Source organism: Paenibacillus sp. SORGH_AS_0306, from assembly GCF_030819345.1.
Lineage (GTDB): Bacteria > Bacillota > Bacilli > Paenibacillales > Paenibacillaceae > Saccharibacillus > Saccharibacillus kyungheensis.
In genome coordinates this window covers 1,672,474-1,787,816 of the sequence record NZ_JAUTBP010000001.1, presented here as the reverse complement: position 1 = coordinate 1,787,816, position 115,343 = coordinate 1,672,474, and the positions used below count along the sequence as shown (strand labels likewise).

The following is a 115,343-nucleotide window of genomic DNA, read 5'->3' as shown; positions in this document are numbered from 1 at the left end:
CGCCAATCTTCAAAAAAGGGCAATGTGATAGTAGGTGCAATCTGCTCATACATTTTTTCTTTTTGTGACTTTTCAAAATCTCGAAATTCACAAGTTACGATTAGATCAGGTTGAGCATTCATTAACTTCTCCAGATCAGGCTTACTATCTCCGATCGGAATCGTATGTTCAAATTGAGTCGTCACAGGATAAGCATTATTAATAACGGCTGCATAAGGTTCTATTCCAAGTGCTACCAGATGACCGGTTAATAAATGTTTGAGTGAAGCAATTTTGTTCGAATAACGAATATTGTGAATATACGATTTGGGTGAGCGCCCGGTTACGGCTTTGAATTTGCGACTAAAATAAAATTCATCACTGAATCCTACTTGTTGTGCTACCGAACGAAAAGAATCATTAGACAGCAATAACACTTCTTTGGACTGAGTGATCCGAAGTTCAGTAAGATGCTCCATCGGACTTTTCCCGACTACTTTTTTGAAAGCACGCGAATAATAATCAGCACTCATGCCTGCAATCTCGGCTAATTGATTGCGAGTAATCGATGTAGCATAATGCTGTTCCATATGATCCAGTGTAGCCGCTATCGCTTGATTCATATCAGGTTTCTGTTCTTGAGCATCTTCTTTGAACAAATGAATCAATAGTTCTTGGAAAATAATATTCGCTTTCATCTGATCCCATAAATTCTCTTGATCGTGCTTTTCTTGAATCTCACGCACTCGATCAACAAACCAGCGAAAGTGAGCCACATGAAGCTCATATAACCCGAGCAATTCTATCGGTACAAAACTACCTTGTATATCAGGCTGTAGTACATGAAAAGAAAGAATATAATATTCGGTACGAGTATCGCTCTCAACCATGATTTTCAGCGAAGCATGTGGTGGAACTAGAAATACTTTTTGCTGATGAAGATCATAGCGATTACCGTTAATAATGATCTGCCCTTTAGCTTCTTTAAATAGTAAAAGACTATGCAATATAGCGTCGTAGCGTGGTAACACTTGATCCGCATATTGCACAGTCTGTAATTTATAAATATAGGAAGGAAATTGTCGATACTGATCTAATATCTTACTCATTACTCGTCGCCTTTCTACATAGATTGAGAATAATTATCACATTTCTGAGAACTATTCTCATTATATAGATTTAGACGCAAAAGTAAATTGTTGTAGCAAATGAGTCTTTGGATCACAGTTGTGCAAATGGATTTTGAATTGTACTTTGACCGGATGGCATACTGCCGGGTACACCTGCTTGTTCTAATAAAGGCTTCACTAATAATTTAAGCGGCCATTCTGCTTTGTTGAACAATACACCATCTATTTCTCGTCTTACTTCTGCTTCAAAAGGAATTTCATCTAACTGCTCGATCAATTGATCTCGTAATACTGTCCATAATATATTTTCTTGTATATCGTATACCGTACATAACGCATCTATAATCGCATACAAGTTCACTTGAATCCCTAACGTCTGCAAATAAAACAGTAATTCTGTCGGTGTATCATTATATAAGCTATTTGAATAACCGGGGCGAATCATATACTGAGGATCAGCGATATTTTGCTTGCGAAGCCATGGTAAATGCAATCGTACAGAATCATGATCTCGTAAAAGCATCTGCTTGATATGACCGTTTTGCCAGACCAATACGCTATTCTGTCCATGCAATTCTGGCATCAATCCTAGTCGAAATAGTCGCAGATTGATCTGGAAAAAGGTCTGACAGACTTCGCCAAATAATGTACATACCGATTCTTCTGTCACTTGCAGATGACGTACAATCATCCATTCATCGAAAAAGTGTCCTTCACGCAAAGCATTGATCGGTGCAGGTAAATTTACAGATAAAGCGGACATCGGTAATAATCGTTCTCCTTGCTCACCTGTAATCAATGACTCAGGATAAGTACGTACCATTGCGGCTAGATGTCTCGGTTCATCATCAAATAGACTTCCTGCTTCAGGCATATACGCCCACCAACGATTTTCATCACATAGAAATAACTGTTCATTCAATATCTGATCACGATCCAGCGCTTGTTCTAGCATAGATTGTCCACGCTGCCCGTTTATCAATTTGACAGCCGGCAAATAACGAGAAGCACCTAATGAAAATACACTAAGCGGTAATTTGAGATAATGCGGACTGTGATCTGTAGGCGATAACGAACGTACTGATGAAGTAGCTTCAAACCGACCGATTTGAAGCTGAAGATCTACCCAATCGCCTTGTTGCTGTGCTGTTGCTAAATATTGAGGCAAATTATACTGCAATTGCCATGGATGAACAGGAATCGCTATATATTCTGCTTGATCTAACCCTTGCTGTTGCATAGCTTGTATCACTTGCTGTTGTTGATCACTAGATAATAGATCAGACATCGGTTCAGACAGATGATTTGCTAATGAACTATTTTGACGATAATCATATAATTGATAATCCAGAACCGTTCTGCCAACCAGAGCTTCGCCTTCCATCACAACATGACGCTTAATAGCCACCCAGCACAATGTCATGGGTTGAGTGAACTCTGCACTATATTGACGATAATCTTGCTCATTTAATCCGACTTTGGCTTTGGATACTGGATGAAAAGGTCGATCTCTTAATGAAGCGTATCGCTCCATATGTTGAAAAAATTCGCTGGCTGACAGATCAAATAAAGATGCTGGAGCTAAATTATGTTCTAGTGACCAGGTGGTCTGCTGAATCGTCTCTTCTAATAACTGCACAAAGCGCTCTACACCGGGTTGTTCTCGATAAGTAGCAGTAAAGCATTGATCATTTACAATCTTCATCAATTGTGTCGGTGTTAATGCGATGATCTGTAGGACAGACGACGGTTGATCTGCTGAAAGCGTATCAGAATAACGAACCGCATACACATGAGTATTGATCCGACTTGCCTCGACGCCATTAGAATATGAATCAGTAGAGTTAGCATGATAAGCATACATAGACGTGCTAGCAGGTACATAACGATAAGGTTGAACAATCGCTGATTTCACAGGGAAAATAATGGTATATGCAGGTGTATCTATAGCCTGTTCCAGAGCAGATGATACAGATAGATCATGTTGGGGCGACTCTATACTCCAGCAATACCACAAGCTATTTTCTAATGTCTTGGTATCCGTTAGCAAAGAAATCGCTGTTAATGATTCTGCTTGCTGGATAGTGGACAGAGCTGATGCCGATGAAATGATGCGATGCTTCAATTCCTCTGTAGACAGCAATTGTAATTGGTGATCTGACCAGACCTTTTCAGCTAGTAATGTATTGATCAAATCTTGCATAATCTGCTCTGATGCTATACTTCGCTTAACTTGCTGTTCTGTCTGCTCTGTATGGGTATGATTGGAAGATACAGATTGTAGATCAATAGATGGATTGTTCTTAGCAGTTAACGGTTCTAAAACTTCGTTCCAATTCATAGCGGTTCATAACCTCCTATTTGATTATCAATATAGATCATATCGGGATGAGGATGACTCAAAAAATCATGATGTGATATTGTCCAAGCGTAAGCACCTGCTATCGAAAATAAAACAATATCGCCTACAGCAATCTGTTCTACTTTTACATCTTGAGCAAGTACATCTTTGGGTGTACATAGTTCTCCTGCCAGTGTTATCGTAATCTGCTCTTGATGTGGACGCTCAAAAGGATAATCCCACTGCTGTATAGCAATGAGTTCAAAAGGTTGATTATGTCCCCATGAGACAGGTAACCGAAAATGATGTGTTCCTCCACGCAAAATAGCATAATGTTTATGATGATTGCATTTCAGATCAATCACTTCTGACGCATAATATCCTGCATGAGCAACCAGATAACGACCCGGCTCGAAAATAAGCTCTACTCCTGGCAATACCTTTTCATTCCAGATATCATCAAGACCTTTTATAAAAGTATCCCATGCAAAATGAGTATCTGGCTCTGTATAACAAATGCCAAATCCCCCACCTGCATTAACATATTGAATCGATAGCTGGTATTGACTGATCCACTGACTTACCAGTTGAATATACATATTTACCAATTCGACATGTAGCTGTGCATCCAGATTGTTGGATACTGAATGCATATGAAATCCAGCTAGCGTCAGTTGTGGCAAAGACTGTACACATTCGATCGCTTCTGCAATCTGCGCTTCATCAATTCCGAATTGAGTTGGCTTACCACCCATCGTGACGGTTCCTGTAGGAATAGTCTTTCTGACATTCACACGCAGTAAAATGCGCACTGTTTTGCTTTTCTGCTCGGCAATCCATGCGATTCTACGAATTTCATGCATACTTTCTGCATGAATCAACATCACATTATGATCAATCGCTTGCTCGATTTCGCTATCTTTTTTACCCGGGCCACCAAAAATAATAGGAACATCGGGATCGATCAGCCGAATAGTATGCACTTCGCCGATCGATGCCGTTTCAAAACCGTCTACAATTGGCGCTAATGCTGTAATAATGCGTGGATCAGGATTTGCTTTGACTGCATAAAATAAGTTAGTTCTTGCCGGCATATCCTCTACTTTGCTACGTGTACGTTGACTTAATGTATCCAGATCATAAATAAAAGCACATACAGGTTTTCGTGAGATCATATGCGGAGAACGATTTACTTTTTCATCTTCGATGATTTTATGAACTTGATCTATAATTGCAGTAGATACTTGCGTTTTAGTTGGAGAAAGTGACGGTATCAACTTTGTATTCAATAGGAATCCTCCTTCATTTAACTGGACATACACATACACATACACATACACATACACATACACATACACATACACATACACATACACATACACATACACATACACATACACATACACATACACATACACATACACAGGAAAAGTTTACTTATAGTTCCGTTTGTGATCTATCTGTATTTATGACAGGGAATTGAGCAAGCTTGCTCTGTAACGCTCGAAAAGCAATTCCACGTTCATCTCCTAATACAAAAGCATGTACTCCTTTGTTCTGCCAGTGCTCATATTGATTGATTTGACGTGGAATAGCGCAATATGGAATCTGTCTGGAAGCCGCGACTTGCTGGATATGATCCAATGCTTGACGCACGAGAGTATGTTCGGTCTGCCACGGTACACCATAAGATTGAGAGAGATCAGCCGCGCCTTCAAGAATCATATCGATTCCTTCTACACTCAAAATCTCATCAATCTGTTCCACGCCTTGAACAGTCTCAATCATCGGTATAATCATAATTTCGTGATTCGCACGTTCCATATAATCCACTAGATTGTCTCTACCAAAAATGCCCGGTCGTCCGCTATTCATACTGCGTTGCCCGATAGGAAAATATTTAGCCGATTGAATAACAGCTTCAACCTGCTCTTTGTGTTCCACTTGCGGAATAACAATTCCCATTGCTCCACTATCCAGCACACGTAAGATTTCTTTGGCATTAATTTCTGAAATACGTACTAACGGGGTAATGCCTGACTGTTCTGCGGCTCGAATCATATGCTCAACCGTTTCAGGATTAATCATGACATGTTCCATATCAATAATTACAAAATCAAAACCAGCATAAGCAATCACTTCAATCATAATCGGTGCAGGTACAGAAGCGATCAATCCAAACACTGTCTGCTTTTGCGCTAATTGTTGACGTAGCCGATTGGTAGTTAACATGTTGCATGGCGGTAAGCATATAATGGATTGATGCCGTTTTTGAAGCGTAGCTCACCATCTCCAAATAGTCTTCGTTTGGTTAACTCTTCAATGAGTACGGTCTCAGCGAACAAATCAAAACAGTCAAATCGTTCTTGATGCTGTGGATGTTGCTGTTGATAATCGTGAATAATATCGGCTGTCATTTTCCAGAACGATTCTTCAGGGAATTGATAGTGTAGCTCCAAAAACATACATAATTCTGTTGCCGCAATAAAAAAGAAAGCATCATATGAAAAATCACGTACATCTTCAGGGCGATCTGTTTTGATAAATGAATTGCGATTGATCTTCGCATGACTTGCTGGCTCAGGTGTGAGATCAGGGCATAATTCAGGCTCAGCCAGATGAGCGACAGAGAAACGGACACCATCATGAAAATCTTTGAGTGCAATCCGTACAGGCAATCCTTGTTGATGAATTAAAATAATATTTTGCCCGTGTGATTCCATTCCTATTCCATGAGCATATAACATATGGATAATCGGAGTGACTGTTGCTTGTAACATCGCATATGTCCATTGCGCTACCCCATATTGTCGTATCCACGAATCAATCAAAGGAACACCATTAGATTGCACATGGCATAGTCCATTGAAAGGAACTCCATCTTCGCCTTCTTTCAAATAAGTATGCAGACTTTCACGCCAGATCGTTCCTAAAGAACCATAAGTCTGTGCTTGGCGATATTCTGGCAATTTCTCATAATCAAAAGTAATGCCTGCTCGCTCACGTAACACTACAAATCCAAGTTGTTGTGCTGCTTCATTTTGTTGAATCAATTGAATTAGCCAATCTGTAATCAGCGATCCATTAAGCACGGTATGCCCTGCTAAAATACGTGCTGTGGATGTATTCGTAATACTGAGTGCCATTTTGAGATAAGGGGCTTCCGGTCTAGTCTGATTGCCAAATGTACGAATAGATTGCTGTGCATAATAAGCATCATTTCCATAACCCAGCGGAACAATCTGTTGACTGGCAAGTTCGCGGTAAAAAGCAGAACTGATTTTGTTTTTCCACTGCCACGGATGAACCGGAATCATATAATAATCGTTACTGTTCAACTGTTGCTGTTGTAATCTCTCTTGGAATTGTTGCCATTGCGCTTGTCCTAATGCTTCTTGCATAAATGAGTCATGATCATCCACACTAGTTGAAAAAGCCGCCCGACTGTATTGTTTTGATACCGCTAACCAGATGGGATAGAGCGATTGTTGAAATTCGGGGCCGTATTGAGCATTATCTTCTAATGTGAATCCGATTCTAGATTTGTAACATGGATGGTACGGATGACCGTCTTTGATCTGTCCTTCTAAAGAATCATATTGACGTTGCTCTGCGGTTAGTGCATTTTCTTGTGTATCTGCTTGAGATTGTAAGTCTTTCAAAAGTGTCTGCTCTAGCTCATTGCGAAATTGTTGTAACTTCTCACCTTGTTGTACTTGTTGCAATACTTCATTCAGAAATTCATGCAAACGTGCAGTCTCTTGTTGACCATCTGCGGATATACGTGTAACAGGCATCTGTTGCAATCTCACTCTGCCAAAACTAAGCATGCGCTTACCTGCACATGTATATTGCACCACTTGCTGATCTGTATTCTGACCCGGCTATTGTGAATAGATGCGGAGACTGTTGATTGATAGCCGTATCATAAGCGTATGCTGTCTGAGTATAAGGAAGAATATCTTCATAAATAATCGCTTGCATTAATTGACGAATAATCCGTTGCTCTACTGCTTGAAAATGTTCGGAGTGTAGCGCTTGAATCATATAAAAAGGATCAGCAGGTTGTGTTGAAGATACCGTTGAATACGTTGGACGTTGTTGTGTAAAAGACATTATTTCACCTCAAATAAAATTAGTAGTGTTTCTATCAAATTGTAGTCATACGATAAGCAATAGTGAGCATTGCAAAATCGGTTGATTATCTTTTGGCTATATATAAAGGATTAGGAATATCGAGAAAAGAAGGCTGATCTCCTTTGGCTTGAAAACAACTAATAAAATTGGCTTTAGCTGGTAACGTTTCTACGTGTAGTAAAGATTCAATCAGACGGAAAAGACGGACATGTTGTGTTGATTGTGCTTGTTCATTCCATCTAATCAATTGCTGTTGTACGATATTCCAATAATGCTGCTCACTGCACTGTTCATAGTGAGCAATCGTATGAATAAGCGAGCCTAAATGATTGACTACAAAATAGTATTGTGTTCTAAGCCATGCTGTATCAGAATCGTATAGTACATGACTGTCTGCTTCGATCAAAGGCTGTATCCACTCTTCTACCGCCGGGCAAGTGCGATCAATACTTACTCCTTCCAGATCACGTACATAATAACAAGCAGGCAATCCATTTTTTAAAGAAATTAACGAATTTTGTAGATGTGCTTCAAAGCTTATTCCGTAATCTGCAAAAACACGTAATAACGATAATAATGTTATCTCTGTATAGTGTGATAACCATAAGGATAGATCAGGCATTGTATCTGCCGAACCCTGCCGAATAACCGATATTAATTTGGGTTCGTCAGAATGAGGTGCTTTTTCTAATAGCGAAGCCACTACATACGTATGCTCAGGATCAATATGTTGTGGACGATAAATCACTGTCATAGCAGAAGTCCATTGTTCTTGTTCTGCTAATGTCATCTGGATATCATCATTAGTCTGATTATGACTAGCTGACTTGTTATGATCTAATCCATCATTAAGAGATCGATCAGTATTCAATTGTGTAAGTAGCGACTGTACTTTCACCGAGCTATACCCTGTTTCTGTTAATACTTTGAAATGACTCGATTCAATCGCTGTCCGTTGATGATCTATAATTCGCGCTGCATCAATTGTACGTTGTGCTTGTTCGGTTGTATTTTCACGAATAAGGTTGGTAATTCGGATATGCAAAGGTAACTTGTATCCTCTGCCGTCCTGCTTATTCCATACTGTTCTGACAGAAGAAGTCGGATATACTTCATCACCTAGTGATCCCAATAGAATAATGTATTGATTCTGTATCGCCTGTTGCACGATAGATAATGTCTGGATATAGTTCACTTGCCATGGATGCATCGGTAATAAATGATAGTGATCACACAGCGATCCTAATCGTTCTTGGGCTTGCTGATGTACTGCTGGCGAGATAGATTCTTGTCTTGCTTGCTCGTGTAACCAGTGTTCATCCATATATGCAGAATGTACAGCTAGATAATACAATTGAAAGCTGGCTCCCATTTCCGGGCTATAAAGTGATAGTTCAGATATTGAGAACCCTTCGGAACTTTTGGGAAATGGATGAAACGGATGACCTGCAATCAGCGATTGTTCTGAATAGATATAATCTTGTTTATCTATAGCATGCTGAGATAGATGATGAGTATAATAATGTTCCATTTTGGTGAGACTGTTCTGGATTCGTGCTCGCATCAATTGCTTTTGCGAATCCCGTTGCTCGGTCTCTGTATAATGGCTTAATTCTTCTATAATATAATCAATCAATTGCACAGCCGTTATCACTTCTGCTACTTGTTGCTCGTTGATCAATACAAATGTATCGATATAATGATGCTGTCCCATAAGCGAATCATACGTAATCCCTGTCTGTATCCAGCGCTGTGTAAAAGGAAGCTGAATCAATATCAATGTATACGACTGTTCACTTTCCAACTGTTGTTCAGATACAATGTGCTGTTGTAATAGCGGGAAATGCTGAAGTACAGTGGTGAGCTTAGGATCAAATTGTTTGGTTTCTCGCAAATAACTGTTAAGCAATGCTTGTATTGTTGAAGTCAATGCCAGCGGATGATCGGTATGCAGATGATGTTGATATTGATTCATATGATTGTGATTATCCGTTGTTTGCTGTATTTTATTATTACTATGACGGGTATCTACAGAAGACACATTATGCACTCCTTTTCGTATGATGAATAGACTTCGTCGGTTCTGCTGTCTGACGCATAAAAAAGGCAGCCGGAATTGTTACTAAAATGATAATACTCAATACCCAAAATCCTTCATTGATCGTATGCAATGTACTGATGGCATCGGAATTGCCATATCCGATAAGCTGAGTACGTCGAACTTCGTAATAGACCGAAATAATCACGATACCAAGCGAAGAAGTCATACGGCGAATTACATTATTCATTGCTGAACCTTGAGATACGAATTGTTCAGGAATCGCATTTAACCCTGCTGTCGTTACAGGCATATTCGATAATCCTAAGCCCACTCCGCGCAACATCATAAGTACAAAGATCACCCAGAGCGGTGAATCCAATTGGAGCATCCCAAGCATAGCTGTAGTGATACAAGTCACCGACAGACCTACAAGCACAATCATTTTCGGCCCTTTACGATCAAGATGTTTACCTGCAATACGGACAAATATTCCTGTAAAAATCGCGGACGGTAAAAACACCAACCCTGTAACCATAGCACTATATCCGTATACATTTTGCACCAGTAAAGGAACCATAAAAATCGTAGCAAACATCGCAATAGCCTGTACACTCACTACGACGACACTAAGCGCATAGGTAGGAATATTGAAAATTCGTAAATACAGTAGCGGTTGCTCTTTGGTTAATTGCAAACGTACAAAGATAATTAACAATACGATGCCTACACCTATAAGAACCAGATTCGACCAGACAACCATATCGGCTAGATGCTTAATTTGACCCAGTGTTAGCAAAATAATGCCGACTCCGAGTGTTACTGTAATAAATCCACTCCTATCAAAAGTACGCTTACGATCAGCAACAGAGTGTGGCAAATATTTCAGACCGATCATAAGTCCTAACATACCGATCGGTACATTCATCCAAAATAACGACTGCCAGCTTCCCCATTCAATCATCAATCCGCCTACTGTCGGTCCAATAGCAGGTGCAACCATAATTGCAATTCCCCAGATACCAGTTACACGACCGCGTTCATTTTTGGGAAAAGCATCAAATATGATTGCCAGCGAAAGTGGAATCATTAGCCCGCCTGCAATACCTTGCAAACCTCGAAAGCAAATAACAGACACTAGATTCCAGGATAGCGATCCAAGTATTGATCCCAGAATAAATAGAAGTAGACCGAGTAAATAGATTGTTTTTTTACCAAAACGATCTCCTAGATATCCTGTTAATGGCATCGTCATTCCCATACCTAGAAGAAAAATAGTAATAATCCAGCTTGTTGAACTAGCACTACTATGAAAAACATTCATAAATTCAGGAACAGCCGGATTGAGCGAGCTGTTATTCAAAATCACTGTAAATGTCCCTAATAAAATACTACATAATATCATCCATTCAGACGAAATGGTAAACCTAGAGCTGCGATGCTTCATTATAATGTAGAAGTCTGCAAAGCTTGATACGCTGTCGTTACAGCTTCACCAAAAATACGAGTTACTTCTAACACTTGTTCTTGTGTAATAATCAACGGTGGTAAAAAGCGCATCACTGTAGAATGTCTACCTCCGACTTCAAGAATCAATCCACGTTTCAGACATTCTTGTTGAATCAGACTTGCTAATTGTGGATATGCAGGATAGTGCCCTAGATGATCCATTATTTTCTGATCATTGACAATCTCGACACCGATCATTAATCCACGACCACGAATATCACCGATACATCCTGTCTGTTGTTGAATATGTTGCAACTGTTCTACCAGTAATGCACCCATTTGAGTCACATGTTCAGGGATATGGTGTTCACGAATATAGCGTAGTGTTGCAAGTCCTGCTGCCATAGCCATCTGATTGCCTCTAAATGTACCGATATGAGCGCCCGGATTCCATTGATCTAACTCTTTGTTATAGATCACTACAGATAGCGGTAAGCTTCCTCCGATTGCTTTGGACAATACCAATACATCTGGAATAATTCCTGCATGTTCAAAAGCATATAACTTACCTGTCCGACCTAATCCTGTCTGTACTTCATCAATAATAAGTGGGATATTGCGTTCTTGCGTAATACGGCGCATTTCGCGTATCCATTCGACAGGAGCAGGAATAGAACCACCTTCACCTTGTACCACTTCAAAAATCATTGCACATGGCGATACAATACCACTTTCAGGATCATCGAGAAGATTTTCGATATAACTGCTACTGATCTGATGGGTCTGTTCTCCTCCTACTCCGAACGGGCAACGATATTCATAAGGATATGGCATAAAGTGAACATCAGGGATTAGTCCATTCACTCGTTCTTTTTGCCCCAATGTACCGCTAAGACTCATTGCCGCATGGGTCGAACCATGATATCCACCTTGAAATGATAAAATGCTACGCTTGCCTGTTGCAGTCTTGACTAACTTTATCGCGGCTTCAATCGCATCACCACCGGTAGGTCCACAAAATTGTATTTTGGCATTTTTTGCAAACGATGGTGGCAGACTTGCAAATACTTCTTCTACAAATTTTTCTTTAAGCGGAGTCGTTAAGTCCAATGTATGCAACGGATGTTTGCTGGTCAATAATTGTTGCATCGCTTCTATAACAACAGGATGATTGTGTCCAAGCGCCAAAGTTCCTGCTCCAGCCAGACAATCATAATAGACTTTGCCATCCATATCGGTAATATGAATACCTTCAGCTTCTTTGATCACGATCGGTAATCGGCGAGGATATGAACGAGCATTAGACTCTCTTTCAGATTGGCTTTGCAAATAACGTGTATTTTGAGATACGGCTGAATGTACAGTTTCTATCATCATAATCGCTCCTTTGATATTGATAATCATTTTCAATTAGGCACTTCTCTAGTATATGGAATAAATTACTAGACTCCATAGACATTTACGTCCTGTATTTGTACAAATACTACATCTTCATTTTTAGGAATCGTTATCACACAAAAAAAGACGACTCTATATAGGAGCATATAGAAATCGTCTTTTTTTAGATTATTTAGAATATTTTTGAGAAGTCCACTGACCGATAAGCTTCTGTATTTCCTCTGGATTGAAAGGCATTGAATCAAATGTATCTGATTGTAATGTAGTATCTACTACGATCTGTTGGTCTGTAAATTGACCTTTAATCCAGACATAATGCTTGTGGATAGGCAGTGCTATCTGCCAATGTTCTGTTTGTGTTTGCGATTCGCTAGATGGATAATGACGCCACTCCACAGCAGTCCAATCTATAGCATCTGTTGATAAAGCGACCGGTACATGTGGAATAAAGCTACCTGCTCGTACCAGTATAATAATTGGGATCTCACCTTCTGTTATATGATGCCATGTAGAGCCTGTATATCTCTGACCTGTCTGATAATCGATCCATTCTCCAGATGGAGTATATACATCTCTGGATGTTGTTCCTTGTTCTAAGATCGGAGCAATTAATAGATCTGTACCTAGCAAATATTGATCTTCAATCTGCCAGACACCCGGCTCATTGGGATATTCAAGTAATAATGGACGTAACAATGGAATCCCCTGCTCTGCACTTAGAACAGCTTGCGTATAAATATAAGGCATCAGCTTATATTTTAAAGATACTGCTTTTCTAAAATCTTCTACAAACTCTTCGTCATAATGCCATGGCTCTTTGGGTGGTGCTCCATGACAACGACTATGCGAAGTCAGCATACCAAAAGGCATCCAGCGGCGATACAATTCTCGCGGACTTTGATGGACAAATCCACCAATATCATGACTCCAAAATGTAAAACCACTTAATCCTAAAGACATCCCTGCTCGCAAAGACGCTGCCATACCGTTATCGGTATTCTCTACATCCCCACCCCAATGTAGCGGATAACGTTGACTACCTGCCCATGCGCTACGTGCCCAGATAATAGAATCGCCGGTGACTTTTTGCGTAATCTCAGAGACTGCCTGATTATAACGAAGAGGATATAGATTATGCTCTTTCCATCCTTGCTGACGAGAATAATACGATCCATGAATCGGTGCACTTTCTCCAAAATCTACTTTGATCGCACTGACTCCCAAATGTAGTAGTCCAGCGATCTTTTGTTGATACCATTTCACTGCTTCCGGGTTAGAAAAGTCTAAAATAGCATCTTCTCCGGCAATATAACCGTTCCCATCATTGATAGCATATTCTTTTTCAATGATTTCTTCGTATAAAGGATTAGATGGCATAAAGTAAGGATATTGCCATAAGCTAATTCGGTACCCTTGCTTACGTAAATCAGTGATCATTTGCTCTGCATTATCAAATCGACTGCTCGAAAATTGATAATCACAACGCCAATCATGTTCAAACCAACCGGTATCCAGATGAATGACATCACAAGGAATCTGATGCTCTTGTAATTGATAAGCGACTTCTCTCACTTCTTTTTCAGATTGATACGTAATACGACTCATCCATAACCCGAACGACCACAATGGCGGAACGGTAGACTTGCCAGTTAATGAGGTGTAGCTGGATAATATATCTTTAGGTGTACCGAAAAAGAAAAATAAATCCAACTCATCTTCACCAATATAGATTGTATTTGCTCCATCAAAATGATGTCCTACATCACAGGTCATCGGACAATTATGATGAAAAAACATACCATAGCCACGATTGCTCCATAATAAAGGAATAGGCTTATACATATCTGCGGTCTGGGCGCTTAATGGATCATAAGTAAACCAGTTAAATTTTTGTCCTCGCTTATCCATTTTCAAAAAGGATTCTCCACCACCATATAAACGTTCTCCCGGAGATAGAGCAAAACTCGCCGCCAGACTACGATTCATATCTTTGGCAGATCGGATAAAACAAAAAGGTGTTGGATCAGAACTGAGAATAGAAGCCTGATCTGCTAAATGATGTGTACGTGTTAACAGCTTGCCTGTTGCATCTCGAAATTCTATTTTCCAGGGAGCATACTTTATCGTTACTGAACCATAATCACTGATATACGTAGTCTGTTCTGCATCATGTTGATGTAGTGCCCACTCTGTACTGACAGGCAATTGCTGTTCTACTAACATCAGGCTATGACGGGGCTCTAACTTCGATTGGCGAGTTGCTAACCGAATCCGAACTGTTCTGGCATCGACGAATTGTAAGTAAAAAGGAAAAGTAGGTGATTCTTCATACGCTGGAAATTCCCACGATTCTGTGGCTGTAAATGGTAATGTATATTTTCCAAAATCCAATCGGGGCTTCCGTGAATATCGTTCCCACCGTATCCGACCTGTCGCTGTCTCAGGATCGAATTCCTCTACCCGCATTCCCATAAAATATGTATTTTCGATACGTCCAAATTCTTTACTCATGTCTATCGGTTCGCCAAGTAACGGTGTATCATATAATCGAATCATACGTTATTATCCTCCTATACTATATGGTGTACAAAGTCATTGTGACAGCAAATAGACCAAAATTGATAACGGTTACATATGAGATTATTGTATACTTTTGAGTAGCAGTAACCTATGCCGATTCTATGTATTATTCGCACAATATTACGATTTTATTGAAAATGTGTTCTAACGGAGGTTCATTGCAGATGGAGATATCACCACCTTATGAAGTTACACAAATTCCTGATAAGACATTTCCTATTAATATTTTTCATGTTACAGAACCGAATTGGCGCTGGGTTCCATTACACTGGCATGAACATTTAGAATGGATGATTGTACAAAAAGGTTCTTTTCGTGTTCAAGTCGGTACTGAGCATCAAGATATTACAGTTGGAGATATTGTTTTTGTAAATACACGTCAGATTCATGCTGCTTTTCCTTTGGAGGAAGATACTGAACTGATATGTATCGTATTTAACGAAGCATTGATTCGCAATATACAATTGGATCACACTGAATCACGTTATATTCGTCCGCTTTTAGAGAATCGTTTGGCGTTGCCCGCGATTTTCACCAGAGATCATCTATTATCTCAGCACATTACATTTTATTTGCAACAGATAATTATCGAGTATGAGCAATCTACGCAAGGTTCAGAACTGCTAATTAAATCGTATTTACTGGCTTGTATTGGTTGGCTTTATCGAATGGCAGAACAAGATCGTATCCATGTACAAAAGTCCAATCTTCATCCTTCTTATATGCAGCCTTTATTTCAGCATCTCAGTCATCATTTTCGAGAACATATATCTGTGGAGACTGCTGCGAATCTATGTCAACTGACTCCTACTTATTTTTGTTATTTATTTAAAAAGACGACTGGCAAAACATTTATCGACTATATCAATATGTTACGTATTCATGAAGCAGAGCAGTTGTTACGCTCCGGGCAATGGAATATCAGTGAAGTGGCCTATCATTGCGGATTTGCAAGCTTAAATTATTTTGGCAGAGTGTTTAAGCAATACAAACAGATGTCTCCTAGTCGGTGGCTTCAACATATTAAAGAATAACTATATGGTCTGAAGGGGCATTTTTGTGTATAGTGTGTGTGTTTCTACGTATGTCATAAAAAGCAGTTTATCTTTCTCCATCCTTAAAATACAATAAAATGGAAATTAAACCATATAAAAGGTGGGGTATTCATGTTGATACGCAAGCAGATTGCTATTCTTTTATCCACGCTATGCTTATTTACATTACTAGGGTCATGGACTTGGAACTCTGAAGCCGAAGCAGCTGGCACTTGGAAACAGATCTGGTCAGATGAATTCAATGGATCAAATGGAACAGGTGTAGATGGTTCCAAATGGAATTCAGAAACAGGTGCTGGTGGTTGGGGAAATAACGAGTTACAGTACTATACCAATCGTACCAATAATGCTTATATGGACAATGGCAATCTGATTATTCAAGCGTTGAAAGAAAATTATAATGGTGCTCCTTATACATCTGCTCGCTTAACAACAGCTGGCAAATTTGATGTGAAATATGGAAAAATCGAAATGCGTGCTAAACTTCCTTACGGTAAAGGAATCTGGCCTGCATTCTGGACATTAGGTAGCGATATCGGTAGCAATCAGTGGCCAAATAGCGGTGAGATTGATATTATGGAATATGTAGGACCTAATGCTCCTAATACCGTATATGGAACGATTCATGGGCCTGGTTATTCCGGTGCTGGTGGTCTATCCGCAGGATATACAATCGGTGAAAATATCAGTAACGCTTATCATACCTTCTCTATCGAATGGGAACCTAATGTGATTCGCTGGTATGTTGATAATAATTTATATCATACTCGTACATCAGCAGATATCGGTGGCAACAAATGGGTATTTGATAAGCCTTTCTTCTTATTACTTAATCTAGCTGTAGGTGGCAACTGGCCTGGATATCCTGACGCAAGTACTACATTCCCACAAAAATACGCTATCGATTATGTACGTGTATTCCAGCGTTCTGGAGACACAGGCAATATTGTAGCACTCAAAGCGACAGCGAATAACAAATACGTTGCCGCTGAAGATTATGGAAATGCTCCTCTTCTAGCTCGTTCTACTACAGTCAGTGATTGGGAAAAATTTGAGCTTATCGATCTTGGTAACAATAATGTTGCACTACGCTCTATGGCGAACAATAAATATGTATCCGCTGATAATACCGGTGCAAGCCCATTAATCGCTAATAAGACCGCGATCGGAACATGGGAAACATTCCAAATGGGAACCACAGCGGATGGGAAGCGAACATTCAAATCATTAGCAAATAACCTCTATGTCTGTGCAGACAATTACGGAGATAGTCCGCTTATTGCTAATCGCAGTACAGTCAGTGGTTGGGAAGCTTTTGAAGTCATTAAGCAATAATATCGATAACTTATTCTGTTGAAAATGAATAAGCTATTGTTGAGGTCAGACCTATCTTATTGTGCTGACGATTCATATACAAAAAAGGAAGCCTTGAATTACACCGAGGCTTCCTTTTTGTATTAACATTGTGATTATCTATACGTTGTTACCAGATGATTATTTAGAAAGTGTAGTATTATGATTAGCAGCGCGTAAATATCGGAATAAAAAGAGAATTATGATCGCGATCCAGATCACAAACACTAAGAAAATATTACTGAATGTATCAGCTCCACCAGCATACCATACACTATTTAAAGACCATGGAGACTTCACACGATCTAATATTAATCCCAGTACCGTTGTACCTATAGCTCCTGAAATAAAGCTTAACATCATATATAATCCCATCCCGACACCTACTTGTGCACCATCTAATGTACGAGAGACTGTATTGGCAAGCCCGACTTGAGCAAAAGTCAGCCCTGTATTACCGATCACAAGTACCCCCATAATCAACCAATACGACCGATCTGTAAATACCGCTAATAGAGCATATGTTATCAGTTGCAGTACAAACGCAATCCGTAGCAAAAATGTATTTCCTTTGCTATCTGCAATCCGTCCACCTACAATTCCAAATATAGCAGCGATCAATGCACCGGGAAACATAATCAGACCAATTGTAAATGAAGATAATTGATGAATACTACTTAACATTTGTGGAATCAGATATGGAACACATAGATTAAATATCAACGCCAGACAAGCGATAATCATCGTCGTTGTATAGGTTGAATTGCGGAAAATAGCCGGATCCAAAAATGGCTGATCCACTTTACGAATATAGATCACAAAAACAATTAGCATGACAATCGTGATAATAGCCAGAATAAGACTGACATTAGTAATTGCTAATAAAAGCAATGTGACTGTTGTCGCTAATAGGATACCACCCCAGATGTCTATTTTCAGCGGACGTACTTGATCTTGATTGAGATATTTGCGAAAAAAAGGAATAGTCACTAACGATAACAAAGAAATCGCAAATAAATAGCGCCAATCTGCAAAACTGGTAATCATGCCAGCGATAATCGGCCCCATCGCCGTACCGAGCGCCATGCCGGAAGAAGTAATTCCGAGCGCTCTTCCCCGCTTTTCAGCAGCTATATAACGAATAGGAATAATCATCGATGATGCTGGAATAACAGAGGCACCTGCGGATTGTAGAATACGACCTGCGATCACCATCCAATAATCTGAAGCGACAAACCCAACAATAGAACCTATCGCAAATAAACATAGTCCAATCGTCATTAAATTTTTGAGCCGATATTTATCTGCTAGCTTGCCATACGTTACCGAGCCAATAGCATAGATAATAATATAGGATGTGACTACCCAACTTACTTGAGAGCTACTAAGATCAAAATCGTGACGAATCGAAGGTAAAGCGACGTTAAACATCGTGGAATTCATAACAGAGATAATCATCGCTAATGCTAAAATGTAGATAATTTTCATAATATACCTGAGTGCTAGTCTTATACACTCTCTACAGGTGGCATCAGACTAGCACTATTCTTTCCTTTATCTTATTATTCTGGACGGTGACCGCCCGGAGGAGTAACTACTTTGAGATCAAGTGATTGAATATTGGCAATCACACGATCCATACGAAGCGGGCCTGGTGTATCAGGGAAGATATAATGTTCATATTCATCACCTAACAAACGGAAAAACGGTTCAAACAATCCACTTACCAGTACACCTACAAATTTCGTATAGTGTGTATCCAGACGGTAAGAATGTACGGTTCCTGCTGGCACATGCAAGAAATCTCCTGGTAACAATTGAACTTCTTCACCATTCGCCCACATCGTCATCTGTCCTTGTACACAGAAAAATGTCTCGGTATGATGCTCATGATAATGGGATACGATAGCGTCTCCTTTAGGGCCTTCTGTAGATACCATAATATAATCCCCATTTGTAGAAGCTTGAGTTGCGAGTAGACGATGCAGTTGGTCACCTGTTAGCAATTTGGTTCCTTCACCACTTTCTAATACATACGATTCGACAGCATCTGGAATCACACTATTATTTACTAATTCATAATCAGGAAATACTGTCTCTGATGTAGAGAAAGTAATATCTGCTTTTTGCATAGCCTGTTGTAGATGTTCTGTAGAATACGTATGATCGCTTACAGCCGGATACTCATATGGTGCGTGTGCTTGTCCTAATATTTCATAAATATCTGTGACATTCCCTGCAATCGAATAAGAGATAAAAGCATTACGATGGGCAAGCAATTGATACGCATGTTCTGTCATTGGTGGAATATGTGCATAATCACCCGGCAATAATAGATGACTTTGACCGTTGATAACAAATTGAATTTTACCTTCTAATACAAAGATAGATTCGTAAGTATGTTGATGAGTATGAAGCGGGAACGATTCTCCTTTGGGCCCTGAAATAATAGCTGCCGATAAAATATCGCCTGTACTTTGAAAATTCGCTATCACAGTTGCTAACTGCTTACCAAAAAGATAACGCTGTCCTTCTCCTCTACGAAGTAAGTAAGGGGCTAACGTATCTGGTAAATGTGTAATTAATGATGTTGTTGTCATAAGTTCCTCCTGAAATGGTGATGATTAATATAGTCTGTCAACGTGTTTGTTGATCTCTTGTACTATTTTATTGTAGCTAAATCTCCAAATTTGAAATATAGTTGAATACGACAAAAAATTAGGAAAAAGCGACATCTAATTATGAAATATAAAGGAGATTCATAATGACATCATCGCCTCGATCATTTGAAATGTTTCAGCATCCTTTTCCGATCGAAACCCCTATTTCTTTCCAACTGGTTACGGTAAAAGGTTCTTTTCAAGAACATGCTCATGAATTTTATGAAATTATCTATATATGTGAAGGCAAAGGAACGTTATTTATTCATAAAGATTCATTACAGATTGAAGAAGGAGACTTATTTTTTATTCCGATCGGGATCCCTCATTTACTCAAATCCGAATCTGCTACACCTGCTGTTTCTTTGCAAATGATGACCTGCATGTTCCAAACAGAGTTTTTAGGTCCTCAAAACCCACCAAAAAACGAATTAGAACGTGAATTTGACGCAATAGCCCAATTTTTTCGTCAAAGTGAAGAGTGGTTACGGTATAAAGATCAAGGTGGCGAATTTGCTAGAATAATGTATAGTATGAATTTTGCTGTCAATTCGCAGTCTCCTGGCTACCATTACAAATTATATATTTGCTTGCTTGATTTACTAAATACGATGTACCGACTCAAGCAATTCAGTCTGCTATCCAAACCGGATAAATTAGTGGACCCTGTAGCTTTTGCGATCGAATATATTCAAGTACATTATCGTAACCCACTCAAAATGGAAGAGTTCTGCCAATGGTTATCGATCAGCCCCCGTCATCTACAGCGTAAATTTAAAGAGACAACCGGTTATACGTATACCCGGATGTTGCAACAAGTTCGTGTACAAAAAAGTTGTGAATTGTTAATCAACACTGATTGGAGTATCCAGCAAATTGCAGACGAAGTAGGAATTCACGATATGAAGTACTTTTATCGATTATTCAAAACAAGCTGTGGTCTAACTCCTCTTCATTTCCGTCAACAAAATATTCGTACCAAATAAAAAGAACCTTTCTGCTACAGTGTGTACTGTAACGAAAGGTTCTTTTTTATTGATTATTCAGATCAATTTATCAGCAATAACAGGTTCTGGGATCGGAGAGGAATCGTTTTTTTGCTCTTTTTCAGATGGCATTTGGAATTGACGTACTGAGCGGATAAATAACAGAATAATACCGCAGCCTACAATGATAATAGCACTAATGTACAGTACGCTTGCCAAAGGAAATTTCAAAGATAACATCCCACCTACCAAAGCGCCTAGTGGTAGTGCAGCATTAGAAAGAGTATGCAAGAAAGCCATCACACGTCCCATTAATTCTGTTGGAGTAATAATTTGTATCATAGACGTTTGCAGTACATTAATAATACCTGTAAATATGCCTAGCATTAATACTGCACTTAACTTCATCCATAGAACTGGAGCGATAGCGAATAGATACAGAGATACTCCCATCAGAATCCAGGATAGCGCAATAACCAAGCCATTTTTTTTCATTAAATTGATAAGCCCTGATCCTGCAAATATGCCTGCAAAAAAAGCGATATACAGCAAGCTATAATAGATTGGTGAACCATACGATACCGCTAATGCAGGAACCGTAATAATTAAAATAGACATTGCAAAATTAGTTAAAGCATAAAATGGCAACATTACTTTGAGAAATGCATTACGAATAACAAAAGTATACCCTTCTTTTAATTCTGCAAAATAAGAACTCACTTTTGCTACAGGTGTATTTTCTTCTACTACTATAATATTGCTTTTATCCAATTGTCTTTTTAACTGAATATAGATAAATCCTGAAAGTAACAGTAATCCACCTGCAAGAAAAAATGTATTTTCCATGCCTATTAGCAAAATAACAGAAGCACCTAATAAATAACCTCCAATATTAACAATCTGATCACTCGATGCAATCATTGAATTAGCCTGTACAATTCGATCGGGTGAACGAATCAACATAGGTAACATCTTATTATTAGCCGGATAAAATAACATAGAAAAACATGATGCAATAAACACTAAAATCAAAATCACAATTAAACTACTATATTGATCGCCAATTAAAAAGGGCACCAGCATAATCAAAACGGCTTGAGCAAAAAGCGATATGCTTGCTAATAATGAAGGCGAATACCGATCCACTAGAGGTCCTAATAAAAAGCTAAATATAGAAGCCGCTGAAATGGCTGTAAAAGTAAAGCTAGTGAATGAAACAGATGACGTTGATTTTTGTACAAAATACAGTAAGACAATCGAATAAATACTGTCTGCAACATTAGCTGAAGTCCGAGAGATAAAGAAACGCGTGAATCGGCTGTCTTTAAATAATTGAATCATAATCTCGACTCCTTTGGTCTGTATCCAGAGATAGCGATAATAATTGAGATTGTTGTTTCATCATCATCTGGATCATTTGCATATCTTCTTCATACGGAAGTAAAAGTGATAAATACAATTGATCACCAGTATGCTGTGCAGTCACATAAATAACCGGTTCAATCGTTTTATCTCTGGCATAGGACAAAGGTGAAGATTGTTCGTTTTGAATCATTTGATTCCAATGCTGACCTTCTTCTTCTTGTTCACCTAAATAGTTGAAGACAATAGGCATTCCTGCAAAAGCAGATAATAAATGCGCACAAGACTGCGGATAAAGCTCTCTCATTGATTCATTGTAAAGTAAATTAAAAAAGTTAATATGGTGATCAGTGACTGTACTTAATATAGCTTGCATATTAGGTAAAGCTTGATCTTTAGATATTACAATTGGAAGCTGATCAATACATTCGCCAATTTGTTCATAAAAATAATGCTCACTATATTGACGTCCATAATGTGTTAACCATAAAGGAACATCATTTGTTTTAAAATACGTACCTAACACTTTTGCTGTTAATTGCAGTAGCATATCCATAGGTACAAAAGAATCTGCTGTCTCTGGATGCTCATATTCAAAATATCCTTCCCATTTACTATAATGATTGCGAAGAGAAGAAGTTGTTTTTTGCTGGATATGCTGGCTACTGAAAGAGAACTTTTCTAATTCAAAAGAAGTATTTAATTGTTCATCTGTGATACGCTGTGGTCCTTGAAGAATTAGCTGAGTATAATCGTCATAATTAATCTGGTTGTAAGCTACAGATTCGTTATTTTTAGCACGCTCATATTCCCGCGTTAATTCTGCTTTGAGAATATCCCCGCTCATACCATCAAAAATAAGATGAGAACAAGCAAATAAAATTAAATGGCGTTCTGGTTGGAGTCGTACTAATAGAACTCGATATAATGGATTGGCTTCTACTACATATGAAGTCATATACAACTCTGGTAATAAAAACGATAATATCGTTTGCTGTTGTTCTTCTGTATAATCTAACAAATCTAATGTTGGCAAATAATCTCCATATTGTTCTACATGTATATTCCAATCATGAACCTGCCATTTCCAAGATTGTTGATCTTTAATGAATGTACTTCGTAATAATGGATATCGATTTACCACATTTGCAAAAGCTTGGGCAAGACAGTCTACATTCACTTCATTATTCAATGGAATCATAATGCCTGAACATTCTGGATGAAGTATATGATGATGTTGTACAGGTGCAATCGGGTATACGTCTGTAGTAGATGATTGCATCGTGTATTGATGCCAGTACGTATTCTTACTACGGATTTCTTCATTCCACTGTTGTAGCTGTGCTTCTGTAATCTCTTGCTGTTCTGCAACGTTGAAATCAATAGTCTTATACGATTTAGTAAGTACTGATAGATGAAGAGTATCATCCTGGTGTAAATACAAATCGGATAAAGTCCGAATCGTCTGATGTTGGAATAGTTGGTGAATATTCAAAGAGATTCCCTGCTCTTTCGCTTTGGATATCAATTGAATTCCTTTAATTGAATGTCCGCCACACTCAAAAAAACGATCGTCTATTCCGACTTTGTCCATGTCTAACACATCTGCCCAGATCTGAGCTAATATATGCTCTTGTTCATTACGAGGCGCTACATAATCCTGAACTGACTCCATATTCAACTCTGGTTGTGGCAATGCTTGACGATTCACTTTACCATTCGTATTTAATGGTAACTCTGATAAAAATACATAATAACTAGGAATCATATAATCTGGTAATCTTCCAGTAAGATAATTACGAATTTCTGCATTGGATAACGGTTCTCTAGTAGCAATATAAGCGCATAAATTCTTTTGTTCATCTTGACTAGTAAGGATCGTAATATACACTTGATTAACTAAATCATGATGAAGTAGTACTTTTTCTATTTCACTTGGTTCAATTCGGTACCCACGAATTTTTACTTGATGATCGATTCGACCTAAATATTCTATCGTACCATCTGTTAACCATCTACCTAGATCACCTGTACGATACATGCGTTCTGCTGAAATACTATCATTTCTTACAAATTGCTCGGCAGTAAGATCATCTCGATTCAAATATCCACGTGCTACTCCGTCTCCACCAACCCATATCTCTCCTGGTACTCCTGGTGGTAATACATGACCTGATGTACTGACAATATAAGCTGTCGAGTGCATAATCGATCGGCCGATAGGAATAGACTGGTCAGTAACAATAGGGGGAATCGTATAACAACAAGAAAAAGTAGTATTTTCTGTCGGCCCATATCCGTTAATGATCGTTACTTGAGGGCATTGTTGTTGTACACGAGCTACTATTTTGGGTGAAAGAACATCTCCACCAATAATCAATTGTCGTAAAGATTGGAAAAGGTCAGACTTTTGTAGTGCTAACTGATTGAATAATGGTGATGTTAACCACATGGTTGTAATCTTATACTCCTGCAATACTGCGTGTAATTTTTCAGCATCCAGAATACTCTCATTCGGTACAAGACATAGACTTAATCCATTCAACAATGATCCCCAAATTTCAAATGTACAAGCATCAAATACTAATGCGCCTGTCATTAAAATACGATCCGATGGAGTCAGCTGAATATAATCGGTTTCTTTTACCAAACGAATCACATTTCGATGTTCGATCATGACCCCTTTCGGTTGACCTGTCGATCCAGATGTATACATTACATAAGCCAAATCATTTGCTTGATTTATTAATGGTAAAGAGTCAGTACGTGAATCATAAGATGTAGATTCTTGCAGATTTAGAATCACACCTTCAAATTCTAGACGATACGAATCAGACGTATCATTCATAGTTAATACTATAGAGATTTGGCTATCGGCAAGCATATATTGGATGCGCTCTGCCGGGTAAGAAGCATCAATAGGTACATAAGCTCCACCTGCTTTGAGAATAGCTAGAATACCAATAATCATATTTGGTGAACGCTCCGGTATAATACCTATAAGCATGTCCGGTGTGACACCTAACGACTTCAGTTTCCAAGCTAATGCATTAGATTTATCTTCTAATGCTTGGTAGCTCCAGATATCCTGACCGCATATCACTGCGGGTGTATTAGCATGTTGGATGACCTGGTGTTTCCATAATTCCTGGATTGTAGCTTCTCGCGGATATGCTGTATAAGGTGGATTGAATTCTACTATAATACTCTTCTGTTGCTCTTCAGATATTAGCTTCATATCTTCAAGCAGCATATGCGGATGATTCACTAACTGCTGAAGCAATTCTACATATTGTGTAGCCATCTGCTGAATCGTAGTATCCTCATATAGATGTACTGCATATTCAAAATGTAATAATAATCCATCCTCTTCTTCTATGGTCAAAGACAGATCGAACTTCGATGTGTCTGCCTCGATAGAAATTGGTGTAAATGTTAGCTGATTCACTTCGATTGATGAAGAACCTGTATTTTGCAATGTAAATATCGTATCGAATAAGGGATTACGACTTAAATCACGCTTCACATTCAATTGCTCTATCAAAAGCTCTAATGGCATTTGTTCATGCTGAAATGCGGCTAACGTTCTTTCTTTCACTGTATTTAGAAATTGGGAAAAACTTTGTTCTTTTATTGGATAATTTCGCAATGCCAGCATATTTACAAACATTCCCATCATACCTTGTAGATCTGCGTGATTTCTTCCTGCTACTGGTGTACCAACAATAATATCTTCCTGTCCGGTATATTTGAAAAGTAAAATATAATATGCAGAAAGAAGAAGCATATACATTGTTGATTGATGTTGTCCTGCTACTTGTCGTAGTTGATCTGTCAGTGCAACATCCACTTGTACTGTGAAAGATCGTCCAGCAAAACGTTGTTGTACCGGACGAGGGAAATCGGTATGCATATTCAAAACAGGAAGTTCCCCTTCTAATTCTTTCAGCCAAAAAGATTGATGTTCTTCTAACAAACCTGCTTGCAGTTGTTGTTGGTGCCATATCGTATAATCTCTGTAATGCACAGGTAACTCGGTTAGTGTTGCCCCTGCATATAATTGATTAAATTCTAATGTAAGTCTTTCCATCGAACTTCCATCAGAGATCAAATGATGAATATCTATAATTAAGATATATTCATCGTTATGAAGATTGAGCAAGCCAGTACGTAATAATGGTGCACTTTCTCTATGAAATGGACGAACAAACATGGATAGTAGATCTGTCATATCAAGATGATTGGCATTTGAATATTCCAGGTGTTCTATATTCCAATCTATAAGTGAACTATCATGTACTTTCTGATAATACTCCTCACCTTCTCGATAAAAAGAAGTACGCAAAGCTTCATGACGTTCAATTAATTGTCTAAATACTTTATTGATCCGTACCATATCAGGCTTGCCCTGAATATGTAACAATAGTGAAATATGATAGGTCGTACCCACGTCTGCAATCTCTTCAATCATCAGTAACCTTTTTTGAGCAGAAGAGACTGGATATGAATATTGATCAGCGATCCGCGGAATCGAGGTATGTACAGCAGGACGAGCACTCTCAATGTAATGAGCTTGATCCTGTAATACCGGATATTCAAAAATATGTCGTAATGAAATTTCGACCTCTAGTGTTTTCGCAATTTGCGAGATCAGCACAACTGCTTTTAAAGAATGACCTCCACGTTCAAAAAAATGGTCATACCGTCCAATAAGTTCAACGCCTAGAATATCTGCCCACAGTGCAGCAAGCTGACATTCTGTATCTGTTATAGGCGCTTCATACTCCTCGCTAGACAAAATCTCTGTATCCGGCAATGGTAGTGCTTTGCGATCAATTTTCCCATTAGGAGTTAGTGGAAATTCCTCCAGAAGTACAATATGAGATGGTACCATATAAGCTGGCAACTGTTCTTGCATATATTGACGCCACTGATTTGAAGATATATTCGACTGATCACGAATAGATTCTTTATCAGCCAGCGTAATATAAGCACAAATTGTTTTTTCCCCTTGAAGTTCATGCACAATGACAGTCGCTTCTTGAATCTGCGGATGATTGACAAGCTTACTTTCAATCTCACCAAGTTCAATTCGATATCCACGAATCTTCACTTGATGGTCAATTCTCCCTAGATATTCTAACTGCCCATTAGGTAGCCAGCGTACTAGATCACCTGTACGATAAATCCGTTCTCCTTGTAAAAAAGGATGAACTATAAACTTCTCTGCGGTTAAGTCTGATCGTTGCCAGTATCCTCTTGCTAGTACATCTCCACCAATATATAGTTCACCTGCAATTCCGCGTGGAGTTAATTGCTGATCCGAATTCATTACATATAAATGAGTATTCCATACCGGTTCGCCAATCGGAATCGTACCCGATAGATCTTGCTGTGTGCCACGTACACTTTTCCAAATAGATACACAGATCGTCGCTTCTGTTGGGCCATAAGCATTACAATAGTCTACGTAAGGATTCCAACGACGTACCAGTTCAATAGACGATTCAGAACCACCTGTAATCAATAAGCGTAATGAAGGTAACTGTTCAGGTTCCAAATAAACAGCAAAATTAGGCGGTAACATTGCTACTGTAATTTGATGCATGTTAATCCATTTTGTAAAATAATCAATATTGATCAATTTTTCTTTAGGAGCTAGATATAAGGTTCCACCCATAAATAACGCCATATACATTTCCCACACCGAAGCATCAAAAGACAGATTTGCAAATTGAACAATCCGATCATTCGATGTCAATTCAAATGTGTGCTCATAAGTTAATCTCATATTGGCCATACCATGATGCTCTACAAGAACACCTTTAGGTGTTCCGGTTGTGCCTGATGTATAAATAACATATGCTACATGATCGGAAGTAACTTTAGTAGGAATATAGGTATAGTTATGTTGATAAAGAGAAGCATCATCAAGATCTAGAATGCTACCATCAAATGAGATATTTTTATCTAAATGACGATGAGTCAGCAATAATGATGTTTGACTGTCTTTTAACATAAATTCAATCCGTGCTGTTGGATATTCAGGATCTATTGGTAAATACGCAGCTCCTGCTTTGAGAATTCCCAGTATTCCTACAACCATCTGAAGTGAACGTTCTGGCATTATGGCAATTATATGGTCAGGAACAACACCTTGCTGTTGCAGATAAGCGGCTAGTTGATTTGATTGTTCATTTAACTCTGTATACGTCATAAATTGATCTTCATAAACGATTGCTTTTTGATGCGGATAAAGTAAAACTTGTTGTTCAAACAGACCATGAATCGTCTGTTCGCGATCATACGTTGCTGTCAAACGATTCAGATCTATAACTAATTCATGTTGCTCTGATGCTGTTAGCATCTGAATAGTACGTATTAACGCATCTGGTGCAGACACCATAGCTTGCAGAATATTTAGATAATGATCATGGAATGCTATAATCGTTTGTTTGTCATATAGATGACTAGCATAATCCCAATGGATCATTAGCTCATCCGCTGAACTAGATTCTTCAGCAATTAATGTAAGATCAAACTTCGCTGTACGGGTTACATTCTGATACGGCTGAAATTGTAGTCCTTGAACTTCTATACTTTCAGGTTGAGCATGTTGATACGAAAATACAGTATCAAATAATGGATTACGACTAATGTCTCTTGGAACACCAATCTTTTCAACAATATGTTCTAAAGGATAGTGTTCGTATTGAAAAGCTTCTAACACATGTTGTTTTACTTCTTGTAAAAAGGTGGCAACTGCTTTGTCACCTGACGGATATTGACGTAACGGAAGTGTATTAACAAACATTCCAATTAGCGGTTGCAATGTAGAGTGAGATCTTCCTGCTACAGGTGTACCCACAATCAAATCTTGTTGATCTGTGTAATTATGCAAAAGAATATAATATGCTGACAAAAATACCATATACATCGTGCATCCTTGTTGTATCGCTAATTGCTTCATAGATCGAAGTAATGATCTATCCAGCGTAGCGGAAAAACGTTCACCATCAAATTGTTGTACAGATGGACGTAAGAAATCTGTTGCTAACTGAAGAACAGGTAGTTCTCCTTGAAGAGTATTTAGCCAAAACTTTTCTTGATCTTTCCAATGCCCTTCTGTTAGTTGATGCTGTTGCCATACTGCATAATCTTTGTACTGTATAGACAAAGGTGGTAAAGACTCACCGCTATATAATTGAATAAATTCAGTCGTTAATCGCTCCATAGATAATCCGTCTGAGATCAGATGATGTATATCTAACATGAGCAAATGTTCTTGTTCATTGAACTGAATAACTTGTACTCGCATTAAAGGAGCCTTTTCTATAATAAAAGGAACCATAAAAGCAGTAATTAGTTCATCAATAATTGCATCTGTTTTTTGCTGAGAGTTATGGTGAGTTACTTCAAAAGCAATCTCTTCGAGCGAATGAATCTGTTGTACCCTTTTCCCATCTTCTTGCGGAAAAGAAGTACGTAAAGATTCATGACGCTGAATCAATTGTTTGAATGCTTGATTAAGCTTTTGCTGATCTAATACACCATACAATTGAACGATCATCGGCATATGATAGGCTAATGATGCACCGCCTATTTCCTGTACTAACAATAAGCGATGTTGAGCGGTCGATACAGGATAATAAGCTTGAAGAGAAGCAGGTGTAATAGTGGTCGATTGCTGACTTGTGATTTGAACAGTTGTAGTATGCGCTAATCCTTCACGAGACATGCGTGCTTCCAGCAATTTACGTTGTTCTGGAGAAAGATTGGCAATACGTTGTGCTAAATCCATCCGTTTGATTCGCCCCTTTGCATGTTATCGTGTTATAACTGCTCCATACTTTCCACTTCTCGTAATAACTCTTCAAACCGGCGCAATTCTTCTTGTTCCAGCATAATCTGATCTGCTGTCATTTGAATTGTAGGATATTGGAAAAAATGACGAAGATCGAGTTGTATCCCCCACTTTTCTCGCAATCGTACAATAAATAATGATGCATTTAACGAATGTCCACCCAGTTCAAAAAAGGAATGTTGAATACCAATTTGTGCTTGAGAATGATGTAAAAGATCAGACCACAATTCAATTAAATCTTGATCTATTTCGTGACGTGGAGCGATATAATCGGTTAATACAATCGTTTCTGTCTCCACATGTAGCAGAGCTTTACGATCAATTTTGCCATTTGGTGTTAATGGCATCGTATCTATTATTGCAAAAGATGAAGGAACCATATACTCTGGTAAATGAGCAAGTAAATGATTCTGGATATCAGCCACTAACGTATTCGATGTTGAATCTTTTAATACCAAATAAGCAGCTAATGTATATACCCCGCTATGATCTTGAACTGCTAACACAATGGCTTCATTTACATCAGGTAGGCTAGTAAGTGTTTCTTCAATTTCTCCAAGTTCAATACGATATCCGCGAACTTTTACTTGATGATCAATGCGCCCCAAAAACTCAATCTCACCTGAAGGTAGCCAGCGTGCCAGATCACCTGTTTTATACATTTTAGAAGATAGATGCTGAATTGAATGACTGGTATCTGAAGAAATAAAAGGATTCGAATGTACTTTATCAGCTATCGATAATGCATACGGATTAGGAACAAATTTTTCATCAGTAAGGTCATTTTGTTGCCAATACCCGCGAGCTAGGCCTGCCCCAGCAATACATAATTCACCAGCTATACCGATAGGTTGCAATTGATTGTGCTCATTCACAATATGAATCTGTGTATTCAAAATCGGATGTCCGATTCGAACTTCTGTAGCATGAGTTAATTCATAGATCGCTGACCATACCGTTGTCTCTGTAGGTCCATACATATTGTAAATTCGTAGATGTTTAAATGATTGTACCGCTTGTAATAAACTTAGTGGTAAAGCTTCTCCACCAATCAAAAGCTCTTGTACATGGTTGAGACATTGAGCGTCTTCTACATTATTCATCAACATTTGTAGACGAGATGGTGTCATCTGGATCATATCGATATGATGATACTGAATACATGCAGCTAATTGATGTGGATCTCTCTGCTGAATTTCTTCAGCGATCACAACAGTCATACCACTACTTAACGGAACCAATGTTTCCAATACAAAAATATCAAATGATAATGTAGTTAAAGCAAGTACTTTACGCCCTTCCGAGAAGTTAAGCTCTTGTCGCATTGCACTGATAAAATTAACTACGGATTGATGCTGAAGCATAACTCCTTTGGGTTGCCCTGTAGAACCGGAAGTATAGATAACATAAGCTAATTGCTCTGCTTGAACTTCTGTAATTCCTTTGACTGGCTGTGTCGATGCTGTAGTCCATTCACGATCATCAGCTAAGATCACAGTTCCCGAGTATTCCCAATCTTGAACCAAATGACGTTGTGTAATTAATATAGAAGCTTCACTATTCGCTAACATGTATTGCACACGAGCAGCAGGATAATCAGGATCAATCGGTACATATGCGCTACCAGATTTTAAAATAGCTAACAGACTAATGATCATCAAATCTGAACGTTCAGTCATCAGTCCAATTAGGCGATCTGGACCTGAACCATGACTGATTAATAAATGAGCTAATTGATTCGCTTGTTCATCTAACTGCTGATACGTTAATTGATGTTCAGCCCAGATCAAAGCTATAGCATCTGGTGTCTGGCGTACTTGCTGTTCAAACCATCCATGAATAGTAAGCTGATCTGAATACGATGATGCAACTGGATTAAATTGAGATAGTAATATTTCTTTTTCTGATGGTGTTACCATATCTAATTCGGATAACCGCGCTTCAGGAGACTGCATAATAGCGCGCAATAGACATAACCAATGTTCGGCTAATTGCTCAATCGTTTCCTTTTTAAATAAGTGTGTAGCATACTCCCATTGGAATTGAATATGTTGCTCTTGTTCTTCAACTTGCAAAGTTAAATCTACTTTGGATACTGCTGCATTATATTCGTAAGAATTCCATAACACATCATGGCTTGCTGTCGTATCGAATTCCATCGTTTGTACAATTAGCATGACATCAAATAATGGATTTCGACTCAGATCGCGTCGCAATGACAAATCATCTATCATTTGCTCAATCGGCAATTCCTGATGTTCAAAAGCTTCGATAGAGCATTGTTGAATCTCTTTGAGAAATTGTGTAAAGGTATGCTCTGGTTGTGGTCGGCTACGCATAGCTAATGTATTCACAAACATACCTACTATAGATTGAATATCAGCATGCGGTCTTCCAGCTATTGGTGAACCTGTTATAATATCTTGTTGACCGGTGTATTTATGCAATAAGGTATGGTAAGCCGCTAACAACAGCATATATAATGTGACTCCATGATCTGCTGCTACTTTTTTGAGTTGCACTGTTTCAGCTTCATTTAGTGTAGTTAAAAGATGAGTACCTTCAAATTGCTGAAGTGCAGGTCTTGGAAAATCAGTAGGTAGATTTAATACTGGTAATTCTCCTGATAGTTGTTCCAGCCAATATTCACGTTGCTTCTGAAAATGATCGGATTGTGTTTGTTGCCACACCGCATAATCTTTATAATGCAATTTTGGAGCAGGCAGTGACTGACCTTCATATAGACGATTAAATTCATCTGTAATAATAGTCAGAGATACTCCATCAGCAATAATATGGTGCATATCAATCAGTAATGCACTTCCACCATTAGCAAACTGTATGATTTGTGCGCGTAGCAATGGTGCTTGACTCAGATCAAAAGGACGTATAAAAGAATCAATAATCTGATCCAGTGTATTATCTGTAGTATTAGAAATGGACTGGTAATCAAGGTCGGATTGTAGCACTTCAAGTTGAAAATAAGCTTGATGATGAATATGCTGTACAGGTTGTCCATCTATAAATGTAAATGAAGTGCGGAAAGATTCATGCCTTTGAATCAATTGCTCAAAAACCGATTGCAAACGTAAAATGTCTACTTCTTGTGCTGTAATAAGTACATGTGGAATATGGTAAGCATAACTATCTTGTTCCAATTGATCCAAAATCAATAACCGTCGTTGCGCAGAAGTAACTGGATAATACATTTGTTCAGGTGCAGATGGAATCGCTTGATTCATTTCATATTCACTTGTCGCAATACATGTAGCCATATCTCGCAAAATAGGATATTTGAAAATATAACGTAAAGGTATATCTATCTGATATTGTTGATGAATCAGAGCGACTAATTGAGATGCTTTTAAAGAATGTCCGCCTAATTGGAAAAAGGAATCTGTCGCACTAACGACTTTAACATGAAGCAATTGCTGCCATATACTAGCTAATTTTTTTTCGATGTCGCCTGTTGGTTGTACATATTCTATAGCTGTTCGGTCTAGTTCAATGTGTTGTAAATATCGACGATCGATTTTGCCATTAGAGGTCACAGGCATATTGGCAATCATAATAAAATGAGTCGGAATCATATACTCGGGCAATTTAGAAGATATACGTGTACGGATCTCATTTTCAACTAAAATGGTTTGTTCATCGCTTACTAGATAAGCACATAATACAGCTTGATGTTGCTCATCACGACGATCGAGCACAATACACTCTTTGATTGATGGGTCTTCAAGTAAAACAGATTCGATCTCTGCTAATTCGATACGATACCCACGAATTTTGACCTGATGATCTAAACGTCCCATGTATTCAATATTGCCATCAGGCAACCAGCGTGCCAGATCACCTGTACGATACATAAGCTGTTGAGGTTGATGTGGAATACGTACAAATTTTTCAGCAGTAAGTTGCTCACGATTGAGATATCCTCTAGCCAATCCTACACCTGCAATACATAATTCCCCCGGTACACCCACTGGCTGAGGAAGCTGAGAAGTATTCATAATATACAATTGAATATTATCGATCGGACGCCCGATCGGCACGAATTGCATACTTTCCTCTTGTTGTGAACAATCATAATAAGACACATCAATAGTAGCTTCAGTAGGACCATATAAATTAATAAGACGTGTCTGATTCGTATCATACAAAAGATGATTAAAACGGTTGACCTGTTGCATCTGCAAAGCTTCTCCACTAGCAAATACATACCGAAGACTAGACAACCTTTCCACTTCTGCTTTCATTTCAAGATGCTCTAAAAAAACAGACAACATTGATGGCACAAAGTGCATTGTAGTCACTTCATACCGGGCAATCGCTTCTATAATCATAGCTGGATCTTTTTCAGCCTCTGGCTCTAAAAAGACTACACTTGCTCCCTGTGTACTCCACCAGAATAATTCCCAGACGGAAACGTCAAAACTGTAAGGTGTTTTTTGTAAAATAACATCTTCTGAAGTAAGTGGATATTGTGTTTGCATCCAATGAATACGATTTACTAATGATCTGTGCTCAATCATCGCTCCTTTTGGATTGCCTGTTGTCCCAGACGTGTAAATCACATACGCCAGATGAGACGGCTGTGTAACGATAGCATTTTGTTCATACTCATAAGCTTCATTCTGTTCATCATTGAGCTTGTCTACAACAAGCAAATAAAGATGCTCTGGTAAGCGTGTTTCATGCTTCAATGTAGTTACTACTATCTGTGTACCACTATCTTGAAGGATGAATTCTAAACGTTCTTGCGGATGAGCAGGATCAAGTGGAAGATAAGCTGCTCCTGCTTTTAAAATAGCCAGCAGACTAACCATCATGTAATGTGAACGTTCCATCATAATACCTACAATATGATCAGCACCAACACCTTGAGCACGCAACATATGAGCCAATTGACTGGACTGTTGATCCAATTCCTTGTAAGTAAGCGAAGTATGCGTATCTCTTACAGCCAATTGATTCGGTGTACGCTCTACTTGTTCTGCAAACCACTCATGAATTGTAAGGTGAGAAGGATACGCTGCATTGGTAGTATTAAATTCTTCTACAACTTGCGTCCATTCATCAGCAGTAAGCAATTGGATATCTGACAATAGGATATCCGGTGTATGTATAATTTGTTCGATCACACGAGTTAGATGATCTGCCATTCGAAGCATAGATGATGATTCATAACGATGCAAATTGTAGGAAAATGAAATTTCTAACTCTTCGCCCGGAATAACCATTACGGTCAAATCATAGTTAGTTTGTTCAAATCCGTCGACATCTACGATATGCAGATCCGTACTATCGTTGGAACCGTTATGAGTGATTTCTTCAGATAACGGATAATTTTCAAAAACAAGAATATGTGATAATAGATTGTGCTTCAATACCGACTGATTCTGAAGTTCAGCAAGAGATTGATAACTGTACTGATTTCCTTCATTCATTGCAGTTTGCATCTGGACTAATAGTGCGGAAAATGTCTGTTGCTCTGCGCTTTGCACCCGTACAGGTAAAGTATTAATAAATAAACCTACCATTTCTTCGATCCCTACAATATCTTCAGGTCTCCCGGAGACTACAGCACCAAATACAACATCACGGCGGTAATTATAACTTTGAAGCATCACTCCCCATGCTGCCTGAAATACAGTACTTACTGTTACTTGATGTTGTCTTGCTAACTGTTCTAACTGATTGGTTAGCTTTGAATCCCAGCGAAACGTATGCTGGGCTAATTCAAATTCATGCAGACCATTATCCACTGAACGAAGATAACCTGGAATAAGCGTTTCTTGATCTAATCCTTCTAAATACTGATTCCAATAATTTGATGCTTCTATCTTATCCTGACGTTCTATCCATTGAATAAATTGACTAAATGGATATACCGTTTCTAAATGAACAGTAGTTTGATCACGTAAAGACTTATAAATTGCAAAAAAGTCTTTGGCTACAATACCTAGACACCAACCGTCCATTATAATGTGAGGAAAACTCCATACTAGCTTCGATAATCCTTCTCCCCATTGAAAAAGAGCAATACGTAAAGGCACATCGGTGTCTAGATGAAATCCAGTTGCACGATCTTGTTGCTGAAACTCTTCTAGTAGCTGTTGTTTCTGAGCTTCAGAATTCTGACGTACATCTTGAACAATAATTGTAGGTGCTTCACGTTCTTTGACAACTACTTGCAAAGGACGTTCTGTTTCTTTATGCAAAAAAATAGTACGAAAAACATCATAACGATTCACAATCTGTTGCAGACTTTGTTGAACCCAATAAGGGTTCAACGTCTCCTGCAATGTAATCACATTTTGTTGAAAATAAGTGTCTGAATCAGGATCTAATAATGCATGGTATAACATACCTTCTTGCATTGGAGATAACGGGTAAATATCTTGAATTTGTGGCTGACTCAAAGTGCTCATCCTTTCTGGATTAACATACCTTCTGCCTGATGTCTTATTTCAACTTTCCACTTAACATGTTACTGATCTGATCCAATTGACCAATTGAGAGCTGATTATATGTGAAATCTGTTGGGCTTTGTTCTGTGATCTGCTTGCCTGTACAATGATCGATTAAATGGAGCAAGTGCTTTTGATACATGCTTACTAATTGAGCTACAGTCGCTGTCGTGTATTGATGACGGTTATAATTAAACGTCATTTTTAATTGTCCATGACTTATTATCCCATTAATATCAAAAGCGAATTGGCGCTTCATTTCAGGATGAATTTCAGTTCCTACAGATAGTGTAGAAGATTGGAAAACTGACTGATCTAATAGATTTGTTGATTCGTCAAATTGTCCTAAATAATTAAAACTAATTTCCGGATCTTGAGCAGAATGCAGGATTTCTAGCGCTATTGGATCTTGCTCTATCGTCAAATACCGCAGAATACCATATCCGATCCCTTGATTAGGAACTCTTCTCAATCCATCTTTAATTTCTTTTAATTGATGTCCTAGATCGTCTGCATGCTCTATATTCATTACATGAGGATACATTACTGTAAACCATCCAACTGTTCGTGCAATATCCATATCATTAAATAAAGATTCTCGGCCATGGCCTTCTACACTGACATGAATATGTGATTGACCACTCCACTCATGGAACGTAAGTCCGAGTGCTGTCAGCAAAATATCGTTAATTTCTGTATTATAGGCATGATTTGTTTGTTGAAGCAGACGCTGTGTATTTTCTTTACTAAGCGTCATGACTTCTTCGCTGCTATCCTGTTCGTATCCATTTCCGATAGTAGGTATATCCTGTGGAAGTGGATCTTTTTTCTGTAGCGCTAATGTATTCCAGTATGCCAATTCATTGATTACTTTTTGTCCACCAGCATACTGCTTCAGATGCATAGCCCAATCGGCATAAGAATCACTTTTGGAAGGAAACTCAATAGCATGACCTTGTAACCGCTGCTGATATCCGGTTTCCAAATCTTCCAGTAGAATTCTCCATGATACGCCGTCTATAACTAGATGATGGATGACCAATAACAATTGATCTTCTTGTGAAGTTTGAAATAAACCGATACGGATTAATGGTCCTTGATCCAAAACAAAACCATGTTGAATCATATCTGCTGTTTGTTGAATATGTTCATATGCTTGCGTCTCGGCATATTGAGAGTAATCATAGACATCTAACTGATACAGCCCATGTTCTTGTATACTTCGATGCTGTGCAGATATATGATTTGCCTGTTGGATATAGATCGTTCTCAAGGCATCATGATGAACCACTAATTTGTGAAGCACTTGATTAAGAATATCTATATCAATTCGTTGGATACTTTGAAGCATAACTGCTTGATTATAATGCTGGTGATGAGCAAGATTGTATTGAAAAAAACGCTTTTGGATTGGTGTGAGTAGAGCTTCACCTTGCACTTCATCCTGAGAAATCTGGCGTTGTATTTCACTAATATATGGAGCAATCCCCATAATGTCTGGATAACGGAAAAGGTCACGTATCTCCATCTTCAATCCCTGACGATTAAGACGGGAGGCTATTTGTAATGCTTTGATAGAATCGCCACCGTATTCAAAAAAGTTGTCTGTAATTCCGACTTGCCGAATACCGAGCACTTCTTGCCATATTTCAGCTAATACATGCTGTACTTCATTTTGAGGAGCTTTATAGGTCTGAGTATGACGTTGATTCAAATCAGGTTCAGGTAACGCACGACGGTCAATTTTACCATTCGATGTTACAGGCATATGATCTAAAAATACAAAGTGAGCAGGTATCATATAATCAGGAACATGTAGAGCTAGAAAAGCACGTAATTCTGCTATTTCCACTTCTCGATTCAAGTCAGGTACAATATATGCACATAACTCTGGCATATCACTTGATGATTGGCGAGTCATCACATGAACTTCGCTAACGACTTCATGACGGAATAAATGAGTTTCAATTTCACCTAATTCTATTCGATATCCGCGAATTTTCACTTGATGATCAATTCGTCCCAAATACTCTATATTTCCATCAGGTAACCAGCGAGCCAGATCTCCAGTACGATACATTTTTTGACCAGATATAAATGGATTATTGATAAATTTTTCTGCGGTTAACTCAGGTCGATTTAAGTATCCTCGCGCTAACCCAACTCCTGAAATACATAACTCTCCTGCAGCTCCAACAGGCTGTAAATGATATTGTGCATCTACTATAAATAATTGAATGTTATCTATCGGCTTACCGATAGGCACTTTTGTGATTTCACTTGTTGAAGGACAGTCATAATAACTAACATCTACAGTTGCTTCCGTAGGTCCATATAAGTTAATTAACTCTGTCCCATAATGCGCAGTAATCAAACGATTAAATCGCTCTACTAATCTAACGGGTAATGCTTCTCCACTCGCAAACACACGACGAAGGCTCTGAAGTTGATAAATACGTGATGAATTTTCCAATACATCTAGAAAAGCAGACAGCATTGAAGGAACAAAATGCATTGTGGTCACATGATGTTTTTCAATTTCATTTAGAATAACTTCCGGTTCTTTTTCTCCTCCAGGTGGTAAAAGAACCACTTTTGCTCCTACTTCACCCCACCATAGTAATTCCCATACCGACACATCAAAACTAAATGGAGTTTTTTGCAAGATTACATCTTCTGCTTGAAGTGGGTAACGTTTTTGCATCCATTGCAGACGGTTGATCACCGAATGATGTTCAATCATTGCTCCTTTGGGACGACCGGTTGAACCCGAGGTATAGATTACATACGCCAGATTTTTGGAATGACTGCTAGGCAATAGATTAGCTATTGTCTGGTTGTACAGTTCAGTTTCTTCTAATAGAAAAATTGTTCCAGCAAAAGATACAGATTCTCCTAAATGAGATTGTCGTACTAACCATGAAGTACAACTATCTTCCAATACAAACTGAATGCGTTCTTCAGGATGAGATGGATCGATGGGTAAGTAAGCTCCACCTGCTTTGAGAATCCCTAGAATCCCAACCACCATCTCAAGTGAGCGCTCTACCATCAAACCTACAATATCATCAGGTTGTACACCTTGAGCTCTCAATTTCGATGCTAATGTGTTGGCTCTGGCATTTAATTCTGAATAACTTACCTGTTGTTCTCCGCAAATAAGAGCAATATGGTCAGGTGTTTTCTGCACTTGAGTTTCCCAAAGTTGATATAATGTATCATGCTCACCATAAGCTACTGCAGTATCATTAAAAGCAAATAATTGAGCTTGCTCTTCTTGTTGTAATAAAGGCAAATCTGCTATAGATATATTCGAGTTGGATACGATAGCTGATAAAATAGCTCTATAGTGTGTAAGCATTTGTTGCGCTGTTTCTGTACGAAATAATTTGGTTGCATATTCTAATGAAATTATTAATTTATCTGTAAACTCTTCGACGGCTAAGGTTAGATCGAACTTGGCAATACCCATTTCAAAATCGACCGGACGGAATGTCATTCCTTCTACTTCAATCTGTTTCATGCCTGTATTCTGAAGAACAAACATTACATCAAATAAGGGATTACGACTCACGTCCCTCCTTACATTCAATACTTCAACTACTTCTTCAAATGGAATATCTTGATGTTCATAAGCAGTTAATGTTTGTTGCTTGGTCTGCTCAAGCAATTGTGTAAATGTCTGTTCCGGCGTTACATGAGTACGAATCGGTAAAGTATTAACAAACATACCTATCAATTGCTCTATATCTGGATGTGGTCTACCTGCGATAGGAGAACCAATAATTAGGTCGTGTTGACTGGTATAGCGATACAACAAACTAGAATATGCGGCTAACATTACCATATAAAGTGTAGTTCCTGACTTCGCACATAAATCATAAAGCCCTTGTGTCAGTTCAGAATCTAACTCCTGTATGAGCGTGCTACCTTCAAAGTTTTTCATGACTGGTCGGCTATAGTCAGTAGGTAGATTTAGTACAGGAACATCTTTACCATCATCAAACAACTTTTTCCAATAAGGCATTTGTTTTTCTCTAATCTGCTCCATCTGATTTTGTTGCCATACCGCATAATCTTTATACTGGATGCGTAGTTCTGGTAGCTGTTGACCTGCATATAAACGACTAAATTCTTCTACAAATACTTCGATTGATATACCATCTGTAATAATATGATGCATATCTGCTAACAATATATGATGATCTTGTTTGACTTGAATCAATTCTATGCGTAATAAAGGCGCCTGATCTAACGAAAAGGGACGAACAAAAGATTCCATAAGTTGTACGGGATCAGTATGGATGTCTTCTCGATAATCTACTTGAAATTCAACATGAGGATGAATTTTCTGTACTGGCTTACCATCTATAAAGTGGAAAGAAGTCCGTAACGACTCATGGCGTTCTACTATGATCTCAAATGCCTTCTCTAAGCGCACTCGATCTAATTTACCTTCAAGCTCTAACATAGCGCTCATATTATATGCTTGTTCGGCATCACCTAACTGATCAATAATAAATAGTCTTTTTTGCGCTGCTGAAACGTCATAATAGGCTTGATTAGGAGCGGACTCTATATCAGCATAACCTTTATCTTCAGCATTTCTGACTAATGGTGCCATCTGACGTATAGTCGGATAAGCAAATACATGACGTATTGGCAATTCGATCCCAAATTGCTTGGTCATTCGTCCGACTAACATGACTGCTTTGAGCGAATGTCCACCCAGTTCAAAAAAGGAATCATCAATTCCAATTCGACTGATATTCAGCACTTCTTGCCATATTTGAGACATTTCTACTTCTGTTGTATTTCGAGGTGGAGCATAAGAAGAAGTAGTCATAGGTGAGCCCATTGGTGCAGGAAGTGCTTTACGATCTATTTTTCCATTAGGAGTAATCGGTAATACATCCAGATGAATAAAATGCGCAGGAACCATATATGCTGGAAGTTGCTCTACCAATCTTGCTCGTACTTCTTGAGTATGGATAGAACCTGTAACATAGGCACAAAGGTATTTGTCTCCTTGCTCATCCGTACGATCCGTTACGATCGCTTGCTCTACATTCATCTGTCTCAACAGTACCGATTCTATTTCTCCCAATTCGATACGGTAGCCACGAATTTTCACCTGATAATCTATTCGTCCAATAAAATCAACTTGTCCATCAGGTAACCAACGTGCCAAATCACCTGTACGATATAATCGTTCTTGCTTACGAAAAGGATTGATTATAAACTTCTCTGCACTAAGTTCAGGACGATTCAAATATCCACGAGCAACCGATTGTCCACCTATACACAATTCACCAGCCACACCTACAGGAACTGGGTTAAGATGTTGATCAACGATATAAAAAGAATGATTGGCAAGTGGTCTACCAATAGGAACAGTACCTTTAAGTGGCAAATGATCTAACTTTTCTTCATAAAAGCTAGAGTCAATCGCTGCTTCTGTCACTCCATAACTGTTCATAATACGCATACGCGATCCAAAGCGTTCAAGTAAAAGACGATAATCTTGCACACTACAACTATCCGAACTGGTAATTAATAATTTCATAGCATCCATTTGAATATGTTGCTCATGTATTTCTTTCATCAAAGGTAAAATTAAAGCAGGTGTAGATTCAAACACTGTTATTTCGTGTTTTGTTAGATACTGAGATAATGCTGAAGGATCAATGCGAACATCTTGAGGACAGATCACCATCGTTCCACCATTTAAGAAAGTACGTGCCATATCCCCTGCAAATACATCAAAAGAAAAGCTAGCAATCTGTAACAACTTCACATCGAAATCTTTTAGCCGATAGTTATCTCGATATCCATATGCTGTATTGACATATTGATGATGTTCAATCATAACTCCTTTAGCATTGCCTGTTGTTCCAGAAGTATAGATAATATAAGCCAGATCAGAAGTAGATACATCTTCATTGTCAGCGATTACTAGATCTTCTTGCTGTATTTGATATTCGAACTGATCGATACATACGATCTTACCTGTGTATTTATCTTGTTCAATTAGAGATGTAAGATGTGATTGTGTGAGTAACAATTTTGTTCCACTATCTTGTAACATATAAGCAATACGCTCAGCAGGATATGTAGGATCAACAGGAATATAAGCTCCGCCTGATTTCATAACAGCCAATGCGCCAATAATCATCTGTGCCGAACGTTCTACCAAAATAGCAACTGGATGTCCGCGATGTATCCCTTGCTGTCGCAAGACTTGTGCTAATTGATTCGCACGTCGATTTAACTCTTTGTAACTAAGCTCTTCCTGCTCATCTATAACAGCAATATGATCGGGTGTATGCAAAGTTTGCGTTTCAAATAACGCATGGAAAGTAGTCGATTCATAATGAGTATGCGGGCCACTCCACTCTTCTAGAATCTGAATAGATTCTTCTTTCGTTAATATATTTAGTTCACTTATTGCTATTTCAGGTGATTGTATTGCTTGGGTCAATACTTGTATCAGGTGCCCTTCAATACGATTCATAAGGACTTGATCATATTTGTGGCGGTTATACGATAATAAAATATGAAATTGTTCCCCATCTTCTATTTCAATATTGAAATCATAAGGTGTCTGTTCTGCTAAATGTGCAGCTTCAATATAGAAGCCTAGTTGTTGTGTCCAGTCATTTTGCTGTACAAAATCCTGTAACGGGTAATTCTCAAATACCATAATATGATCAAGCAATTGTTGCTTCAGTTCGCTACGAGATTGAATCTCTGCTAATGAACAATAATCATAGGTCTGCGCATCAATCATAGATTGGCGGATTTGTCTGAATAATTGTACAAATGTCTGCTCTGTAGACATCTGAATACGTACTGGAATCGTATTGATAAAAGAACCTACCATACGTTCAATACCTGGAATCTGCGGTGGACGACCTGATACAACAGTTCCAAATACCACATCTTCACGCTGATTATATCTTCCAAGAATAATACTCCACACTGTCAAAAACAGATTACTTGCTGTTACTCCATAAGTCTCACTTGTCTGACGAAGCAACTGACTTAATGAAGAAGTTAATTGAAAAGAATGCTCGCCTATTTCATAAGAAGAACTCGAATTATTTTGAAGTTCTTCTTTGTATGCTGACATAGCGCTAGAAGGAATCGTTGATTGTTGATCATACCCTTGTAATAGGGTATGCCAATACGATTGAGCTTCTTCTTCATTTTGTTGCTCTAACCATTTCACATATTGGCTGTATACAACAGGTTCTGCTAATTGAATACTTTGTCCCTGACGCAATGCAGCATACGCTGTTAATAGTTCTTCCAAAACAATACCCAGACACCAACCATCCATAATAATATGATGAAATGTAAACAAAATGGTATATTGATCAGCACCAGTATGAAGTACAGAAATACGCACTAATAAATCTTTAATTAGATCAAATGGCTTCTGCCGATCTTGCTGGATCTGTGCTTCCCCACAATCTAACGTATGCTTGCAATCGATATATTGAATCGAAATCGAACGCTCTTTAAAAATAATTTGTCGTGGGCGTGCAATATTTTTATGATACAGATTAGAGCGTAATGTCTCATGGCGCTGAATTACGATTTGCATACTTTGCTCTAACATGGCGTGATCTAATTCACCTGTGACAGATAATTGCACCTGCTCAATATAAGCCGATGAATGAGGTTCCATCATCGAATGAAATAACATGCCCTCCTGTAGAGGAGTAAGATAGATCATTTTTTCAATTTCAAGACGCTTGCTCATGATGATCCTCCCTGGATACATAATTAGACATTCTCGTAAAATTGCTGGATATCTTCGAAATCTTCCAAATCTATATCTTGTGCTCCTACATCGGTTGGTGTTAATTCACGCTCTTCTTTGTGAATACAATGATCAATCATAGCGAACAAGATCTGTTCAAAATGTTGTAATACAAACTCGATATCTGTAGAACTATACTGTTGCGTATCATAATCCAGACAGATAGTTAACTGCTCATCTTCTATAGAAGCATTCATTACTAAATCATGAACACTTGCAACATCATTCAGATCATGTAGCCATTCCGCTTCAAAATTGATATACTTCTTGTTCCGTTCTTCTCGATAATGAAAGCTAATCGGCGTGTGGTGTTCTGGTAGTACATCTTCCATATATCGAAGCATGGCATAACTGATTCCATTATCAGGCACTTGTCTAACTAACTCTTTTGCCTGCTTCAATACAACTGAAAGATCATCTGACTCAATAGTGAACACAAGTGGATACATAGAATTGAAATGACCTATTGTTAGAGTTGCATCCCATATCTGCGTATTTTCTGCAAATAACATCTCACGTCCTGTTGTCTTCATATCGATACTAATAACTTGTTCGTTTTGATATAAAGTTGCCTTCAATGCTTGTCCAAAAGCAGCAAATAATACTTCCTGTGTATTGGTTCCATAAATATGATGCACATCTGTTATTAATTGGTTTGTTTTTTCTAACGAACATTTCAGTGTTATGCGATTCATCTGATGCCATATCGTTTCATTGGTTGGTAACATTGAGAATAGATCTTTGTGGAAGTGAGGCTTAATCTGCTTCCAGTATTGGATCTGAGGTTGCCAATTAGATACTGCTAATTGATGTTCTAATTGTTGATTCCATGTCTGATAAGCAATCGTTTTATCTGGCAATTGCACAGATTGCTCTGTGATATATTGACTGTAAGCTAGTGCCAAATCTTCTAATAAAATAGACCATGATACTTCGTCTAGTAACATTTCATGAGCCGCAATTAAAAGGTAATCTCCACTACTCGTATTGAAAATAACTAAACGAATTAATGGGCCTTCGCCAGGAACAATTTGTTGACAAATCCGCTTACGTTCTTGCTGCATATAGGCATATTCTTTCTCTAATACTGAAAATGATTGGTATGCATTATCATCTAATGTACTATTGATTGTTGATGATATTTCAAGACTAAATGTAGTCGCTTCAGGATTTTGATAGATCCATTTGCCTTGTGGATGCTGATTTTGGCGGTTTGCCTTTTCATGATTTTCTGTCGTTTCACTATTTACTGGCACATATGCTAGACGTAACGCATCATGATGTTCTATCAGTTGTTGCATAACAACGCTAATTGCTTGCTCTTCCCATTTCTGATTCGCATGCAAAAGTACAGAGTGATGATAAGGAATTGATAGATCGGGATGCTGTTTTAACCATGCATATTGTCCAGGCGATAATATGGCTTCACCTGTTATGAAAGATTGGTCAATATGCGGAGCGGTAGATTTTACATGATAGATCAGCTCGCGAATCGATGGATGCTCAAATAGCGATTTGATATCAAGCTCATAATGCTGCTCGCGTAAACGAGCAATCACTTGGATCGCTTTGATCGAATCTCCGCCAAGCATAAAGAAATTATCGTGAACCCCAACCCATTCACGTTTCAATATGTCTTGCCAGATCTGAGCGATTAGCCATTCCAGTTCATTTTCTGGAGCCTGATAGTCAGTATGTGTCACATGCCATTCTTCTGGTTCAGGTAATGCTTTGCGATCCGTTTTGCCATTAGGTGTTAAAGGCATCTGATCAATAAAAGTATAATGTGAAGGTACTGCATAATAAGGAAGTTGTTTGGCAGCATATTGACGTATTTCTGCTCCTGTATACTCTTTTTCTTGACTTTGAATCAAATAAGCACAGATCATAGGCTCTTGTTGATGATTGGTCTGAACGATGACAACAGCTTCTTGTATACCTTCAATAGCTGTTAAACAATGTTCGACTTCTCCTAACTCTATTCGAAAGCCTTTTACTTTAACTTGATAATCAATACGACCGATAAATTCGATTTCACCGTTAGTTTGCCAGCGTGCCAGATCGCCTGTACGATACATGCGCTCCCCTAATACAAATGGATTAGCTACAAATTTCTCGTCTGTTAGGTCTTGTCGCTTCCAATATCCGCGAGCCAAACCTTCGCCAGCAATACATAATTCTCCAGCAACTCCTAGCGGTTGAATACGCATAGCAGAATCTACAATATATAGTTGAGTATTAGCAATTGGCTTACCAATTGAAATCGTAGGCGATGTTGTTAATTCTTTTACCGCAGACCAGACGGTTGTTTCTGTAGGACCGTACATATTGAATATGCGCAATCCTTGAATATCTTGAAGTTGTTGCAGTAGCTGGTGTGGTAGTGCTTCACCACCAACCATTATATCTTTGACATGATGCAATGCTTGTATACCTTGCTCTACATGAAGTAGCATTTGTAGACGAGATGGTGTCATTTGTAACATATCAATATGATGAGTACTAATTAATTCAGCCAGTGCTATAGGATCTGCTTGATGATGACGCTCTCCTATCACAACTTTCATGCCTTCCAACAGTGGTAAAATGGTTTCCAGTACAAAAATATCAAAAGACATCGTTGTTAAAGATAGCATCACTTTATCAGTAGTAAAGGGAATCACTTGCTTCATTCCTGTTATAAAATTCATGACAGAACGGTGCTGTAGCATTACACCTTTGGGTTGCCCTGTTGAGCCTGAAGTATAAATAACATATGCAAGATTCTCTGAGTGTATAGGAAGTTCTAGATTTGTTGTATGCGTATGATAAGATGCCTGATCTTCTACATACACTACTGCACCTGTATAATTTAATTCTTTTAATAGATGACGACTGGTGACCAAAATAGAAGCTTCACTATGTTCCAACATGTATTCGATTCGTCCTGTCGGATATTCAGGATCAATAGGAACATAAGCACTGCCTGATTTGAGAATAGCAAGTAGACCTACAACCATTTCGATTGATCGATCAACCATAATTCCGATCAGGCGATCACATCCTGCTCCATGCTGTACTAACGTATAAGCTAATTGATTAGCACGTTCATTCAATTGCTTATAGGTAATAGATTGCGTATTACATACTAAAGCAATCGAATCAGGTGTTAACTTCACTTGGGATTCCCATTGGCTATGGATTGTCTGATTATCAGGGAAATTTAACTTTGTATGATTGAAATCTTGCAAAACCATTTGCTTCTCTGTATCTGTCATAACATCTAATTCTTCTAACGTAAGATCAACATGATCTACAGCTAATTGTAAAATTTGAACAAAGTGACGATGTATTTGCTCTATCGTATCCTGCTTAAACAATGAAGTAGCGTATTCCCATGTACAACTAAGTTGATCTTTCTGTTCAGTCATATACAGCGATAAATCTAACTTGGCTATCCCTGCATTAAATTCTTCAGGAATAAAAGTAACTTCCCCTGCTGTTAACATATCTGTACCTGTATTTTGTAGACTAAACAGTGTATCGAATACTGGATTACGACTAAGATCGCGCACACCTTCAAGATGTTCTACCAATTCTTCAAATGGATATTCTTGATGCTCAAAAGCATTTAACGAAATTTGCTTCACTTCTTCTAATAATTGACGAAAGTTCTGAGAAGGCTGAGGTTGAACACGTAAAGCTAACGTATTAACGAACATTCCAATAACGGACTCTGTATCTGCATGTCTGCGTCCTGCTACAGGAGTACCGATAATAATATCGTTTTGACCAGAATATTTAGATAATAAGATTTCGTAAGCTGTCAATAACACCATATATAATGTAGTTTCTGTTTGCCCAGCTAATACATATAACTTTTCAGTTAATAACTTGTCGATTGCAAACGATAACGTATGTCCGGCAAATTGTTGTGTTTGTGGGCGAATATAATCAGTAGGCAAATTCAGTACAGGTAGATCGCCACTTAACGTATTTAGCCAGTAAGCTTGCTGGGTCTGCAATATGCCTTCTGCTATTTGCTGCTGTTGCCACATCACAACATCTTTGTAATGAATATTCGGTTCAGGTAACCATATACCTTGATAGCTATGAACCAATTCTTCTAATAAAATTGCCATCGAAAATCCATCTGCAATAGCATGATGCATATCAACCAGAAGTGCATAATAACTATCTGACCACTGCAACAATTGAGCACGAAATAAAGGAGATTGATCCAATTGAAAAGGCTGTACAAAAGCTTGACGCATTTCTGATAACTGATGTTCTTGAACATAAGTTGTATTGATATCCATAAGTACATGCGGATGTACACGCTGAATGACCTGATCTTGATGCCATTCTAGTGACGTCCTAAAAGATTCATGACGGGCAACGACTTGCTGTAATGCTTTAATTAGACGTTCTGTATTCAATGGACCTTGAATAGTCAGTTGTCCAGAAACATGATAAGCCAAGCCGCCATTGCCGATTTGTTCCATGATGTACATTCGCTTCTGTGCAGAAGATACCGGATAAAATTCCTGAGATTCTACAGATTCAATCGGCAGGTAAATGATATGTTCTCCGCCCTCAATATACTGGACAATTTCATTTATTGTCTGTAGATTGAAAATTTCACGAAGCGGAATATGTATAGCAAATTCTTTATTGATTCGTGATAAGATCACAGTAGCTTTTAGAGAATCCCCACCTAGTTGGAAGAAATTATCTGTGCGCTGTATGTCGTTAATCCCTAACACATCTTGCCAAATTTGAATAAGTTTATAACCTGTATCATTTTCGCTTTCGATAGAATGATGTGTAGTTTGTAGAGAAGTTAATGTGATACCTTGTTGTACTGGATCAGGTAACATTGCCAAATCTGGTTGTCCATTTTCCAGCAAAGAAATATTTGACATTGGAATCAAGATACGCGGTTGCATATAATCAGGTATTTGTTCATTCATCATTTGACGAATCTGTTCAGGATTATAAAATTCATGTTGTGTCTGATCCATTTGCAAGTAAGCACAAAGTTGATACTGATCGGAGTCTCTATTAGAGGCTACGACAGGAAGCACTATACACTTTTGAAGTGAAAAAGTGTTCGCCATATACTTTTCGATTTGTTCCAAATAAACACGATGACCACGTATAGTCTGTACACGATCAATATCGCCTATGTACTGAATACGTTTATCTATTCCCCAATAGACAAGTTGACCTGTACGTTGCAATGTAGTTAGATGCTGGTCAGCTTGTAGAGATTGAGAATCATAATTGGTTGAATACAATTGTCCTACATATAGCTCACCTATCGCTCCTGCCACAACAGGCTGACCATACATATCTAGGACATAAGGAAAATGCCCTTGAGGATCTGCTAATGAAGTCCAAAACTCATCAAGCTGTTGATAATTCGATACAGATAATAAGGAATGCTCCCGCATAGGTGCTTGAATATTTGCAACCATATTCTCTAAAAAGGTTATAAATCCCACTGTCCATTCTTTAATTACAGCTTGTGAGAATAGGTCAGCATTATAATCCATCTCTATACTAAGTTCTTTTCCTATTGGAGTTACATTCATAAATAATTCGTACTTACTGTAATGAATATCATGAGTCATGAGTTCCGTAATCAATCCATCGAATTGAAGTTCTGGCACTGCACGATCCATATTAAATACAGTATTTATCACTGGTAAATTCCCTATTCCACGTTCAGCCAAAGATGCAAAACTATACATTTGATACTTTTCGATTTCTTTCATCTTTTGTTTTACTTGATCTGCATACGTTGCAAACGATATATCTTTAGTAATCTCAGTAATAATCGGCAACAGATTCACACAATTTCCTATCAAAGCATAGGCTTCCATATGAGTTTGCCCTGCTGTAGGTACGCCTACAGTTACTATGGATTGTTCGGTCAGACGATGAAGTACACATTTAAAAGCAGTTAATAAAGTAACAAATAACGTTGTGCCTAACTCCATACTCGTGGCACGTAATTTTTGTACCAATTCACTAGATAACATCGCTGTATAACGACCCCCTTGAACCGATGGCAAAAGAGTACCTCGATAGATAGATGGGAGTTCTACCACTGGAAGAATCCGTCGGAAATGATGATTCCAATACGCTACAGCTTCTTGACTGTTAGAATGATTCAACTGTTGTTGTTGCCATACCACATATTGTTGAAAAGGTACTGATTCAGGCAAGCGAACAGGTTTATTATGTATAAGAGCAGAATAAATCTGTTCCAGTTCCTGAATACATACACCAATCGACCAACCATCTGCTATAAGATGATGGAAAGTAAACACTGCAATATATTCATATTCAGTCAGCTGTAAACATTGAATGCGAAATAATGGCTCGGTTGAAGTCATACTAAATGACAGCTGTTGTTGTTCTTGCAACCATGATTTTATTTTTTGCTCTTTATCCGTAGAATCATACATCGTGAAATCAAAGACTGGAATTAATAATTCCATCTGTGAAGCAACGATTTGATTTTCCCCATCATGGCTCATGTATGTACGCAAGGCTTCATGACGTTGCATCACCATATGTACTGCTTCTTTCAAAAAGTTCATATTCAGTTCTCCTTGAAACCGCAAAATCGCGGTTTCATGAAGAGACTGAGCTTCCGTTTTCCCTGATGAAGATGCAAACCATAATTGTTTCTGATCAGCAGTTAATGGAATAATCTTGTCATGAGTCAAAGATTGGTGGATTGGTTGTGGTACAGGTAATTTATCTGGATCATGGTCTGGATCAGGTGGGCCATCAGGCAAAAATCCGCCTGCTCGCAACTCCTGCACACTATCCTTTACAGCTTGTACAATACGAGCAATATCTTCCTCTGTATGTACAGTGGATAAGAAGCAATTGCGTCCTTCCCAAATATAAATACCTTTATCTAACATATGATAATAAAAGAGCTCCAAATCGCCTTTTAATACAAAGCGGAATAATGATCCAAAGTGCACTATTTTCATAGGTAATTGTTCATTTTCAAAAAACGCGTTCAATTCTGAAGCAAATTGAGCTGTTCTTGCATTAAGATTCGCTTGTAATGCTGGACCTTCTTCCTCCATCCGATGCAATACAGCTAAAGATGCTGCCATAGCTAGTGGATGATGGCAGAATGTACCTGCAACAAAAGTGCGACGATGTTCATGAGCAGGATAAGATTCATCCCCAAAATCCCATGTTCCTCCATCAACTCCATCCATATATTTAGCAGTCCCAGCTACGATACCGATAGGCATACCACCACCAATGACTTTTCCATAAGTTACTAGATCAGCTTGAATATCAAATATAGCTTGCGCACCACCAGGATGAATACGGAAACCTGTAATGACTTCATCGAAAATAAAAGCAGTATCTGAACGACGAGTCAGCTCACGAATTTGTTGTAAAAAGGCTTTAGGCTGAAAATCAGGACGACGACTCTGAACAGGTTCAACCAGCACAGCAGCTAGCTCATGACCATTCGCTTCAATATAATCTAGCGCTTGTTGAGTACCATAATTGAGCACGACAATATCATCAACCATATGTTGTAACACTCCAGGGGCTAGAGGTGTAGAATGTTCTTTATCCACACCTGCGCTACCCAGAGCAAGAATCCCATCAAAAGTACCATGATACGAACCTGCAAAAATAACAACTTTACTCCGTCCTGTGGCTGCTCTTGCCAAACGCAAAGCGACCATAATTGCTTCTGTACCAGAATTGTACAAAGAAATACGCTCGGTTCCAGTCATTCGTGTGATCGCTTCTGCTACTTGACCCGCCATATTAGACATGGGTCCTACGCACATACCTTGCTGTAATTCAGCTTCAATCTTTTCACGAATAAATTGAGGATTATGCCCGAAAAAGTTAACACCGAATCCCATCGTAATATCTACATATTCATTATGATCAAGATCCCATAATTTTGAACCTTCCGCACGTTGCGATACAATCTGATACACCATTTCTTTTAATAGTGGACGAAAGCCTGCAATATTACGATTATTCGCATAAACAGAACGATACTGTTGAGTATATTGTTTGGTGCTGGCTGTACGTTGAGTATATTTTTGGATCAATTGTTGGATATGGTTGGATTGCCGTTCAGGTAAAGAATAATCCGTCTGCAATTCTAACGGTTTGTATGCAACAAATGGTTTGGATTCTTGATTAATAGTCACTGGTGAACTTGTTGAAACAACCGATACTGCTGTCGGTTGTTCTACTATTGAATCGGGTATAGCTGTATACGTGGAATGATTAGATTGCACGTCTGCATTTGGAGTCGCCTTTCCATGTAATACTTCTAATTGATAAGACATTAATTGAAGTTGTTGTGCCATAATCCGTTCTACTGATGAATATGAAGCATTAGTTTCTGATGTTGTATTGTTAGATATCAAATTATTGTTAAAGGTATGATGTTGTACATCTGTTGTAACCGTTTGAAGCGATGAAGATGTTTCTATTTCTACATTGATTTCATGATTGGTAGAAGAAGTATTAATAACTACTTCATGCGTAGTGCCTGTCAATGAATCTATCGCTTCTTGCGGTAAAACATCTGCAATATATGCGGTAAGCACATTTAGATTAGTAAGAGATTCGAAAAATTCACTCATCGGAATATCTAGATGAAAGGTATCTTTGATACTATGTCTCACTTGAGATAAATTAATAGAATCCAGACCCATTTCTAAAAAATGAGTATCTGCTTCTAACTCTTCTGTAGTTAATTGAGATACATTGCTGATCATCTGCGTAATGGTTTGTCTAACAACATCCTTCACAGTATTCTTCGACTCCTTTATCGTTAACATGGTAGATTCATGATTATCTGGCAACGATACAACTTCCTGAGATTGATGTTCATGATTTAGACGAGGTGATAATAAGACGGTCGGAGTTGGTGCTTCTATCCAACATCTTTTCCGTTCAAAAGGGTACGTAGGTAAAGGAACACGTCGATACTCTTTAGAAGAATACAAATCATGCCATGCAATATCGGCTCCTTGCACATATTGTTCCGCTAATTGTTCTAAAGCAATCAACGTATCGAGGTTACCTTGATACATTGAAGCAGACGTTTGAAGCAATTCTACTTTGCCTGCAAAAATGCCTGGTGCTGTTATGCCTTGCTGATGAAGTTGCATCAATCGACTCATTAATTCAGCAGATGATTTCGCTACAATAGCTACTCGATAATGCCAATGACTGCGCCCGGTATTAGCGGTATAACACACTTCATGTACACGATGAGCCATTTCAGGCAACTGCAAACATGCGATATATTGCTTAATCAATTGCTGTAGTGCTTTTTCTGTGCGAGCAGATAAAGTTAAAATTAAAGGATCGATTGTTGTCTCTGTTGGAATTGTCTCGTGAAGTTGAGTATATTCTTCAAGAACCATATGACAATTGGTACCGCTAAATCCAAACGAGCTTAATCCTGAACGTCTTGGAACTCCATCTGTTGTGACCCATGGTTGAAGCTGACGATTCACATATACAGGCGATTGTTCAAAAGATATCTGCTGATTAGGGGTACGGAAATGAACCAATGGTGCAAGTTGCTGATGTTGTAACGATAAGACTGATTTAATTAATCCGGCAATACCAGCTGCTTCATATAGATGACCGATATTGCTTTTCACTGTACTGATTGCACAAAATTGCTTGCGTGATGTATATGCCCGAAATGCACGGCTAATCCCTTCTATTTCAACAGGATCGCCCAAACGAGTTCCGGTACCATGAGCTTCAATATAACTAATCGTCTCTGGGTCTACGCCTGCATCTTCCCAGGCTTCAGTAATAACTTCTGCTTGAGCAATTGCATTGGGTGCAGATATCCCCACTGTACTACCATCTTGATTAATTGCGCTTCCTTTAATAACTGCAAGAATATGGTCGCCATCTCGCTCAGCTTGTTCCAGTGACTTTAGAAAGACTGCACCTACACCTTCTCCCCATCCTGTACCGTCCGAACTATCATCAAATGCACGAGCACGATCATCCGAAGACTCCATACCTAGACCTGCTTTTAAAGGAAGTAAAATCGTTTTGACTCCACCAGCCAAAGCCATTTCGCATTCTCCATGTTGAATAGCTTTACAAGCCATATGTACCGCAACAAGAGAAGAAGAACAAGCCGTATCAATCGTAACCGCTGGTCCTTTTAGATTTAATAAGTAAGAAATACGACTTGGAATAATAGAAGATAGATTGCCTATCGCAAAATTCGGAATAGAAGCCGGTGTTACTTCGCTTAGTAAACGTTCATATTCAAAACTTGTTTTGGAAAATCCAACGTATACGCCAACCTTACGACCTGATAATATATTGCCACCATAACCTGCATTTTCAATTGTGCTCCATGCGGTCTGTAGAAATAAGCGTTGATTAGGATCCATTAACGATGCTTCACGAGGCGTTAATTTAAAAAATGAATAATCGAACTTATCGACTTCATCCAAATAACCCCCATCTGCCAATTGATGACTACGACCTTCTGTATTGAGTTGCGAAATAAAGAACTGCGCATCGGCTTTTCGTTGTTCATTATAACTTCCTATACAATCTGTACCTTCTGCAATATTGCTCCAAAATTGTTCTAGTGTTTTGGCTTGCGGAAATGTACCATCCATTCCGATAATAGCAATGTCTTTACTTTGCACAGAAGAGGATTGATTTATTGCCGGTTTGTGAGTAGCAAAAGCTTTTTCTTCTCCATGAATAAGATAATGTGCTAATCTTGCTATCGTAGGATAGGAGAAGAAATCTGTTACTTCGACTTTGACATCAAATCGCTCTTCTAACTGATCAACAATTTGTACCATTTGTAATGAACTAACACCGATATCAAAGTAGCTATCATGCACACCGATTGTTGTTTTATTTAAAATTTGTTGACATATTTCTACCAACTGGCGTTCAATTTCTGCTTGTTTTGGCAGTTTAGAGATCGAATCTTTGAAAGACGTTAACGGTAAAGATGTTTCGATCTCTGCTATAGAATCTGTTGATACTGTTGCAGATTGAACCGATTGAGTCACCACATTAGCGAATACACCTTGTGCGTAGTCTTCTGCTAATTTAAACCGTTGTACTTTACCACTGGTTGTTTTGGGAATACGACGAATCGGTAACACTTCATGCACCTGCCAACCAGCACGATAATTGAGATGACTTTTTAGACGATGTGCAATAGGTGCAAAATCAATAGATTGCTTAACATGCATCACAAATACAATCATTCGATCCTGTTGAATGCTTTCATCATATACTCCGCAAACAGCCACTTTACCCAGTTCAATACCTTCAACTTCTTCAGCGACTCGCTCTACATCATGAGGATAAACATTCTGCCCATTTACAAAAATAATATCTTTAGCTCTACCTGTAATAACAAGGCGACCTTTATACATAAAGCCTAGATCACCTGTAACTAACCAGCCATCTGGAGTAAGAACTTTGGCGGTAGCTGTGGGATTATTATAATAACCACGGGTTACATTTTTTCCGCGAATATGAATATGACCAATATGACGATCTGGTATAGGTTGATGATCTTGATCGCTAATACGTATCTCACAGCTTTCTAGCGCATACCCTACATCTGCAAAGCTAATACGATTGGAATCGTTATAATCTACTTCAACGACAGCTTCTCCGATATTCAATTGATCCCGGTGCAAATGAATAGGTGTTAATTCTTCAGTAATGGGTGGATGACTAACGCCTACACTAGCTTCTGCCATCCCGTATACAGCAATCATCGAAGATTTTTTTAAGTGATGTTTGCTCATAGCTTCTAAAAATACATGACATAATTCAATAGAGATAGGTTCTGCGCCATTTTGAATCATTTCAATCGTCGATAAATCCCATTCTAGTGCATTTTCTGGTTTGTATTGAGCAAGGAAAAATTTGTAGCCAAAATTAGGAGAACAAATATGGGTAACTCGATGTTCAGAAGATTTTTTAAGCCATAGAGTAGGACGTCTTATAAACAAAGCAGTCGGCATAATATATTGAGTTGCATTGGAGACCAGACATGTAAGATGAAAAGCAATTAATCCCATATCATGAGTCAAAGGCATCCATCCCAGATACGCTTTGTTTTCATCCAATTGAGTACCATTAGCAATATCGCGTGTATTGTAGATCAAATTTTCGTGAGTCAGCATAACACCTTTAGGATCACCTGTAGACCCTGAAGAAAACTGAATAAATGCTAGATCTTCCGGTTGTACTTGAACAGGTAGACCTTGATCAAGATTGTTATAATCCAATGCATCAGTAAACAGTGTTCTATGAGCAATCTGTTGATACGTTGCATCTAACCCTTGCTGAACAGCATATTTTTCTAAATTAGAAAAAACTTTAGGATCAGTAATGAGATAAGGACGATTTAGCGTGTTCCAGATTTTGAATAATTTCATTCGATGCTCATCATTATTGCCGACTGTAACAGGAACAGGAATAATTCCGCCCAATAAGCAACCCCAAAATATATTCAAAAAAGATCGATTATCGTCAACTTGCATTAATAACTCATCACCAGCACACATTCCAGCTGCTTGAAGTTCTCTGAGTACAAGTAAAGACTCACTTTTCAACTGTGTATAGGATTGATATTCTTCTACCGTATCCCCCGAAATATAAGTAATCCCGCGTGATCCTAACCGGGCTTGATCTTCAAAAGCATCCAATAATGTTAGATAGTGCTTCATGCCAATCCCCCTACAAGCTGATGTGTCAAAACGTCTTTTTGATTTATTTTTTTACACTGCTTGGTATCTATTACTTGAGTAAGATAAGCTGTTGCTTGTTGACGAAGATCCGCTGCGTTCAGATCTTTACTACTCGATGTAGTAAGGTAACCTAGCATCTGTTTGAGTTGTTGAACCGGTTCGATAACACCCTGTGCATATTCATTTTCATTCCAATTGTGATTAGGTAAAGATATAGACTGAGCCAGACATTCTTTAATCCAGACATCTACAGGATAATCTTGAATTAAACGATGTCTATCCTGTTCTTTATCAAAAGCATATCCAGAAAGGTCAGGAGCAATATCCTCAGATAAGCGTGTTAATATATTGCGAGGTCCAATTTCGACCGTTGTATGTATTCCGTTTGCCACCATGTATAACAGAGACTGTTGCCATTTGACTGCACAAGTCATCTGATCAATTAATCCTTGAACAATATGTATATCACTTGCATACGGCTCTGCTGTAACGTTCGATATAACAGGCCAGCGAGTTTGTTGAAATGATTGCGTATGTAAAGCAGTAGCTAGGCGATCTGCTGCGTGTTGCATCAGTATCGTATGAAAAGGACCACTCACAGATAAGCGATTCATCTGTACTTTCTGCTGTTCAAGTGATCTCGTCAATCTTTCCAGAGCTTGAGAATGACCTGCAACAACATGTTGAAGTGGAGAATTATAACAAGCAATAACGACTGGTTGTTCAGATGTACGATGTTGCATGCATAACAGTTCTAATTCATCTACCGCTATTCCTCGTACAGCAATCATGCTTCCGATATGATCTTGTGAAGCATTCTCCATAAATTGTCCTCGTTGTTGAACAATCCGTAATCCATCTTGAAAAGATAGAGCTTCACTAGCAACCAATGCCGAATATTCTCCTAAGCTATGTCCGGCTGTAAAAGTTGGCTCTATACCGATCTGATGCATATACGCATGAAATGCAATCATACTCATAGTGAGCAATACTGGCTGTGTATAGGAAGTACGTGATAACTGTTCTATTTCGCCTGTATTACATAATGCATACATATCATAGCCAAGTATATCGCTTGCTTCCTCCATTAATCGTTTGGTATGAGATTCATATTTGTATGTGTTAACGCCCATTCCTTTGTACTGTGACCCCTGACCAGGAAATAATAAAGCAATACCACTCATGACAAATCCCTTTCCTCTCTTTGTCTGATATCTTTTGAACCATTTGTTTTGGTCTGTAAGAACAACAAACATTACAGATAACGAGATTGAAGCGACTCGTTATCTGTATTCCATTTTGGAGTTTTACAATTATTCCAACACACCTACATATTTTTGTTGTTGGTAATCCGTTGTTTGACGATTTAAATACTCAGTTAAAGATTGTTTAATGATATTACATCCCTGTTGCAAATATTCTATTTCTATCGTCAAAGCAGGCATTAATTTGATAACAGTATCATTACGACCTGCCCTCTCAATGATTAAACCTAGTTCATAACAACGAGCAACGATAAATTTAGAAGCATTTTCTGCATCTTCTAGACCACCCAAATCGATTCCCCAGATTAATCCAATACCACGAATTTCTATTTTGGAATGCAAGCTAGCAATCTCTTGCTCTAAAAAAGTAGCAATCATAGCTTCTTTGCGTTTTACTATTTCTTCAAGTTGAGCAGATTCTCTATATTCTAAAGCCGCTGTTGCACCGATAAAGGCAAGTTGATTACCTCGAAAAGTTCCGTTATGTTCACCAGGCTTCCAAATGTCCAAATCTGGTTGGATCAATAGGAGTGACATAGGTAACCCATATCCGCTGATCGATTTGGATAACACAACAAGATCAGGCTGTATCCCTGCTCGTTCAAAAGAGAAAAATGAACCTGCTCGACCACAACCTACCTGTATTTCATCTACAATCATCAAAATATCATGACGCTTGCATAATTCACTTAAACGTTGTAACCACTCAATAGGTGCAACAATAACTCCACCTTCAGCTTGTACCGTTTCCAAAATAATAGCGGCTGGCTTTTCTATACCACTATTAGGATCAGTCAACACATTTTCTATGTATTCAATCGTATCAAAACTCCCCATAAATCCATGAGGATAAGGCATAAAAGTTACATTTGGCAATGGAGCTCCTGCACCGTTACGGTTGTAAAGATTTCCAGTAACTGCTAGGCTTCCATAAGACATCCCATGAAATCCGCCCATAAACGAAAATATTCCTGTCCGCCCGGTCGTTTTACGAGCTAACTTTAAAGCAGCTTCTACAGCGTTCGTTCCTGTAGGACCACAAAATTGCAATTTATAATTCATTTCTTTGGGGATAAGAATAAGTTCAGTGAAGGCATCAATAAATTTGCGTTTGGCTATCGTATACATATCCAACCCGTGAATAATAGCATCTGACTCTAAATAATCGATTAATTGCCGTTTGATAAAATCAGGATTATGACCATAATTTAGCGCTCCTGCTCCAGCAAAAAAATCAATAAATTGTTTGCCTTCTTCAGTAACCATGATTGAGTTTTTGGCATGTTGAAATACATCGCCAAATGCTCTGCAATAAGACCGTACATTGGATTCCCAAAGCTCAAATGAATTCATTATTCATCCTCCATATTGTTGGTATATTCAAAAGATCTATTGACATATTGTCTAAAATCATAGTGCACAGTTGCTGTTTGACATAGGATGAATTGAGGAAGGTAGGATAATGATAAGAAGTGAAATTTGATGTGGAAATAATACTCTAAATTGATAATTAAAGAAATATTTAACAAATTAGCTTATCCACTAATCTAACTTGCATTCTTATGATAGATTAGTCATCAAGAGGATGTCAAACCATTAAATGGTAATTTTAAAGACTTGTTTCATGTATAAAGAGCTTTAAAGCGTCATTATTTTACATATAGTTTACAATATTAATTTTAGAAAACATGAACAAAGTAATAGACTTCTAACAATTGATGATATATACTCAAGCAGATCATTCCAGTATTTGGATAATAGAAAGGTGGTTAATATGGCTCGTTATATTGGACATTATTTAAAAATCTTTGTTCCACTTGGTATTATTGCAGGCGTTTTAGTCTATGTATTGAATATGTTTGGTTTAGAAGTTCCCTTAGTAATTGGGAATAAAACATATTATGGTTCCGAAGCTGCTATTAGAGAACTGATAGCTGTTCCAGTAGGATTTATCATTTTGGGCCTAATTGTAGCGGTAATTGTATATGCCTTTAGAAGAAAACAAATATCGTAATTATTCTTTTAACAACTTATTAAAACTACTTACTTTTTTATACATTGATATACCTTTTACATAGTCCTTATTAAAAAAGCAGACACATTAATATATATGGTCTGCTTTTTGTTTTGTATTTGTTCATAATTTAGTGATAATTATGCTCATTATAAATACTTTTATAAGTAATAATCTTACATATTTATCCTGTAAAATTTATAAAAGAATTATATATTTAACAATAAAAAGGATATTATTATTGTTAGTTTGTTAAGTATTTTACAATAATTACTCATTAGCTTGATGATTATAAATTGATTTTTATTCTTTAATAGTGATAAAAAAAGAAAATACTTCTCCTAAACGTAATAAATTACTTTAGAAAAAGTATTTCTTTATTGTACTTATCTTATTCATTTTGCTAAATATTAAAACAATGCACTTGGCGAAGTATTGATTTTCCACAAACCATCAACTAATTCAAACTTCACAAGCATACGCTCGACAGGTTGTGCATCTTTAACATAAGGAACAGTTAAGCGATATACACGAGTGGTATCTGTCATGCTGATCATTTTAGCTGTAGAACGATTGAATTCTAACTTGCTGTCTTCATTCGACACCACTTGTGCCAGCTTGCCGTTGTTCTCGATTACATATTTTTGAATATAAGCTTCACTTGCTTGTTTAGTATACGTTTCTGTCAAATACGCTAATAATTTAGCATGCGTATTGATATCTGTAGATAAGTAACGATATGTTTTGTTATTTAAAGAAAAAGTACTATCAGTTGTAGATGTTTTGCCGCCTGTAGAAGTGTATACGTATCTTTTTTCAGCTTCAACGATAAGTGGAGTTACACTATCGTGGTTTAACTTTTTCACTCCAGTCCATACGCCATCTTTTGTATAATAGGAAACTGCTGGTGTCGTTGCAGTCGTTGTTGTAGATGTCATCGCTTTGGATGTACTAGCCGCAGGTAATGTTGAAGTTGCAGATGCTGCTTGTACAGAAGGTGCTGAATATAAAGATGCCGTTACCAATGCGGTAAGTGCCCATGTGCCGATTGCCAATTTATTTACTTTTTTCATCATTTCATTTCCTCTCAAATGTGCTTTCTTCAAATTTTATAAGTGTAATCGTTACTATGTAACCTCTTTATTATGACATATCCATAAGACATATACCACTTTCGCTCAAAATATAACCATTTTTAACCATTCAAAGTAAATGCAACCTTTTATTTTAGATCACGTCTATACTATTGTTCATATATTATATTTTACATATTAATTTACTAAAGGAGCTCTTACAATGATATACTCTACGATTCGTTCTACTGCTAAAATAGTTACTATTGCTTTATTTTCTACTGCTCTCTCTGCAACTCCACTGTCTGCTTTGTATACCGAGCCATCAACAACTGCTTATGCAGCTACTTCATCTATAACTCAATCTACGATTCAAGTCATGCTCAACGAGAACAACATTACACAAGATCTCCAAACACCCCCTGTTATGATCAAAGGTTCTGTATATCTACCTTTACGCGAAATCAGTCAAAAAGTAGGTATTCATACGTATTGGAATGCATCCCAACATACAATTACACTAACTTATCCAAAATATTTAACTGAATTGAATGTACAAAAAGGGACGGTTAAAGTTAATACAAAAGTAAAAAACCTCCCACAAGCTATAGTTACGATTAAAAATATTACTTATGTACCCGCACGTATGATCGCCGAAGCTTCCGGTCAGCAGGTGAATTGGAACAGCAAGAAAAAGTTAATTACTTTCAAATCTGATATCACTTTCGCTAAAGCAAATAGCAAAACAGCTACAATCTGGTTCAATAACCAAAATAATGAGTTATATTTCTCTTCTTCTGCTTTTACTACACCTGTACTTGCTGGAAAGTTAAACAATAAGCTAGAAAATGTATCTCGTCTTCAAGTCTATGATGTGAATACAGGTGGACATGTTGTGGAATGGTTAGATAATTATGGTGAACCGAGTATTAATTATGATTTTTATACAGCCTTTATTAAAGATGATAAGATTGTTCGTCAGGCGAATGTCGACTACTGGCAACGGTACGATGACAATGTTTTTCAATACAAAGACAATGCCGTGCTTGTTAATAAAGATACACTTGAATTTCTAGATAGTGAAGGTAAAATCACTTCTACTCGCAACCTGGCTACCTTAGCCGGTATAAAAACTAATTACTCGGTAGTTGGAATCAGTGATCATTATTTAATTGTGCGTCCTAATCATACAGGTCTTCTTACATTAATTAATTTACGAAATAAGTCTAGCATTCTGCTCTATAAAGAGTTATTGAATAAAGAAGAACAAGAATATTGTGAAGATAATGATGTCCCCTACCATGGAGATGATCTCTTGTTTACAGGTGAAAATAAAAGCGGAGCTTTGACTTTTGAAAACCACGGATATTCAACAAGCGGAGTGAAAAAGTATGTATATACGATAAAAGATTGATTATAAAATAGATATTATTTTGAATGATCATAGTGTTATAAAGTAAAAACTAGCTACATCCTATCCTTATATGTGCACAGCAAAAAGGAATTGAATAAGCGACTATTCAATTCCTTTGCTGTACTATAATCTATATATTTGATCTGTCATTACACTACTACTATTAACTTCTTAACAAAATAATTCTGATTACTATTTATATTTCATCCAAATCAAGGTAACAACTGCTCAACCGCTTGACGAACATCCGGTTGATCCAACTCTCGACCGAAGATGGATACACTTCCACTATCTTCGCGTGAACGGATTAAGCGTCCCATGCCTTGACGGAGACGAAGTAACATATAAGGCATATCGACTTCTTCAAAAGCATTTACTGCTTCCGCGCGGCGTGAAGCAAATAATGGATCGTTCGAAGGGAACGGTAATGACCAGACAATCACATTGGACAACGAAGGTCCTGGAATATCTAACCCTTCCCATAACGTAACTGCACATAATACGCTAGTCTCATCTTGTTGGAAAGCAGAGATCAAATGACTGATCTCGGCATATCCTTCATATAACATACGATATTTAGCATACCCTGTAAAGTTTTGTGTACTTTGACGGAACGCAGCTAATTCTTCAACAGAAGAGAATAAGATAAGAGCACGCCCACCCGATTGATCCAACAATCCAAGTACTCTTTCAGACTGTACATTGACAGCATTGAGATCCAATAATCCCAAAGAAGCACCTGATGTAGTCGTCACACCTGGCAATACAGGCATTAGATTCGCTTGCATTTGTTCTTTGTAATCGTAAGGAGAAGCTACTGAAAAGGCAAGATATTTATCGATTCCCAGACTATGCGCAATATAATCAAATGAACCTTCTACTGATAACGTTGCTGAAGAGAAAATAACAGGCATTTTTTTAGCAAATACTTTCTCATTCAGAATTTCTTTTACTTTTTTCGGCATAATCACCAGTGTAAGATCCGCTTCTTCTCCTGTGACCCATGAGATCAACTGATCTTGTTTTCGACAAAGGTTCAATGCGATCTGAATCATTTCTAGATGTTCTTCTACAATTTTGAGCTGATAATCATCTAGTGTGAATAATGCACTTTCAAATACTAATTCTTCTTCAATCACAGCAATCTGTGCTTGGACACGTCCCACTTGGTTCATCAGATCTTCGTTCCAGTTGATTTCTTTGCGATCCGAAGCAGGTACAGGCTGACTGTACTTCGCTAACTTCTCAAACAAAATATCACTTTCCAAAATCACTTCTTCTACTGCAAGTGCTAACGTCTCACGAACTTCTCCTTCTAACAAGCGCACAACAATACTTTCAAAAAGAGAATGTTTTAACTTGTGTGTTAACGCATTTTGAGCTGCTGTTTCTAGCAAATGACCTTCATCAAATACAACTGAACTGTGATCAGGCAGTAAAGGAAGTTGCCCTTCCCGTTTGCGAGCATCATATGTCCAGACATGCTCCATATAAAAGTCATGTGAACAAATAATCAAATCAGACGATTTACGGTAATGTTCACGCGATAATGTCTGACCACAGCGATGACGTTGCGGGCATACCAGACAATCTTGAAATACATCCCAACCTATTCGATTCCATTCGCCATCGGTCAATTCAGGATACTCTTTGCGGTTACCATATGGATAAAAAGATTGCATTGTATCCGGGTAATGTACAAACTCTGGCAAACCGGCATAAATATCGCGATATACATCACTTTCTGTTGCATCATCACGCACGACATCCAATTTGTTCAAGCAAATATACTGATCCGGCGATTTCCCTAGACGGGCATCTACTACCAGATTAAGATGCTTGGCAAGCTTGCTAATATCCCCTTCTGGTTTGACCAGCTGTTCGATCAATGACTCATCGGCACAAGCGATAATAGCAGGCTTGCGTGTATAACGAGCATAAGCAATAGCATATAAAAGGTAGACTAGTGTTTTCCCTGTACCTACACCCGCTTCTGCAAAAATAGTTTTCTTTTCGGCGTATGCTTTTTCCAATTGAAAAGCCATATAAATCTGTTCGTCTCTTACCTCAAAACCTGCTTCGGGTAAAATATCATAAAAAACATCCGCGATCCAATCACTCGCCTGCTTAATAAATGGTTGTCCGGGATCAAATGTAAATGGATAAGTGTTCAATCCGTGTATTCCTCCAAGTGATCTGATTTAGTGCATCCTTTCATTATACCTCAAATGTGAACAACAAGGTACAACTGTTTATGAACAAATTTTTCACAATTGAAGATATAGATATGAATATACAAAAAAAAGCCGTACTATTCAATGATTTGTAATCCACTGAAATCGTACGGCTTTGATCTAACATTGATGTTGTACAAAAATGCAGTACAAAATAAACAATGTACAAGTTCTTTTTATTTCAACAATCCTTTTTGCTGTAAAAACGTTTTGGCTACTTCGGATGCAGGTTTCCCTTCAACATCCACTTGATAATTCATTTTGCGCATCTCATCATCTGTAATCTGACCGGACAAATGATCTAAAGCTTCTGCCACTTCAGGATATTGCTTCAATGTCTCATCACGCATCAATGGCGCACCTTGATAAGGTGGAAATAATCCTTTATCGTCTTTGAGCACTTTCAACTTATATCGTTGCAATTCACTATCTGTAGAATAAGCATCCATCAATTGAATATCACCGGACGCGATTGCACTATAGCGTAATTTCGGTTCCATCGTTTGCAAATTAGGAAATGTAAATCCGTACAACTTGGTCATGCCTACATATCCATCATTGCGATCAGCAAATTCGCGTGTAAAACCTACTTTGACTTGTGATGATACATTTTGAAGATCTGAAATATTTTCTAAATTATTCTGCTGTGCATAAGCCTCAGGAACCGCTAAAGTATACGTATTGTTATATTCCATCGGAGATAACATATCCATATTGAACTTTTTGGCCATTCCTTCTTTCGCTTGATTGTATACTTGATTGCTATCTGTACTTACAGCATCTTCTTTCAAAAATTCAGCTAACGCTGTACCTGTAAACTCAGGATAAATATCGATATTTTTATTTTTTAGGGCGTTAAACAAAAATGGTGTTTTACCCATTCCTGGCTTGAGTTCAACGGTTAGATTGGTATCTTGTTCGATTAATTCTTTGTACATATTGATCAAAATTTCTGGTTCTGCTCCAAGCTTACCTGCAATCACCAGATCTTTTTGTGTATTATTTAGTAACGGAATCACACTTACCGCAATCACGATCAATGCTGTAGCTGATAACCAGATAATAGATTGACGGAATGATCTTTTTTCGATCACACGTAGCAGAACATCAAAGATAATCGCTAACAATGCCGCAGGTACCGCACCCAAGATAAGCAAAGCTGTATCGTTACGGTCAATACCGAGCAATATAATATCCCCTAATCCACCTGCACCGATCAAAGCTGCTAATGTAGTCGTCCCGATAATAAGTACCATCGCTGTCCGAATACCCGCCATAATGACAGGCATCGCTAAAGGCAATTCGACTTTAAATAATCTTTTTGTCGGGGTCATTCCCATCGCATCAGCCGCTTCTAATAAAGAAGGATCGACTTTTCGGATACCTGTATATGTATTACGCAAAATCGGCAATAGCGCATAGATTACAATCGCTACAATTGCAGGTACAATCCCGATCCCTAATAACGGAATCAATAAACCGAGCAAAGCAAGCGAAGGAATCGTCTGTAATACAGCGGCAATACCTAATATCCCTTCAGATATTTTCAAATGACGTGCGATATAAATGCCTAACGGAATAGCAATAATTAAAGCACATAACAAAGCTACAAAAGAAATAAGTATATGTTGAGTCAATGCTTGTAATAACTGATCTTGCCGCTGAATCATTACTTCCCATATATTATTCATTATTCAGCGTCTCCTTTGCTAGATACAGATGTTTTTTTGAGCAGCGAAGATGAAGTCGATGTGTAGGAATCCCCTTGTACAGAGCTGAAAAATTCACTTACAAATGGATGTGCAGGATGATGTAACAACTGCTCTGGAGTATCGACTTGAATCATTTTCCCTTCACGCATTAGACCAATCCGATCTCCTAACTTGAGCGCTTCTTGAATATCATGGGTGACAAATACAATCGTTTTCTGAATCGTCACTTGAAGTTCTAACAGATCGTTTTGCAATCGTTCTCTGGCTAGCGGATCAAGTGCACTGAAAGGTTCATCCATTAAAATAACAGGTGGATCAGCAGCAAGCGCACGCAGTACACCGATACGCTGTTGTTGTCCGCCTGATAATTCATCCGGCTTACGAGTGCGGAACACTTTAGGATCAAGCCCTACCATATGAAGTAATTCATCGACACGTTTATCTATTTTTTTTCGATCCCATCCACATAATTCAGGAGTGATAGCAATATTCTCTTCTACCGTCATATGTGGAAATAAAGCGATCTGTTGAAGCACATATCCTATACTTTGACGCAATTCATGTACAGGAGCATCATTGACTTGTTGATCATTAATAGAAATAAATCCTGAGCTTGGTTCTATTAATCGATTGATCATTTTGAGAGTTGTGGTTTTACCGCATCCACTTGGCCCAACCAATACGAAAAATTCACCTTTTTGAATATGTAAATCCATCGGATGTACAGCAATCGTTCCATCTTCATACTGTTTGGATACTTGTGCAAATTTAATCATGAACATGCCTCCTATTTATAATCTCATCTCTATGTAGTTATGTATAATGATATTTGTAAATAAATACGTACGATAGAGTGTGAACAAGAAAAGATTTCTTACAATAAAATAATGGAATATTAACTATATTTCACTTCTTTTACTATTACCCAAGTTATATCCAATGGAACACTTAAAATTAAATACAAAAAAAGGCTCTATAAGTGATTAGCTTATAGAGCCTTTTAGCACCTTAATTACACATAAGTTTATAATTTGTTGTCTTTATATCAACAACTTATTTTCTAGGCAAGTTCAATGGATCGCGTTCGCTGTCCACTCTACGATCATTCAAATCAGGATCAACATTTACACTATCAATACCTGTTCCTGTTGTAGCAGTTGTTGTATCTGTATCATAATATTTTGTATTGGAAGCCTGATTTTTGCGGAAGATATCATATACTGTTACTTGGCGACCTGTATGCTCGTCAACCAAGACAAGAATTTGACCTTCTTTTACATTGTTTTCGTACTCTTTCGCTTGATCTTCAGGAATACCGAGACCGATAAGGCCACCTACTAATCCGCCACCAGCAGCTCCGGCTGCTGCGCCTGCTAATGTTACTGCAATCGGACCTGCTGCCATAATTGGACCAAATACTGGAATCGCCATCATACCGATACCTGCTAGCAATCCTGCTACCCCACCGATTGTACCACCAGCCGCTGCTCCTGTTGCAATGCCTTCAGGTGCTTTTGTTCCTGTTTCTTCACTGATATGCTTCAGATCTTTTTTGTCTTTGGCAATAACAGAAATATTGTCTTTGTTAATACCAGACGCTTTCAAGTCTTCGATCGCTTGACTAGCTTGTTGTTCTGTTTGGAATACGCCTACCAATTTGTCATTGTTCAATTCGTTAGTGTTATTTAAATCATTAGTGTTATGAGTTTCCATAGTGTTTATCCTCCTTGGATTGTAAGCAAATTTGTATTGTTCTGTTTCTATCGTTCTGCTATATGATTAACCGTAAAAAAGTGTTTAAAACAGCTATTTTTGGTTATATTCTAATATTTTCATTATTTGTAAATTTATAAATCATAAATAATGATGTGATAAGTCCTATTGATTAATTGCGGTGTAATGGATTAGTTGGCGTAGAAGAAACATCTTTATCAACTACATTTTCATTACTACGTCCCAGACGCGCTTCTTCACGTAAAATAGCTGTTTGCTCATCTTCATTTATATTAGCACGATCATTGTTCATCGAATCTGTCGATACCGTATGATCCACAGGTGTACTCAAATGATCTGTTGCTGGTGTTGCCGTTGTTGTTGGGATCGTTGGTGATGCTGCATCATTACGATCATAGAATCGACTGTTAGAAGCATGATTAGTGCGAAAAATATCATAAATCATATTGCGATAACCCGCAGATTTGTCTACCAGTACCAAAATCTGTCCTTCATTTACATTGTTCTCGTATTCTGCTGCTTCATCTTCAGGAATACCGAGTCCAATCAGACCGCCCACTAGACCGCCAGCACCTGCACCGACTGCTGCTCCTGTTAATGCGACAACGATTGGGCCTGCTGCCATAATCGGGCCAAATACAGGAATCGCCATCATGCCCAGACCTGCAAGAAGACCGGCAGTTCCACCTAACAATCCTCCTGCTGTTGCACCTGTAGCAATCCCTTCAGGAGCTTTTGTTCCTGTTTCTTCACTAATATGTTTTAAATCTTTTTTGTCTTTGGCAATAACAGAGATTTGATCTGTAGAAATACCCTCGGCTTTTAATTGTTCAATCGCACGAGTTGCTTGTTGTTCTTCTACAAACATTCCTACAACTTTGTCATTTGTTTGTTCGTTATTCATTTCGTTTGTATTGTTATGGTCCATCATTTTTCTTCATCCTCCTCAGGATAAGTACGCTTTTTTGAAAAGTTGCATCATGTATAAATGATTGCATGTAAGTAATAATTGTGCAGACAATTGAACTGCACTTTTTTTATATGTGTTTGTTGCTTATAGTGTTATTAACCGTATAAAAAAGATTAAACCAACCAACATTTGGTTAATGGTAGCGCTTTTCCTCTAATTTACACTGTTATAATCACTACTTCTGATCACCATTTATCTTTATTGACTCTCTTTATCCAAACAATATTATTTCTATAATGTTATATGTAATACTCTATCTTATTCATTTTCTAAGGATCATACGATGATTTCTAAAGAAATATAAAATAAAAAACAAGCGATCGTCTATACACTGGTTTACAACAAAAATAAATATTTCATTTTTGTCATTTTTAGTGATAGTTTATCGCTTGTTTGTATAATATGAAGTTATTGATCTAAACCTTTTTTAAGATCATCAATCAAATCTTCTCCATCTTCAATGCCTACCGAAATACGTACTAATCCTGGTGTAATGCCCAATTCTGCTCTTCGTTCTGCTGGAATAGAAGCATGAGTCATACGTGCAGGTACTGAAATAAGACTTTCCACAGCTCCTAGACTTTCTGCTAATGTGAAATAAGTCAGCTTTTTGAGTAATTCTGCTGCTTTGGCATCACTACCGACATCAAATGAAATAATACCACCAAAACCTGTTGTTTGCTTTTTGGATAATTCATGTTGTGGATGAGAAGCTAGACCTGGATAGTAGACTTTGCCTACTGCTGGATGTTCGGTTAAAAAGGTTACGATTTCTTGTGCATTACGTTCTATTGCTTCCATACGCAATCCTAATGTCTTGATCCCACGAATCAATAACCATGCATCTTGTGGCCCTAGAATTCCACCGACAGCATTTTGAATAAAATGGATCTCTTCAGCAAGCTTTTCACTATTTACTACAACTAAACCTGCTACCAGATCACTATGCCCTCCCAAATACTTGGTTGCAGAGTGAAGCACAATATCTGCACCTAATGGAATAGGATTTTGCCAGTATGGGGTAGCAAATGTATTATCGACGACAAATAATAGATCATGTTCATGGGCTACATCGGCTACAGCGCGAATATCTGTAACTTTAAGCAAAGGATTGGTTGGCGTTTCCACATAGATAGCTTTGGTGTTCGGCTGTATTGCTTGGCGAATAGCTTCAAGATCGGTTGTATCTACAAAAGTAGACTCGATCCCCAGACGTGCTAACACTTTGGTGAAGATACGATATGTACCTCCATAGACATCATCTGTAAGCAAAATATGGTCGCCTGTATTGAACATAGTAAATACGGCATGAATAGCCGCCATCCCTGAGCCAAAAGCAAATCCTTTATATCCTTCTTCCAAATCTTTAATCAATTCTTCCAATGCAAATCGTGTCGGATTGCCTGTACGAGAATATTCATATCCTTTGTGTACGCCAATCTCTTCTTGCTTGTACGTACTTACTTGATAAATAGGTACATTAACTGCGCCTGTATAAGGATCACCAGAGATACCGCCGTGAATCAATTTTGTTTTGCGTTTCATATTTAAATACCACCTTCATAAATTTGTTTGCTTAAATAACGTTCACTACTATCCGGGAAAATGGTGACGATATGAGCACCATCTGGCGCTGTTTCGACTTCTAAAAGAGCAGCATGAAGCGCTGAACCTGCTGAACTTCCGATCAATAATCCTTCCAGACGAGCCAATTCAGCGACCCGGTGAAAAGCATCTTCATCACTGATCGTATGAATTGTATTGAAATACGATTTATCCATAAATTCAGGAATCATCTCCATCCCGATTCCTTCGGTTTTGTGCGATCCCGATTCGCCGCCATTGATAATAGAACCTTCTGGCTCTACAATGACAGTTTTGATATTTGGATTTTGCTCTTTCAAATAACGGCTTGTGCCCATAAATGTACCACCAGAGCCTGCCCCTGCGACAAATACATCCACTTTTCCTTCAAGATCTTTCCATATCTCAGGTCCCATCGTTTGATAATACGCTTTGGGGTTATCTGGATTGGTAAATTGCCCTGGACAATACGCACCCGGTATTTCTTCTACCAGTTCACGTGCTTTATCTATAGCACCACGCATTCCTTTCGCTGTCGGAGTATGCACAATCCGAGCTCCTAACGCTTTCATTAAGGTCTGCTTTTCGATACTGAATTTCTCTGGCACAGCAAATACAACAGAAATATCTTCATGGATCGCCGCCATCGCTAGACCTATCCCTGCATTTCCTGCTGTCGCTTCCACAAGTGTGCCACCTGGTTTGATTTTGCCGGTAGCCAGTGCATCGTGAAGTAACGCTTTACCTACCCGATCTTTGACACTGCCTCCAGGATTCATAAATTCTAACTTGGCAAATAACCGAATACCTCTTGGTAAATCATACGCATTGATTTCCACCAGTGGTGTATTTCCGATCAAATCCATAGTACTGCGATATAAAGCCATTCGAGTTTGCTCCTTTGATGATCTAATCATTGTGTGTTGTTAGATGAATAACCATAATAAATATTGTATTTTAAACCATTGGTCAATAAATAAGAAAATAAAAAAAAACCAATTAAACAAGTAGGAATTATCAATCTATACTTTGAGTGTAGTAAGATTACGGTTAAAAGTCAAACAAGTCAGCACTTATTCTCATAATGGGAAAAACCATACTTCCGCCTTTTTTAGCATATGTGATCACAAAAAGGTCTATCACTATTCACTGAATAACAGCGAACAGGACAGACCTTTTTGTACTAACTTCTTTTGTTGTTCATTGATAAATCTACTTTTCTTCTCCAGGAGAACGTCTAGCAAAATCGACAAATTGAAATTTGTCTAACCGATGCCTTGATTCGGTATACTGAAAAAGAGTCGTATCTTCTAAATGAACATAGTTGCGTACTACAACAACATGAGTGTACTCTTTTAAATCTAACAATTCATAATCTTCAGTGGTTGCATCTTCTACAGAAATTACTTTTTTAGCATAACTGATCTGCAAATTTAATTCTTGTTCCAAATAAGCATAGATCGATCCGCTAGCAATTTCTGTTGTTAACAACGGGACAATATCAGAGCGGAAATAGTCTTTATCCAGAATAACCTTTTCGCCTTCTATATTGCGAGCACGAATCACTTGCCATACAGTTGCATGTTTATCTGTTTCCAAATGACGAGCTACTGCATGAGGTATAGGAATATGCTCTGTTTTGTAAACAATCGTTTGCGATTTGCGTCCTATTCGTTCAGACATTTCTTTGAAGCTAACCAGACCACTTAATGGAAAATTCATTCGTCCAATATCAAGTGCAAATGAACCTTTGCCTTTGATCTTATGAATAAATCCATTCTCTGAAAGCAATTGAAGTGCTTTGCGCACTGTTTCGCGAGAAATACCATATTCTCTCGTTAGATCATTTTCAGAAGGAAGTTTGGTACCCGCAGCGATCTCACCGGATTGAATACGTTCTGAATAATCATGATAAATTTGTAGAAAAATATTAGTATTCACTTGTCATCACCACATTTATTGTAGCACTTTTTGAATCATCTGAAATCAGCAAATTGTTTTACATACGATACCAACGTCACCGAGATCAAGCTTATTGTTTAAGATGAATTTTTAGAACCTGATACTTCAAGTCATTGACTGTACCCGGAAGTTCTTCAATCGATTCAATCATATCTTGACCGTCTAGCACAATAATAGGTGTAATGATCGGATACCCTGCTGCCTGAATCACATCACGATCAAATTCTAATAACAATTGACCTGCTTCTACTGTATCTCCTGTCTCCGCATGGACTGTAAATCCTTCGCCTTTGAGACCTACAGTATCAATACCTACATGAATCAGAATCTGTACGCCAGTCGCATGTTCCAAAATCATAGCATGCTTACTATTTGCCATAATATGCACGACCGTTCCGGCAAATGGAGCAACAATTTTGCCATCTGTCGGTTCGATAGCGATCCCTTGACCCATTTGTCTTTCAGCAAAAGCAGGATCAGGTACCTGTTCCAACATAACCGCTTCTCCTGTGACAGGAGCTAACACTTCCAACACATCCACTGCATCTGCATCACTGGTAGCATTCGATTGAGAACCAGATAGCGCTTGATGAGCAGAACCTTTAACCGATTCGGTCGTTGTTGGAGTCGTTGCTTTGGATACATTTTTGGTATCATCAGCAGAACTGTTATTTTGCTGACGACGGATCATAATTTTGCCGTATAACAATGTCAGTGTAAATGGAACAATCAATACGATTGCCATACCGATAAAGAATACGCCCCACTGATCTGGGAAGATAGAAAGGAATCCGGGAATACCGCCGACCCCTATCGAATACGCCAATACATGATTAATGGTGAGCAACACCCCTGCGATAGCTGAACCAATCATTCCGAATACAAAAGGATATTTGTAACGAATATTAACCCCGAAGATCGCCGGTTCAGTTACACCGAGAAAAGCGGATACAGACGATGTAATCGCCAGACCTTTACTTTTTTGATCTTTCAAAATAAGTACCATAGCTAATGCGCCTGCACCTTGAGCAATATTAGATAAAGCTAACATTGGCCATAAGAAGGTGCCGCCTTGTGTTCCGATCAATTGTACATCGACTGCAAGGAACGTATGATGCATTCCTGTAATAACTAGCAATGCATACAATCCACCATAGATTAGACCACCTAGAGCAGGAACGGTATCAAATACATAAACAAAGCTACTTGTAATCACATTACCAATTGCAAACGTAACCGGCCCGATAACGGTAAATGCAAGGAAACCTGTGACTAGCAACGTAATAGGAGCTAACAATAATAGTTTAAAAGAATCAGCTATTCGTTTATTTAAAAATATTTCAATACGTGATAATACGTAAGCGGATACAAGTACAGGTAACACTTGTCCTTGATAACCGATTTTGTTGATTTCCCAGCCAAATAGATTCCATACCGGTACAGTGCCACTATTGACAGCATCTGCGTATTTGTAAGCACTCATAAGATCTGGATGAACTAGAATCAGACCGAGTACAATCCCGAGTAAAGGACTACCGCCAAACCTGGTGGTGGCTGACCAACCGATCAATACAGGAAGAAACGTAAAGGCTGTACTGGCTATCGTATTTATAATAGAAGCAAAATCTTTCCATTGTGGATATACATCAACTAAAGATTGTCCTTCAAAGAAAATACCTGCGCCTGTCAAAATATTATTAATCCCTAATAATAAACCTGCTGTAACGATCGCTGGCAAAATCGGAATAAAAATATCAGCCAGTGTTTTAATTGCTCGTTGAATCGGATTTTGCTTTTTACTAGCTGCACTTTTTACATCGTCTTTGGAAGCACGATTACCGCCCGTAATCGCTATCATTTCGTTGTACACTTTATCAACAAGTCCGGGACCGATAACTACTTGATACTGACCTTGCGACGAAAATTGTCCTTTAACCAGATCATTCTGATCCAACGCATCTTTGTCTACCAGACTATCATCATGCAAAGCAAATCGTAATCGTGTTACACAGTGTGTAGCTACTTCTATATTTTCTTTGCCACCGACTGCGGCTATAATCTGCTCTACACTTTTTTTATCGATATCTGCCACCTAACCCCACTCCTTCACTATGTCTGCATGTTCATGTACTTGCAAAGTAGAACAGATTGATTCTGCTCTACTCCACTCATACTTTATTTGTATAGATTAATGATTGATTATTTGGATCAATTATTGAGAACGATTGGATACAGAACGATCTTCATGCAGAAGCCACATATAAGACGCATACGGTTCTAAAGTTATGGATTCACTTACATGTGGTGTAGTAACTGTATTACCGATCAATAAAGTAGCCGCATGTAAGTGTGCTGAACTGTATTGTTGTGTGATCTGCTCTGGTAAATGAAATACTGCTTGTTCTGCACTAAAATTAGAAATAACAATAATACGCTCATGTGTATTGCTACGTGTATAAGCAAATATCTGAGGATGGGACTGATCTAATCGTTCATATGTACCATCGGTGAGCACTTCTACTTGCTGGCGAAGTGTAATCAATTGACGATAATGATGATAAACGGAGAACGGATCATGAAGCTGAGACTGTACATTGATATCTGGATAACGTTCATCTACTTTGATCCATGGTGTCCCTGTTGTAAATCCTGCATTAGTGCTGCTATCCCATTGCATCGGTGTACGTGAATTATCACGCGAACGTTCACGAATAATATCTAATGCTTCTGTGGCTGATTTGCCTTGTTCTTGCAAAATGCGATACATATTCGTAGACTCTATATCTCGAAATTCATCAATACTTGACCACTGCGGATTAGGCATCCCGATTTCTTCACCTTGAAAAATATAAGGTGTTCCTTGTAAGCCATGCAAAGTGGTTGCTAATAATTTGGCACTTTCTACGCGGTATTGATCATCATTTAGAAAACGTGATAATGCGCGCGGTTGATCATGATTATTGAAAAATAAAGCGTTCCATCCTCCTCCTTGCTGCATTCCTACTTGCCAGTGGGACAATAATGATTTTAATGCTTCAAAATCATACGGCATTAATTCCCATTTCTGACCATTCGGATAATCTACTTTCAAATGATGAAAATTGAATGTCATCGAAAATTCTTTTTCCTCTGGATTGGAATAACGTATACAATGCTCCAGTGTTGTTGATGACATTTCCCCTACCGTTACCGCTTGATAAGGTTCAAATACTTTTTCATACAACTCTTTCACATACTCGTGTACACGCGGCCCATCAGTATAAAATTTACGACCGTCTCTAATAGCCAGACCGCCTTCATCGGTATCAGTTGGGAAATTCTGATCTTTGGAGATCAAATTAATAACATCCATCCGAAATCCGCTAACACCCTTATTTGCCCAAAAAGTCAACAAATCAATCACTTCTTGTCGAACTTTAGGATTTTCCCAATTCAGATCAGCTTGTGTTTTATCAAATAATGTCAAAAAGTACTGTCCGCTATGATCATCATATTGCCATGCTGAGCCGCCAAATTTGGACTGCCAGTTGTTAGGAACACCGCCGTCTGGAGCAGGATCACGCCAGATATAATAATGCCGATACGGATTGTCTTTGGATTTGCGAGCTTCCTGGAACCAATAATGTTCTGTTGAAGAATGATTGACTACAATATCAGTCATCAAATACATATCACGTGCTTTAATCTCTGCGATCAATTCTTCCATATCTTCCATCGTTCCATATTGAGGATGAATACGGTAGTAATCGGCTACGTCGTAACCGTTATCATTTTGTGGGGATAAGTAGACAGGTTGTAACCAGACAATCTCAACACCTAGTCCTTTTAGATAATCTAACTTTTGAGTAACGCCTTTGATATCGCCTGTTCCTTTGCCTGTCGTATCATTAAAACTTTGTGGATAGACTTGATACACGACCGATTTGCGCCACCAGTCTTGTCGGGTAATTTGGACTGATTGTGTGGATAAAGCATTCATATTCACATTTCTCCTTGAATCAGATTGCTATCAATGTTTATAATATCGCTCACATCTAACTTGTATATACAGGATTATATTCTTGTATATACAAGTTGTCAACGACTATTTATTTTAGCAAAATGTAGCTATGTATAGACTTGCTGAATAGGCATTAAAAAAGACAATTGTACGGTATAATCACCTGTACAATTGCCTTATTGTTTTCTGATGGCTATTTACAAATTATCTATCATTCATTGGTGTTTTACTTGCAGATCGATTTTTTATGATCTATAAATTACATTTCATCATATTGTGCATTAGAAGCGTTATTTTTGCGGAAAATATTGTAGATCTCAGCTCCACGTCCTGTTGATTCATCAACCAATACCAGTATTGCTCCCTCATTGACACGCTCATCATAATGGCGTGCATCTTCTTCAGGTACACCATATCCTACTAGACCACCAGCAAGACCGCCTGCACCAGCTCCTACAATCGCTCCTGTAAAAGTAGCCGCTATTGGCCCTGCTGCTAATATTGGCCCGATACCCGGAATCGTTAATGCTCCTAATCCAATTAGCAGACCAGCGACCCCACCAAGCACTCCACCTGTAGCTGCACCGGAAGCCATGCCTTCTGCTGTATCCATATCAGTCTCTTGCTCTATTCGTTCGATCTCTTCATGGTCTTTAGCAATAACCGAAATATCTTGCTCTGTAAATCCTGCTGCTTTCAAATCTTCTAATGTACGACTAACTTGAGCTTCATTATCAAATACACCAACAATTTTATCTAACACTTTATCGTTTTGATCCATTTTATAATCATCCTTTAATAAGCGAATTTGTAATATGTAGAATACGAACTTCTTTCTATTTAATGGAAAGAACGTATGGGGATATTTTAAACATAACCCTCTTGTACTAAACATTTCACTTCTACCCCTCACTAACCTCACATATGTAAACGCATACAACTAACATTGATATTTTATATTTATTTTGTAAGCGTTTTATAAATCGAAAAATCATTTATTTATATGTTTTTTGTTAAAATGACTACTTATATGACAGCAAATTTTACATACTTCTTGATCTTTTTGAGTAGTACATTGATACTCTCTATGTTCTATAAAGCCTGTACTGACAAGGAATATGTGCTTTTTTACTATTCACTTCATGATTCACATATTTACGGTTCAACCGTTATATTTCTACAATAAGACTATACACATAGCGGTACACCACTTCTTTATTATTCTATCGTTTCACCAGAAAGGAGGACTATGATGCAAAGAAATGTATCGAATACCGTTCATACTGATTCTATTTCTGAAGTTAGTGTATCTGATCGGCGTAAGTCACTTTGGAAAAGGATCACACGTAATTGGGAATTATACATCTTAATAGCACCTGCATTTTTGTACTTTCTTATCTTTCATTATGGACCTATGTATGGCATTCAAATTGCTTTCAAAAACTTTCTGCCCGCACGAGGGATCGCCGATAGTCCATGGGTAGGTTTTACGCATTTTAAGCGTTTTTTTGAATCTTATTATTTCTGGGATTTATTATGGAATACATTAAGTATATCGTTATACGAATTAGCTGTTGGTTTTCCTTTACCTATTTTATTAGCACTCGCTTTTAATGAGATCAAAAATGGATTTTTCAAACGCACTGTACAAACCGTCACGTATGCTCCTCATTTTATTTCTGTTGTAGTTATGGCAGGGATTATTATTACATTCCTTTCTCCTTCCACAGGAATCATTATCAAATTTATAGAATGGTCAGGCTTTACTGCGCCTAATCTACTGACCGATCCGGCATGGTTCAAAACGATGTATGTCTTATCCGGTGTGTGGCAAAGTACAGGCTGGGGAACTATCATTTACCTTGCTGCCCTTTCCGCGGTCGATCCACAGCTACATGAAGCCGCTATTATGGATGGTGCAAGTCGTTTTCGGCGTATTATTAGTATCAATATTCCAACCATTATCCCGACGATTACAATTTTGCTGATTTTGAGTATAGGTAGTATCTTAGGCGTTGGTTTTGAGAAGATTTTGTTATTACAAAATGCTCTTAATATGAGTTCTTCTGATGTTATTGATACATTTGTATATCGTACCGGTCTGATTAATGTACAGTACAGCTTCTCAACAGCAGTAGGTCTATTTAATTCAGCGGTTAATGCGATTCTATTGATCACTGTGAATCAGATTGCTCGTCGTACAACAGAACATAGTCTATGGTAATTCATGTATAGCTTATCTATAACGTATTAAGGAGGGATAATCTATGGCTGCTGTGATTAAAGAAACCAAAACAGACCGTTTGTTTCTGATTTGCAACTACCTGTATGTGACGATCGCTTTTGTACTAGTACTCTACCCTGTTATCTACATTTTAAGTGCTTCGATCAGTACACCTTCTTACGTCAATTCAGGCGAAATGTGGCTGTTGCCCAAAGGAATTACATTTGAAGGATACATTAGAGTTTTTGAAAATAATAAAATCTGGGTCGGTTATGGAAATACGATTTTGTACACAGTTGTTGGCACGTTAATCAATCTACTGGTCACTTTACCTGCGGCTTATGCACTCAGTCGTAAAGATTTTGTAGGACGAGGTTTTTTTATGGGAATGTTTCTGGTCACAATGTTTTTTAGTGGCGGTCTGATCCCTACGTATCTTATCGTCAAACAATTAGGTCTGGTGAACTCGATGTGGGCATTGATCTTGCCAGGAGCTGCTTCGGTCTGGAACATTATTGTAGCGCGGACGTTTTTCCAATCTACGATTCCGATTGAACTTCAAGAAGCCGCTCATATGGATGGATGTACGAATTTGAGATTATTTCTAAAAATCGTTGTTCCGTTATCAACACCTATTATTGCAGTAATGGCACTATTCTATGGTGTAGGTCACTGGAACAGTTATTTTAACGCTTTGGTATATTTAAATGATCAATCCAAGTATCCGCTACAAATGGTATTGCGTCAGATTCTTGTTTTGCAAGAAATGTCTACTTCTGCTCAAGGTGCCGCTACCAGCGGTGAAGCTGCAATGGCGATGAATGCCAAAGCAGATATGGCGGCTCTGCTTAAATATGCTGTTATTATTGTTGCCACATTGCCGATTATTGCGGTCTATCCTTTTGTTCAGCGTTATTTTGTTCAGGGCGTTATGATAGGATCAGTCAAAGGGTAAGCGCTTACGATCGAATGTCTACTATCATTTACAAGGAGGATTATTATGACAAATCAATCTCCATTTCGATTCCGTTCTACTTTTATACGCAAAACAGGTACAGTCGCATTATCGTTGGTATTAGGAACGACGCTACTTGCTGGTTGTTCCGGTGGCAAAGCTGAAGAAGCCGCCAAGTCGAATTCGGCTGAAAATGTAAGTAAAGAAGGATTCCCTATCGTCAAAGAAAAGATTACTTTATCAATGATGGGCCCTGATGTTGGTCTACAGAACTGGAAAGACATGCCTGCTTTTCAAGAAATGGAAAAGTTAACAAATGTGTCGTTCACTTTCGAAAATCCACCACTAGATAGCTTTGAAACGAAAAAAAATCTAGTATTTGCCAGCGGTGAGTATCCAGATATCTTCTATGCTTCTTCTCTCACTCAAGCAGACGAAGTCAACTACGGAAATCAAGGTATCTTGCTTCCACTGGAAGGGCTAATCGATAATTATGCACCTAATCTCAAAAAGCTAATGGACGAAGATCCATCTATCCGCAAATCGATCACTACACCGGATGGTCATATTTATTCATTACCGGTAATCAATCAGCAAAGTATCTGGTATCGCAGTCCGATGTGGTATAACGGTGAATTTTTGGAAGCACTGAAAGTCAAAGATCTGCCAACCACTACCGAAGGATTGTACGATCTGCTGGTTCGTTTCCGTGATGAAGATCCGAATGGTAATGGCAAAAAAGACGAAATTCCTTTAGCTTCTGTCAAATTAGATGATATTCGTTCATGGTTATTAGGTGCTTGGGGTATCTATGGAGAAGATATCTATAATGATGCAGATGGTAAAGTACATTTTGCTCGTACCGAAGAAGGATATCGTGAATTTTTAACATATATGAATCGCTTGTGGAATGAAAATCTGTTAGATCATGAAACGTTCTCACAAACTCCTGATCAGAAAAAAGCTAAAGGGGCTAACAATCAGCTAGGTCTTTTCCAAGATTGGCATGCTTATTTTACACATGGCGGTAAGCCGACAACCAAAGACCCGATGTTTGTTCCTGTGAAAAGTGATGCTGTAGACAAGCCAGCTGTTGCTATTCACCCGGGGTTATCTACCGGATCATTCGCTATTACTGAAAGCAACCCTTCACCAGAAGCTTCTATGCGCTGGGTCGATTATATGTACAGCTATGAAGGTGCTATGCTGTTCGACAAAGGCCCTGAAGGTCTAATGTACGAGACAGTTAACGAAAAAGATCATACTAAGAAATGGAAAGAGCTCCCAAGCCAGTACAATAGTCGTGAAGATTACCGTGGAACATTAACACCGAACTATGGTACGCCAGCGCCTACTTTATTAAGCCCTGATTTGCAAAAAGGATTAAAAGAAGAATTTGATACTTGGGTAGACAAGCAAAATGACGAGAAGATTCTTGCCTATGATCCACAACCACCTTTCCCTATTCTGTATCTAACGCAAGAAGAACAGGCTGAAATTTCAAGTCTACGTGCAGATATGGATACGTATATTGAGCAAATGGAAGCCAAATTTGTTACCGGACAAGAACCGTTAACCAGTTGGGATACGTATCTAGCAACGATCAAGCAAATGGGTGGAGATCGGATTATAGAGATTTATCAGGTAGCGTATGATCGCTGGAAATCAAGCTAAAGAGGTAGACAAGTATACAGCACAAGCACATTATTGATGAGATTTATGAGATTTATGTGATTTATGTGATTTATGTGATTCATGCAATTTATGTGATTGATATGTAAACGTAGAAATGTACTCATAAAAAAAAGACCTCTTTCCGCTAGAGATAGCGATTGAGGTCTTTTTTTTATCATCTTTTTTATCCTACAAACAGTGTTGCTCCTGATTATCCTGTACTGTTGTTAATCGGTAGATTATGATCTTCATTTTGCAGACTTTGCTTACGATATTGCCCCGGTGTACAGCCTGTTTCTTTTTTAAATTTGCGAATAAAATTAGCAGTATCCAGATATCCTACACGCAAAATAATATCTTTCAGTGGATCGTTGGTATCGTTCATCTGGCGGATCACTTCATCCATACGCAATTGCCATACATATTGAGAAAACGTATACCCTGTTTTTTCTTTAAAGGTGCGGCTAAGATATGAACTAGAAATAGAAAACTGCTGAGCCACACCTTCCAGACTTAACGCATAATCGCAATACTGTTCCCGTACATAAGCAAGCACTTGATCCATCATAGATAATTGCTTGGTTTCTTCTTTGTGTTCTGCACATGTACAGATGCGTGCAATCAATAGATGTAGTTGTTCTTCTAACTCTTCTGTACGTTCAAAAGAAGCCAGTTTCGGCATATCGCGTATACTTCGTATTAATCCCACTTCTGAAGCCGCTTTGAGCACTGTATTTAATAGATCAAATAGAACACAGCGCATCAGTGAAAGTGGTAATGCTTGTGAGCGTACGTCTGCCACAATCGTCTGCACCATATGGGAAGCAACCATAATATTACCTTGCTTCAAGCTTTGAGATAATTTTAATAACGATTCATTTGTAATCCAATAATGTTCACCTGAAGGGCGATCAGCTTCACTATTTAATTGATCAAAGTATGTGACACTATGCTGGGTATCCGTTAATCGATATTCCATCGCTGTTGCCGCTTCGATAAAAGATTGATTTAACTCATCCAGACGTGTATAACTTGTGCCTACCCCTACAGTTGGCAACGTATAATAATGTTCAAACACAATTTCTCTAACTGCTTCTACAATCTGCTTCATTTGTTGCTGACGCTCTACTTCTTCAAGCTGATGCCAGCATACCGCCAAAGCTAACCGATTGCCTGATGAGTACTCTATTCCATAAATATGTGCATTTAAATGAGGAAGATCGATTTCTGCTAAAATATCCGGTAAAAATAAATACGGGTCCAGTAATTTCTCCAAGCGCTGAGTCTCGGCTATGTGTGTATCTGTAGCTTGTAATGTATCTGTATATCTGGCTTCAGATAACATATCACTGGCTACAATCATGACAAAATATTGATGATGATCGGCTTCCAGCCCCAGACTGTCTATAACACGTATCGTCTCTGGATCTTCTGGCTTGCCATGCTTCATTAACAATAGTAAGCACTGGTGACGCACATACGGTTCCTGCATATCCATCTGATATCGATAATCATGCAATGTGTTTTTGATCCATGTCCACTCATTAGAAGTGCCGTTGGAGACAGATGGGATGGTTGAATGATTGGTTTTTTCTTTTGCAAATTCAACCAGATCACGTAATGGATGATACTGTCTACGCGCTAATAATACTGCGATTGGGATACCTGCTAGAGCAATCAATCCGAACACCAATATAATCAATGTCTGAATATGAAAAATCCGACTAAAAAATTGATCACTTGGCATAGTCGTTACATATGTCCAACCATTTTGCGCTGAAGTAACCGACACTACAGACTGCGGTTTTCCATTTAGCATCATACTATGAATACCTTCTCCTAGATCTGAAAGCGTATTCAATTCTTGATTTTGCACCGGTTGATCATGGTTGTTGACCGTAAGTACCTGACCTGTATTGTCAAAAATATAACTATTTCCTTTAAAATCATTCAAAATCGAATCCATCATTCCGGTCAATTTGGATTCTTCAATCAAATACACTACAGACGCATATGGATACGCATCAGCAGGCTTGATCGGCACAATATGTAATAACATCGACCTTTGGCGTGAATGAGTCCCCAATTGCTCGGTTAAGCGAGTCATCGGATAATTAATCTCATTAAGGTCATGTGTAATCTGTTCATTTGTCCAATTATTAAATTCATATGTTCGTCCAAAAACCACATTCAAATTACTTAATCCTTGAGAAGAATAGATCATCGAATCGTTATGAAAATAAAGAAATAACTCATCAATAATCGAACTATTCGCTCGATATTGAGCCAGTGTATTAATCGCTTCACGACTATAATACGGATGCTTCACCATGTAAGAAGTCAGATTGTTATCATAACTGATCCGGGCTGCAATATCGCTTAACTCTTTCATCCGTCCATCTATCGTCATTCGTACCTGACTTAACTGATTCACATTGGATTGCTCTATTTCAGTACGTAGACTTTTAACAGCGCTTTGATAGACCAGAACAGTAATCAAAATAAGAGGAATCAGAAAAATAAGTAAATAAGACAACATATAACTCCGCAACAACCTTGAACTTGTACGCTTCGGATTCATCTGCTTCCTCCTCGCATCAAACGTAATTACGCTATGATTATTGGATCATTGATATTAAATTTACATGTATTCAACAAATATTCACAACTCAATTGTAACGTATTTTTGCGGGCTGAAAAGGTATTTTTGCGATTTGCTTACAAATTTAGTTCTTTTTGATCATAAATGAATTGTTTATAACGTGTAAAAGATAACACTCTATTTACAATCCTGGTTATGTTTATACGTATCTTCTATTTTTGCTATTCCTTTTTATCCATTTTCTGTTATACTGTTGGTGAAATCCCGAACAGAAAGGATGATTCATAATGATGACTATTGAACGTACACCCCATCACACGCCGCATAGAACCTATTTCCAATCGGGAGAAATGAACGGATAACGTAAACAAGCTCCCGATACAACAAAGGAGCTAACTGAATTGAATATTAATGATTATGGATATAACGATTATTTTGCTGCACACTTTGCAGCCTATAAGACGTCGGAACGTCTTATTCCAGCACGGATTAGTGCCGTGTTCAAACATGTATACCGTGTTGTCTCTGAAGATGGAGAACAATTAGCCAAATTAAAAACATCTTCATTCCGCGATGCTCTGCGAGTCGATCGCCCTTCGATTGGTGATTTTGTCGCTCTGGAGAGCCATCCTGGTGATACTTCACTCATCCATCAAGTGTTACCGCGCAAAACGATTATTTTGCGTGATGATCCTGATATTGGTGAACAGGTGGTTGCTGCCAACTTTGATTATTGTCTACTCGTTTGCTCGGCAAATGATGACTTTAATTTGAATCGTATTGAGCGTTATTTAACGATTGCGTGGAATAGCGGAGCACAACCGCTTATTATCGTAACCAAAAGCGATCTGACTGATCAATTGGATCACTATCTTCAACAATTAGAAATAGCTGGCTTTGGTGTTCCTGTCTATCCAGTCGATAGTATTCATGGTGACGGATTAACAGAACTACAAGCGCATTTTGCTGTAGGAGACACACTGGTATTGCTTGGTTCTTCTGGTGTCGGTAAATCTTCACTCGTTAACGCACTTGCAGGCGAATATAAAATGAAAACAAATGCAATTCGTGAAGACGATGCCAAAGGTAAACACACTACTACTCATCGTGAACTCCATTTATTACACAATGGTATGATCGTGATCGATACTCCTGGCATGCGAAGTCTGGGTATAGGGCAAGCTTCAACTGGACTGGAAGAAACATTCCACGATATCGAATCTCTAGCCGAACAGTGTCGCTTCCACGATTGTGCACATACAGAGGATCAACCAGACTGCGCGGTGCAACAAGCATTAACCGAAGGCACACTACCAACTAAACATTACAACAACTGGCTCAAACTCAAAAAAGAACTAGCCTACAACGAACGCAAAAATAACGTCACTCAACTGCGCCAAGAAAAACAAAAATGGAAAACCTTATCCAAAACACATAAACAAAATTCCAAAAACCGCGCAAACCGCTAATCACTATACAAAATCAAATCACATTTAGGTATGTTGGATAAGCAGCAGTGAATAGATACTTTCTCTATCCCAACTCTATATGCTATCCCAAACTCCCGGCTGTCTATCCCCATTAGACAGCCCCTTTTTTTATTCCCCACTACATATCCCTTCACAAAATCTTCTTCCCATTCTCACAATAATCCCACTATATCTGACTCTCACTTACCATCTCAATACTATCTATTACTTTCCCACTACATTTTCACTCCCCTCCAAATCTCCCACCCAAACTCCACCTACCCTCCCCCACCCAAGACTTTAATTCCTCCCACTCCCAACGCAGAGCGGAGCGAATAGAATCGTTCTGAAAGAGCGAAGCGATCGCCTTTGCTATGAAATCCCGACCGCCAAGCGGTCATTCAAGGGATTCCATAGCACCAGCGACGACAAGAACGATTCTATTGGCGCAGCACTCCCACCCCCCCCATGAGAATTTAATCCCCCTTTTTATACATTTTCATTGACTAACCCCCAAGAGAAGCGTAAAATTTATGATTGCGATTATATTGTACGTCGGTGCAAAATTAAAATTTTTATATATAGGGTGATGAATATGTCTACGAGTCCATACCGGATTTTATTATTTTATAAATTTGTCAAAATTGATGATCATGAAGCACTTGCCGCAGAGCATTTGAAATATTGCAAAAAGTTAGGCATCAAAGGAAGAATTCTAATCGCACCAGAAGGTATTAACGGTACATTGTCAGGTGATTTTGAACAGACTGAACAGTATATGCAAGACTTATTAGCAGATCCACGATTTGCAGATACAGTGTTCAAAATTGATGAAGCAGAAGAACATGCTTTCAAAAAAATGTTTGTGCGTCCAAAAGATGAATTGGTCACTTTCCGCTTTGAAGAAGAATGGGATGCTAGTGAATTTACAGGCAAGCACCTTTCACCGAAAGAATTTTATGAACAACTTCAACAAGAAGATGTGATTGTTTTGGATGGTCGTAACGATTATGAATACGATATCGGTCATTTCCGCGGGGCAATTCGTCCGAATGTTGAATCTTCTCGTGAGTTCCCTGAATGGATCAGAGAAAACATGAGCGAGTTCAAAGACAAAAAGATTCTCACATACTGCACAGGTGGCGTACGTTGTGAAAAGCTAACCGGTTTCTTGATGAAAGAAGGCTTTAACGATGTCGCTCAACTTGAAGGCGGTATTGTGACTTATAGTAAAGACCCTGAAGTACAAGGTCGATTGTTTGACGGAAAATGTTATGTATTTGACGAACGTATTTCGATTCCAATCAACCATACCGATGAAGATATTATTGTAGGCAAATGCTATCATTGCGAAGCGCCAACAGACGATTATATCAACTGCCCGACTTGCAATCTGCAACATGTGGTATGCGAATCTTGCAAAGAAGAACACGAACACTTCTGCTCGGATGCTTGCCGTGAGCAAGTAGCTGTCACAGCTTCTAACTAAATAGATACTATCAAAAAAAGCCATTGATCTTTTAAAGATCAGTGGCTTTTTGCTAATTATACTATTATTTTATACGTCTAAACCAAATGACATGCAACCCAGTGATCACTACCCATATTGCGAAATACAGGAACTTCGTCTTTACAACGCTGTTCTGCAAACGGACAGCGAGTATGAAATTTGCAACCAGAAGGTGGATTGGCAGGGCTTGGAATATCCCCTTTTAACACGATTCGTTCACGCTTTAACTTGGGAATCGGAATTGGTACCGCAGATAACAAAGCTTTGGTATATGGATGTAGCGGATGACGGAACAATTCATCTCTGGAAGCTGTCTCTACCATTGAACCGAGATACATTACCCCAATACGAGAACATAGATGTTCGACTACACTCAAATCATGCGAAATAAAAAGATACGTTAATCCTTTACTTTCCTGTAAATGACTAAACAGGTTAATAATCTGAGCTTGAATCGATACATCAAGCGCTGATACCGGTTCATCGGCAATAATCAGCTCTGGATTCAATACCAAAGCTCGGGCGATTCCGATCCGTTGACGTTGACCTCCAGAAAATTCATGTGGAAAACGATCAATATGGTAGGACGATAATCCGCAAGAATATAGTACTTCTTTGACCCGATCACGAATATCGGCAGCAGGTGCTAGACCATGATCTAACAAAGCTTCACCTATCGCTTCGCCTATCTGTACACGAGGATTCAGCGAACTGTATGGATCTTGAAAGATCAACTGCATTTTGGGACGTAACTGTCGCAACTGCTCCGGTGGTAAATGATAAATATCGGTTCCTTTAAATCGAACTTCTCCGGCAGTTTTGTCTGTTAACCGAATAGCTGTACGTCCTACTGTACTTTTGCCACTACCCGACTCCCCAACCAGACCAAATGTTTCTCCTGGCTGAATCGTAATACTAATATCATCGACAGCTTTCACCTGTCCCACTGTGCGACTAAGTAGACCTGATTTGATAGGAAAGTATTTTTTGAGATGCTGAATATCTAGCAGTGCTTCAGACATGAACGGTTGCCTCCTTTTCATATAACCAGCAAGCCGTTTTTTGACCGTTTTCTAGATCACGTAGTGGCGGTTCTTCGGTACGACAAATATCCATACAGTGCTCACATCGCTCATGAAAATAACAGGATTTTTGCAATTCAAGCGGGTTCGGTACATATCCTGGAATTGAATACAGTTCTTTTTGCCGTTGATTGATAATAGGCTTAGAACGCAGTAGCCCTTGAGTATACGGATGGCGAGGATTAGCAAATAATTCAACCACTTCGCCTTCTTCTACTATTTTGCCTGAATACATAACAATCACATAATCTGCCATTTCAGCGACCACGCCTAGATCATGTGTAATCAGCAGAATCGACATATCCGATTGACTACGAAACTCTCGTAACATATCTAGAATCTGTGCTTGAATCGTGACATCAAGCGCTGTTGTAGGCTCATCAGCAATTAACAGCTTGGGATCACAAGAGATGGCGATAGCGATCATAATGCGCTGTAACATCCCGCCACTTAATTCATGCGGATATGACTTAGCAATCTGTTCTGGACGAGAAATACCTACTTGCGTAATCAATTCCAATACTCGCTGTTGTGCTTGCTTTTTATTCATTTTTTTGTGAATGATTAATGGCTCGCTCATTTGTTCACCGATCGTAAGTACGGGATTGAGTGAAGACATCGGTTCTTGAAAAATCATAGCGATATCATTTCCACGAATACTTCGTAGATGATTTTTACTCAAATTCAATAAATTTTGCCCATCAAAATCAATCACACCGTCTGCAATCCGTCCAGCAGGCGCTTCGATCAATCCCATTACAGAGAGTGCAGTGATACTTTTACCACAACCGGATTCACCGACAATACAGACAATTTCACCGGGACGAACATGCAAGCTGATATCATCGACTGCTTTGACTGTACCATCATCGGTATCAAAATAGGTGCTTAAATGCTGAATATGCAATAACGAGTCGGTACTCATGTTGATTCACCTACCTTTTTTGTTTCGGATCAAGCACATCTCGCAACCCATCACCAAAAATATTAATGGCTATCACTGTTGCAAAAATAGAAAAACCGGGTGGAACCCATAACCACGGACGTTCTTGAAAATCGATCATATTATTTGCCGCATCAATCATATTGCCCCATGTAGGTGTAGGCGGCATAACACCTAGTCCAAAGAAGCTCAACACCGATTCACTAAGAATAGCGCCACCAATATTCAGCGTAGCAATCACTATTAATAATGGGACTAGATTCGGTAATAAATGATTCACCAATTTACGACGATCACGTAATCCCAAAACGATCGTTGCTTGCATAAATTCCCGTTCACGTAAAGATAACAATTGCCCTCTCACCATACGTGCTAGTGAAGGCCAACCTACAAGGCTGAGAATAAGCATTACGATATACATTCGGTAATCTGTAGGTACTTTCCATTCTGATAATAAGGCTCCAAAAATAAACAATAACGGCAGACTGGGAATCGTGAGTAGCAGATCAGCGATACGCATAATCACTTGATCAACAATCCCTCGATAATATCCTGCTATCGCTCCTAACAATGTTCCGATAAATACAGACAAAAACATCGATGCAATCCCTACTGTTAACGAGATTCTTCCTGCTTGCATCACACGTGTTAATACATCCCGTCCTAACTTATCGGTTCCCAGCCAGTGATGGATATTAGGCGCTTTATTCATCATTGCCATATTCACTTTATTGTCGGTATACGGCGAAAATAAAGGCCCTACAAAACAAAGCAAAAACATAAATACAACGACTGCAAATCCACCTACAGCCAATTTATTTTTGACTAATTTACGAATCGACTGTCGCCACAAAGACGATTTGACAGCTTGAGGTTTATGGGTAGATACATTCGTCACTTCAGCCTGTATAGATGGCATATGATCCTCCTTAGTCCGCTAGATTTTTACACGCGGATCAGCGACATGATACAAAATATCCGATAATAACGTACCGATAACGGTTAGTACAGCTATAAACATCGTAAAGCCCATTAATAGCGGATAATCTCGAACTGTAAATGATTGCATATATAATTGACCTATCCCCGGCCAATTGAAAATTCGTTCAATAATCAGCGACCCACCAAATAGCGCAGGTAATTCAAATCCTACCAGTGTAATCGCAGGTAATAATGCATTGCGCAAAGCATGGGTAAATAACACTTTGCGCTCACTCAATCCTTTGGCACGAGCCGTACGGATATAATCTTGCTGAATAACATCAATCATATTACTGCGGAAATAACGGGTTAATGATCCTACACCCAGCAATGTCATAACAATCACTGGCAACGTCATATGATGAATCACTTCTTTTAGATAAGCGACTCCTGTAGCATTGCTACCTGTCGTTAACATGCCTCCCGGCGGTAACCATTTGAAGTCAACCGCCAATATTTTAATCAGAAATAGTCCAATAAAAAACGACGGAATCGACATAGCAGCAAAGATACCGACCATCACGAGCGTATCAAACCATGAATACTGCTTATACGCTGCGATTACACCGATAATCACAGCGATAAGCCATGTTAGAAATGTAGAGACAATCGCTAACAAAAATGAATTCCATACATACTGATTAAATAACGTGAGTACCGGTTGTTGCTTATCCAGCGAATACCCAAAATTCCCATGAAACGCATTGTTCATCCAGATGATATACCGCTCTAATAATGGTTTGTTTAGCCCGTATAACTCACGCAATTCCGCTTTGCGTTCAGGACTTAACTTGATATTACCTGTTATAAAATCCCCCGGAGTTAATGCATACAGGCAAAAGATCAATAACGAAGCTGCTAATAAAATAAACAGAGTATACGCTAGACGCTTGATTAAATAGCTACTCATATGCTCAACTCCTTGTTACCGATTACTTCAAATTCCATTGCGGTACACTTGATGCAATACCGTTAAATGGACTGACTGTTAAGTCTTGAATACGTCCGTTGTAGGCATAGACCACTTTTTTGTAGTTAGTGAAAATAACAGGTAGATCATCATTTAATAATTTGAAAATGTCTGCATAGATTTTTTTGCGTTGTTCAATATCATTGGTTGCTAATGCTTCGTTATATAATTTCACAAATTCAGGATTATCATACCCTTTGATCTCTCCATCCAAAAATTGCACTAATCCATCTGAAGGATCGGTTAACATCGGTGTCGAGAATGAAGCTAGATCATAATCTCCACCTTCGACTTTGGAAGCAAGTGAGTTAAAGTCTGCAAATACTTCCGGTTGGAAATCAACGCCGATCGCTTTGAAGTTTTCTGTAGCGACAGCGATAAAGATATCCGTTTGTGGACTTTTGGAACCTAGATAATGAAGAGTCAGCTTTTGACCATCTTTTTCACGAATACCATCTGCTCCAGCGACCCAACCTGCTTCATCAAGCAATTGATTCGCTTTTTCTGCGCTATAGGCATAAGGATTAATACCATCTGTTGTATATGCCCATGAGATAGGAGCCGCAGGAATATTAGCTATTTCTCCTGCCCCTTGGTTCGCGTCTACATAAATACTTTGACGATCCAATCCGTAAGCAATCGCTTGACGTACTTTTTTATCTTTCAAAGCTTCATGTTCCAGATTGGCTTGTAAAAAGCTGTACGTGCTTGGTGTATACGGCAAAATATCTACAAATCCCAAACTTTTGAGTTTATCGATATTTTCTTGTGTCGCACTAAAGGAAGCAAAATCAATTTCCCCTGTCTCTACATACTGCCACGTATCCCCTTCTGATGTTTTGTAGATAAAGTTTTTTGTTTTGGGAGCGCCTTTGAAATAATTTTCATTAGCTGTAAAACGCACTTCTTGTCCCGGAATAAATTTGGTTAATACATACGGGCCATTCCCAAGTGGAGTCTGATGTAACTTTTTGATATATTCCAGTTCGCCGAATTTATAGTCTTTGCCATAATAAGCTTTGGACAATACATCGCTACCTAACGTCAATAGTGCAGTTGCATTAGGCTTCGCAATCGTAACTGAAATAGTCTGTGGATCAATAACTTTAATGCCAGAGATAGTAGACGCTTTGCCAGCTTTGTAATCTGCTCCGCCTACGATACCTAATGTGGGAATAAGCGAATCATTGTCATACGATTTGTCATGCAAAATCGTCCATGTGAACGCTACATCGTCTGCTGTAAGCGGTGAGCCATCACTAAATTTCAAGTTTTTACGCAAATGAAACGTATATGTAAGTTGATCTTTGGACAAATCCCAACTTTCCGCTAGATTCGGAGCCGGTAGCCCTTTATCATCTGTTGTCACAAGCGGTGCATACAATAATGAAGAGACATTGCCATCATATCCACTTTGATGAAAATAAGGAGTAAATGCTCCGGCTGGATCAGTTAACGCCATAATGATCGTATCTGTACGTTGCTGAGCGGTAGCAGGTAACTTGGTAAGATCAGGTGCTTTGAACAAACTGGTTAGAGCAGTCGTTGGTGAGGCTTCGGTTGTACCATTGGCTACTGAAGAACTGCTATTATCAGCTCCTCCACTAGAGCATGCTGTAAACAACAAAGAAGCCATAAGCACGCCGGATAGTAAAGTTACACTTTTTTTCATTATACATTCCCCTAATATTTATTATTCCGACCTGTTAACTATGTTATTAGTCGGTAAAGCTATTATAGGAATCTAAAACGGTTCTGTAAAGAGAGAACTTAAAATCATTTCCGAAAAAAGTTAATATATAACAGTTGGTGAGATCAGTCGTATGTTCAATTCCGCTTATATCTCAGCGCACAACAAAAAGATCGCTCCTGTATAGAAACGATCTAATCGTATATAAATCTTTATTTATTGATTATCTTCAATAAAATGCATTAACATCTGCTGTAGATGATCAATAGCATGAGTTCGCAGACTATAGACAGTGAGCGTTTCTCCTTGAATATGGGCATGAAGTAATCCAGCACTGCGTAACTTGGTCACATGATCATGCGTAATTCCTTTCGATAATCCCAAATAACGTACAATTTCAATAAAGCTACGTGGACCATTATATAGATATTTTAATATTTTCAACCGGCTCTGTTCAGCCAATGCCCGAATGACTCGATATTCATAAGGCGGTAATTCAGAAGAATCGCCCAGATATAATTTGGCAGGATAATGACAGATAACAAATGAATGATACGCATAAATAATATTAAGCGGTTTGAAATGATAATGAGGTACAAGAATCAGACGCTTGAGTTCAGCATGCGGTTCAAATACAATACCATTGGTCACTTCATCTACAAAAGTAGAGAGATGATGGTTTTGCATTAATATCGCTTGTTTCTGCTCATATTCTTGTTGAAGCCCTGTGATGATCTGCTGATCGATCTGGGAAAAGTAATATTCATTCCATTGTTGGAACAACATCAGTATTCGGCTACGCAGACGAGCCACTCCGGTAACCGGCAGTGACGTATGTTCAGCGATCAGTACTTCTAGTTGCTTTACTGTCATATCTTCTATCCATTGTATAAATTGTTCCGGCGTCTTGTAAGGGCAACAACAGACTAGCAAAACAATCAATCTCCACTCTGCATCGATTCCCGTCTGAGCAAGACGCTCTGCAAATGCAGGAGGTAACTGCTCCTCTACCGATTTGGCCCAGGAAGGATCTAAATCGATCTTTTTGTAAGAAGGACGGCAGATATACGTATGCAAGCTGTTAAGACATTCATATAAAGGGTTAAATTGAAGCTCAATTGTATAGGATACTGACTTGGGAACCGTCACCGAATCACTCAATACAGACACAACCTTTCTTGGGCGTATTTTATCGTATCAAGGATAACTTTGGCAATCTCTGATCATAATTGCAGTCAGTTATTAGTTACAAACCACAACAAAAAAGCTGTTTCTTTGATCATGATAGCCTTTGTTGATGACTACTTTCCCCAAAGAAACAGCTTTCCATTATAACCAGATTGAAATAAAGATTATTAACATGAAAATCAATATGTGGATGTTGACGAAATAGGTTGTTGCTCTACTTGCTTCAAAGCAACACGCGCTGTATTTGCCAAAAAGGTAGCGGTACTGCTTAATGCACGTTCATCTACATCAAATGACGGATGATGCCATTCTTGCGGGCCAGACGTACCGACAAAGATAAATACACCTGGCACTTCTTTTTGATAAAATGAAAAGTCTTCGCTTGCTGGTGATACCGCAGGCTCAACCACTTGAAGATCGCTTTTCTCTGCTGCAATCTGGGCTGCACCTGTCCACTGCTCATCATTGAGAACAGGAGGAGGGCCGGCTAACCATTTTACTTTGGCAGAAGTACCAAAAGCAGTGGCTACCCCTTCAACAATCTGTTCAAATCGAGATAGCACTTGCTTCCGTACCTGTTCATCAAATGTACGGATCGTTCCTTGCAGGACAGCGAGATCAGGAATCACATTCCATACATGTCCGCTATTCAACTGGGTCACGCTAATAACAGCACCTTGTTGAGAACTGATATTACGACTAACGATAGATTGTATTGCTGTTACAATATGTGCAGACACCACGATAGGATCAATCCCTGCTTCTGGTACCGCAGCATGTGTACCGACTCCTGTCACTTCTACAATAAATCCATCTGCCGCTGCCATCAGTGCACCATTGCGAATCCCTACTGTGCCTACAGGCAGGTCAGGCTTGTTGTGAAGTCCGAAGATCGCTTGTACACCTTCAAGCGCTCCATTTGCAATCACTTGCTGTGCTCCTTTGGCTTTTTCTTCGGCAGGTTGAAAAATCAGTCGCACTCTTCCTTGCAGTTGATGTTCTTGTTCTTTGAGCAAATACGCCGCTCCTAACAAAGAAGCAGTATGAAAATCATGACCACATGCATGCATTTTACCATTTACTTCTGAAGCAAAAGCAAGCCCTGTCTCTTCTTGTACAGGTAAAGCATCAATATCTGCACGTAACGCAATAACCGATTCACCGGTTCCTATTTCTGCGATTACACCTGTTTTCAAATTAGGAAAAGACAAAATCTGAATATCTGCCGCTTCTAACAATTGACGGATATAAGCTGTTGTCTGTATCTCTTCTCCTGATAATTCAGGATGACGATGAATATGTCTACGAATATCGCTAAGTTGCTGTTGAAGCCCTTCTATTAACGCCATGCGCTATTTACACCTCCAATGAAGCTTCTACCTCTGCCTGAACAAAAGCCTGTTGTAATAATTCAAATGAACGCACACGCTTATGAAAATTCTGAATCACTGTATGCACTACCAATTCTTCTATACCATATCGCTGACGAATATCAGACAATTGTTGATACACCGACGAAGGAGAACCTTTAACCACTTTGGCTTCTTTTACTTCAATACGATATTTTTCAGCAGATTGTCTACCAAATTCTTCGGCTTGTTCGATGGTAGCTACTGTAAGTACTTTACCACTTTCCAGATGAATTTTAACAGATAGATTCTCGCCTGCTAATTGAGCAGCTTCTTCTTCGGTCTCAGCGACTATAACAGATAAAGCCAGAATAACATGTGGCTTAGGATATTCGATCGAAGGAATAAATTGTTCACGATAATTACGTACAGCCGTAAGCGCCACTTCTTCATCCCCGTTAATAAATTGGGAGAACACATAGGGTAATCCTAATTTGGCTGCTACTTCTGCACTATTGGAACTCGCTCCAAGTACGAATAGATCAGCAGGTTGCGCAGGATTTGGACTTACATGGATACCTGCTAGCGCATGATCGTCTGCTATTCGATTGTAAATATAATTGCGGGTTTCTATAATTTTATCGGTTAAGCTCAAAGGGCTTGTCTGATGATCTCCTTGTAAAGCACGTGTTGATCGAGGTAATCCACCTGGAGCACGTCCTATGCCTAATTCTACTCTGCCCGGTGCAAGTGTAGATAATACATTAAAGTTCTCGGCGACTTTGTACGGACTGTAATGTTGCAACATCACTCCACCTGAACCAATCGTAATTTTTTTGGTTTTGGCAAGCAAATAAGAGATCAATACTTCCGGTGAAGAACCAGACACATTAGCAGAATCATGATGCTCGGATACCCAGAATCGACGATACCCCAATTCCTCGGCAATTTGAGCAAGCTCTATCGTATGTCGAAAAGCATCTTCTGCACTTTCTCCTGCAAATCGTGGACTTTGATCCAAAATACCTATCGGAATACTCATCTTCTGTTCCTCCCTCAATCGATCTATGTGTATTATTTTCTAAATGGAATACGTAGCTTGCGGTGTAATACGGCTCAAAAATTGACGGGTACGTTCTTCTTTGGGACGTTGAAAAATCTCTTCCGGCGTTCCTTCTTCTACAACTACGCCACCATCCATAAAGACCACATGATTAGCGACATCTCTGGCAAAATCCATTTCATGTGTTACTACAATCATGGTGATACCTTCTTTAGCTATTTTGCGAATTACACTTAACACCTCACCCACCAGTTCTGGATCAAGTGCTGAAGTCGGTTCATCAAAAAGGATTACTTCTGGATTTAAAGCCAGTGCTCTAGCAATTCCGACACGTTGTTGCTGACCACCGGATAGCTGGCTTGGATAATGATCCAACTTGGTGCCAAGCCCTACTTTCTCAAGTACCTGTACACTGATCTCACGTGCTTTATCTTTGGGTATTTTGCGAACAATCGTTAATCCTTCCATTACATTTTCGAGTGCTGTTTTGTGTTTGAATAGATTATATTGTTGAAATACCATCGCTGTTTGTTGACGTAGCGCATGGATTTCTTTTTTGGTAGGATGCTTCGTATCGACACGTAGATTACCGATTGTAATCTGTCCTGCATCAGGCTTTTCCAAATAATTAATACAGCGAAGTAATGTCGTCTTGCCTGAACCGCTCGGGCCCAAAATAACCACGACTTCACCTTTTTTAACTTGTAGATCGATATGGTGAAGCACTTCCTGTTTGCCAAATGACTTGGATATTTGCTCCAGTTGAATCATATTACATCACACCTCCACGATGATAAGCGTTGAGACGTTTTTCTAACCATCCACTATCCCGTTCGATCAATAAGGTCAGTCCCCAGAACAAGACAGCAGCGGCGATATACGCTTCAAAGTACTTCCAATTGTTCGCAGCAACTACTAGTGCTTGAGCGTTGATTTCTACAACAGAGATCGTATAGGCAAGTGTAGATCCATGTAACATCCCAATCACTGAATTGGACAAATTCGGAAGGCTGACTGCTAACGCTTGTGGTAATACGATTCGGCGTAAAGCTTGTGGTGTCGTCATGCCAATCGAATGAGCCGCTTCGATCTGTCCACGATCTACAGCAACAATACCTGCCCGTACCACTTCCGACATATATGCTCCTGCTGTAATCGAAAATGCGATAAATACAAATCCAATGAGCGGAATCGATGCTGAAGTAAATGACCATCCTAAGTGAGCAGATACACTATCGATCAGAATCGGTAAGCCAAAATAAATTAATAACAAATGCATCAACATCGGTGTACCGCGTATAAAAGTCACGTAAGCGGTAGAAAGTTGAGACAATCCAGGAATTCGATAAATTCGACATAAGGCTACCCCCGTTCCTATCAATAGACCGCAGATTACAGATACGAAAGTAATCATAAGCGTAGTTGGTAATGCTTTAAAAAGGCTTAGAAAGGCTGTCCACATAAACGATGGATCCAGTGTCATCCACTTCTACCTCCTTTGCTAAGTGCAGATACAGGACGGGTTAGCCATTTACGCCCCATCACTTTAGAACTCTGCCTTACACTTGCTTCATGACGATGCAGACGACGTTCTAACCAGAGGAATCCTTGTTCCAAGATCATACTGATTACAAAGTAGATCAAAGATAAAGCAATATATGTTTCTACAAAATGTTGTGTAGCTGTTCCTAACGTCTGTGATCTGCCTGTCATTTCCATCACACCTAACGTAAAAGCAAGTGAAGTGTCTTTCAGATTGCCGATCACCAGATTACCGAATAACGGAATACTGATCGCTAACGCTTGTGGCAAAATAATACGTGTAAACGTCTGGTATCCGCTCATGCCTATGGATTGCGCGGCTTCAATCTGTCCTTTATCTACTGCACTGACTGAAGCTCTTATCATTTCAGAGACAAAAGCTCCACTGTTCAGTGCATAAGCCAGAATCACAAAGTACAACACTGCGACTCTAGAAATATCAATATTGATCCATTGCAGAATCGTCGGTAGTCCATAATAGATCAGAAATAATTGAATCAGAATCGGTGTCCCGCGAAAAAAAGAGACATACACTTGCGAGATACGCTTAAGTACAGGCACATTGTATAGACGGGGTAACGCGACAAGCATTCCGATAACAAGACCTAGTAGAATCGAGCTGCCTACAATGAGCAGTGTTATATTGAGATAAGCTAATAATTTAGGAATAAAATCAAACACATAGGTGATATCGAATTTTCTGCTCATGTATGATGTGCTCCTTTCTACTAGCTATTCATTATTTATTTGGTTACTTTGGCTTCTTCAAGCGTTTTGGTGAAGTCATCGCCTAACCATTGTTCGCTTAATTTTTTGAGTGTTCCATCTGCTTTGATTTCTGTGATTGCTTGATCGATCTCATCTGCCAGAGGTTGCTCATCTTTGCGGAACACGAAAAAGACATTGGATTGATTTAACGGTTCACCGACTGTTTTGAGTGCTACATTACCGTCTGCATCTGTATTGAAACGATTAGCAAAATCTGTCGTGATCGTGGCATCTACACGTCCTGATACGATTTGTTGAACAGTATCATTGGCTGCTCCACTACTATAGACAACATCTATACCGTTGTTATGTGTCTTGTTATATTCATTAAGTAAGTAAGCCGCATTACTTGTAGCTCCTGTAAGCACTTTTTTCCCAACCAGATCATCTAATCCTTTAATCGCATTATTATCTTTCGCAACAGCTACACGATTAAGGAAAATGCTGTATGGCACTTTGTTAAATAGATATTTTTGTTCACGCTCAGGATTCGTCTCCATCTGGTGAGCGACAAAATCTATTTTGTTTGTTTCTAAGCTTAGTAGCAAATTTGAGAATTCCATCGTTTTAAATTCAAATTCTACATCTGGTAGACGTTTATCGATCTCACGTACCAATTCAACATCGTATCCAGTAAGCTTGCCATTTTCATCAATAAAGCAGACATTCGGAAAGGCTGTACCTGTACCGACGATAATTTTTTTAACACCACCTGTAGACGCTGTTGCATTATTGCTATCTGATGCAGAAGATGTTCCTCCTGCTGAACCTCCACTTGATTCGCTAACAGATGCGCAACCCGATAGTACCAGCATCCAAACAACTGCCCATAATGTAAGTACTGTTAACCCTGTTTTTTTCTTCATTTTCTTCTTCCCCCTAATTCATATCAACTTAATCGGATTTAGCATGTGATAAATCTATCATCGTCCTTTCTCAGCGTCAATGACCTGGATAATAGGAAAGTTCTATCGGTGTATTGAACAAATCAATAGGTGTGGGGGAAACAAATGATAGGTGTCGTGGTGCAATAGAGTACAGGCGCTATGAGGGTAGATTATTCTTGTCGTCGCTGGTAAAAGAATATCCCTTGAATGTAACCGCTTTGCGGTGGGGATATTCTTTTAAAGGCGAGCGCTTCGCTCTTTCAGAATGAATCTTCCCTCTTCGCTTGTGCTTGGCAATACGGTAGCGATAGATGAAATGCTACTTGGGTGGTGCATTTGTTTCCCTTGTGGGAGGGTAGCAAGTAAAGATAAAGATGATGTTAGTTGGAAAGATTGGGCGTATTGGTGGCATCTTTATATTGATTTGTTCTATAGGTCATTCATTTGCTATAAGATATGCATGTGAAATGGTGGTTGTTTTTGATTACTTTTTTGTTGTCTATATCGATTATGATTTGTGTGTATCGATTATTGATTTTTAGAAAGATACGTTTGTCTTTTCTTCTACTCTTTTCGTTAGATTGTAGAGTGAAGTAGTGATTGGTCGGGTTGTTGGCTACGGAAGTAGTCGTTTTCGTGTAGCAATTCGGCTAGTGTGGTAGCGAATGTTGATGGTTGTTCTTTTAATGTGATTAGACTGGTCTGTAAAGAGATTCCTGTGACTTCTGGAATATAGATCGGTACCAGGTCGCCACGCATCACTTCTTCATGCACACTAAGTCCGGGTAAAAAGGCGATGCCTACTTTTTGTAACACTAGCTTTTTGGCAGTTTCAGAATGATCGACATGGAAAGCGATATCTGGCGGAAATTCAAGACTTTCGAATACACGATGAATCCGAAGCCAGTCTAATGATCCGCATTCAAAGAAAATTAAAGGTTGTTCCTGCAATGATGCGATCGTTGCACGTCCTTTTTGTACAAATGGATGATCTTTGTATACGTATAGTGAAATAGGATCTTCGTAAAAAGAAACTGTTCGAATCGCCGGATGCATCACTTTACGGACGAACCCGATATCGATTTCTTTGTTCATTAATTTATGCAACAGTTGATCAGTCGTTGAAGTGATCAGCTTAAAATTGGTTTGCGGATATTTTTGTTTGAGTTTGGGAAGCAGTTCAGGAATAACATAATTAGAGACAGCTACGGTACAACCGATGGTCAGCTCCTGTGGTGTGACTTTTGCTGTTTGAATACGTTGTTTGCCTTTTTGGATCACTTGTAACACTTGCTGTGCATACGGTAGAAATCTTCTTCCTTCTTCGGTCAATAAAATTTGTCGACCCAGACGTTCAAATAATTTGCAGCCAAGTTCTCTTTCTAATGTCTGGATACGTGCTGATACAGACGGTTGAGAAAGGAATAACACTTCTGCTGCTTTATTAAAACTGCCATAATGGTTGATATAGACAAATGCCTCTATATTTTCAATATTCATCATTCCATCCCCTTTCTTACTTTTCCCATTAACTAACTTGGTTTTATGTATCATATTCCCTGTTTTGACACTTGTCAACGGAAGAATATGCAATTTGAAATAACCCGTCACCCCTTACGACCACTGGGATCAGGAGCAACGGGCACTTCTTTGACTTATCACCATTTTGGGAAAATCGTTTATGTTTAAATTAGATCAGAGTACAGCGTATTAAATACGATTTACACTTTTAACGTTTTGGCTTGATACCGATTCTGTGGAATAGGCACTCCCAAATTTTCACGTAATGTATCGTACTCATAATCTTGACGATAAATCCCTTTTGCTTGCAAAATAGGCACAACCAAATCTACAAAATCGTGTAATCCGCTTGGAAGATCTGAGTGAATAATAAATCCATCCGATCCTTTTTCTAGAAACCATTCTTCGATTTGATTAGCAATTTGCTCCGGTGTACCGATAAAATTTCCACGCGGTGTAGCTGCTTGTAATGCAACTTCGCGTAAAGTTAGACCACGCTCACGCGCATCTTTTTTAATTTTATCTGTTCCACTACGGAAACTATTACTTCCGATATCATGTAAGTCTGGAAAAGGCTCATCCAATGGATATTGTGAAAAGTCATGATGATCAAAAAAGCGTCCTAAAAAATCAAGTGCTTTATCAATTGTCACCAGATCAGCTATCTCTCGATATTTCTGCTCAGCTTCAGCTTCGGTTCTGCCAATAATAGGCGATATCCCTGGCAAGACTAATAACTCTTCTTCCTGACGACCATACTGAACCGCACGCTTTTTCACATCGGTATAAAAGGCTTGCGCATCACTTAAAGTCTCTTGTCCGGTAAAGATCGCATCGGCTGATTGTGCAGCTAGATTTCTGCCATCTTCTGAAGAACCTGCTTGGAAAATGACAGGCTGTCCTTGACGCGATCGTCCGATATTCAAAGGGCCTTGAACAGAAAAATGCTTCCCTTGATGATTAAGTGTATGCAATTTCTCAGGATCAAAAAAGACACCAGACTCTTTATCTCTAACAAAAGCATCTTCTTCCCATGAATCCCATAATCCTTTGGTCACTTCTAGATACTCAGCCGCAATCTGATACCGTTCAGGATGAGAAGGATGATCGCCTCGACTATAATTGCGTGCCGATCCTTCTAGCGGAGACGTGACCACATTCCATCCAGCACGTCCTCCACTGATATGATCGATCGAAGACAATTGACGTGCCACAGTAAATGGCTCGCTATAGCTAGTAGATATTGTTCCTACTAATCCGATTCGGGAAGTGACGGCTGCAAGTGCAGACAATATCGTAACCGGCTCAAATCGATTCAAAAAGTGTGGCAATGACTTTTCATTGATAAACAACCCATCGGCAATAAAGACCAGATCGAACTTGCCTTCTTCTGCTTTGAGCGTCTGCCGTTTGTAAAAGTCAAAGCTTACACTTGCATCACTTTGTACCTCGGGATGTCGCCATGTAGACATACTTCCTCCAATCCCATGGATGATTGCCCCAAATTTCAATTGTCGTTTGTGATTGGTCATCATTGATCACTCCTTCTTTTTATCGTTATCATAGGTAATAGTTTATAGAATATTTATAGTCAGTATTTCAGTATTATTGGAAGATTAAATTACGGTTGCTGAGGATTGAGCCGATTCTGCTTCTTGAGCTAACAACTGAGCCAACCCTTCCAAATCAGTTTCTAAAAATGCAGTATATGTGCCATTACGACCTACTTCGACGACAGGCACATGCCGGATACCGTATTTAGCTTCAAGTACATCGCGTAGACCATCGTTACCTGCAACTTCTAGATTGGTATAATGATGATTATTTAATTCTAGATAGTTCTTAATCTCCCCGCAGAAGTGGCATCCTGTTTTACTCCACAAAATAATATGTTGACCTTGATTTGCAGTAGTTTCAATTGTTGATGACATGTCGTTGTCCTCCTCTGAATATAGGTGTGCATTACAATAAAAGTGATTCTTTTGGAAATAGGTTTGGCATTTGAATTATATCTTATAATTCCGACCTATTAAGTTGGTTAAGATTACATAAAGTCTAGCACCCTGCTGTCCACAGCGTCAATTGATTACTATATCAATACATTCTATACATGTATCAAAATCTTCTATCATTGTAGTTAAAGTCTTTACCTATCTGATATTACCTCCACCTAGCGATTGATTTTCACCTTTTCAAAACCGATCATTATGATGACGAAAAGTGTGCGCTATTAAGATATAGTTAACTAGGCTTCTTCTGTATAATAAGAATATGTTGTACTTGATTATATTTAAATCTGAATCACTTCTTATGACATGCTAAAATAGAAATCAGTATTTGATGTGAAAGGAAGTCAAACTTTGCAAAAATCACAAGATTTTTTAAAGTATTTATTTTTATTCCGTTTATTATTAACGATGATTATTATTTATAATCTAACCATTTATTATATGGATCATTCTTTTCTCGTGTGGATGCTGTTTTTTGTCACAATGTGTTTTTACGTATTTATGCTATGGTCTAGTATTAAATTGTCGATTACTTATATTATCGTTTTTACGCTGTTTTTGTTCTCGATGATCTGGCTTTCTGCTTATATTTCCAAAGAACCTCAAGATTATAATTCTGTTCTATGGGCATGGTTTGTGATATTAAGCTTTATTTCAAGTCGAGAGCAAAAAGTAGCGACTATAGTATTGATTATAGTAGGCGTAGTGATGTTAATTTCCGGGCTAGACAATGGTTATCCGTATAGTCTGATTGTTGTGCTTGCCAGTATCTATTTTGGCATTCACAGTCTTAGCCGTTATATTGGTGTGCTGAAGATTAACAGTGAACAACTTAAAGAACTGGAACAAGTTCATATGGAGCTACAACGAACCTATGCAGAATTGCAGGACAGTACCGTACAATCGATACGATATGCTGCATTAACCGAACGTACGCGGATAGCAGGAGAGATTCACGATGGATTAGGTCATCATTTCACTTCGCTTATTGTACAGATGCAAGCTTTGAAATGGATGATCAAGCAAGATCCTGAACGCGCTGAATCGACTGTCGATCAGTTGCTAGATGTATCTAGACAAGGTCTTGCCGAAGTACGTAGTGTGGTGAAAGATTGGTCTGTGCACGAAGGTGGTGTCGAAGGTCTGCAAGAATTAGCGACTCAGATCACCCATCGTGCAGGGTTACAATTAAGCTTTAACGCTCAAGGGACTTTTAGTATATGGGGCGAATTAATTGATAGCGTGTTATATCGTGTATTACAAGAGTCATTAACTAATATTATCCGCCATGCTGAAGCCAATATGGTTGAGATTACTATTACCGAGACTTCTCAGCATGTTCAACTTTCGATCGCTGATGATGGTAAGTATCGTAGAGATCAACCGTTACAATACGGATTCGGTATCCAAAATATGATTCGCCGTTGTGAAACGATACATGGTCAATGTACATTTGCTGCTCGTCCACAAGGCGGTCTCTGGATCAAAGTGACACTGCCTCTGAATAATCACCCGATCACTAAAAATTAAATGAATCAAGGAGAATCTCTATATGAGTTCAACAGAGCCTATACGTATTATGTTAGCAGATGATCAAGCTCTTATCCGGCAAGGGATTCGTTATGTACTTGATCTACAAGCCGATATGCAAGTGGTTGCTGAAGCCGCAACAGGTCAAGAAGCGATCCAATTAGCCTTACAATATCGTCCACATCTTATTTTAATGGATATCCAGATGCCTGAATTGTCAGGTATAGATGCTACCCGCCGTATTCTATCCGTACATCCTGAGATCAAAATCATTTTACTGACTACATTTGATGTTCAAGATTATGTTATTGATGGTATACGTGCAGGTGCTTCTGGTTATTTGCTCAAAGATATTGATATGAATGATATGATTGTCGGGATTCGGTCGATTCTGGCAGGCGGTGCAATCTATAATAGTACAACTGCTGGAGGAGCACTCATTCAATTATTAGGTGAAAATGAATCGGCATACCCACCCAACTCTTCCTATGTTCCTGCGCCTGTGTTAGAGCCATTAACAGATCGTGAACTAGAAGTATTGCAAGCGATGGCTTATGGCAGACGTAATTTTGAAATTGCAGAAGAATTATATGTATCCGAAAGTACAATCAAAACACATGTGCATAATATTATTCAAAAGTTAGGTGTAAAAGACCGTACACAAGCTGTCGTGACTGCAATCCGTCAGCAGTTGGTAAAATAGTTCATCTATCTATGGATTAGAATATATACAAAAAAAGTCAGTTTACGTTGAGTGTTTTCTCTCTCGGTAAACTGACTTTTTTGATATACTGCTATTTATTGTATTTGCTGTATTACCCTTTGACCGATCCTGCGGTCATTCCTGTAACAAAGAAACGTTGTAAGAAAATAAACAAAATAACCATCGGTACTGCGGTAATCACCACTCCTGTTAATAGCAACGTATAGTCGGTGACATACTCGCCGCGGAACTGCATCAAAGCCAGTGGCAATGTTAATTTGTCAGTACTATTAATCAGCAACATTGGAATCAATAGATCATTCCAAACCATTACAAATAGAAATGCGGCGGTTGCTGCCAGCGAAGGACCGGATAATGGCAATACTAGACGCCAGTAAATTTTCCATTCACTTGCACCATCAATACTACCCGCTTCCATCATCTCTTTGCTTAACATTTCCATAAATCCTGTTAGTGTAAATACAGTTAAAGGCAATAACCCTGCTGCCGTTACTAGAACCAATGCACCAAGATTATCAGACCAACCAATTTGGCGTACTAATGAATACAGTGGCAGCATACTGACCTGTGACGGAATAATTAAGCCAGCCACAAAATAAACAAAAGTATATCTTCCCATACGTCCACCTAGACGAATAATCGCATACGCAATCAGACTGCCTAGAAATAGATCAAGAGCGACAGTACTTAGGGTCACACGAGCACTATTCCAGAAATACTGCCACATCGGTTGAGCATCAAAAATCGATATAAAATTTTGAATCGTCCAGGGATTCGGCCAGCTTAATGGATTAGCAAAAAACGCCTGACTTGTTTTGAACGAAGATGTTATTACAAAATACAATGGTGCTGCTACAAGCAGAGCATACAGCACCATAATGATACGTCCGATCCATTTCATCGCAGTTCACCATCCTGCTGCTTGTCTATTCGGCGTTCGATCATCCGTTAGCACCGCCTCTACGAAGAGCTTTGAATTGCGCCATCGTTAACAGTCCTAGCAGTACAAGGAAAATCATCGAACCTGCGGATGCTAGACCAAATGAATAATTCGAGAACGCCAGATGATAAATGTACGTTGTCAGAATTTCGGTCGCATAGTTAGGCCCACCATCTGTCATAACAAAGATCAGATCAAACGCTTTGAATGATTGAATCGTTGTGTACGATACAACAATCGTTGCAGATGGTGCAAGTAATGGCCATGTGACTTTGCGGAAAATCTGGAAACGTGTCGCTCCATCAATACGTGCGGCTTCCATTAACTCTTCTGGAATCGCATGTAGACCGGCAATAAATACAATCATCATCTGTCCGGCATGCGCCCATATTTGCACAAATGCGATAGCATACAATGCTATATTCGCATCTCCTGTCCAGCTCGCTGTAAATTGCTCCAATCCACCACTGGTTAAAGCAGTATTTAACAATCCCAGAGAAGGATCATAAATAAACGACCAGATTAACCCTACTGATACAGACGATAAGATCGCTGGAAAAAAGTACAATGCACGTAGAAACACACGAGTACGTGTATTTTTAGCAAGAATTAATGCAAGAACCAACGACACAATCGTCTGAATAATAACAACCGTTAACATAAATTTCACATTATTAAAAAATGCTTTGCGAAACACAATACTATCGAAGCTATCTTTATAATTAGATATCCCTACAAAATCATAAGAAGTCGATACGCCATCCCAATTGGTAAAAGAATAAAATAAACCAGATACGGCTGGATAAACAAATAGCCCTGTATATAATAACAGTCCGGGTAGCATAAAGAACCAAAGTGTTTTGCGATTCATCATAAGTTCCTATTACCTTGCCCTTCAGCGCTTCTATGATCTAAAGCGCGTTTTCTGCTTATCTTGAGATTTACTTAATTTGTTGATCTACAATCGCTTGTGCATCTTGCGCAGCTTGTTCAGGTGTTGCTCCACCTAGCACCGATTGAATAGAGTTGGTGACTGCTTTTTGATTTTCAGAATTCAAAATAGTAAAACGAGGTTGGAATATAGTCTTTTTGTCCGCCCAATCGCCAGCAATTTTCAATTCTGGACTATCATAAGTGATATCTTTCAATGTTACATTTTGTCCTGTTTCATTTGCATACTGACTAGCCACATCCGGTTGACTCAAAAACTCAAGGAATTTTTTAGCTTCTGCTTGATGTTTAGAGCGACTATTTACACCTAACATAAATGTACTGGTGTGTACCCCTTCATATTTGGCTTGATCTGCCGATACAGTAATAGGTGCTAATAATGCTTGTTTTAGTTCTGGATTCTGTTTTGCATTCTGTGCTAGTTGATAAGAACCGCTCGCTAACATCGCTGCTTTTCCTTGAATAAATAAAGCACCTGCTGCTGCGTCTTTCGTTCCTAGCGAGTTATCCTGGAAATAACCATTATCATTCAACTCTTTAAATTGAGTTAACGTTTTGACCCAGAATTCATCTGTTAATTTGGCTTGACCTGCTTCAACTTTGGTGAAAATATCTTCGCTTGGTTCGTTATTCATCACCATTGTATTCATTAACTGCCCTGGACCAATATCTGCTCCAGCAAAAGCAATCGGAATAATTCCGTTTTGTTTGAGTGTTGCACATAATTTAAGGAATCCATCCCAATCGGTTGGAGGGGTCAAATTATATTTTTTAAAAATTTCAGTATTATAGATTGGTTGGTTGTACACCAATTGATACGGTACCGCCCATTGCTTGCCATCTTTGGCACCTACATCAATTAAGTCTGCATTGTAATTTTTCAAAAAAGATTCATTGGTTAAATCTGTATATAGACCTGCTTTGGATAAAGCTGCGTATTGTGCACCCGGGAAAGAAGCAAATACATCTCCTACAGAACCATCGGTTAATTTAGCTTGTGCTGTAGATTGATATTGATCTGAAGTCAACGTCTGCATATCTACTTTGATATTTGGATTTTTCGCTTCAAATTGATCAATGATTTTCTGGAAAGCTTGTGTATCCTCTCCACGCCAATGTAAAAAGCTGATCGTTACTTTTCCATCTGCCGAGCTGTCCGAACTATTTCCACAAGCAGATAGAACCACCGTCAGTAGTAAGGTCAGTGCCAAAACAAAAGAAGATTTCATTTTTATATTTTTCATTACGCGTCCTCCATCTGCTGTTAGAATCTATTGGTACATCAGTAAAAATGATTATTGTTGTCAAAACCCATCATTTTAGTGGGAATACCATGATTTAGATCATAGCAATTTGATTGTAAACGAACAATGTCATTTTGTCTTGTATTATTTTGTCATTATGTAGTATATAATAAAGAAGTTAGATTACATTTGGAAAGGATGAAAGTTCAATATGCTTCGTTCTATTGAAACAAATCGTGAAGTGGTTGAACGGTTTCTTATTTCTCCTTCCTTATTCTCACAATCCGGAGGATTAAGAATTGCTCAAGCAGGTCGTTATTTTCTCAAAGCCCATAGTAGACGTTTATTTACAGGCATTGATAATTGCTTTTGGATCGCTAATCGACATGGCGGAGTGATTATTCATAAAGGTCAAAGTTATATTCTTGGCTCTTACAACGTATGGTGTATTTCTCCTAATGAGCCTTTTGAATATATTAATAATATGGATGAAGATCTGGAAACGTATTATATTTGTTTTACCGGTCCTCAAGCCAGATTACTTATAGAGCAAAGTGGTATGCATCAAGGATATAGTGAAGTTAGTGCAGAATTATTTGATCAATTACAAGAAAAGTTCGAACAGATTTTAGCTACTAATGAAGATTCCAATGAATTTAGCAGTGAATTGCGACGATTGGAATTGTTATATAGCATTTTTGCAGAATTATCTTCTGACCATCCTTCTCATGTGAATCATTATGTATCCGATGTGTTATCATCGACAACTTCTTGGATGGAAGAAGCGATCGCTTATATTCATAGTCATTATGATCGCGGGATTACAGTAGCAGATGTCGCCAGTCATGTCGGTGTACATCGTACTCATTTTAGTAAACAATTCCATCAGGTTCATCAGACTCCCCCTGCTGAATATATTCGTAGCCTCAAAATGAGCAAAGCACGTCAATTACTTACCGAAACCAATTATTCATTAGCAGAAATTGCTTACTCGGTCGGCTATCCTGATCTATTCTCATTCTCCAAAGCTTTCAAAAAACATACTGGAATTACCCCTAAAAAGTACAGAACAGAGCGCTTTTAAGCAAAATGGTAACTGAATGACTTATTTAGGTATTACCCGTTATCTACAACAAAAAAACCTTCAGTCTTTGATAGACTAAAGGTTTTTTTGGTATACATTTTATGATTTATAGCTTAAAATTCATTTTTTGAAAGTGATATATAAATATTAAACAGATGGAGCGAACATGACTTGTTCAAATAAGTTTTGTACACTTTCCAAAGCTTCCAATTCGTCTTTACCACGAGTAGTTAATTCGATTTCTGTTCCAGCAGGAATAATCATCAACATCATACCCAAAAGACTTTTCACATCAACTTCTCTACGGTTGTCAGGGTTACCAAAAGAAATACGAATATCAGAAGCAAAGCGTGAAGCTTCGTTAGCGATTGCTGTTAAGTGACCTCTGTCTAAGTTTTGTTCTGTTTTGAAAGTATTGATTCTCATTATAAAAGTTCCTCTCGTGCACTGATCGATGCAGTGCTTTGGTTTATTTTTTTGAATAATCATGTAATTTACATCATTTGCATACATAAAGCTTATCCGTACATCTTTTTGCAAAAATAGCCCCTCAAAATACCCCTACCGCATATATCGGCAGAGGCTTGAGTATTTAGTACAGCATGTTCAATATTTGATGACTGCGATATTATTGCAATGTTAAATCTTTATACCAGGTTAATTCGTCTCCCGCTTGATTGCGGAATGTTAAAGTAAACTTGCCTTCTTCACCAGCAATACGTCCATCATAAATAAAGCCGAAATTGCGATGATCGCTACTTGCATAAAATCCATTATTGCCTTCTTGACCGTTCTTCACAGCTTCATCAAATGTAGCTGATTCACTGTAACCTGGCCCAGTCCAGTCTAAATTGCTTACCAAGTATCCTTCAGGAAATTCATTTAAACGTACAAAAAATTGTCCCGGTCCTTGTTGCACAATTGTAATATCGACTTGACCTTCATTCGCAGGTGTTAGCTCTGGCTTAGCAGCAGGAACACTTTCATTTCCACTATCTGTTGTGCCTGTAGCACCTTCTGTACTGGACGATGTTCCGTCTGTACCGGTTGCTGAATCTGTACCTGTTGCAGGCTGGTCTGTACTTCCTTCTGTTGAAGGAGTTGCAGATTCGGTTGGTGATTGTTCTGTGGTTCCATTATTCGTGGATGACGGTTGCTGTGTACTATTGCCAGAACAAGCGCTGATAATCAAAAAAAGTAAAACGAGCGCTCCACCGAGTAACGATTTGGATAAGCGATTCATTGAGCAATCCTCCGCTCCAGATGCTGTTATTTCAATTGCAGACGGTGTGCCACATGTAGGGTTGGACCTACAAATTCGTTCAGACGGAATCCGTTAGCAATTGCTTGAGTAATGAAGTTTTTCGCGTCAGCATAAGCATCTTTGACCGACAATCCTTTAGCAAGTCCAGCTGTTACGGCTGCGGAAGTGGTACAACCTGCACCATGTGTAAATTCCGTTGCAATCGCATCAACTTCGAACCAGTCAAATGTTTTGCCATCATACAATAAATCCAATGCTTTGCCTTCTTTGATCTTGCCGCGTGTTTTGATCAATACGTGCTTCGCTCCACGCTCATAAATAATAGCAGCTGCTTGCTTCATTTGATCTTCTGTAGTGATAGGACCTGTTTTAGCCAATTGAGAAGCTTCAAACAAGTTCGGAGTCACTAGATCTGCACCAGGAATCAAGAATTCTAGCATAGCTTCTGTATTTTCCGGTTGAAGAACTTCATCTGTGCCTTTGCATACCATTACAGGATCAATAACTACGCGATCCATAGGATAACGATTCAGATGATGCGCCACCAGTTCAATAATGTCTACTGAACCTAACATACCTGTTTTTAAAGCATCAAATCCGATGCCATCTAACACGGTACGCAATTGCGCTTCCACCACGTTCAGATCAATAGGGAATACTTGATGATCCCATGTTTTAGGCTCCATAGCAACAATCGTTGTAAGAACGGTCATTCCATATACGCCCAATTCCTGAAAGGTTTTTAAATCGGCTTGAATACCAGCTCCACCGCTTGTATCTGATCCGGCTATAGTTAACGTTTTAGGTATAGTCATCTTTGTATTTCTCCTTCACTACATAATAGTTTATTTTAGCATAAGCTTACATGAGAATGAACCTTTTTCAATGAAATAAAATGAAAAATTTCATTTTAGTACACAAAGTATTCATGAATGCTACTTTTGTTCCTCATAATATTTCGCCATTTCTACAATCATTGCACCCATTCGTTCATTTTCGGGAGCTACGATGCGTGTGATGCCTGCTTGAGTGAGCGCTTCAGATGTTACTTTGCCTACAGATACAGCCAGTACTTGTTGATTCAGAGCAGATCGCAATTCATCCTCATATCCGTTCTTAGAAGCGTCTTTAAATAAATAACGAACTTGAACAGCCGTAGTAAAGCAGATTGCATCGATTTGGCTCTGTTGGATGTCTTGACGCAATTGCTGTAACGTCTCTGCTTCAGGCTCAATATTGAGATAAGGCAACAACGTATGTACAGATGAAGCACCTTTCGCTTCCAAAAACCTGAACCAAATCTGGAGCAGGCTCTCCATGCAATTGTATCCATATTTGTTCTTTGGTAAAAGTAACTGATTCTAACTGTTCTTCCAGACCTTTCATCGTGCCATCTGAGTCTCGAATATTAGGTGCTAGTTCTTGGGTTTTGAGAAAGTTATATGTTTTGTAACCACGGATTGCGATTTTGGCTTGTTGAACAGTTTGAACAAATGCGTCTTTGATTCCCAGACGATCTGCGGCATCGAACAACGCTTTGGCACCTATCCCTGTTGTGAAAATAACCCATTCTGGTTGATTTTCGATAAATAGACGTAATTCTTGCTCCATCTCTTGCTCTTTAAATGTGGTTACCCCTTGTAACGATCGAACAATAGCGGTTCCGCCTTGTTTTTGGATCAATGATGACATTTCATCTAATTTTCTCGAACCTGCGATCACAATCGTTTTGCCACTCAACGGCTTGGCTACTTTATTCATAGTAATCCCCCCTCAAACATTCTGTTTCTACTATTAAACACTTGTCTATATCAGTGCGACCAATAAAATTAAAATTGATTTTCATTTTAGCAAAATAGCTTACTAGATATAATAATCATTTCAACTTTCTATATCTTACAATGTTACTTGGTTTTTGGTAACCCCTTGTGTTGAAGATGCTTTTGTAGAAGCTTGTACCCGACTGATCACATAAGAAATACACAGGAATCCGATTACTCCAACGATAGCGATTATGATCGACATTCCGTATGCAGGAACCCATACGCCTAAAGTGATCCCTAGAGCTGCTATTGCTCTTGCGCCTTGTGTCCCTATTCCATTGACAGCCATATAAGAACTACGTGATTGATCGTTGATAATTTGAGCTAGTAAAGATTGACGAATAGGCACATGAATTAACTCTCCTACAGTAGCTAACAACATTGCTCCAACAAGTATCCATAATGTATTGCTAAATGCCATCACTGCAAAACCGGTAATATAGATCAGAACCGCTATATTCATCCAAGAAATTTGACGTTTGGAACGACGGATCACGCCAGCAAGAAATAAAGAAAGAAGTACAATCCCGATTGTATTTTCGATCTGAATCATACTTAGAATTTTGATACCGTTTAGTTCTAACTGCCAATTGCCCCAGATCAACATCGATTGTGGAACAAATTTTTTTTGCAGACGAACTCCTATATATTGAGTCAGATGAAATTCAGTAGATAACAATAGCATATTTCCCAAAACAAATATAATAAAAAGTCGATCTTTCCACACTTGATGATAATTGCGAATAATCAATTTTCCGCTAGTGAGGATATTCCACTGCTTAGTCTGTTGTGCACTGGCTTGCGGTACATACGTTTCTGTAATCAAAAAGACTGTGATCAACCAGATCAGCAACCCTGTGACCGTCAATAGTCCAAACAACTCCATCCGATGTGAACTGAACAGTGCTCCACCAATAAATGCTCCGAATGTAATTGCGAGATTGATCGACCAATAATTGACGCTATACATTAATGTACGCGTCTGTGGTGTACTTACATCAATTAACATAGCATCTGAAGCCGGTATAATTAGACCATTGCAGAGACTATGTACAATCATCATCGCAAATGTAATCCATGCAGACTGCAAGTACGGCGAGTTAGCTAGCATCATACCGAGAAAAGCTAGACATTGAATACCTTCTCCCCACACCATTAACGTTTTACGTCCCCACCGATCTGCCAAATACCCACCATACAATCCTGCAATAAGCTGAACCATTAAGCTAGAAAATAATAAAACACCTGCAATACCTGCACCAAGATAGCCAGCAAAATAAATCGCCATAAATGGAAAAATCATTGTTCCTGTTAACCGGGTTATAAATGTAGTCAAAATACGCAGTTGAATAGTTCGATGTAGTTGCAAAAATTCCATTTCTAATTCCCCCTCTTCCAGTTCTTTTATTATCAACTGGAGAAAGAGGAAGAAAAAGAGTAAGATTAAATCAATCGTTTCCCCTTTTATGAATCGTAACTCAGCAACACTTAGGAGAGTAAAATATGAAACATCAAGAGCATTACATAACTATTCTATTGTCATTAGATGATCCAGCTATACATAGTACACATACGCTAACGATTGAACATTTAGCCTCTCTTTTGCACTGTACAACCCGCAATGTCAAATGGATTATACGTAAACTGCAAGAAGAAGGATATATTCACTGGCAAAGCGGTCGTGGACGTGGACATCATTCTACGCTAACGATACTCCACTCACTTGAACATGTATTAAGTCTCTATTTTGAGCAACTGCTTACTCAAGGTAAATTGCAAGAAGCTGCGCAATGGTTACAACATCCACAGTTACCCCATACTTATGTTCAACGACTTCAATATCGGCTTGAACAGCAGTTTGGACTTCATATCGAACATCACGGTTCTCAGACACTCGATGTGTTACGGATTAACCAGAGTCGTATTTTAGAGTCATTAGATCCAGCATTTGTATTTACAGCTTTTGAATCTCATTTAATCGGTCA

Annotated in this window: 68 protein-coding genes and 1 pseudogene (2 of these 69 only partly in view); 14 read left to right on the top strand and 55 right to left on the bottom strand. The window is 38.6% G+C overall.

All coding sequences use genetic code 11. The features are described 5' to 3' along the window. From QE450_RS07830 to QE450_RS07785, 10 genes are all read right to left on the bottom strand, one after another. A protein-coding gene (locus QE450_RS07830; RefSeq protein WP_274170045.1) for an AraC family transcriptional regulator crosses the window boundary here: on the bottom strand, positions 1-1,088 show its 5' portion. It extends 529 nt beyond the left edge of the window; only the first 1,088 of its 1,617 coding nucleotides appear in the window; its start codon is at positions 1,086-1,088; the stop codon falls past the left edge of the window. 112 nt (positions 1,089-1,200) lie between these two features. Next, entirely contained in the window at positions 1,201-3,450 is a 2,250-nt protein-coding gene (locus QE450_RS07825) for an IucA/IucC family protein (RefSeq protein WP_307298291.1), read from the bottom strand. Then, on the bottom strand, positions 3,447-4,772 hold the full coding sequence (locus QE450_RS07820) for a type III PLP-dependent enzyme (RefSeq protein ID WP_307298289.1): 1,326 nt from the start codon (positions 4,770-4,772) through the stop codon (positions 3,447-3,449). Before QE450_RS07820 ends, QE450_RS07825 begins: the two co-directional genes overlap by 4 nt. A 115-nt stretch (positions 4,773-4,887) precedes the next feature. Beyond that, the gene (locus QE450_RS07815; RefSeq protein ID WP_307298287.1) at positions 4,888-5,682 is read right to left on the bottom strand and encodes an HpcH/HpaI aldolase family protein; all 795 of its coding nucleotides are present in this window, start codon (positions 5,680-5,682) and stop codon (positions 4,888-4,890) included. Continuing rightward, positions 5,676-7,280 carry an IucA/IucC family protein gene (locus QE450_RS07810; protein ID WP_307298286.1) on the bottom strand — a complete coding sequence of 535 codons (1,605 nt, stop codon included), beginning with the start codon at positions 7,278-7,280 and terminating at the stop codon, positions 5,676-5,678. Before QE450_RS07810 ends, QE450_RS07815 begins: the two co-directional genes overlap by 7 nt. 4 nt (positions 7,281-7,284) lie before the next feature. Next, the gene (locus tag QE450_RS07805) at positions 7,285-7,566 is read right to left on the bottom strand and encodes a hypothetical protein (protein WP_307298285.1); all 282 of its coding nucleotides are present in this window, start codon (positions 7,564-7,566) and stop codon (positions 7,285-7,287) included. Positions 7,567-7,651: 85 nt separating this feature from the next. Continuing rightward, positions 7,652-9,628 carry an IucA/IucC family protein gene (locus QE450_RS07800; protein WP_307298284.1) on the bottom strand — a complete coding sequence of 659 codons (1,977 nt, stop codon included), beginning with the start codon at positions 9,626-9,628 and terminating at the stop codon, positions 7,652-7,654. Position 9,629: 1 nt separating this feature from the next. After that, positions 9,630-11,030, bottom strand: coding sequence for an MDR family MFS transporter (locus QE450_RS07795; protein ID WP_307302624.1), 1,401 nt, complete (start codon positions 11,028-11,030; stop codon positions 9,630-9,632). A gap of 41 nt (positions 11,031-11,071) precedes the next feature. Beyond that, on the bottom strand, positions 11,072-12,448 hold the full coding sequence (locus QE450_RS07790) for an aspartate aminotransferase family protein (RefSeq protein ID WP_373461961.1): 1,377 nt from the start codon (positions 12,446-12,448) through the stop codon (positions 11,072-11,074). Positions 12,449-12,640: 192 nt separating this feature from the next. Beyond that, positions 12,641-15,028, bottom strand: coding sequence for a glycoside hydrolase family 31 protein (locus QE450_RS07785; RefSeq protein ID WP_307298281.1), 2,388 nt, complete (start codon positions 15,026-15,028; stop codon positions 12,641-12,643). A gap of 188 nt (positions 15,029-15,216) precedes the next feature. Between QE450_RS07785 and QE450_RS07780 the strand changes: the two genes are divergently transcribed. Further along, positions 15,217-16,086: a helix-turn-helix domain-containing protein gene (locus QE450_RS07780; protein ID WP_307298280.1), complete on the top strand. Its 870-nt coding sequence runs from the start codon at positions 15,217-15,219 to the stop codon at positions 16,084-16,086. 132 nt (positions 16,087-16,218) lie between these two features. Then, positions 16,219-17,442: a glycoside hydrolase family 16 protein gene (locus tag QE450_RS07775; protein WP_274170054.1), complete on the top strand. Its 1,224-nt coding sequence runs from the start codon at positions 16,219-16,221 to the stop codon at positions 17,440-17,442. 159 nt (positions 17,443-17,601) lie between these two features. Here QE450_RS07775 and QE450_RS07770 read toward each other — a convergent pair whose 3' ends face one another. Continuing rightward, entirely contained in the window at positions 17,602-18,948 is a 1,347-nt protein-coding gene (locus QE450_RS07770) for an MFS transporter (protein WP_307298279.1), read from the bottom strand. A 74-nt stretch (positions 18,949-19,022) separates the two neighbouring features. Then, positions 19,023-20,060 carry a quercetin 2,3-dioxygenase gene (locus tag QE450_RS07765; RefSeq protein ID WP_307298278.1) on the bottom strand — a complete coding sequence of 346 codons (1,038 nt, stop codon included), beginning with the start codon at positions 20,058-20,060 and terminating at the stop codon, positions 19,023-19,025. A gap of 164 nt (positions 20,061-20,224) precedes the next feature. Between QE450_RS07765 and QE450_RS07760 the strand changes: the two genes are divergently transcribed. Then, positions 20,225-21,106 carry an AraC family transcriptional regulator gene (locus QE450_RS07760; protein WP_307298276.1) on the top strand — a complete coding sequence of 294 codons (882 nt, stop codon included), beginning with the start codon at positions 20,225-20,227 and terminating at the stop codon, positions 21,104-21,106. A 57-nt stretch (positions 21,107-21,163) separates the two neighbouring features. Here the strand turns inward: QE450_RS07760 and QE450_RS07755 are convergent, their stop codons facing one another. The 7 genes from QE450_RS07755 to ectB form a co-directional block, all read right to left on the bottom strand. Beyond that, positions 21,164-22,447 carry an MFS transporter gene (locus QE450_RS07755; RefSeq protein WP_307298275.1) on the bottom strand — a complete coding sequence of 428 codons (1,284 nt, stop codon included), beginning with the start codon at positions 22,445-22,447 and terminating at the stop codon, positions 21,164-21,166. Next, positions 22,431-30,269: a non-ribosomal peptide synthetase gene (locus QE450_RS07750; RefSeq protein ID WP_307298272.1), complete on the bottom strand. Its 7,839-nt coding sequence runs from the start codon at positions 30,267-30,269 to the stop codon at positions 22,431-22,433. Before QE450_RS07750 ends, QE450_RS07755 begins: the two co-directional genes overlap by 17 nt. 32 nt (positions 30,270-30,301) lie before the next feature. Further along, a complete protein-coding gene (locus QE450_RS07745; RefSeq protein WP_307298270.1) occupies positions 30,302-36,757 on the bottom strand; it encodes a non-ribosomal peptide synthetase in 6,456 nt (2,151 codons plus the stop codon). A gap of 43 nt (positions 36,758-36,800) precedes the next feature. Further along, a complete protein-coding gene (locus QE450_RS07740; protein WP_307298268.1) occupies positions 36,801-44,573 on the bottom strand; it encodes a non-ribosomal peptide synthetase in 7,773 nt (2,590 codons plus the stop codon). A 23-nt stretch (positions 44,574-44,596) separates the two neighbouring features. Continuing rightward, positions 44,597-57,388: a non-ribosomal peptide synthetase gene (locus QE450_RS07735; RefSeq protein ID WP_307298265.1), complete on the bottom strand. Its 12,792-nt coding sequence runs from the start codon at positions 57,386-57,388 to the stop codon at positions 44,597-44,599. After that, complete coding sequence (gene fabD, locus QE450_RS07730) at positions 57,385-58,593, bottom strand: ACP S-malonyltransferase (protein ID WP_307298263.1); 1,209 nt, start codon at positions 58,591-58,593, stop codon at positions 57,385-57,387. Before fabD ends, QE450_RS07735 begins: the two co-directional genes overlap by 4 nt. A 129-nt stretch (positions 58,594-58,722) precedes the next feature. Continuing rightward, positions 58,723-60,027 (bottom strand): diaminobutyrate--2-oxoglutarate transaminase, encoded by a 1,305-nt coding sequence (gene ectB / locus QE450_RS07725; RefSeq protein ID WP_274170064.1) that lies wholly within the window; start codon positions 60,025-60,027, stop codon positions 58,723-58,725. Between the two features lie 421 nt (positions 60,028-60,448). Between ectB and QE450_RS07720 the strand changes: the two genes are divergently transcribed. Then, positions 60,449-60,688 (top strand): hypothetical protein, encoded by a 240-nt coding sequence (locus QE450_RS07720; protein WP_274170065.1) that lies wholly within the window; start codon positions 60,449-60,451, stop codon positions 60,686-60,688. 410 nt (positions 60,689-61,098) lie between these two features. Here QE450_RS07720 and QE450_RS07715 read toward each other — a convergent pair whose 3' ends face one another. Then, positions 61,099-61,761: a DL-endopeptidase inhibitor IseA family protein gene (locus QE450_RS07715; RefSeq protein WP_307298258.1), complete on the bottom strand. Its 663-nt coding sequence runs from the start codon at positions 61,759-61,761 to the stop codon at positions 61,099-61,101. Positions 61,762-61,984: 223 nt separating this feature from the next. Between QE450_RS07715 and QE450_RS07710 the strand changes: the two genes are divergently transcribed. Beyond that, a complete protein-coding gene (locus tag QE450_RS07710) occupies positions 61,985-63,175 on the top strand; it encodes a stalk domain-containing protein (RefSeq protein ID WP_307298256.1) in 1,191 nt (396 codons plus the stop codon). Between the two features lie 212 nt (positions 63,176-63,387). On the opposite strand, the gene QE450_RS07705 is transcribed toward QE450_RS07710, so the two are convergent. The 11 genes from QE450_RS07705 to QE450_RS07655 all read right to left on the bottom strand — a co-directional run bounded on the left by QE450_RS07705 (position 63,388) and on the right by QE450_RS07655 (position 78,152). Then, positions 63,388-65,349: an ATP-dependent DNA helicase gene (locus QE450_RS07705; protein WP_307298254.1), complete on the bottom strand. Its 1,962-nt coding sequence runs from the start codon at positions 65,347-65,349 to the stop codon at positions 63,388-63,390. A gap of 236 nt (positions 65,350-65,585) precedes the next feature. Beyond that, positions 65,586-67,100 (bottom strand): ABC transporter permease/substrate-binding protein, encoded by a 1,515-nt coding sequence (locus QE450_RS07700; protein ID WP_273616105.1) that lies wholly within the window; start codon positions 67,098-67,100, stop codon positions 65,586-65,588. Beyond that, the gene (locus tag QE450_RS07695; protein ID WP_373461960.1) at positions 67,100-67,897 is read right to left on the bottom strand and encodes an ABC transporter ATP-binding protein; all 798 of its coding nucleotides are present in this window, start codon (positions 67,895-67,897) and stop codon (positions 67,100-67,102) included. Before QE450_RS07695 ends, QE450_RS07700 begins: the two co-directional genes overlap by 1 nt. A 277-nt stretch (positions 67,898-68,174) precedes the next feature. Next, on the bottom strand, positions 68,175-68,834 hold the full coding sequence (locus QE450_RS07690) for a general stress protein (protein WP_301263481.1): 660 nt from the start codon (positions 68,832-68,834) through the stop codon (positions 68,175-68,177). A 172-nt stretch (positions 68,835-69,006) separates the two neighbouring features. Then, positions 69,007-69,786 carry a general stress protein gene (locus QE450_RS07685; RefSeq protein WP_373461959.1) on the bottom strand — a complete coding sequence of 260 codons (780 nt, stop codon included), beginning with the start codon at positions 69,784-69,786 and terminating at the stop codon, positions 69,007-69,009. A 447-nt stretch (positions 69,787-70,233) separates the two neighbouring features. Next, the gene (locus tag QE450_RS07680; protein ID WP_307298250.1) at positions 70,234-71,370 is read right to left on the bottom strand and encodes a bifunctional cystathionine gamma-lyase/homocysteine desulfhydrase; all 1,137 of its coding nucleotides are present in this window, start codon (positions 71,368-71,370) and stop codon (positions 70,234-70,236) included. Positions 71,371-71,372: 2 nt separating this feature from the next. Then, on the bottom strand, positions 71,373-72,296 hold the full coding sequence (locus QE450_RS07675) for a PLP-dependent cysteine synthase family protein (protein ID WP_307298247.1): 924 nt from the start codon (positions 72,294-72,296) through the stop codon (positions 71,373-71,375). A gap of 325 nt (positions 72,297-72,621) precedes the next feature. Then, entirely contained in the window at positions 72,622-73,350 is a 729-nt protein-coding gene (gene treR / locus QE450_RS07670) for a trehalose operon repressor (RefSeq protein WP_273616101.1), read from the bottom strand. A gap of 91 nt (positions 73,351-73,441) precedes the next feature. After that, on the bottom strand, positions 73,442-75,463 hold the full coding sequence (gene treP, locus QE450_RS07665) for a PTS system trehalose-specific EIIBC component (RefSeq protein WP_307298244.1): 2,022 nt from the start codon (positions 75,461-75,463) through the stop codon (positions 73,442-73,444). A gap of 120 nt (positions 75,464-75,583) precedes the next feature. Further along, positions 75,584-77,350 carry an alpha,alpha-phosphotrehalase gene (treC, locus tag QE450_RS07660; protein WP_307298242.1) on the bottom strand — a complete coding sequence of 589 codons (1,767 nt, stop codon included), beginning with the start codon at positions 77,348-77,350 and terminating at the stop codon, positions 75,584-75,586. A gap of 280 nt (positions 77,351-77,630) precedes the next feature. Beyond that, positions 77,631-78,152, bottom strand: coding sequence for a general stress protein (locus tag QE450_RS07655; protein WP_273616098.1), 522 nt, complete (start codon positions 78,150-78,152; stop codon positions 77,631-77,633). A 471-nt stretch (positions 78,153-78,623) separates the two neighbouring features. Here QE450_RS07655 and QE450_RS07650 point away from each other — a divergent pair, with 471 nt between their 5' ends. From QE450_RS07650 to QE450_RS07640, 3 genes are read left to right on the top strand one after another with little or no spacing between them, the layout of a single operon-like run. Next, the gene (locus QE450_RS07650; protein ID WP_274170077.1) at positions 78,624-79,595 is read left to right on the top strand and encodes an ABC transporter permease; all 972 of its coding nucleotides are present in this window, start codon (positions 78,624-78,626) and stop codon (positions 79,593-79,595) included. A gap of 43 nt (positions 79,596-79,638) precedes the next feature. After that, positions 79,639-80,550: a carbohydrate ABC transporter permease gene (locus QE450_RS07645; RefSeq protein WP_307298239.1), complete on the top strand. Its 912-nt coding sequence runs from the start codon at positions 79,639-79,641 to the stop codon at positions 80,548-80,550. Between the two features lie 45 nt (positions 80,551-80,595). Continuing rightward, the gene (locus QE450_RS07640) at positions 80,596-82,224 is read left to right on the top strand and encodes an extracellular solute-binding protein (protein ID WP_307298238.1); all 1,629 of its coding nucleotides are present in this window, start codon (positions 80,596-80,598) and stop codon (positions 82,222-82,224) included. A gap of 211 nt (positions 82,225-82,435) precedes the next feature. Here QE450_RS07640 and QE450_RS07635 read toward each other — a convergent pair whose 3' ends face one another. Beyond that, positions 82,436-84,805, bottom strand: coding sequence for an AraC family transcriptional regulator (locus QE450_RS07635; protein WP_307298236.1), 2,370 nt, complete (start codon positions 84,803-84,805; stop codon positions 82,436-82,438). Positions 84,806-85,227: 422 nt separating this feature from the next. On the opposite strand from QE450_RS07635, the gene rsgA reads away from it, so the two are divergent. Next, positions 85,228-86,295: a ribosome small subunit-dependent GTPase A gene (gene rsgA / locus QE450_RS07630; protein WP_307298234.1), complete on the top strand. Its 1,068-nt coding sequence runs from the start codon at positions 85,228-85,230 to the stop codon at positions 86,293-86,295. Positions 86,296-86,890: 595 nt separating this feature from the next. Then, the gene (trhO, locus tag QE450_RS07625) at positions 86,891-87,784 is read left to right on the top strand and encodes an oxygen-dependent tRNA uridine(34) hydroxylase TrhO (RefSeq protein WP_273616092.1); all 894 of its coding nucleotides are present in this window, start codon (positions 86,891-86,893) and stop codon (positions 87,782-87,784) included. A 77-nt stretch (positions 87,785-87,861) separates the two neighbouring features. Here the strand turns inward: trhO and QE450_RS07620 are convergent, their stop codons facing one another. The 15 genes from QE450_RS07620 to QE450_RS07550 all read right to left on the bottom strand — a co-directional run bounded on the left by QE450_RS07620 (position 87,862) and on the right by QE450_RS07550 (position 103,720). Then, positions 87,862-88,827: an ABC transporter ATP-binding protein gene (locus QE450_RS07620; protein ID WP_307298231.1), complete on the bottom strand. Its 966-nt coding sequence runs from the start codon at positions 88,825-88,827 to the stop codon at positions 87,862-87,864. Continuing rightward, positions 88,820-89,812, bottom strand: coding sequence for an ABC transporter ATP-binding protein (locus QE450_RS07615; protein ID WP_274170081.1), 993 nt, complete (start codon positions 89,810-89,812; stop codon positions 88,820-88,822). The genes QE450_RS07620 and QE450_RS07615 overlap by 8 nt, the downstream gene beginning before the upstream one ends. A 10-nt stretch (positions 89,813-89,822) precedes the next feature. Then, positions 89,823-90,749, bottom strand: coding sequence for an oligopeptide ABC transporter permease (gene opp4C, locus QE450_RS07610; RefSeq protein ID WP_307298228.1), 927 nt, complete (start codon positions 90,747-90,749; stop codon positions 89,823-89,825). Positions 90,750-90,767: 18 nt separating this feature from the next. Beyond that, positions 90,768-91,721, bottom strand: coding sequence for an ABC transporter permease (locus QE450_RS07605; RefSeq protein WP_307298226.1), 954 nt, complete (start codon positions 91,719-91,721; stop codon positions 90,768-90,770). 22 nt (positions 91,722-91,743) lie between these two features. Continuing rightward, positions 91,744-93,453 (bottom strand): ABC transporter substrate-binding protein, encoded by a 1,710-nt coding sequence (locus QE450_RS07600; protein ID WP_273616087.1) that lies wholly within the window; start codon positions 93,451-93,453, stop codon positions 91,744-91,746. A gap of 234 nt (positions 93,454-93,687) precedes the next feature. Next, on the bottom strand, positions 93,688-94,632 hold the full coding sequence (locus tag QE450_RS07595) for an ArsR/SmtB family transcription factor (RefSeq protein ID WP_307298224.1): 945 nt from the start codon (positions 94,630-94,632) through the stop codon (positions 93,688-93,690). A 206-nt stretch (positions 94,633-94,838) separates the two neighbouring features. Beyond that, positions 94,839-96,008 carry an amidohydrolase gene (locus QE450_RS07590; RefSeq protein ID WP_307298221.1) on the bottom strand — a complete coding sequence of 390 codons (1,170 nt, stop codon included), beginning with the start codon at positions 96,006-96,008 and terminating at the stop codon, positions 94,839-94,841. A 7-nt stretch (positions 96,009-96,015) separates the two neighbouring features. Further along, positions 96,016-97,050, bottom strand: coding sequence for an LLM class flavin-dependent oxidoreductase (locus tag QE450_RS07585; RefSeq protein ID WP_307298218.1), 1,035 nt, complete (start codon positions 97,048-97,050; stop codon positions 96,016-96,018). Positions 97,051-97,089: 39 nt separating this feature from the next. Further along, positions 97,090-97,842 (bottom strand): amino acid ABC transporter ATP-binding protein, encoded by a 753-nt coding sequence (locus QE450_RS07580; RefSeq protein ID WP_307298214.1) that lies wholly within the window; start codon positions 97,840-97,842, stop codon positions 97,090-97,092. Position 97,843: 1 nt separating this feature from the next. After that, the gene (locus tag QE450_RS07575; RefSeq protein WP_307298212.1) at positions 97,844-98,554 is read right to left on the bottom strand and encodes an amino acid ABC transporter permease; all 711 of its coding nucleotides are present in this window, start codon (positions 98,552-98,554) and stop codon (positions 97,844-97,846) included. Continuing rightward, the gene (locus QE450_RS07570; RefSeq protein WP_273616081.1) at positions 98,551-99,321 is read right to left on the bottom strand and encodes an amino acid ABC transporter permease; all 771 of its coding nucleotides are present in this window, start codon (positions 99,319-99,321) and stop codon (positions 98,551-98,553) included. Before QE450_RS07570 ends, QE450_RS07575 begins: the two co-directional genes overlap by 4 nt. Positions 99,322-99,356: 35 nt before the next feature. Further along, positions 99,357-100,247, bottom strand: a complete 891-nt coding sequence (locus QE450_RS07565; protein WP_373461958.1) for a transporter substrate-binding domain-containing protein — start codon at positions 100,245-100,247, stop codon at positions 99,357-99,359. 597 nt (positions 100,248-100,844) lie between these two features. Beyond that, positions 100,845-101,768, bottom strand: a complete 924-nt coding sequence (locus QE450_RS07560; protein ID WP_307298207.1) for a LysR family transcriptional regulator — start codon at positions 101,766-101,768, stop codon at positions 100,845-100,847. Between the two features lie 221 nt (positions 101,769-101,989). Next, entirely contained in the window at positions 101,990-103,321 is a 1,332-nt protein-coding gene (locus QE450_RS07555; protein WP_373461957.1) for an LLM class flavin-dependent oxidoreductase, read from the bottom strand. Positions 103,322-103,405: 84 nt separating this feature from the next. After that, entirely contained in the window at positions 103,406-103,720 is a 315-nt protein-coding gene (locus tag QE450_RS07550) for a glutaredoxin family protein (protein ID WP_273616078.1), read from the bottom strand. A gap of 429 nt (positions 103,721-104,149) precedes the next feature. On the opposite strand from QE450_RS07550, the gene QE450_RS07545 reads away from it, so the two are divergent. Further along, positions 104,150-105,328, top strand: a complete 1,179-nt coding sequence (locus QE450_RS07545) for a sensor histidine kinase (protein WP_307298200.1) — start codon at positions 104,150-104,152, stop codon at positions 105,326-105,328. 22 nt (positions 105,329-105,350) lie between these two features. Further along, positions 105,351-106,031 (top strand): response regulator, encoded by a 681-nt coding sequence (locus QE450_RS07540; protein ID WP_273616076.1) that lies wholly within the window; start codon positions 105,351-105,353, stop codon positions 106,029-106,031. Positions 106,032-106,143: 112 nt separating this feature from the next. On the opposite strand, the gene QE450_RS07535 is transcribed toward QE450_RS07540, so the two are convergent. From QE450_RS07535 to QE450_RS07525, 3 genes are all read right to left on the bottom strand, one after another. Next, the gene (locus tag QE450_RS07535; protein WP_273616075.1) at positions 106,144-106,953 is read right to left on the bottom strand and encodes a carbohydrate ABC transporter permease; all 810 of its coding nucleotides are present in this window, start codon (positions 106,951-106,953) and stop codon (positions 106,144-106,146) included. 40 nt (positions 106,954-106,993) lie between these two features. Continuing rightward, the gene (locus tag QE450_RS07530) at positions 106,994-107,866 is read right to left on the bottom strand and encodes a carbohydrate ABC transporter permease (protein ID WP_273616074.1); all 873 of its coding nucleotides are present in this window, start codon (positions 107,864-107,866) and stop codon (positions 106,994-106,996) included. A 67-nt stretch (positions 107,867-107,933) separates the two neighbouring features. Further along, positions 107,934-109,187, bottom strand: a complete 1,254-nt coding sequence (locus tag QE450_RS07525) for an ABC transporter substrate-binding protein (protein WP_273616073.1) — start codon at positions 109,185-109,187, stop codon at positions 107,934-107,936. A gap of 211 nt (positions 109,188-109,398) precedes the next feature. Here QE450_RS07525 and QE450_RS07520 point away from each other — a divergent pair, with 211 nt between their 5' ends. After that, positions 109,399-110,271 carry an AraC family transcriptional regulator gene (locus QE450_RS07520; protein ID WP_273616072.1) on the top strand — a complete coding sequence of 291 codons (873 nt, stop codon included), beginning with the start codon at positions 109,399-109,401 and terminating at the stop codon, positions 110,269-110,271. Positions 110,272-110,418: 147 nt separating this feature from the next. On the opposite strand, the gene QE450_RS07515 is transcribed toward QE450_RS07520, so the two are convergent. The 5 genes and pseudogenes from QE450_RS07515 to QE450_RS07495 all read right to left on the bottom strand — a co-directional run bounded on the left by QE450_RS07515 (position 110,419) and on the right by QE450_RS07495 (position 114,736). Continuing rightward, on the bottom strand, positions 110,419-110,697 hold the full coding sequence (locus tag QE450_RS07515) for an HPr family phosphocarrier protein (protein ID WP_273616071.1): 279 nt from the start codon (positions 110,695-110,697) through the stop codon (positions 110,419-110,421). A 202-nt stretch (positions 110,698-110,899) separates the two neighbouring features. Beyond that, positions 110,900-111,514, bottom strand: coding sequence for a hypothetical protein (locus QE450_RS07510; RefSeq protein ID WP_307298191.1), 615 nt, complete (start codon positions 111,512-111,514; stop codon positions 110,900-110,902). A gap of 26 nt (positions 111,515-111,540) precedes the next feature. Further along, positions 111,541-112,350, bottom strand: a complete 810-nt coding sequence (gene thiD, locus QE450_RS07505) for a bifunctional hydroxymethylpyrimidine kinase/phosphomethylpyrimidine kinase (protein WP_273616069.1) — start codon at positions 112,348-112,350, stop codon at positions 111,541-111,543. 120 nt (positions 112,351-112,470) lie between these two features. After that, positions 112,471-113,296 (bottom strand): annotated as a pseudogene (locus QE450_RS07500) (uroporphyrinogen-III synthase). 135 nt (positions 113,297-113,431) lie between these two features. Then, the gene (locus QE450_RS07495; RefSeq protein ID WP_307298187.1) at positions 113,432-114,736 is read right to left on the bottom strand and encodes an MDR family MFS transporter; all 1,305 of its coding nucleotides are present in this window, start codon (positions 114,734-114,736) and stop codon (positions 113,432-113,434) included. A gap of 125 nt (positions 114,737-114,861) precedes the next feature. Between QE450_RS07495 and QE450_RS07490 the strand changes: the two genes are divergently transcribed. Beyond that, positions 114,862-115,343, top strand: the 5' end (the start) of a protein-coding gene (locus QE450_RS07490) for an ABC transporter substrate-binding protein (protein WP_307298182.1). Its footprint extends 1,297 nt past the window's final position; only the first 482 of its 1,779 coding nucleotides appear in the window; its start codon is at positions 114,862-114,864; its stop codon lies beyond the right edge, outside the window.

Excerpts from the sequence above, each read along its gene's own strand:
- QE450_RS07825 (WP_307298291.1), bottom strand. The coding sequence starts at position 3,450 with ATGAATTGGAACGAAGTTTTAGAACCGTTAACTGCTAAGAACAATCCA.
- QE450_RS07815 (WP_307298287.1), bottom strand. The coding sequence starts at position 5,682 with ATGTTAACTACCAATCGGCTACGTCAACAATTAGCGCAAAAGCAGACA.
- QE450_RS07810 (WP_307298286.1), bottom strand. The coding sequence starts at position 7,280 with ATGCTTAGTTTTGGCAGAGTGAGATTGCAACAGATGCCTGTTACACGT.
- QE450_RS07805 (WP_307298285.1), bottom strand. The coding sequence starts at position 7,566 with ATGTCTTTTACACAACAACGTCCAACGTATTCAACGGTATCTTCAACA.
- QE450_RS07795 (WP_307302624.1), bottom strand. The coding sequence starts at position 11,030 with ATGATATTATGTAGTATTTTATTAGGGACATTTACAGTGATTTTGAAT.
- QE450_RS07790 (WP_373461961.1), bottom strand. The coding sequence starts at position 12,448 with ATGATAGAAACTGTACATTCAGCCGTATCTCAAAATACACGTTATTTG.
- QE450_RS07785 (WP_307298281.1), bottom strand. The coding sequence starts at position 15,028 with ATGATTCGATTATATGATACACCGTTACTTGGCGAACCGATAGACATG.
- QE450_RS07780 (WP_307298280.1), top strand. The coding sequence starts at position 15,217 with ATGGAGATATCACCACCTTATGAAGTTACACAAATTCCTGATAAGACA.
- QE450_RS07775 (WP_274170054.1), top strand. The coding sequence starts at position 16,219 with ATGTTGATACGCAAGCAGATTGCTATTCTTTTATCCACGCTATGCTTA.
- QE450_RS07770 (WP_307298279.1), bottom strand. The coding sequence starts at position 18,948 with ATGAAAATTATCTACATTTTAGCATTAGCGATGATTATCTCTGTTATG.
- QE450_RS07765 (WP_307298278.1), bottom strand. The coding sequence starts at position 20,060 with ATGACAACAACATCATTAATTACACATTTACCAGATACGTTAGCCCCT.
- QE450_RS07760 (WP_307298276.1), top strand. The coding sequence starts at position 20,225 with ATGACATCATCGCCTCGATCATTTGAAATGTTTCAGCATCCTTTTCCG.
- QE450_RS07755 (WP_307298275.1), bottom strand. The coding sequence starts at position 22,447 with ATGATTCAATTATTTAAAGACAGCCGATTCACGCGTTTCTTTATCTCT.
- QE450_RS07750 (WP_307298272.1), bottom strand. The coding sequence starts at position 30,269 with ATGGATTTAGCACAACGTATTGCCAATCTTTCTCCAGAACAACGTAAA.
- QE450_RS07740 (WP_307298268.1), bottom strand. The coding sequence starts at position 44,573 with ATGAGCAAGCGTCTTGAAATTGAAAAAATGATCTATCTTACTCCTCTA.
- QE450_RS07735 (WP_307298265.1), bottom strand. The coding sequence starts at position 57,388 with ATGAAGCACTATCTAACATTATTGGATGCTTTTGAAGATCAAGCCCGG.
- fabD (WP_307298263.1), bottom strand. The coding sequence starts at position 58,593 with ATGAGTGGTATTGCTTTATTATTTCCTGGTCAGGGGTCACAGTACAAA.
- ectB (WP_274170064.1), bottom strand. The coding sequence starts at position 60,027 with ATGAATTCATTTGAGCTTTGGGAATCCAATGTACGGTCTTATTGCAGA.
- QE450_RS07720 (WP_274170065.1), top strand. The coding sequence starts at position 60,449 with ATGGCTCGTTATATTGGACATTATTTAAAAATCTTTGTTCCACTTGGT.
- QE450_RS07715 (WP_307298258.1), bottom strand. The coding sequence starts at position 61,761 with ATGAAAAAAGTAAATAAATTGGCAATCGGCACATGGGCACTTACCGCA.
- QE450_RS07710 (WP_307298256.1), top strand. The coding sequence starts at position 61,985 with ATGATATACTCTACGATTCGTTCTACTGCTAAAATAGTTACTATTGCT.
- QE450_RS07700 (WP_273616105.1), bottom strand. The coding sequence starts at position 67,100 with ATGAATAATATATGGGAAGTAATGATTCAGCGGCAAGATCAGTTATTA.
- QE450_RS07695 (WP_373461960.1), bottom strand. The coding sequence starts at position 67,897 with ATGATTAAATTTGCACAAGTATCCAAACAGTATGAAGATGGAACGATT.
- QE450_RS07690 (WP_301263481.1), bottom strand. The coding sequence starts at position 68,834 with ATGGAAACTCATAACACTAATGATTTAAATAACACTAACGAATTGAAC.
- QE450_RS07685 (WP_373461959.1), bottom strand. The coding sequence starts at position 69,786 with ATGATGGACCATAACAATACAAACGAAATGAATAACGAACAAACAAAT.
- QE450_RS07680 (WP_307298250.1), bottom strand. The coding sequence starts at position 71,370 with ATGAAACGCAAAACAAAATTGATTCACGGCGGTATCTCTGGTGATCCT.
- QE450_RS07675 (WP_307298247.1), bottom strand. The coding sequence starts at position 72,296 with ATGGCTTTATATCGCAGTACTATGGATTTGATCGGAAATACACCACTG.
- treC (WP_307298242.1), bottom strand. The coding sequence starts at position 77,350 with ATGAATGCTTTATCCACACAATCAGTCCAAATTACCCGACAAGACTGG.
- QE450_RS07655 (WP_273616098.1), bottom strand. The coding sequence starts at position 78,152 with ATGGATCAAAACGATAAAGTGTTAGATAAAATTGTTGGTGTATTTGAT.
- QE450_RS07650 (WP_274170077.1), top strand. The coding sequence starts at position 78,624 with ATGCAAAGAAATGTATCGAATACCGTTCATACTGATTCTATTTCTGAA.
- QE450_RS07645 (WP_307298239.1), top strand. The coding sequence starts at position 79,639 with ATGGCTGCTGTGATTAAAGAAACCAAAACAGACCGTTTGTTTCTGATT.
- QE450_RS07640 (WP_307298238.1), top strand. The coding sequence starts at position 80,596 with ATGACAAATCAATCTCCATTTCGATTCCGTTCTACTTTTATACGCAAA.
- QE450_RS07635 (WP_307298236.1), bottom strand. The coding sequence starts at position 84,805 with ATGAATCCGAAGCGTACAAGTTCAAGGTTGTTGCGGAGTTATATGTTG.
- trhO (WP_273616092.1), top strand. The coding sequence starts at position 86,891 with ATGTCTACGAGTCCATACCGGATTTTATTATTTTATAAATTTGTCAAA.
- QE450_RS07620 (WP_307298231.1), bottom strand. The coding sequence starts at position 88,827 with ATGTCTGAAGCACTGCTAGATATTCAGCATCTCAAAAAATACTTTCCT.
- QE450_RS07615 (WP_274170081.1), bottom strand. The coding sequence starts at position 89,812 with ATGAGTACCGACTCGTTATTGCATATTCAGCATTTAAGCACCTATTTT.
- opp4C (WP_307298228.1), bottom strand. The coding sequence starts at position 90,749 with ATGCCATCTATACAGGCTGAAGTGACGAATGTATCTACCCATAAACCT.
- QE450_RS07605 (WP_307298226.1), bottom strand. The coding sequence starts at position 91,721 with ATGAGTAGCTATTTAATCAAGCGTCTAGCGTATACTCTGTTTATTTTA.
- QE450_RS07600 (WP_273616087.1), bottom strand. The coding sequence starts at position 93,453 with ATGAAAAAAAGTGTAACTTTACTATCCGGCGTGCTTATGGCTTCTTTG.
- QE450_RS07590 (WP_307298221.1), bottom strand. The coding sequence starts at position 96,008 with ATGGCGTTAATAGAAGGGCTTCAACAGCAACTTAGCGATATTCGTAGA.
- QE450_RS07585 (WP_307298218.1), bottom strand. The coding sequence starts at position 97,050 with ATGAGTATTCCGATAGGTATTTTGGATCAAAGTCCACGATTTGCAGGA.
- QE450_RS07580 (WP_307298214.1), bottom strand. The coding sequence starts at position 97,842 with ATGATTCAACTGGAGCAAATATCCAAGTCATTTGGCAAACAGGAAGTG.
- QE450_RS07575 (WP_307298212.1), bottom strand. The coding sequence starts at position 98,554 with ATGACACTGGATCCATCGTTTATGTGGACAGCCTTTCTAAGCCTTTTT.
- QE450_RS07570 (WP_273616081.1), bottom strand. The coding sequence starts at position 99,321 with ATGAGCAGAAAATTCGATATCACCTATGTGTTTGATTTTATTCCTAAA.
- QE450_RS07565 (WP_373461958.1), bottom strand. The coding sequence starts at position 100,247 with ATGAAGAAAAAAACAGGGTTAACAGTACTTACATTATGGGCAGTTGTT.
- QE450_RS07560 (WP_307298207.1), bottom strand. The coding sequence starts at position 101,768 with ATGAATATTGAAAATATAGAGGCATTTGTCTATATCAACCATTATGGC.
- QE450_RS07555 (WP_373461957.1), bottom strand. The coding sequence starts at position 103,321 with ATGACCAATCACAAACGACAATTGAAATTTGGGGCAATCATCCATGGG.
- QE450_RS07550 (WP_273616078.1), bottom strand. The coding sequence starts at position 103,720 with ATGTCATCAACAATTGAAACTACTGCAAATCAAGGTCAACATATTATT.
- QE450_RS07540 (WP_273616076.1), top strand. The coding sequence starts at position 105,351 with ATGAGTTCAACAGAGCCTATACGTATTATGTTAGCAGATGATCAAGCT.
- QE450_RS07535 (WP_273616075.1), bottom strand. The coding sequence starts at position 106,953 with ATGAAATGGATCGGACGTATCATTATGGTGCTGTATGCTCTGCTTGTA.
- QE450_RS07530 (WP_273616074.1), bottom strand. The coding sequence starts at position 107,866 with ATGATGAATCGCAAAACACTTTGGTTCTTTATGCTACCCGGACTGTTA.
- QE450_RS07525 (WP_273616073.1), bottom strand. The coding sequence starts at position 109,187 with ATGAAAAATATAAAAATGAAATCTTCTTTTGTTTTGGCACTGACCTTA.
- QE450_RS07520 (WP_273616072.1), top strand. The coding sequence starts at position 109,399 with ATGCTTCGTTCTATTGAAACAAATCGTGAAGTGGTTGAACGGTTTCTT.
- QE450_RS07515 (WP_273616071.1), bottom strand. The coding sequence starts at position 110,697 with ATGAGAATCAATACTTTCAAAACAGAACAAAACTTAGACAGAGGTCAC.
- QE450_RS07510 (WP_307298191.1), bottom strand. The coding sequence starts at position 111,514 with ATGAATCGCTTATCCAAATCGTTACTCGGTGGAGCGCTCGTTTTACTT.
- thiD (WP_273616069.1), bottom strand. The coding sequence starts at position 112,350 with ATGACTATACCTAAAACGTTAACTATAGCCGGATCAGATACAAGCGGT.
- QE450_RS07495 (WP_307298187.1), bottom strand. The coding sequence starts at position 114,736 with ATGGAATTTTTGCAACTACATCGAACTATTCAACTGCGTATTTTGACT.